Source organism: Clostridium sp., from assembly GCF_036569345.1.
Classification (GTDB): Bacteria; Bacillota; Clostridia; order Clostridiales; family Clostridiaceae; genus Clostridium_AD.
In genome coordinates, this window is record NZ_DATCQT010000175.1 from 1 (window position 1) to 115,343 (window position 115,343).

At 31.3% G+C, this 115,343-nt stretch carries 107 protein-coding genes, 1 pseudogene, 2 riboswitches and 1 other annotated feature (1 of these 111 running past the window's edge); of the genes and pseudogenes, 67 read left to right on the forward strand and 41 right to left on the reverse strand.

Annotated elements, in window-relative coordinates; translation table 11 throughout:
• The 9 genes and pseudogenes from VIM70_RS17665 to gpmA form a co-directional block, all read left to right on the forward strand.
• Window positions 1-343: pseudogene (locus VIM70_RS17665) on the forward strand (hypothetical protein); the annotation flags it as partial.
• Between the two features lie 348 nt (window positions 344-691).
• A complete protein-coding gene (locus VIM70_RS17670; protein ID WP_331947099.1) occupies window positions 692-913 on the forward strand; it encodes a CsbD family protein in 222 nt (73 codons plus the stop codon).
• A 253-nt stretch (window positions 914-1,166) separates the two neighbouring features.
• Window positions 1,167-2,021: a DUF1186 domain-containing protein gene (locus VIM70_RS17675; RefSeq protein ID WP_331947100.1), complete on the forward strand. Its 855-nt coding sequence runs from the start codon at window positions 1,167-1,169 to the stop codon at window positions 2,019-2,021.
• 160 nt (window positions 2,022-2,181) lie between these two features.
• A complete protein-coding gene (locus VIM70_RS17680) occupies window positions 2,182-2,748 on the forward strand; it encodes a DUF5317 family protein (protein ID WP_331947101.1) in 567 nt (188 codons plus the stop codon).
• Window positions 2,749-2,861: 113 nt separating this feature from the next.
• Window positions 2,862-3,347, forward strand: coding sequence for a hypothetical protein (locus VIM70_RS17685; RefSeq protein WP_331947102.1), 486 nt, complete (start codon window positions 2,862-2,864; stop codon window positions 3,345-3,347).
• A complete protein-coding gene (locus VIM70_RS17690) occupies window positions 3,331-3,984 on the forward strand; it encodes an accessory gene regulator B family protein (RefSeq protein ID WP_331947103.1) in 654 nt (217 codons plus the stop codon). Before VIM70_RS17685 ends, VIM70_RS17690 begins: the two co-directional genes overlap by 17 nt.
• Window positions 3,985-3,990: 6 nt before the next feature.
• The gene (locus tag VIM70_RS17695; protein WP_331947104.1) at window positions 3,991-4,125 is read left to right on the forward strand and encodes a cyclic lactone autoinducer peptide; all 135 of its coding nucleotides are present in this window, start codon (window positions 3,991-3,993) and stop codon (window positions 4,123-4,125) included.
• A 69-nt stretch (window positions 4,126-4,194) separates the two neighbouring features.
• Window positions 4,195-5,898 carry a diguanylate cyclase gene (locus tag VIM70_RS17700; protein WP_331947105.1) on the forward strand — a complete coding sequence of 568 codons (1,704 nt, stop codon included), beginning with the start codon at window positions 4,195-4,197 and terminating at the stop codon, window positions 5,896-5,898.
• A gap of 155 nt (window positions 5,899-6,053) precedes the next feature.
• Window positions 6,054-6,785 (forward strand): 2,3-diphosphoglycerate-dependent phosphoglycerate mutase, encoded by a 732-nt coding sequence (gpmA, locus tag VIM70_RS17705; protein ID WP_331947106.1) that lies wholly within the window; start codon window positions 6,054-6,056, stop codon window positions 6,783-6,785.
• Between the two features lie 88 nt (window positions 6,786-6,873).
• Here the strand turns inward: gpmA and VIM70_RS17710 are convergent, their stop codons facing one another.
• From VIM70_RS17710 to VIM70_RS17725, 4 genes are all read right to left on the reverse strand, one after another.
• Entirely contained in the window at window positions 6,874-7,539 is a 666-nt protein-coding gene (locus tag VIM70_RS17710) for a YARHG domain-containing protein (RefSeq protein ID WP_331947107.1), read from the reverse strand.
• A gap of 140 nt (window positions 7,540-7,679) precedes the next feature.
• The gene (locus VIM70_RS17715; RefSeq protein ID WP_331947108.1) at window positions 7,680-8,726 is read right to left on the reverse strand and encodes an alpha/beta hydrolase; all 1,047 of its coding nucleotides are present in this window, start codon (window positions 8,724-8,726) and stop codon (window positions 7,680-7,682) included.
• Between the two features lie 207 nt (window positions 8,727-8,933).
• Window positions 8,934-9,989 (reverse strand): NAD(P)-dependent alcohol dehydrogenase, encoded by a 1,056-nt coding sequence (locus VIM70_RS17720; RefSeq protein ID WP_331947109.1) that lies wholly within the window; start codon window positions 9,987-9,989, stop codon window positions 8,934-8,936.
• 388 nt (window positions 9,990-10,377) lie between these two features.
• Window positions 10,378-12,273 (reverse strand): sigma-54-dependent Fis family transcriptional regulator, encoded by a 1,896-nt coding sequence (locus VIM70_RS17725; RefSeq protein ID WP_331947110.1) that lies wholly within the window; start codon window positions 12,271-12,273, stop codon window positions 10,378-10,380.
• Between the two features lie 282 nt (window positions 12,274-12,555).
• On the opposite strand from VIM70_RS17725, the gene fsa reads away from it, so the two are divergent.
• The gene (gene fsa / locus VIM70_RS17730) at window positions 12,556-13,203 is read left to right on the forward strand and encodes a fructose-6-phosphate aldolase (RefSeq protein WP_331947111.1); all 648 of its coding nucleotides are present in this window, start codon (window positions 12,556-12,558) and stop codon (window positions 13,201-13,203) included.
• Window positions 13,204-13,474: 271 nt separating this feature from the next.
• Window positions 13,475-15,196, forward strand: coding sequence for a sensor histidine kinase (locus VIM70_RS17735; RefSeq protein WP_331947112.1), 1,722 nt, complete (start codon window positions 13,475-13,477; stop codon window positions 15,194-15,196).
• Between the two features lie 66 nt (window positions 15,197-15,262).
• Here the strand turns inward: VIM70_RS17735 and VIM70_RS17740 are convergent, their stop codons facing one another.
• Window positions 15,263-16,654 (reverse strand): hypothetical protein, encoded by a 1,392-nt coding sequence (locus VIM70_RS17740; protein WP_331947113.1) that lies wholly within the window; start codon window positions 16,652-16,654, stop codon window positions 15,263-15,265.
• A 140-nt stretch (window positions 16,655-16,794) separates the two neighbouring features.
• Between VIM70_RS17740 and VIM70_RS17745 the strand changes: the two genes are divergently transcribed.
• From VIM70_RS17745 to ppaX, 3 genes are all read left to right on the forward strand, one after another.
• Complete coding sequence (locus VIM70_RS17745) at window positions 16,795-17,298, forward strand: hypothetical protein (RefSeq protein ID WP_331947114.1); 504 nt, start codon at window positions 16,795-16,797, stop codon at window positions 17,296-17,298.
• A gap of 93 nt (window positions 17,299-17,391) precedes the next feature.
• A complete protein-coding gene (locus VIM70_RS17750; protein WP_331947115.1) occupies window positions 17,392-18,564 on the forward strand; it encodes an NAD(P)-dependent malic enzyme in 1,173 nt (390 codons plus the stop codon).
• Window positions 18,565-18,773: 209 nt separating this feature from the next.
• Window positions 18,774-19,421, forward strand: coding sequence for a pyrophosphatase PpaX (gene ppaX, locus VIM70_RS17755; RefSeq protein ID WP_331947116.1), 648 nt, complete (start codon window positions 18,774-18,776; stop codon window positions 19,419-19,421).
• Between the two features lie 102 nt (window positions 19,422-19,523).
• Here ppaX and VIM70_RS17760 read toward each other — a convergent pair whose 3' ends face one another.
• Together VIM70_RS17760 and VIM70_RS17765 are read right to left on the reverse strand one after the other, a co-directional pair.
• Window positions 19,524-20,171 (reverse strand): hypothetical protein, encoded by a 648-nt coding sequence (locus VIM70_RS17760; RefSeq protein WP_331947117.1) that lies wholly within the window; start codon window positions 20,169-20,171, stop codon window positions 19,524-19,526.
• A gap of 232 nt (window positions 20,172-20,403) precedes the next feature.
• Entirely contained in the window at window positions 20,404-20,667 is a 264-nt protein-coding gene (locus tag VIM70_RS17765) for a hypothetical protein (RefSeq protein WP_331947118.1), read from the reverse strand.
• 520 nt (window positions 20,668-21,187) lie between these two features.
• Between VIM70_RS17765 and VIM70_RS17770 the strand changes: the two genes are divergently transcribed.
• Window positions 21,188-22,663 (forward strand): 4Fe-4S dicluster domain-containing protein, encoded by a 1,476-nt coding sequence (locus VIM70_RS17770; RefSeq protein ID WP_331947119.1) that lies wholly within the window; start codon window positions 21,188-21,190, stop codon window positions 22,661-22,663.
• A gap of 170 nt (window positions 22,664-22,833) precedes the next feature.
• Here the strand turns inward: VIM70_RS17770 and VIM70_RS17775 are convergent, their stop codons facing one another.
• Window positions 22,834-23,517 (reverse strand): LiaF transmembrane domain-containing protein, encoded by a 684-nt coding sequence (locus VIM70_RS17775; protein WP_331947120.1) that lies wholly within the window; start codon window positions 23,515-23,517, stop codon window positions 22,834-22,836.
• A gap of 359 nt (window positions 23,518-23,876) precedes the next feature.
• Between VIM70_RS17775 and VIM70_RS17780 the strand changes: the two genes are divergently transcribed.
• Both VIM70_RS17780 and VIM70_RS17785 read left to right on the forward strand, forming a co-directional pair.
• A complete protein-coding gene (locus tag VIM70_RS17780; RefSeq protein WP_331947121.1) occupies window positions 23,877-25,781 on the forward strand; it encodes a putative bifunctional diguanylate cyclase/phosphodiesterase in 1,905 nt (634 codons plus the stop codon).
• Between the two features lie 151 nt (window positions 25,782-25,932).
• Window positions 25,933-26,772 (forward strand): pirin family protein, encoded by an 840-nt coding sequence (locus tag VIM70_RS17785; protein WP_331947122.1) that lies wholly within the window; start codon window positions 25,933-25,935, stop codon window positions 26,770-26,772.
• A gap of 99 nt (window positions 26,773-26,871) precedes the next feature.
• On the opposite strand, the gene VIM70_RS17790 is transcribed toward VIM70_RS17785, so the two are convergent.
• Window positions 26,872-28,578, reverse strand: a complete 1,707-nt coding sequence (locus tag VIM70_RS17790; protein WP_331947123.1) for an acyl-CoA dehydrogenase family protein — start codon at window positions 28,576-28,578, stop codon at window positions 26,872-26,874.
• A 269-nt stretch (window positions 28,579-28,847) separates the two neighbouring features.
• Between VIM70_RS17790 and VIM70_RS17795 the strand changes: the two genes are divergently transcribed.
• On the forward strand, window positions 28,848-29,345 hold the full coding sequence (locus VIM70_RS17795; RefSeq protein ID WP_331947124.1) for a hypothetical protein: 498 nt from the start codon (window positions 28,848-28,850) through the stop codon (window positions 29,343-29,345).
• 61 nt (window positions 29,346-29,406) lie between these two features.
• Here the strand turns inward: VIM70_RS17795 and VIM70_RS17800 are convergent, their stop codons facing one another.
• Window positions 29,407-29,715, reverse strand: coding sequence for a helix-turn-helix domain-containing protein (locus VIM70_RS17800; RefSeq protein WP_331947125.1), 309 nt, complete (start codon window positions 29,713-29,715; stop codon window positions 29,407-29,409).
• Window positions 29,716-29,920: 205 nt separating this feature from the next.
• Between VIM70_RS17800 and VIM70_RS17805 the strand changes: the two genes are divergently transcribed.
• On the forward strand, window positions 29,921-30,334 hold the full coding sequence (locus VIM70_RS17805; RefSeq protein ID WP_331947126.1) for a (2Fe-2S)-binding protein: 414 nt from the start codon (window positions 29,921-29,923) through the stop codon (window positions 30,332-30,334).
• An 88-nt stretch (window positions 30,335-30,422) separates the two neighbouring features.
• On the opposite strand, the gene VIM70_RS17810 is transcribed toward VIM70_RS17805, so the two are convergent.
• The 4 genes from VIM70_RS17810 to thiT all read right to left on the reverse strand — a co-directional run bounded on the left by VIM70_RS17810 (window position 30,423) and on the right by thiT (window position 34,278).
• Window positions 30,423-31,820, reverse strand: a complete 1,398-nt coding sequence (locus VIM70_RS17810; protein ID WP_331947127.1) for a hypothetical protein — start codon at window positions 31,818-31,820, stop codon at window positions 30,423-30,425.
• Window positions 31,821-31,980: 160 nt separating this feature from the next.
• Entirely contained in the window at window positions 31,981-32,988 is a 1,008-nt protein-coding gene (locus VIM70_RS17815; RefSeq protein WP_331947128.1) for a DUF3048 domain-containing protein, read from the reverse strand.
• 42 nt (window positions 32,989-33,030) lie between these two features.
• Entirely contained in the window at window positions 33,031-33,483 is a 453-nt protein-coding gene (locus tag VIM70_RS17820; RefSeq protein WP_331947129.1) for a C40 family peptidase, read from the reverse strand.
• A 159-nt stretch (window positions 33,484-33,642) separates the two neighbouring features.
• Complete coding sequence (gene thiT, locus VIM70_RS17825; protein ID WP_331947130.1) at window positions 33,643-34,278, reverse strand: energy-coupled thiamine transporter ThiT; 636 nt, start codon at window positions 34,276-34,278, stop codon at window positions 33,643-33,645.
• Between the two features lie 86 nt (window positions 34,279-34,364).
• A riboswitch (TPP riboswitch) is annotated at window positions 34,365-34,469 on the reverse strand.
• A 197-nt stretch (window positions 34,470-34,666) separates the two neighbouring features.
• On the opposite strand from thiT, the gene VIM70_RS17830 reads away from it, so the two are divergent.
• From VIM70_RS17830 to hydG, 5 genes are all read left to right on the forward strand, one after another.
• On the forward strand, window positions 34,667-36,112 hold the full coding sequence (locus VIM70_RS17830) for an NAD(P)/FAD-dependent oxidoreductase (protein ID WP_331947131.1): 1,446 nt from the start codon (window positions 34,667-34,669) through the stop codon (window positions 36,110-36,112).
• Window positions 36,113-36,140: 28 nt separating this feature from the next.
• Window positions 36,141-36,686 carry a carbonic anhydrase gene (locus tag VIM70_RS17835; RefSeq protein WP_331947132.1) on the forward strand — a complete coding sequence of 182 codons (546 nt, stop codon included), beginning with the start codon at window positions 36,141-36,143 and terminating at the stop codon, window positions 36,684-36,686.
• A gap of 38 nt (window positions 36,687-36,724) precedes the next feature.
• Entirely contained in the window at window positions 36,725-37,588 is an 864-nt protein-coding gene (locus VIM70_RS17840) for a polysaccharide deacetylase family protein (protein ID WP_331947133.1), read from the forward strand.
• A 317-nt stretch (window positions 37,589-37,905) separates the two neighbouring features.
• A complete protein-coding gene (locus tag VIM70_RS17845) occupies window positions 37,906-38,163 on the forward strand; it encodes a TM1266 family iron-only hydrogenase system putative regulator (RefSeq protein ID WP_331947134.1) in 258 nt (85 codons plus the stop codon).
• 98 nt (window positions 38,164-38,261) lie between these two features.
• Window positions 38,262-39,680 (forward strand): [FeFe] hydrogenase H-cluster radical SAM maturase HydG, encoded by a 1,419-nt coding sequence (hydG, locus tag VIM70_RS17850; RefSeq protein WP_331947135.1) that lies wholly within the window; start codon window positions 38,262-38,264, stop codon window positions 39,678-39,680.
• A gap of 101 nt (window positions 39,681-39,781) precedes the next feature.
• Here hydG and metA read toward each other — a convergent pair whose 3' ends face one another.
• From metA to VIM70_RS17870, 4 genes are all read right to left on the reverse strand, one after another.
• Window positions 39,782-40,699: a homoserine O-acetyltransferase MetA gene (gene metA / locus VIM70_RS17855; protein WP_331947136.1), complete on the reverse strand. Its 918-nt coding sequence runs from the start codon at window positions 40,697-40,699 to the stop codon at window positions 39,782-39,784.
• 68 nt (window positions 40,700-40,767) lie between these two features.
• On the reverse strand, window positions 40,768-42,057 hold the full coding sequence (locus tag VIM70_RS17860) for an O-acetylhomoserine aminocarboxypropyltransferase/cysteine synthase family protein (protein WP_331947214.1): 1,290 nt from the start codon (window positions 42,055-42,057) through the stop codon (window positions 40,768-40,770).
• A gap of 115 nt (window positions 42,058-42,172) precedes the next feature.
• A riboswitch (SAM riboswitch) is annotated at window positions 42,173-42,280 on the reverse strand.
• 78 nt (window positions 42,281-42,358) lie between these two features.
• Window positions 42,359-42,817 (reverse strand): YbaK/EbsC family protein, encoded by a 459-nt coding sequence (locus tag VIM70_RS17865; RefSeq protein ID WP_331947137.1) that lies wholly within the window; start codon window positions 42,815-42,817, stop codon window positions 42,359-42,361.
• A gap of 144 nt (window positions 42,818-42,961) precedes the next feature.
• Window positions 42,962-43,162, reverse strand: coding sequence for an ATP-binding protein (locus tag VIM70_RS17870; RefSeq protein WP_331947215.1), 201 nt, complete (start codon window positions 43,160-43,162; stop codon window positions 42,962-42,964).
• Window positions 43,163-43,310: 148 nt separating this feature from the next.
• On the opposite strand from VIM70_RS17870, the gene VIM70_RS17875 reads away from it, so the two are divergent.
• Complete coding sequence (locus tag VIM70_RS17875) at window positions 43,311-43,913, forward strand: hypothetical protein (protein ID WP_331947138.1); 603 nt, start codon at window positions 43,311-43,313, stop codon at window positions 43,911-43,913.
• 253 nt (window positions 43,914-44,166) lie between these two features.
• Window positions 44,167-44,637 carry a Cys-tRNA(Pro) deacylase gene (gene ybaK / locus VIM70_RS17880; protein WP_331947139.1) on the forward strand — a complete coding sequence of 157 codons (471 nt, stop codon included), beginning with the start codon at window positions 44,167-44,169 and terminating at the stop codon, window positions 44,635-44,637.
• Between the two features lie 93 nt (window positions 44,638-44,730).
• On the opposite strand, the gene yjeM is transcribed toward ybaK, so the two are convergent.
• A complete protein-coding gene (gene yjeM, locus VIM70_RS17885) occupies window positions 44,731-46,242 on the reverse strand; it encodes a glutamate/gamma-aminobutyrate family transporter YjeM (protein ID WP_331947140.1) in 1,512 nt (503 codons plus the stop codon).
• Window positions 46,243-46,522: 280 nt separating this feature from the next.
• Between yjeM and VIM70_RS17890 the strand changes: the two genes are divergently transcribed.
• Window positions 46,523-47,878, forward strand: a complete 1,356-nt coding sequence (locus VIM70_RS17890) for a pyridoxal-phosphate dependent enzyme (protein ID WP_331947141.1) — start codon at window positions 46,523-46,525, stop codon at window positions 47,876-47,878.
• Between the two features lie 78 nt (window positions 47,879-47,956).
• Here VIM70_RS17890 and VIM70_RS17895 read toward each other — a convergent pair whose 3' ends face one another.
• Window positions 47,957-48,466: a DUF2179 domain-containing protein gene (locus VIM70_RS17895; protein WP_331947142.1), complete on the reverse strand. Its 510-nt coding sequence runs from the start codon at window positions 48,464-48,466 to the stop codon at window positions 47,957-47,959.
• A gap of 268 nt (window positions 48,467-48,734) precedes the next feature.
• Between VIM70_RS17895 and VIM70_RS17900 the strand changes: the two genes are divergently transcribed.
• The gene (locus VIM70_RS17900) at window positions 48,735-50,159 is read left to right on the forward strand and encodes an MFS transporter (RefSeq protein ID WP_331947143.1); all 1,425 of its coding nucleotides are present in this window, start codon (window positions 48,735-48,737) and stop codon (window positions 50,157-50,159) included.
• A gap of 62 nt (window positions 50,160-50,221) precedes the next feature.
• On the opposite strand, the gene VIM70_RS17905 is transcribed toward VIM70_RS17900, so the two are convergent.
• Together VIM70_RS17905 and VIM70_RS17910 are read right to left on the reverse strand one after the other, a co-directional pair.
• Entirely contained in the window at window positions 50,222-50,797 is a 576-nt protein-coding gene (locus VIM70_RS17905) for a hypothetical protein (protein ID WP_331947144.1), read from the reverse strand.
• A gap of 154 nt (window positions 50,798-50,951) precedes the next feature.
• Window positions 50,952-52,040, reverse strand: a complete 1,089-nt coding sequence (locus VIM70_RS17910; RefSeq protein WP_331947145.1) for an XdhC/CoxI family protein — start codon at window positions 52,038-52,040, stop codon at window positions 50,952-50,954.
• Between the two features lie 288 nt (window positions 52,041-52,328).
• Here VIM70_RS17910 and VIM70_RS17915 point away from each other — a divergent pair, with 288 nt between their 5' ends.
• The 8 genes from VIM70_RS17915 to VIM70_RS17950 all read left to right on the forward strand — a co-directional run bounded on the left by VIM70_RS17915 (window position 52,329) and on the right by VIM70_RS17950 (window position 62,085).
• Window positions 52,329-53,558: an aminopeptidase gene (locus VIM70_RS17915; protein WP_331947146.1), complete on the forward strand. Its 1,230-nt coding sequence runs from the start codon at window positions 52,329-52,331 to the stop codon at window positions 53,556-53,558.
• 349 nt (window positions 53,559-53,907) lie between these two features.
• Window positions 53,908-55,389 (forward strand): spore germination protein, encoded by a 1,482-nt coding sequence (locus VIM70_RS17920; protein WP_331947147.1) that lies wholly within the window; start codon window positions 53,908-53,910, stop codon window positions 55,387-55,389.
• 8 nt (window positions 55,390-55,397) lie between these two features.
• Entirely contained in the window at window positions 55,398-56,492 is a 1,095-nt protein-coding gene (locus VIM70_RS17925; protein WP_331947148.1) for an endospore germination permease, read from the forward strand.
• Window positions 56,489-57,601 (forward strand): Ger(x)C family spore germination protein, encoded by a 1,113-nt coding sequence (locus tag VIM70_RS17930; protein WP_331947149.1) that lies wholly within the window; start codon window positions 56,489-56,491, stop codon window positions 57,599-57,601. Before VIM70_RS17925 ends, VIM70_RS17930 begins: the two co-directional genes overlap by 4 nt.
• 2 nt (window positions 57,602-57,603) lie before the next feature.
• Entirely contained in the window at window positions 57,604-58,692 is a 1,089-nt protein-coding gene (locus tag VIM70_RS17935; RefSeq protein ID WP_331947150.1) for an endospore germination permease, read from the forward strand.
• Window positions 58,689-59,810: a Ger(x)C family spore germination protein gene (locus tag VIM70_RS17940; RefSeq protein ID WP_331947151.1), complete on the forward strand. Its 1,122-nt coding sequence runs from the start codon at window positions 58,689-58,691 to the stop codon at window positions 59,808-59,810. Before VIM70_RS17935 ends, VIM70_RS17940 begins: the two co-directional genes overlap by 4 nt.
• Window positions 59,811-59,828: 18 nt before the next feature.
• Window positions 59,829-60,977, forward strand: coding sequence for a Ger(x)C family spore germination protein (locus VIM70_RS17945; protein WP_331947152.1), 1,149 nt, complete (start codon window positions 59,829-59,831; stop codon window positions 60,975-60,977).
• A 22-nt stretch (window positions 60,978-60,999) separates the two neighbouring features.
• Window positions 61,000-62,085: an endospore germination permease gene (locus VIM70_RS17950; protein ID WP_331947154.1), complete on the forward strand. Its 1,086-nt coding sequence runs from the start codon at window positions 61,000-61,002 to the stop codon at window positions 62,083-62,085.
• Between the two features lie 97 nt (window positions 62,086-62,182).
• On the opposite strand, the gene VIM70_RS17955 is transcribed toward VIM70_RS17950, so the two are convergent.
• The gene (locus VIM70_RS17955) at window positions 62,183-62,347 is read right to left on the reverse strand and encodes a hypothetical protein (protein ID WP_331947155.1); all 165 of its coding nucleotides are present in this window, start codon (window positions 62,345-62,347) and stop codon (window positions 62,183-62,185) included.
• A 213-nt stretch (window positions 62,348-62,560) separates the two neighbouring features.
• Between VIM70_RS17955 and VIM70_RS17960 the strand changes: the two genes are divergently transcribed.
• Window positions 62,561-63,286 carry a hypothetical protein gene (locus tag VIM70_RS17960; RefSeq protein WP_331947156.1) on the forward strand — a complete coding sequence of 242 codons (726 nt, stop codon included), beginning with the start codon at window positions 62,561-62,563 and terminating at the stop codon, window positions 63,284-63,286.
• Between the two features lie 253 nt (window positions 63,287-63,539).
• Window positions 63,540-63,953: a thioesterase family protein gene (locus VIM70_RS17965; protein WP_331947158.1), complete on the forward strand. Its 414-nt coding sequence runs from the start codon at window positions 63,540-63,542 to the stop codon at window positions 63,951-63,953.
• Between the two features lie 232 nt (window positions 63,954-64,185).
• On the opposite strand, the gene VIM70_RS17970 is transcribed toward VIM70_RS17965, so the two are convergent.
• The 3 genes from VIM70_RS17970 to VIM70_RS17980 form a co-directional block, all read right to left on the reverse strand.
• The gene (locus VIM70_RS17970) at window positions 64,186-64,794 is read right to left on the reverse strand and encodes a 3'-5' exonuclease (RefSeq protein WP_331947159.1); all 609 of its coding nucleotides are present in this window, start codon (window positions 64,792-64,794) and stop codon (window positions 64,186-64,188) included.
• Between the two features lie 58 nt (window positions 64,795-64,852).
• Window positions 64,853-65,215, reverse strand: a complete 363-nt coding sequence (locus VIM70_RS17975; protein WP_331947160.1) for an MmcQ/YjbR family DNA-binding protein — start codon at window positions 65,213-65,215, stop codon at window positions 64,853-64,855.
• A gap of 82 nt (window positions 65,216-65,297) precedes the next feature.
• The gene (locus tag VIM70_RS17980) at window positions 65,298-66,461 is read right to left on the reverse strand and encodes an amidohydrolase (RefSeq protein ID WP_331947161.1); all 1,164 of its coding nucleotides are present in this window, start codon (window positions 66,459-66,461) and stop codon (window positions 65,298-65,300) included.
• A gap of 277 nt (window positions 66,462-66,738) precedes the next feature.
• On the opposite strand from VIM70_RS17980, the gene VIM70_RS17985 reads away from it, so the two are divergent.
• Window positions 66,739-67,911, forward strand: coding sequence for a dicarboxylate/amino acid:cation symporter (locus VIM70_RS17985; RefSeq protein ID WP_331947162.1), 1,173 nt, complete (start codon window positions 66,739-66,741; stop codon window positions 67,909-67,911).
• A 107-nt stretch (window positions 67,912-68,018) separates the two neighbouring features.
• Here VIM70_RS17985 and VIM70_RS17990 read toward each other — a convergent pair whose 3' ends face one another.
• From VIM70_RS17990 to VIM70_RS18000, 3 genes are all read right to left on the reverse strand, one after another.
• Entirely contained in the window at window positions 68,019-68,198 is a 180-nt protein-coding gene (locus VIM70_RS17990; protein WP_331947163.1) for an asparagine synthase, read from the reverse strand.
• A gap of 101 nt (window positions 68,199-68,299) precedes the next feature.
• The gene (locus tag VIM70_RS17995; RefSeq protein ID WP_331947164.1) at window positions 68,300-69,280 is read right to left on the reverse strand and encodes an anti-sigma-I factor RsgI family protein; all 981 of its coding nucleotides are present in this window, start codon (window positions 69,278-69,280) and stop codon (window positions 68,300-68,302) included.
• Window positions 69,273-70,022, reverse strand: a complete 750-nt coding sequence (locus VIM70_RS18000) for a sigma factor (protein WP_331947165.1) — start codon at window positions 70,020-70,022, stop codon at window positions 69,273-69,275. The genes VIM70_RS17995 and VIM70_RS18000 overlap by 8 nt, the downstream gene beginning before the upstream one ends.
• A gap of 212 nt (window positions 70,023-70,234) precedes the next feature.
• On the opposite strand from VIM70_RS18000, the gene VIM70_RS18005 reads away from it, so the two are divergent.
• Window positions 70,235-70,414, forward strand: a complete 180-nt coding sequence (locus tag VIM70_RS18005; RefSeq protein WP_331947166.1) for a hypothetical protein — start codon at window positions 70,235-70,237, stop codon at window positions 70,412-70,414.
• A gap of 292 nt (window positions 70,415-70,706) precedes the next feature.
• On the opposite strand, the gene VIM70_RS18010 is transcribed toward VIM70_RS18005, so the two are convergent.
• Entirely contained in the window at window positions 70,707-71,120 is a 414-nt protein-coding gene (locus VIM70_RS18010; protein ID WP_331947167.1) for a hypothetical protein, read from the reverse strand.
• 148 nt (window positions 71,121-71,268) lie between these two features.
• Window positions 71,269-71,823 (reverse strand): hemerythrin domain-containing protein, encoded by a 555-nt coding sequence (locus VIM70_RS18015; protein WP_331947168.1) that lies wholly within the window; start codon window positions 71,821-71,823, stop codon window positions 71,269-71,271.
• A gap of 218 nt (window positions 71,824-72,041) precedes the next feature.
• Here VIM70_RS18015 and proB point away from each other — a divergent pair, with 218 nt between their 5' ends.
• The 9 genes from proB to xdhC all read left to right on the forward strand — a co-directional run bounded on the left by proB (window position 72,042) and on the right by xdhC (window position 81,804).
• Complete coding sequence (gene proB, locus VIM70_RS18020; protein ID WP_331947169.1) at window positions 72,042-72,839, forward strand: glutamate 5-kinase; 798 nt, start codon at window positions 72,042-72,044, stop codon at window positions 72,837-72,839.
• A gap of 102 nt (window positions 72,840-72,941) precedes the next feature.
• The gene (locus VIM70_RS18025) at window positions 72,942-74,198 is read left to right on the forward strand and encodes a glutamate-5-semialdehyde dehydrogenase (protein WP_331947170.1); all 1,257 of its coding nucleotides are present in this window, start codon (window positions 72,942-72,944) and stop codon (window positions 74,196-74,198) included.
• 54 nt (window positions 74,199-74,252) lie between these two features.
• Window positions 74,253-74,789 (forward strand): NUDIX domain-containing protein, encoded by a 537-nt coding sequence (locus tag VIM70_RS18030; protein ID WP_331947171.1) that lies wholly within the window; start codon window positions 74,253-74,255, stop codon window positions 74,787-74,789.
• A gap of 270 nt (window positions 74,790-75,059) precedes the next feature.
• On the forward strand, window positions 75,060-75,710 hold the full coding sequence (locus tag VIM70_RS18035) for a glycerophosphodiester phosphodiesterase family protein (protein WP_331947172.1): 651 nt from the start codon (window positions 75,060-75,062) through the stop codon (window positions 75,708-75,710).
• Between the two features lie 49 nt (window positions 75,711-75,759).
• Complete coding sequence (locus VIM70_RS18040) at window positions 75,760-76,521, forward strand: YdcF family protein (RefSeq protein ID WP_331947173.1); 762 nt, start codon at window positions 75,760-75,762, stop codon at window positions 76,519-76,521.
• 175 nt (window positions 76,522-76,696) lie between these two features.
• Window positions 76,697-78,055 carry an 8-oxoguanine deaminase gene (locus VIM70_RS18045; RefSeq protein ID WP_331947174.1) on the forward strand — a complete coding sequence of 453 codons (1,359 nt, stop codon included), beginning with the start codon at window positions 76,697-76,699 and terminating at the stop codon, window positions 78,053-78,055.
• Between the two features lie 79 nt (window positions 78,056-78,134).
• Entirely contained in the window at window positions 78,135-80,414 is a 2,280-nt protein-coding gene (gene xdhA / locus VIM70_RS18050) for a xanthine dehydrogenase subunit XdhA (RefSeq protein ID WP_331947175.1), read from the forward strand.
• 21 nt (window positions 80,415-80,435) lie between these two features.
• Window positions 80,436-81,323 (forward strand): xanthine dehydrogenase subunit XdhB, encoded by an 888-nt coding sequence (gene xdhB / locus VIM70_RS18055; protein ID WP_331947176.1) that lies wholly within the window; start codon window positions 80,436-80,438, stop codon window positions 81,321-81,323.
• The gene (gene xdhC, locus VIM70_RS18060; protein WP_331947177.1) at window positions 81,316-81,804 is read left to right on the forward strand and encodes a xanthine dehydrogenase subunit XdhC; all 489 of its coding nucleotides are present in this window, start codon (window positions 81,316-81,318) and stop codon (window positions 81,802-81,804) included. Before xdhB ends, xdhC begins: the two co-directional genes overlap by 8 nt.
• Window positions 81,805-81,904: 100 nt before the next feature.
• Here the strand turns inward: xdhC and VIM70_RS18065 are convergent, their stop codons facing one another.
• The 6 genes from VIM70_RS18065 to VIM70_RS18090 form a co-directional block, all read right to left on the reverse strand.
• Window positions 81,905-82,369 (reverse strand): nucleoside deaminase, encoded by a 465-nt coding sequence (locus VIM70_RS18065; RefSeq protein ID WP_331947178.1) that lies wholly within the window; start codon window positions 82,367-82,369, stop codon window positions 81,905-81,907.
• Window positions 82,370-82,381: 12 nt separating this feature from the next.
• Window positions 82,382-83,311, reverse strand: a complete 930-nt coding sequence (arcC, locus tag VIM70_RS18070; RefSeq protein ID WP_331947179.1) for a carbamate kinase — start codon at window positions 83,309-83,311, stop codon at window positions 82,382-82,384.
• A gap of 98 nt (window positions 83,312-83,409) precedes the next feature.
• Window positions 83,410-84,603: a knotted carbamoyltransferase YgeW gene (ygeW, locus tag VIM70_RS18075; protein ID WP_331947180.1), complete on the reverse strand. Its 1,194-nt coding sequence runs from the start codon at window positions 84,601-84,603 to the stop codon at window positions 83,410-83,412.
• 27 nt (window positions 84,604-84,630) lie between these two features.
• Window positions 84,631-85,941: a YgeY family selenium metabolism-linked hydrolase gene (locus VIM70_RS18080; RefSeq protein WP_331947181.1), complete on the reverse strand. Its 1,311-nt coding sequence runs from the start codon at window positions 85,939-85,941 to the stop codon at window positions 84,631-84,633.
• Window positions 85,942-85,996: 55 nt separating this feature from the next.
• Window positions 85,997-87,208 carry a diaminopropionate ammonia-lyase gene (dpaL, locus tag VIM70_RS18085; RefSeq protein WP_331947182.1) on the reverse strand — a complete coding sequence of 404 codons (1,212 nt, stop codon included), beginning with the start codon at window positions 87,206-87,208 and terminating at the stop codon, window positions 85,997-85,999.
• Between the two features lie 18 nt (window positions 87,209-87,226).
• Complete coding sequence (locus VIM70_RS18090; RefSeq protein WP_331947183.1) at window positions 87,227-87,865, reverse strand: helix-turn-helix transcriptional regulator; 639 nt, start codon at window positions 87,863-87,865, stop codon at window positions 87,227-87,229.
• 254 nt (window positions 87,866-88,119) lie between these two features.
• Between VIM70_RS18090 and ssnA the strand changes: the two genes are divergently transcribed.
• The 10 genes from ssnA to clpA all read left to right on the forward strand — a co-directional run bounded on the left by ssnA (window position 88,120) and on the right by clpA (window position 101,046).
• Window positions 88,120-89,451, forward strand: coding sequence for a putative aminohydrolase SsnA (gene ssnA, locus VIM70_RS18095; RefSeq protein WP_331947184.1), 1,332 nt, complete (start codon window positions 88,120-88,122; stop codon window positions 89,449-89,451).
• A gap of 29 nt (window positions 89,452-89,480) precedes the next feature.
• Complete coding sequence (locus VIM70_RS18100; RefSeq protein WP_331947185.1) at window positions 89,481-91,217, forward strand: selenate reductase; 1,737 nt, start codon at window positions 89,481-89,483, stop codon at window positions 91,215-91,217.
• 19 nt (window positions 91,218-91,236) lie between these two features.
• Window positions 91,237-92,610 carry a dihydropyrimidinase gene (gene hydA / locus VIM70_RS18105; protein ID WP_331947186.1) on the forward strand — a complete coding sequence of 458 codons (1,374 nt, stop codon included), beginning with the start codon at window positions 91,237-91,239 and terminating at the stop codon, window positions 92,608-92,610.
• Window positions 92,603-95,200: a selenium-dependent xanthine dehydrogenase gene (gene xdh / locus VIM70_RS18110; protein ID WP_331947187.1), complete on the forward strand. Its 2,598-nt coding sequence runs from the start codon at window positions 92,603-92,605 to the stop codon at window positions 95,198-95,200. Before hydA ends, xdh begins: the two co-directional genes overlap by 8 nt.
• 4 nt (window positions 95,201-95,204) lie before the next feature.
• Window positions 95,205-95,933 carry a selenium cofactor biosynthesis protein YqeC gene (yqeC, locus tag VIM70_RS18115; protein ID WP_331947188.1) on the forward strand — a complete coding sequence of 243 codons (729 nt, stop codon included), beginning with the start codon at window positions 95,205-95,207 and terminating at the stop codon, window positions 95,931-95,933.
• Window positions 95,934-96,016: 83 nt separating this feature from the next.
• Complete coding sequence (gene mocA / locus VIM70_RS18120) at window positions 96,017-96,610, forward strand: molybdenum cofactor cytidylyltransferase (protein WP_331947189.1); 594 nt, start codon at window positions 96,017-96,019, stop codon at window positions 96,608-96,610.
• Complete coding sequence (yqeB, locus tag VIM70_RS18125) at window positions 96,603-97,409, forward strand: selenium-dependent molybdenum cofactor biosynthesis protein YqeB (RefSeq protein ID WP_331947190.1); 807 nt, start codon at window positions 96,603-96,605, stop codon at window positions 97,407-97,409. The genes mocA and yqeB overlap by 8 nt, the downstream gene beginning before the upstream one ends.
• A gap of 272 nt (window positions 97,410-97,681) precedes the next feature.
• On the forward strand, window positions 97,682-98,062 hold the full coding sequence (locus VIM70_RS18130; RefSeq protein ID WP_331947191.1) for a hypothetical protein: 381 nt from the start codon (window positions 97,682-97,684) through the stop codon (window positions 98,060-98,062).
• Between the two features lie 366 nt (window positions 98,063-98,428).
• Window positions 98,429-98,746, forward strand: coding sequence for an ATP-dependent Clp protease adaptor ClpS (locus VIM70_RS18135; protein ID WP_331947192.1), 318 nt, complete (start codon window positions 98,429-98,431; stop codon window positions 98,744-98,746).
• A 2-nt stretch (window positions 98,747-98,748) separates the two neighbouring features.
• A complete protein-coding gene (gene clpA / locus VIM70_RS18140; protein ID WP_331947193.1) occupies window positions 98,749-101,046 on the forward strand; it encodes an ATP-dependent Clp protease ATP-binding subunit ClpA in 2,298 nt (765 codons plus the stop codon).
• Window positions 101,047-101,082: 36 nt separating this feature from the next.
• On the opposite strand, the gene VIM70_RS18145 is transcribed toward clpA, so the two are convergent.
• The 3 genes from VIM70_RS18145 to VIM70_RS18155 all read right to left on the reverse strand — a co-directional run bounded on the left by VIM70_RS18145 (window position 101,083) and on the right by VIM70_RS18155 (window position 103,332).
• Complete coding sequence (locus tag VIM70_RS18145; RefSeq protein WP_331947194.1) at window positions 101,083-101,844, reverse strand: OmpA family protein; 762 nt, start codon at window positions 101,842-101,844, stop codon at window positions 101,083-101,085.
• Complete coding sequence (locus tag VIM70_RS18150; RefSeq protein ID WP_331947195.1) at window positions 101,844-102,632, reverse strand: flagellar motor protein; 789 nt, start codon at window positions 102,630-102,632, stop codon at window positions 101,844-101,846. Before VIM70_RS18150 ends, VIM70_RS18145 begins: the two co-directional genes overlap by 1 nt.
• A 331-nt stretch (window positions 102,633-102,963) precedes the next feature.
• Window positions 102,964-103,332, reverse strand: a complete 369-nt coding sequence (locus tag VIM70_RS18155; protein ID WP_331947196.1) for a VOC family protein — start codon at window positions 103,330-103,332, stop codon at window positions 102,964-102,966.
• Window positions 103,333-103,454: 122 nt separating this feature from the next.
• On the opposite strand from VIM70_RS18155, the gene VIM70_RS18160 reads away from it, so the two are divergent.
• The 5 genes from VIM70_RS18160 (at window position 103,455) to VIM70_RS18180 (ending at window position 108,591) form a co-directional block, all read left to right on the forward strand.
• Window positions 103,455-104,183 (forward strand): MBL fold metallo-hydrolase, encoded by a 729-nt coding sequence (locus tag VIM70_RS18160; protein WP_331947197.1) that lies wholly within the window; start codon window positions 103,455-103,457, stop codon window positions 104,181-104,183.
• Window positions 104,184-104,432: 249 nt separating this feature from the next.
• On the forward strand, window positions 104,433-105,296 hold the full coding sequence (locus VIM70_RS18165) for a YitT family protein (protein WP_331947198.1): 864 nt from the start codon (window positions 104,433-104,435) through the stop codon (window positions 105,294-105,296).
• A gap of 83 nt (window positions 105,297-105,379) precedes the next feature.
• A complete protein-coding gene (locus VIM70_RS18170; protein ID WP_331947199.1) occupies window positions 105,380-105,625 on the forward strand; it encodes a hypothetical protein in 246 nt (81 codons plus the stop codon).
• A gap of 163 nt (window positions 105,626-105,788) precedes the next feature.
• Window positions 105,789-106,041 (forward strand) — a binding site (T-box leader).
• A gap of 64 nt (window positions 106,042-106,105) precedes the next feature.
• Window positions 106,106-107,497, forward strand: a complete 1,392-nt coding sequence (gene asnS, locus VIM70_RS18175; RefSeq protein WP_331947200.1) for an asparagine--tRNA ligase — start codon at window positions 106,106-106,108, stop codon at window positions 107,495-107,497.
• A 242-nt stretch (window positions 107,498-107,739) separates the two neighbouring features.
• Window positions 107,740-108,591, forward strand: coding sequence for a YitT family protein (locus VIM70_RS18180; protein ID WP_331947201.1), 852 nt, complete (start codon window positions 107,740-107,742; stop codon window positions 108,589-108,591).
• Between the two features lie 64 nt (window positions 108,592-108,655).
• Here VIM70_RS18180 and VIM70_RS18185 read toward each other — a convergent pair whose 3' ends face one another.
• Window positions 108,656-108,826, reverse strand: coding sequence for a DUF362 domain-containing protein (locus tag VIM70_RS18185; RefSeq protein ID WP_331947202.1), 171 nt, complete (start codon window positions 108,824-108,826; stop codon window positions 108,656-108,658).
• A gap of 693 nt (window positions 108,827-109,519) precedes the next feature.
• Between VIM70_RS18185 and VIM70_RS18190 the strand changes: the two genes are divergently transcribed.
• The 3 genes from VIM70_RS18190 to VIM70_RS18200 form a co-directional block, all read left to right on the forward strand.
• Complete coding sequence (locus tag VIM70_RS18190) at window positions 109,520-110,911, forward strand: PTS mannitol transporter subunit IICB (protein WP_331947203.1); 1,392 nt, start codon at window positions 109,520-109,522, stop codon at window positions 110,909-110,911.
• Between the two features lie 367 nt (window positions 110,912-111,278).
• Window positions 111,279-113,399: a BglG family transcription antiterminator gene (locus VIM70_RS18195; protein ID WP_331947204.1), complete on the forward strand. Its 2,121-nt coding sequence runs from the start codon at window positions 111,279-111,281 to the stop codon at window positions 113,397-113,399.
• A 14-nt stretch (window positions 113,400-113,413) separates the two neighbouring features.
• Window positions 113,414-115,343, forward strand: partial view of a PTS mannitol transporter subunit IICBA gene (locus VIM70_RS18200; protein ID WP_331947205.1) — the 5' portion only. It continues 8 nt past the right edge of the window; 1,930 of the gene's 1,938 nt are visible here — the first part of the coding sequence; it begins with the start codon at window positions 113,414-113,416; the stop codon falls past the right edge of the window.

The window sequence follows — 115,343 nt, forward strand, 5'->3', positions numbered from 1 at the left end:
GGGACAAGGAGGAGGCCACGGACCTGGAGGGAATCCTGGACAAGGAGGAGGCCACGGACCTGGAGGGAATCCTGGACAAGGAGGCGGTCACGGACCTGGAGGGAATCCTGGGCAAGGAGGCGGTCATGGACCTGGAGGGAATCATGGACAAGGAGGCGGTCACGGACCTGGAGGATATCCTGGACATGGCGGAGGTCATGGACCTAAGATATGGCACGGACATGGAGGATATTACGGTAATCATTACTATAGTGATATTAACTACTTCTTTTTTCTTAATTCCATTTATTATCCTTACTACCCTTATGATCCCTACTACGATTATTATAATGATACTTATTAATAAAGGTTTGCTGTGCACTATAAAACGTTGCGGGTAGCAATGCTATTAAATTTGTAAAAGAGAAGGTATAGTAAAATTTTACTATACCTTCTCAAATGTAAGTGGTAATTCAATCTCGCATTTATAAATTTATTAATTTTCTATGTGGATTTATTCTGCTACTAATTCATAGAGCCAATTAAACACAAAGAACATGTGGAATATTCACATTAATAGAATTGAAAGGTAAATAAAGGATAGTAATGGTACTATATACATATACTATGGTAAATTCATGATAAAAATTAATCGATTTATGAATGTAATGAATAAGCTTGGAATTTGGAAAAAATAAAATGGAGGTGCGAAATGTCAAATATAAAAGATAAATTTGAGAGCGCAAAGGAGAAAGTTATTGGGAAAACGAAGGAGAACTTGGGGAGGGCCACTGGTAGTGAAGAGACGGAACTTAATGGGAAGATTCAGTCACAAAAGGCTGATTTAGTAGATAAGTTTGGCGAAACCAAGGAGAAGATTGCAAAAAAAATAAATGATCTATTAGATAAAAATAAAGAGGACAAAGAAATATAAATTATATTTTTATAATAAAGCCTATATCTTTAATTATTCAGTAAATTAAGATATAGGTTATTTTATTTTTCTACTAATGTAATGATAGTCGGAATTAGTAGAAAAAATTGAAAATAATTGCTTGCTAATTTCTAAAAAAGATGATAACTTTACCCATGAGGGTTTGTACAATAATTTAATATTGTACAGCTGTATAATTAAAATTGTTGATGGCTCATGATTAAGAAAAGCAGAGAAGAAGGAGATTTATTTTATGAATGAATTACTTAAAGAAATTGAATATAATAATGGGAAATTCCCAGAAGCACAATTAAAGGAAATAATAGACCATAAGGAAGAGTTCATACCTGAATTAATTGAGATATTAAAAAATGCTAAAGAAAATTATCAAGAGATTTTAGAAAAACCTAACTATTTTGTTCATATTTATGCAATTTTTTTGTTAGCACAGTTTAAAGAAAAGGAAAGTTTTAACCCTATTATAGATTTAATTAGTTTACCAAAGGAAATTCCAGATGATATTTTTGGAGATTTTCTTACAGAGGATTTACATAAAATTTTAGCATCAGTTTGTGGCAATGATACTCAGCCAATAAAAAGATTAGTGGAAGATAGCAATGTTAATGAATATGTTAGAAGTGCTGCTATTAAAACCTTTATTGTACTTTTGGGCGAAGGTGTTATATCTCAAACGGAAGTTATTGAATACTATAAAAGTTTATTTGAAGAGAAACTTGAACGAGAATCTTCACAAGTTTGGAATGAACTTATATATGATTCTTGTGAAGCTGGCCCTAGTGAGCTGTATGAATACATAAAAAAAGCTTATGAAGATGGATTAGTAGATGAAGAGTGTATATCGTTAGAAGAAGTAGATGGAGCAGTTAAAATCCATGATAAAGAAAAATTTTCGAATTTAAAAGATGAAGGATATGGATTTCTTAGGGATACTATAGAAGAGTTAGGGTGTTGGAGATGTTTTACTAAGAGAAGTGAATCTAAGTCAGAATATATTTTAGGAATTAATAAAATGAAAAAGATGAATAAGGGGAAAAACAAGAATAAAAAAAAGCAGGTAAAAGCTACTAAAAAGAAGCAAAGAAAATAATAGTAAAATGTGCTTAGAATATCCGTAACAATTGGAATTCTAAGCACTTTTTCTTTGATAAGTTTATTTTTGTAAAAGGGTAGAAATATATCCAATAAATGAGTATAATTTAAAATAGTAATTTAATTTAATATTAGAATTTTGAATGTGAGGAATATATATGATAGAACCCATACTCCTAGCCCTTTTTATATCAAAAATAAAAGGGTATAAAATAAGACCGATTTTTAAAAGCTGGGCAATATACCCTTTATTAACATTTGTATTTATGTATTTAATTTTAGAAGTCATGCTATTTAATGGTAATTATACATTTATAAAATATGCCAGCACTTTTCATTATATTTATCTTTTAACATTTTTAGTTTTGATAGTTAAATATAAACTTAATATTAGCGCAATTATTGGGTCGATATTTATTTTTATTGGAAGTATTTTGAACAATGTTGCTATAGCAGCTAATAATGGGAAAATGCCTGTGTTTCCATCTTTATCCTATTTAACTGGTTATGCAAAACCAGATTCTTTTATTAAGGTCAATGATATACACATTTTGGGAAGTGGAGTTACAAAGTTAAAGTTTTTGACAGATATATTTGATGTGGGTTACAGTGTTATGAGCATTGGAGATATATGTATAAGAGTTTTTGCGTTTATTATTATATTTAATTCTATAAAGGTCATCAATAAAACGACGATAATGAAGAATGAATCGTTGCAGAAATAATATTTTAAATTTTATTGAATTATATTAATAATTATATCCTATTTTGTAATATTAATGATATAATCGATTTTATATACAAAATATTTAGAAAGTTGTTAGAGGAGAAATAAAATATGTTGAGAATAACGTTGTTAGAATTTTTTTTAAGAGGTCTTCCAGAAGGATTTTTAATTATCTTTGCAGTTTATGCATTTTCAAAGACTGTTATTAACTTAAAAAAATATATAATATCAACTATAATTTATATTGTTGCAGTCTATTTAATTAGGTTATTACCAATACAATATGGGGTACATACTTTTCTTAATATTATAGTGATTATTGTATTAACTGTAAATATAAATAAAATTGGTGTAATTAAATCAATACAAGCAAGTATCATGGCAATGATTCTGGAATTTATATGCGAAGGGATTAATGTTTTTATAATAGGTTATATCTTTAAAGCGGATATTACATATGTGTTAAGAGAACCTTCATTAAAGATATTATATGGAATTCCATCATTGTTGATTTTTGCAACTACGGTATCCACATATTACTTTTGGTTGACTAGAAGAAAAAAGTTAAGTGAGGTAATAAATGGAGAGATTATCTAATAATATTGCTAATAAAATAGCATCAGAATTAAGTCTTGATAAGGACAATAGAGAAGTAATTGCTTATGGTACTTTTGCTTTGATGCAAATGTTTCTTTCTATATTTCTCGTATTTTTATTTGGATTGTTATTCCATGTTGCTTTTGAAGCTCTAATAATTTCATTTACAGCTGCTATTCTTAGAAAATATTCTGGAGGGGTTCATGCAAGTTCACTAGGAATTTGTACTTTTATAGGCACAATTGTATGTGTAGGGCAAGCAGTATTAATATCACTTATAATAAACTATGTAATTAATTTTAAATTAACTATAATACTAGGTGTTGTAATTTTTATATGGGCCTATTACATTATTTATAAATTAGCACCAGTAGACAGCATTGCAAAACCCATAGTAAAAAAAGAAAAAAGAAATCGGATGAAAAAAGGATCTATAATACTTTTAAGTGTTTATTTAATTATAACGGTATTTTTTATCCTGTTTTATATAAGTAGTGGTGAAAGAAAGTTTGTTTTTTTTGCCCTATGTTTATATTCTGGAATATTATGGCAAGCGTTTACGCTTACAACTCAAGGACACTTATTAGTAGGAAAAGTGGATACCTTTTTCAATCATATAACAAATAAAAGGGGGTAAAGTAGTATGAAAAATTTAAATAAAAACTTATTAACTTTAATTGCAGTATTAACTACACTTGTTGCAACTTCTGTAGCTTCTTCAGCATGTTTTTGGTTTAGTTATCAGCCTGAAGAACCAAAATGCCTAAGAGAAAAATAATAAAGAAATGAGGTTAGTTTTACTGACCTCATTATTTTATTATAATGAATTAAATAAGGTAGTGATAATATGAGTAATTTAAAAGACGATAAACAGAAAAAAATCAGCGAAATAGTGTCAATAATAAAGTTAGCTTCCCTGTTATTTTCAGGAATAGTCTTTTTAAGATATTTCTTCAATGGTATTGATACGAAAGTATTTACAGGCAATACGAATTATAGTTTTATCTCATTTTTCGTAGTAACATTAATATTAGTGTTAATATACTTTTTATGGTCATTTTCAACAGTTAAAAAAATAAATATAAAATATATTAATATTGTACAATGTTTGGAGAATTATATATTTATTTTATTTTTTATTATTGTTATATTTTATTCAGGCAAAAATACAAGTGACTATAAATTTATATTTTTATTTATTATAATAGCTGCTACTATACAACAAGGTTTGAAACAAGGTATGATAGTAGCTTGTATTTCTTCAACTTTTATATTAGCATTAGACCTTATTATGGTTACATCTAATGCACAGGTTAATCAGTTTTTTGAAAATGATTTGATTTTAACTGGAGTCTTTATACTTACCGCTTGGCCTTTGGGATTTTACGTGAAAATTGAAAATGAACATATTAGAAAACTTGAGAGCCTTGCAAATGAAGATGGACTCACGGGGCTTTATAATCATAGGTTTTTTTATGATGCTTTAGAGGGGATAATGAAAGTCTGTGAAAAAGAAAATAAGCCTGTTGCAATGATATTTATTGATATAGATTATTTTAAAAACTATAATGATGTTAATGGGCATCAAATGGGTGATGAAGTACTTAAAACTATAGGGCTTATGCTAAAGAACAGTTTTAGAAAAGATGATATTGTGGCAAGATATGGTGGCGAAGAATTTGCAATAATTTTTCCTAATACTTCTGAGATTGATGCTACTAAACTTGCAGAAAAATTACGAAGTAAGGTAGAAAAAACTTATTTTAATGGCGAAGAAAACCAACCAAATGGTAAGTTAACAGTTTCAATAGGTATATCAACTTACCCAGATAAAGCTAAAAATGCTATTGAACTTTTTAAAAGTGCGGATGATGCACTTTATAGGGCTAAATTTTTTGATAAAAATAGAGTGGAAGTTTATACTTCTATATTAGATGAATTAAAAGATGATATAGAAGATGAACATATAGATATTATTACTTCAATAAAAACCCTGATAAGTGTCATTAATGCTAAGGATAAATATACATATGGTCATGTTGAAAGGGTAGTTATTTACAGCAGGTTATTGGCGGATAAGCTTGAACTTAACGAGAAAAATAAAAAAGAATTAGTATATGGTGCTTATATGCATGATATTGGAAAAATAAATATTCCAAAGGAAATACTAAATAAAAATATGCCCTTAACCCCAGAAGAATGGGAAATAATGAAACAACATTCATTAAATGGAGTGGAGATTATAAAATCTGTTGGATCACTTAAGGAAATTATTCCTATAATATTACATCATCATGAAAGATACGATGGAAACGGATACCCTGGTAATCTAAAAGGGGAGAATATACCTTATCTTGTGAGGATGTTAACAGTAGTGGATTGCTTTGATGCCATGACTTCTAATCGGCCTTACAATAAAAGAAAAACCTACAAAGAAGCTATTGAGGAACTTAAAAAATGCAGTGGGACTCAATTTGATAAGGATATTGTTGATGCTTTTATCAAAGTTATTATGGAAAGCGAAGGTGCTTTTGGTAATAGATATTCTTAAATAGTCTAAGAAAATTGGTAACAATAAAATATAGTTACAATATATTCTATAAGATAATAATATTGATATGGTAGGATAGTAATTCTATTGAATACATATACTATGATATACTCATTATAAAATTTAATGAATTTATGAGTAGGGGAGTGGTTAGGTTGATTAAGCTTGTATTAATAAGACATGGTGAAAGCATATGGAACAAGGAAAACAGATTTACTGGTTGGTCTGATGTAGATCTATCTGAGGATGGTCTAATTGAAGCAAGAAAAGCCGGGCAAATACTTAAAAAAAATGGCTATATTTTTGACGTGGCATATACTTCTGTATTAAAAAGGGCAATTAGGACGCTTTGGATTGCTTTGCATGAGATGGATCTAATGTGGATTCCAGTATATAAATCATGGAGGCTAAATGAAAGACATTATGGGGCATTACAAGGTTTAAACAAGGCAGAAACCGCGCAAAAATATGGAGATGAACAAGTTCATAAATGGAGAAGATATGTAGATGTGAGGCCACCTGAACTTTTGAAAACTGACGATAGATATCCAGGGAAAGAGCTAAAATATAAAAACTTAAGAGAAGAAGAAATCCCTACAACTGAAAGTTTAGAGGATACTGTGAAGAGGGTTATGGTTGAATGGTTTCAAGAAATAGTACCTCAAATTAGAAAAGGTAATAAAGTTATAATTTCTGCACATGGAAATACCTTGAGAGCCTTAGTGAAACATCTTGATAATATATCAAGTGATAATATTGTAAGTTTGAATATACCGACGGGAATTCCACTTGTATATGAACTAGATGATAATTTAAATCCTATTAGGCACTATTATTTAGGGATAGATGGCGAGATGGGTAAAGATGAAATTCCTGGAACATTTTAAAACATTACATAAGTAAGTTAATATAATTACTAAAAATAAATTCAGAAAACGTGGATAACATTAATTCACATTTCCTGAATTTTCTTTTTTATTTCTTTTCATATTTTAAAATTAGTTGCACGTTATATATTTCTGCAGCATTAAATTCTGCATCAGTTCCTTTAAAGTTAGGATTTTGTTTATACCACGATTTATTATTAAAATAACTCTTAAATGGCTCAGTTTTAAATACAAACCCATGTCTAGCAAAAATTTCATTTCTAGCTAAAGGTAAGGTTTCTTTGCTTAATTTAGATACATCAGAATCTAAAAGATTTTCATCTGCACTTTTAGGAAAAATATAATAATTAGGGGAATTAATTTTATCTTTATCTGTTTCATTTGTAGCTATAGTAGCATCTGATTTTGTTTTGGAATCTGTAGATTTATTAGTGTTAGGCGTTACTATATTTTTTGTAGTAGTTTTGTCTGGATTAGAAGCAGTAGAGGAAAATTTTGAAAGTGAAATATAATAGCTTACAATTCCTACAGACAATAATGCTAATATAACACCAAATACAATCACAGTTAAAGTCTTAGGTTTTCTAGTACTAATATTTTTCGAAGTAGTTTTAATTTCTTTTGTGGCATTGTTTAAATCATAAGTTGAAACCTTTTCAGATTTTATTGAATTATTGTTTATATTTTTAGCTCCACATTTTAAGCAAAAATTGGCATCATCTTTTAATTGAAAACCACATTTAGAACAATACATAAATTATCTCTCCTCTTTAAGCCTTATAGAATTATTATACTAAAAGAGGGCTAATTTTTAAAGGTTATAAAACAAAAAATGATGAATTTTTTCTAAATTAATACTGAGTTAATAAATTTTCTAAAAAATATATAATATAATTAAACTTGCTTTATATTAAATTGCTTTTGCAGATACGTGGAAATTTCGTTTAGTGCCTCATCTGCTTTTTTAGTTATTTTATCCATTGAAATGAAACCATGTGTAACACCATTATATCGGGTAGTAATTACATTCACACCTGCAGCCTTTAATTTATTGCCATAGTCTTCACCCTCATCCCTAAGAGGATCAAATTCAGCTGTAATTATAAGCGTGTTAGGTAAATCTTTGAAATTTTTAGATAATAAAGGGGAGGCATATATATTTTTTCTATCTTCTAATTTTGGAGTATATAGGGAAATAAATTTTTTAGAGTTTTCTTTTGTAAGATTATAATCCATCCCAAAATACGACCAAGATTTAGTATTCAGTTGATATATGTTTGTAGATGGATATATTAGTACCAGAGAAGTAATGTGAGGACCGCCTTTATCACGTGCCATTTGAGAAACCGCAGCAGATAGATTTGCACCAGCACTGTCACCTGCAACGCATATCCTATTAGAGTCCCCATTAATACTTTTAGCATTTTTGTAAACCCATTGGAGCACATTATATACATCATTAAGCCCGGCGGGGAAAGGATCCTCTGGTGCCAGTCGATAATTTACAGATACAACTATTGCCTTTGAATTTTTAGATAGTTTTCTACAAACATTGTCATAGTCATCAACACTACCACTAATCCAGCTGCCACCATGTGAATAGATTATTATAGGTAAATTACTTCCAGTGTCAGGAGTATATATTCGTACTGGCACTTTATTTGAAGCTGTTTTTACATCCATATTTTTTATATTAGAAAAGGATATAGGTTTGGATTTCCATTTTGTGGTACCCTTATTTAACGATAGACGCATTTCATATATTGATTTGCCTTTGAGTGAAACAGGACTTAAATGCTCTGATATTTTTGTCATTACACCAAATATTGTATCAAGCTTACCATAACTTGTTGTAGTTAGATTTTTAATTGTGAGTGACCCAAATATTATAACAAACAAAATAACAACTGATGAAATCCAAAATATTTTTTTCGTTTTCATTTGATAAATCCTCCTTCATTATAATTGTTTAATAAATATCTTTAACTATTATAATGAGCAAAAATTAATTTTATATGCGAATTCTGTAAAATAGTATATTTGAAATTTTACGTGGAGAAACAGAGAAAGCTAAAGTTAATTAGATTACTGTGTTTAATTCATTATAAAAAAATGGATGATACTTATACAAGTATCATCCATCTATTTTTATATTATTACTACAGGTTTAATTAAATCAGGCGACTTAACTTTCATTGACATAAGAGCTTCTTCCATCTTATCAAAACCATGATAAACATGTGTTACTAATCTACTTAGATCAACACGATTGTATTGTACAAGGTCAATTAGCTGTTCCATTCTAAGACGTCCTCCAGGACAAAGACCTCCAACTATAGTCTTATGCGCCATTCCACATCCCCATTCAAGACGAGGGATTGGAAGGAAATCTCCACTTCCATGGTAGTTAACATTGGATACAAATCCACCTGGTTTAACAATAGTAACAGCTTGTATTAAGGTTTCAGGGGTGCCACCTGCAATAATTACACGGTCAACACCTTTTCCCTTAGTTAAATCCATTATTTGTTTTGCGATATCACCTTTTTTATAATTTACTATGTCTGTTGCACCATAAAATTTAGCTGCATCAACACAGATCTGTCTTGAGCCCACTGCTATTATTCTACCAGCACCACGCATTTTAGCACCAGCTATTGCCATTAGTCCAACTGCTCCAATTCCTATAACAACAACGCTTGAGCCTAATTGAATATTTGCAAGTTCTGCACCATGAAAGCCTGTTGTCATCATGTCTGTTATCATAACAGCAGTTTCTAAAGACATATTATCTGGCATCAAAGCTAAGTTCATATCCGCATCATTTACATGGAAATATTCTGCAAAAACGCCATCCTTAAAGTTTGAAAATTTCCAGCCTGCAAGCATTCCGCCTGAATGCTGATGGAAACCTGCTTGAGCCTCAAGTGTTCTCCAATCAGGGGTTATAGCAGGGACGATTACTTTATCTCCTACTTTGAAATCCTTTACTTCAGAACCTATCTCATCGATTACACCCACAGCTTCATGTCCTAAAAGCATATCATGTCTGTCTCCGAGTGCTCCTTCAAATACAGTGTGAATATCAGATGTACATGGGGATACTGCTAGTGGACGAACAATTGCATCAAATGGACCTGCAACTGGTCTCTCTTTTTCAATCCAACCTACTTTATTGACGCTTAACATTGCAAAACCTTTCATTTTAAAACCTCCTAATATTTTTGTATCATTGTTTATAACTCTTCATCTTGATAGAATTGATATTTTATTAACTATTAGATTACAGTGAATTCATAAAAAAAACTTCTGAAACAACCTTTGTAATAAATTTTTAACAATGTATTGTACATATAATATAAGCAATAGTCGTGCCAAAGTATATGTTCATTTGATAAAGTAGATATTAACTCAATTTATAAATAGAAATAAATAAAGTGTAGTAAAAAAACGTCACTACATATTATAAAAAGCGTATTAAATTACGACAGTGTTGTAATTTAATACGCTTTTTTAATCGAACTATTGTTACTTTTTTAACAATAGTTTAAATATAGATAGTTAAAAAATATACAATAAATAAAAATTATGATTAGTTATCTTGTTTTTTTAGTTTTGAATAAATAGTACTTCTATTTATTCCTAATACTTTAGCAGCCTTAGTTATATTACCATTGCATTTCTTTATACAATATTCTATCGCCATTTTATCCCATTGTTCCAGTGTAAACATATCATATTTAAAAGTTTCTTTTGAAAGAAGGTATTCAGTTTTTCCTAAAGTCTTTTTCCCGAATTTAAATGAAGTATTCCCATTCATATTTACAATGTTTTCAATACAATTTTCTAATTCGCGGACATTTCCGGGCCAAGTATAATTTAGAAGCATTTCATAAATATCATATGGTATTTTAGGAATTGGTTTGTTTATCTTAATCGCTTTCGCTTTTAAAAAATATTCAATAAGAATTTCTATATCTCCATCTCTTTCCCGTAGTGGTGGAATAAATATAGGGATTACACTTAATCTGTAGTATAAGTCTTCGCGAAATGTCCCATTTTCAACTTCTTTTTTCAAGTCTTTATTTGTGGCGGCAATAATTCTTACATCAACACGTATACATTTATTTCCTCCAACTCTATTAAAAGAAGAGGTTTCCAGTACTCTCAATAGGTGCACCTGCATTTCAAAGGGCATTTCTCCTATCTCATCAAGAAATAGAGTACCTCCATTTGCAAGTTCGAATTTCCCCTTTTGTCCACCGCGTTTTGCACCTGTAAAAGCTCCCTCTTCATAGCCGAAAAGTTCACTTTCTATTAAGCTCGTTGGTATTGCACCACAATTAATTGCAACGAAGCTGTTATCATTCCTACTACTATTGTTATGGATTGATTGAGCGATAAGTTCTTTTCCTGTACCGCTTTCTCCTTGAATTAGAACAGTCGACGGACTATTTGCTATGATTTTTGCCTGTTCAATTACTTTTGCAATTTGATTACTATTACCAATAATATCATGAAAACTATAACTAGCATTTTTACCTATATACTTGTTAACCAGATTATATATATTTTTAATATCCTTAAATATTGCTACTATACCTATAATTTTATCATCTTTATTTTTTATTGGGTATGCGGTAAAGCTAAATTTTTTATTTTTACCTTTGTAAGGATAAAATACCTCTCTATTTTCATAAGCCTTACCAACAATTATTTGTCCCAGTATATATTGCCAATTATCCAAAATTTTATCTGCATTTTTATATATTACTTCATCTTGACTTATATCTAGCATACTGCAAGCACTTTTATTTATAGCCTTAATTACTCCAGCCGTATCAACGGCAAAAATTCCTGAATTTAGTGAGTTCATAACTTTATTTAGATATTGATAAGCATTGAATAATTCATTTTGAGTTTTTTCTATCTTCAATTGATTTTCAATTGATTTAACTGCAGCAACAACAAGCCCTAAGCTATGAGGATGAGCTAATTGGCATCTCCCTGTGAGATTTAGACATCCAATAATATTTCCTTCTTCATTATGAATAATAGCTGCAGAACATGTAAATTTATGATATACAGTAATGTAATGTTCTTTACCCGAAATCTGGAATGATAAGTTCTCGAAAATCGCAGTTCCAATTGCATTTGTGCCAGTGCTTTTCTCACTCATGTCAGCACCTTCTACAATTCCAACTTCTGCAATATATTTATTAATATCATCATCACCAATTATACTGAGCACGAAACCTTCTTTGTCAGTAAGATATAATGAGAATCCTGATCCATTTAAGAAATCGTATAATATTTCCATGAATTTTCTTGAAATGTTTATTAACTCACTGTTTTCTTCTAAAGATTTAGACAATTCTTCTCCCTTAAGTGTTCTTTTCGGAAATATTTGTTGCTTACTTATTTGGTCTTTAATACATCTTTTTTGAGATCTTTTTATTATTTCTTTAAAATTATCTGTTTTAATCATAAAGTTCACCCCGCTTGTGTTAAAAATGATAACATAATTATATCATAACCATTTATAAACCAAAAACATAATGGTAAGTTATATTCTGTTTGCCTGATAAAGTTAACAGTTGAATAAATTTATTGGTGGAGCCGCATGATAGGGCCTGAAACTGTTATAATAGACCATAACACAAACCTAAGAGATGCTATAAAAGAAACAACAGGGTAAAAATTATGTTGTAAAATAAAAAAACAAAAGGTTGGATAATTTTATTCAGCTTTTTACGAGGAGGAAAAATACATGAAATTATTTATTGATACGGCAAATGTTGATGACATACGTGAAGCTAATGAAATGGGTGTCATTTGTGGGGTAACTACTAATCCGTCTCTAATAGCAAAAGAAGGTAGAGACTTTAATGAAGTTATAAAAGAAATTGCATCTATTGTAGACGGACCTATAAGTGGAGAAGTAATTGCATTAGACTCAAAAGGCATGATAAAAGAAGGAAGAGAAATAGCTAAGATTCATAAGAACATGATTGTTAAAATACCAATGACACAAGATGGTCTTAAGGCTGTTAAAGTGCTTTCAAAAGAGGGTATAAAAACTAATGTAACATTAATATTCTCAGCAGGACAAGCGTTACTTGCTGCAAGAGCAGGAGCTACATATGTTAGCCCTTTCATTGGAAGACTGGATGATATAAATGCCAATGCTATGGATCTAATAAGAACTATTGTTACAATATTTAAAGTTCACGGGATAGATACTGAAATAATTGCTGCAAGCATAAGAAATCCAATGCATGTAACAGATGCTGCAGTTGCAGGTTCGCATATTGCTACAGTACCACTAAAAATTATTAAACAAATGATAAAACATCCTTTAACAGATAATGGAATAGAAAAATTTTCTGCAGATTGGAAAGAAACTTTCGGTAAATAATTCAACCATATTTAAATTTTCAATAAGGTAATAGGTATTTAGATTACTTAAATTATATTATTTTAATAAAAACTATAGATTAGACATTTTAAATGTTTAATCTATAGTTTTTTTAAGAGGTAAATTATTGATTTATTACTAAAATATATTATAAATTAAAAAATATCCTTGAATAAGTATGTGATTTTCAATATAATGAAAATATGATTTTTGAACTAAAAGGGAATTTTGTAAATGTACCTTAGATTTTGGATTAGGGGGCGTAAGAATCATGAATTGTAATAATAAAGAAATAAAAAATGATGATAATTTTTATAATAATTTTTTTAAAAATACTCCAGTAATAATGCTTGTGATTAATTCACAAACCTCAAAAATAATAGATGCCAATCCTTTTGCGTGTTCTTATTATCAATATAGTTATGATGATATGCTGAAACTAAAAATTAGTGATATTAATATGTCTTCTATAGAACATATTCCTCATGAAATGAATAGTGCAATCATTAAACAGAAAAATTGTTTTTACTTTAAACACCGATTGTTTAGTGGTGAGATTAGAGATGTAGAAGTTCGTAGTGGACCGATAATTCAGAATGGCAAGATACTATTATATTCTATAATACATGATATAACTGATAGAGTAAATGTTGAGGAAAAACGCAAAAAAATAAATAATGAACTTCAAGAAAAAATAGAACTTCGTACAAAACAATTAGAAGAATTGAATGTTATTCTTCAAAAAAATATAACTGAAGGTTTGAAAAATGCGGAAATTTTAAAAGAAAATGAAGAACGTTTGGCATTTGCACTTGAAGGTAGTGGAGATGGTGTCTGGGATTGGAATACAGTCACTGATGAAGTGGTTTATTCGAAAAGATGGAAAGAAATGCTTGGATATGGAGAAAATGAGATTAAGAATGTACATAGTGAATGGAAAAAGAGAATTCATCCTGATGATAGGGAGTGTGCATTCGCAAAGTTAAATGGTTATATAGAAGGAACCCTACCAGTTTACTTGAGTGAACATAGACTACTTACAATAGATGGCTCTTATAAATGGGTACTATCTAAGGGTAAGGTCATAAGATGGACTGAAGATAGAAAACCTTTAAGAATGACTGGAACACATTCTGATATTACAGGCAGAAAGCTAATGGAGAAAGAACTAAAAGAAGCAAAAGAAAATGCAGAAAGGGCTAGTATAAAAAAAAGTGAATTTATTGCTAATATGTCTCACGAGCTTAGAACACCTCTTAATATAAATTTGTCAGCAATCCAGTTATTTGAGTTATATTTTGAAAATGACTGGGATTTAGGTAAAGAAAAAATTTCTAAACATATGAAATCTATGAAACAAAATTGTTTGCGTTTATTAAGACTAGTAAATAATTTAATTGATACCACAAAGATTGAAGCTGGGTTTTACGAACCTCTTTTAAGTAATCATAATATTGTAGATGTTATTGAAAGAATTGCGTTATCAGTTTCAGATTATGTAAAACAAAAAAATATAGATTTTACATTTAACTCAGAGGTGGAAGAAAAATTAGTGATTTGTGATGTTGACATGATTGAGCGTATAATGCTGAATTTAATTTCGAATGCAATAAAATTTACTAATAATTCTATTAATATTAATATTTATGACAAAGCATTGACTGTTGTTATTATTGTTAAAGATAATGGAATTGGAATTGAAAAAGAAAATCAGGATTTAATATTCGAACGATACAAACAGGTTTCAAAATTACTTACTCGGGAGACTGAAGGTAGTGGCATTGGATTGTCTTTAACGAAATCTCTTGTTGAAATGCTTGGTGGAAATATTAGTGTAAAAAGTAAATATGGAAATGGAACTGAATTTATAGTTGAACTCCCAGCTAAAAATCATACAAGTGAGAAATTAATATCTCAGAATGTAAATGACATTAGTGATAACGACAAATTTACAGAAAAGATGAAAGTGGAATTTTCAGATATTTATAAATAAGAAAACATTGCTTAATATAAATAAAGTGTTACCGCCAGTAAAGGCGGTATTAACTTTTTTAATAAACTATATTTTGGTTATTTTCCAAATGACACCTGTTTTTGGATAGAACTCATCAGGTTCATTCTCAGGGGTAACGGCAAAGTCTAAAACATACATAGCACCACCTGGACCAAATACAACATCGATAGGTCTTTCAAAGCCGCCCTCACCAGTATGGGATGCTGCAAAACCTGATTTATTAATAGCAAAAGTAATTACTTGCCCTGTAACCATATCGATTCTTGATATTCTATGACCTACTTTGGGGAGTGGTTTACCTCCGGTTGTCTCTGGAGCTTCACTGCCATATTCGGCAATATAAACATCGCCATAAGGTCCGAAATCTGTATTATAGTTAAAATCAAAGCCCATTATAGCAGCATGAGGTGTGAAAAGTGCAAAGGGTTTTGGTGGAAGCATTGGATGATTATTTATCAAAAATTCAGGTTGAGGTTTACCTTCAGCCTTAAACATAGGTAATGTAACTGGAAGCCCACCTGTGTAGTCTGGCCATCCGTACCAGGCGCCAGGCATGATTAATTGAAATTCATCGGGGGAGTTTTCTATAGGCCTACTACCTCTAACATCTGAACCATGATTTGTTGCAAATAATCTATTAAAACGGTCAAATTTTAGTTTAAAGGGATTTCTAAGTCCCCAAGCAACTAGTTCAAGATTTGAACCATCAAGATTTGCTCTAAGTATGCTTCCGGAAGTGCGTACAATTCCCTTTTTTACACCATACGTCATGTTTGGTATACCAAAGGGGGAATATGCACCTGTATAGGTATAATCATTTGGCGCAGCAGTTTGAATATTTTCTGTTACAAAGTTTTGTCCATTTAGAAGGATATCAAGACCAGGGTAGTCATGAAAAAAGGGATGTTCTTTAACCCAACTGTTATCCAAGCCTACTACCCCTGAATTAGTAGCTGTTCCTTGTCCAAAGTACATTTTCCCATCTGCAGCGAAAATTACTTGGTTATTGTGATGATCCCCAAGGCTAGGCAGACCGGATACTATATCTTTCTTTGTTCCATCTGGTTTGACTACAGTTATACAACCTCTATGAGATACATAAATGTCACCATTGTGATAATTAATACCTGTTAATGGTACATTAAAGCCTTCTGCCACTATTTTATAACCATTATTAGTAAGACGTAGAACTTTACCATTTCCGGAGATAACTCCGGCATCAGCAACAAGAATTTCTCCTTTTTCTGTAAAGACCATGCTAATTGGAGTATCTAATTCCTGTGAAAATACATCTATCTTATATCCAGGTGGTAATTTTATGTCTGAGGGATTAAGTTTTCTTTTATATTTTTCAGTAGGATGACTTGGAGGTGTAATAACATTTGCCTCACGAGAGGGGGTTACTATATGAGGTATTGATTTATGTTTTTTTGACATGAATACACTCCTCTAAATTTATATATATAATAGTATATTCTTTAAGCTTAGTTTTAATTCTTAGCTCATAACAAATAGCGGTACTAATATTAGTTTGAAATCATATGATATTATAGATTAATTAATGAAGGAATTTTATTATGAAGACTAGGACTCTTGTAATTGGAGCTTTACTTGCAGTTATAACAGCTTTTTTTCAAGTGATGCCTGTTTTGTTTTCAGAAGTGTTTCTTTTTCTTACTATATTTAGTGCTGTGCCTATTTATATTGTTTCTAGAATAAATCCTAAAGCAGGAGTCTTGTCCTATATTGTGGCAGGCATGCTTGTTATGCTTATTAGCACACATGAAGGACTTTTTTTTCTATGTACAAACGGGATTATAGGGGTATCTCTTGGAGCATGTAGCTATTATACAAATAGAAAAACTATTATTTTTATCATAAGTTCAATTGCGCTAACAATTACATTGTGCATTATGAATTATGGCATAGGTATACCTATATTTGGTAGCAAGATGACCGGGGGAATATCAATTCAACTTGGTATATTATTCATAATTTCATTGGTATGTAACATTATATATTATTGGTTTTCAGACTTTATATTTAGAATTCTTAAAAAATCCAATAGTTACTTACTTTAGTTACAAAACACTTAGAATACTTTTTAAACATTTATTATTCTCAAATTTATAATATAATAGAGTTAATAATAAACTTATAGGGGGTATGACAAAATGAATTATGATGAACTTAGTTTGAAAATGCATGAAGAGAATAAAGGAAAAATTAAAATAGTATCTAAGGTTGATGTTAAAAATAGAGAACAGTTAAGTACTGCTTACACTCCTGGTGTTGCTGAACCTTGTAGAAGAATACATCAAAATCCTGAAGACGTGTACAAATATACAGCCAAAGGGAATCTTGTAGCGGTAGTTACTGATGGAACAGCAGTACTTGGGCTTGGAGATATAGGGCCACTAGCTGCAATGCCAGTTATGGAAGGAAAAGCAATATTATTTAAAGAATTTGCAGATATTGACGCTTTTCCAATATGTCTTGATACAAAAGATGTTGAAGAAATTATAAAAACAGTAAAATTTCTTGCTCCAACTTTTGGAGGAATAAACTTAGAGGATATATCAGCGCCAAGATGTTTTGAAATAGAGAGAAGATTAAAAGAAGAATTAGATATACCAGTCTTTCATGATGATCAACATGGTACTGCAATTGTTGTACTAGCCGGAATCATCAATGCTCTAAAGGTAGTTAATAAAAGTATTGATACTGCAAGAGTAGTTATAAATGGTGCAGGATCGGCAGGAATATCAATTTGTAAGCTTCTTTTGTCATATGGTATTAAAAATGTAGTAATGTGTGATAAAAAAGGAGCACTAGCTGAAGGCCAAGATTGGATGAATGCACCTCAAGCAGATATGGCAAAGGTTACAAATAGAGATATGGAGCTAGGTGCACTAGTTGAAATTGTAAAAGGAAAAGATGTATTTATTGGTGTTTCAGGACCTAATATGTTAAATTCAGAAATGGTTAAAACTATGAATAAAGATGCAATTATATTCGCAATGGCAAACCCATCACCCGAAATTATGCCAGAAGAAGCTAAAAAGGGTGGAGCAAGGGTAATTGCAACAGGAAGATCAGATTATCCAAATCAGATCAACAATGTTTTAATATTTCCAGGAATATTTAGAGGAGCATTAGATGTACGTGCAACAGATATCACTGAAGAAATGAAATTAGCAGCAGCAAAAGCAATAGCAAGTTTGATTACTGCTGAAGAATTAAATGATGAATACATTATTCCAGGAGCTTTTGACCTTCGGGTTGCTAAAACTGTAGCAGCGGAAGTAGCTAGGGTAGCTAGAGAAACTGGGGTAGCAAGAATTTAAAATACTATAAAAGTTAGATGGAAATTATGTATTAGGTTTTGAATTGTAAGATCATCCGTTATACGGTTGGTCTTTTTTAGTTGTACCAACAAATTATTTTGTTACCATTAGACACGCTGGTTTTGCTAGTATATAATGTTAAACATAGAACAATAAACTAAAAGTGATCTATATACATAGGAATTAACTGGGACTGGAGGAATACTTTTATGGCAATTAAGAATATTTTGTTTGATTTGGATGGGACTTTGTTAGATACAAATGAATTAATTATACAATCCTTTCAACATACTTATCAAAGACACTTAAACAAACACGTTGATAAAGAGGAGATTATTAAGAGCTTTGGAGAGATTTTAAAAATCACATTAGATAGGGAATTTGGTGAGGATAGTGAAGAAGCTATTAAAACTTATAGGAGTTTTCAAATTAAAAATTTTAAAAATCTTATTAACATCCGTGAAGGGGTAGCGGAAGGGGTAAAAGAACTCTATAGGCAAGGGTATAAGCTGGGAATCGTCACTTCACGTTTAAATAATTCAGCGATTAATGCGTTAAATCATTTTGGATTGATGGATTATTTTGAAAGTATTATAGGAGCTGATGATACGGATATTCATAAACCAGATCCTACCCCAGCATTTATGGCTTTAAAGGAATTGGGTGGGAAACCTGAGGAGACATTAATGATTGGGGATAGTGCCTTTGATGTTTTATGCGGTAAAAACGCAGGGATTGCTTCTGTGGTTGTTGGGTGGACTGCACTGCCTATGGATATGATTCTTAAATATGAACCTGACTATGTTGTAGAAAGTATGGAAGAACTCATGGTGTTGGTTGGAAAATTAAAAGAGTAACAGTGACAGGTAGATGAAATTTACTATTTAAAAAAATGTTTTAATGAATTATAAATAAAAAGGTATAGCAAAATTTTGCTATACCTTTTTGAATGCTAAATGTTAAGTGAAATATGCTAACCTAATCTTATCTCTTGAGCGTCTTTGATTCCAAAGCAAATCTAAATTTATTTCCCGGCGATCTCCATAGGTGGATACTGAAATATAATATATATTGTTTTTAGAATTCAGATTTAAGCCGGTGATAGTCATCCAGTGCCAAGCATATTCTTTAAATTCTTTTATTGAATGTTTAAGAACTAAGATGGCAACGGGAAGTTTTTCGGATAAAGCCTTAGAAATAAAGGTTATAGCGTCTTGAATGGTAGCAGCATTATCGTCTAAAATATGAGGTACTAATGATACTCCTTTTTCTTTAGAAAAAGCCAAAACATTATCTGAGAATTGGTGAATAGAGGTAAGTCCAAACATACCTGGTTTTACGTATTTTCTAATTTCAACCATATGCAAAGTGAAATCGCTCTTATTCATTATGCCAACGTATGGATATAAGGCATTATATTTATCTGGAAAGGTTTGAGATAAATATGCAGTTATATTAGCTGCAGCAACAGGACCACAACCGCTAAGTTTATTAAATTTCTTAGGAAACCAATACTGACTTCCACCATAATATGAAATTTCCGAGTCATATATATTAAACCCAATATCTTCAAGGTGCGTATTGTTAGGTGTAATAAATATTCCCATAGTTACCACCCCTTTATATAATTTTTAATTAGTCTTTGGATAGATTACATAACTAAAATTAAGTTTACTTTACATATAATATACTATAATTTCTATATGGTGTAAACAAGGTAAATATGGTATTCAATATATTTTAATTCTAGTAAGTTTCCAGGAAGAGGCCTATATCTTATTTACTTGTAAATAAGATATAGGCCTCTTCGTTTTTTAATTTATATAGTTTGTCCCAAAATTATATGGAGCGGTTTCCAATCAATTGCTTTATAAAATCAATGATTGGGCTTAGTACCTGTAAAAGAGAGTTAAGAATATTGCTAAGTAGAGGTACTGTGATACCTATTTGTTGAAGTACATATACTAAAAGAAATATACCAAGTGTAATACTTAATATTCTTCCAATCATCTTAAATACAGAAATAGCAAGATAAGCAAGAAATATGGCTAAAACAAACATAATAATGGTATTTAAATTAATATTAGAAAAATCTATGTTCATAAACACACCTCCATTATTTATAGAATTATAACTTAAACTATATAGTTTAGCAAAGGTAAAATCTCCTAAAATATAAAAAACGTTAAATAAAAATAAAAACTATCATCAGTGATAACAAATATAAAAAAAATTATAAATGGTAACTGACCCACTGATTTCTAAGTTGATTATTTTTAGTACAGGGATGATTATTAATGAAACAGTGGCTATGGAGGGTTTCGAACTTTAATGCTTTAATCAAACGTTTAATTCTAGAGCAATAACTACGGTTGTGGGTAGTAAAAGTACCCACTTGATAATTTATTAACAAAGTGTTATTATTTTAGTGTGATTAAAACTAATTATTATAAAGATATATATGAAAACAGTAACCATATGTAGCTGAATCAGATAAAATGTTAACAAATTTTTAAAAGAATGGATTCTAAATGTTAGGCAGTAAATATTTTTACCTATTTTTAAAATGTCTAAAATTTGATTTTTATAACTTTACATCATAAAAACAGGAGAAGTGATAAATTTGGTTGATTTTGATAATGATATACAAGAGATAAAATATGAGGTAATAAAAGAAGTGGTTAAGCTTTGTATTAAAGGAACTCTAAAAAAAGAACAAAAGAATCTATTTAAGGTTCTTGTTCCAGGACCTAAAGCAAAAACTCGTTGCTGCATTCACAAGGAAAGAGCAATTATTGGTGATCGAATAAAACTTGCAATAGGTGGAGATAAAAAGAATAAAAATGTAATTGAAGTAATTAGTTCTGCTTGTGATGAATGTCCAATCCAAAGATTTACGGTAACTGAAGGTTGTAGGGGGTGCATAACACACAAATGTATCCAAGCATGCCCTGTGGGTGCAATCCATTCTATAAATAGAAGATCTTACATTGACCCAAATAAATGTATTGAATGTGGTAAATGCAAAACCGCTTGCCCATACAATGCGATTTCTGATGTAATGCGTCCTTGTCGTAGAGCTTGCAATGCAGGTGCATTAAGCTTTGATGAAGATAAAAAAGCAGTAATTGATAATGAAAAATGTATACAATGTGGGGCTTGTGTTTATCAATGTCCTTTTGGTGCAATTATGGATAAATCCTCAGTTGTAGACGTTACTAATGAATTGTTAAAAGCAAAAGAAGATGAAGATAAACATGTATATGCAGTTATTGCACCTGCAATCGCTAGTCAATTTACTCATGCTAAAATTGGGCAAGTAATTTCAGGTATAAAAAAAATAGGATTTTATGACGTCATAGAAGTAGCAATTGGGGCAGATATGGTAGTGCAAAATGAAACAAAAGAATTTATAGAAACTATCGAGGAGCTCAAAACTATGACAAGCTCTTGTTGCCCAGCTTTTGTGACATACATTAAGAAAAATTACCCAGAGCTCGGAAAACATGTTTCAAGCACAGTTTCGCCAATGATAGCAATTTCTAGACTAATTAAAAATACAGATCCTTCAGCTAAGGTTGTGTTCATTGGACCTTGCACGGCTAAGAAAATGGAAATAAAACAAGAAGACATAAAAGGCATTACTGATTATGTATTAACTTTTGAAGAGATTCAAGCGATGTTTGATGCTTTTGAAATTGATATTAATGAATGCGAAGAACTTCCTTTAAATAACGCTTCTTTTTATGGAAGAATTTTTGCTAGATCAGGTGGGCTTACAGAAGCCGTAAAACACTTAGTTGATGCTCAAGATACAACAGTAGAATTTAAACCTATAAGTTGTGACGGTCTAATTGAATGTGAAAAAGCATTAAAATTATTAAAATTTAATAGATCTAATGGTAATTTTATAGAAGGAATGGCTTGCAGTGGCGGATGCGTAGGTGGTGCAGTAGCACTTCATCATACTTCAAGAGATAAAAATGAAGTAGATAAGTATGGAAAATTAGCTTTAGAAAAAGATGTTAGTGATTCACTTAAAATAATAAAAATAGAACAAGTTAATATGCATCGTGGTAAAAACTTCATGTCTAAATAAAATTTGATTTGTAAAAAGGATATATGATCTTTTCTTTAAAAGATTATATATCCTTTTTTATATTTAATATTTAGTATATATAAATTTTGAATTCTATTATTAAAGATAAGCCTATGGATATCTGTAGTTGTTTTTATTGTCATTAGCATAATAGATAAATTATTTTAATTTCAGTTTTTTATATCTATGCCACCAAAAATCGCAAAACAATGCAAAGTTAAAACTGGTGCATCTGGATTAACATAATTTTTGCCGGAAGTTTTATTGGACCACCCTCCGAAAATAGGAAGTCCTTTTACTACAATCGTCCATTCTGGAGGAACTATTATGTTCACTCCACCAAAAGCAGCGGTTACATCCATTCTTGCAACTTGATTTAAAAGATATGCATTACTTAAATTCATGTCAATACCACCAAAAAGAGCTACAAGGCTACCACCTCTAAAATTTTTAGACGTATTTCTGCTTTTTACACCAGAAAAAAGTGCTAAATAATCCACCACATCTTCATCGACTTCCTTTTTACTAAATTCATAATTTTCTTTTCTTGATGTTTTAGGCAATAACATTGATACACCAATAACTATTATTATGGCTGGCCAAAAAAAATTCATAAGGCTAGTAGTGATAATATGGAGCTCTCGCATTTGCAATAATACACCTAGAACTATCAATGTAAAACCTGAAGTTTTAGAAACAGGTCGTTTACTTAACTGACGTACTCCAACCCATATTAGGATAAGTGGCCACCAAATAAATATTATTTGACCCAAATCCCAAAACCCCAGTTGCCTAAATATTGCGCTAATACCAATTAGTATAAATATGATGCCTATATAAAATTTACTTTTCAAAATAATCCCCCCTTCAATATTTATGAATACATAATCGTTTTTGATTATTACTTCACTTAAATTATATGCATCTTATTTTACTATAATATGGAATTTTTTGCTCTATATTTACTTATATCACAAGGAAGTTAAAAATAGTTTAAAACTATTGGTGCCAGTTTTTAATTGAGCGATTATTTGAAATTTGTATAAGGAATAACTTGACATTAATAACGATTTTCAATTATATTATAGATAATGAAATTGTTGAAATAAAAGTATTATTAAAACAATAGTTCAATTTGTAATTGAACGAAAAAGAAGGAAGAATAAGTAACTATGTAGAATCTATAACTTGATACTTATTAAAGGAGTTTTATATGGAAATTCACTTATATTTTATATATTTTATTGTAGTTTTAGTCATTTTTCTTTTAATATTAATTTCTACGCTTTTAAGAAATATCTATCTTAGAACACGGGCTGAAAAAGAGCTTATAATGAAAAATGATGAGATCACTGCTATTTATGAAGAAATTGCTGCATCAGATGAAGAATTAAAGGAGAATATACTCGAATTAACACAAAAACAAGAGGCACTTTGGAGAAGTGAAGAAAGATATAGAATTGTTGCCGAGTCCACCATGGATATAATTTGGGAAGGCGATTTGATTAATAAGAAACGAATTTTTTCAGAAAAGCTTTTTGACATTCTTGGTTATAGTGGAAAAGAAATGAAAGAAATGGATGCCTGGTTTAATATTGTTCATCCAGAGGATATTAAGTGGGTAAAAAAAAGTATACAGCATCAAGTAGAAACAAAAGTAGAAGTGGAAGCTTTTGAATACAGAGTAAAGGCTAAAGATGGAAACTATAAATGGGTATTGTCCAATACTAAGTGTGAATATGATGAAAATGGAATAGCTACTAAAGTATTTGGTGCTTTTACTGATATTACTAAACTAAAAGATCAACAACAAAAAATCCATAGAATGGCGTATTACGATTCCATAACTGCTCTTCCCAATAGGGTTATGTTTCGCAAAATGATACTAAAAGAAATTAAAAATTGTCATAAGGTTGGTGGCGAATTTGCATTGATTTCTATGGATTTAGATAATTTTAAGTTAGTTAATGATTCTTATGGACATATGACAGGGGACAAGCTCCTAGTTGAAATTGGGGTAAGGTTAACAGAAGTTTTAAATGAAAATATGATGGCATTTAGGCTTGGTGGAGACGAATTTACTATTTTGATTAAAGATATTTTAGATAAAAAAGAAGTAGAGGTGTATTCTAAAGCTTTACTTGAGTCATTAGCAAATCCAATTTCTATAGATGGGAATATGTTTCATGTAACTCATAGTAGTGGCATTGCTCTTTATCCTGATAATGGGACAAGTTTTAATGAACTTCTTAAAAATGCTGATACAGCCATGTATAAATCTAAGGAGTCTGGAAAAAGCACATATACCTTTTACCATAGGTTAATGGGTGATACTGCAATGGAAAAAATTAAAATGCAAGCTAATTTAGAAAAAGCGTTAAAAAATGATGAGTTTATGTTGTACTATCAGCCGATAATTGATGTTAAAAGTGGGGTAATCAAGGGTTTTGAGGCTTTAATTCGATGGATGCACCCCAAAGACGGGCTTGTTTTTCCAGATAAATTTATCAAGCCTGCTGAAGAAAGCGGAATAATAATACAAATAGGTAATTGGGTGATTATAAATGCCTGCAAATATGCAAAATCGATTTATGACAGTGGGTTTACAAATTTTTATGTTTCGGTAAATGTTTCTGCTCTTCAGCTTCTACAGAAGGATTTTACGAATTTTGTTTTAGATACTATCAAAAATATAGGACTTCCTCCTGAATTATTTTTAATTGAAATAACAGAATCAGCATTAATCGAATCTATGGACTTAGTAATTGAAAAGCTTAATAAGCTAAAAGATAATAATATTAAAATTGCTTTGGATGACTTTGGATGTGGATACTCTTCCCTAACATATCTGAAAATGTTACCTATAAACATTGTGAAAATAGATAGGTCATTTATAGAAGATATAAAGTCAGAAGATGATGTTAAAAGTATGACAGGAACTATAATTATTTTAGCCAAGAAGCTGGGGTTAAGTGTTATAGGTGAAGGTGTTGAGACAAAGGAACAATTAGATTATTTAAAGAAGCATAATTGTGATATGTTTCAGGGTTATCTTGCTAGTAGACCAGTTCCAGAAGAAGAAATAAATATTTTGCTAAAAAAGAATATAACTTACTAAATAAGGCATTCAATTGTAATGATTTAGTGTTTTATTAATTGATACAGCTTAGATAAAAAAATAATATACTTATTGAAGAATTTTATATTTTATTGTATAATTAGGAAATATTTATTCTGTTTTACTACAAATATTATGGAGGGAAAATATTATGAAAACTAGAACAATACGTAAAATAGTAACTGGAACCACTCAATATGATGGAGCTGGAGTCAAACTTGTTAGGGTGATTAGTGCACCAGATGTTAATGAATTTGATCCATTTTTAATGTTGGATGCCTTTGATTCTGAAGACCCAGAGGATTATACAAAAGGTTTTCCGTGGCATCCTCATAGGGGAATTGAGACAGTTACGTACCTTATAAAGGGGGATATTGAACACCTAGACAGTTTAGGAAACAAGGGCAATATATTAGATGGTTGCTGTCAATGGATGACAGCTGGAAGTGGTATACTCCATCAAGAGATGCCACAAGCATGTGGTAGAATGCTAGGAGTTCAGCTTTGGCTTAATTTACCACGAGTGGATAAAATGACGATGCCAAAATACAGAGATATAAGAGCAGAGATGGTACCTAAAATTGAAGAAGATGGTTCAACAATAGGAATTATTTCTGGACATTATAAAGGTAATTCGGGCGCTGTTCAAGGTGAACACGTAAAAATGCTATTCCTAGACGTTGATATGAAACCCGGTGTTAGATGGAAATTAGATACTAGTAAAGACACAAATTTGTTTATATATATAGTTGAAGGTGAAGGTTTATTTGAAAATTCTGATGAGAATTTAATCACTAGTAAAAGAGCAGTGCTTTTTAATAATGGTGAGGAGTTATTAGCTAGAGCATCAGAAAAAGGGCTTCGTTTTCTTCTGTTTTCAGGACAACAATTAAATGAACCAATTGCATGGGGTGGACCTATTGTTATGAATACCCAAGAAGAACTTAAAAAGGCCTTTAAAGAAATTGATGATGGAACCTTTGTTAAATAAATTGTTATAAAGAAATTAAAGTAAGGAGATAAATGATACTATTACAGTATCATTTATCTCCTTAAAATTATTTGTAGTATATTATACTTTTGTAATTTATTATTGTTTTAAAATTTGAGTGAGAAGAGGTACAATTTCATACAAATCTCCTACAATGCCATAATCCGTATGTGAAAATATTGGAGCTTTTTCATCAGAGTTAATGGCAATGATGACTTTGGCATCAGTAATGCCACGAAGATGTTGAATCTGACCGGATATACCAATAGCTATATACAACGACCCTGTGAATTTTTGACCAGATATTCCTACGTACCGGTCAAGTGGTAGCCATTCGTTTTCTTCAGCAATTGGGCGAGAACAACCAACTTCAGCACCAACAACATCAGCTAAGGCTTCTATTATAGGTAAGTCCTCTTTGGCGGTAAGTCCACGGCCAATACTGCACACTTTATCAGCCTCAATGATACTTACACCTTTATGACCGATTGAATTACTTTTGATGTTCTCTATCTTAAGATAATTTAGGAGTGTATCTATTTTTTCCTTTGCAGATCCTTCTTTTATAATAATGCATTTACGGTTTTCTTTTATTACTTTTGGCATTGGTATACTTGCTCCGCTAGTTACATCATTACTAGTGTTAGCTGGTGGAGTTTTTTTGGGAATTTGCAAAATAGCGTGTGAGATAATTAGTTTGTGAATTTCATTTGTACCTTCATATATTGTACAAATTTTAGCATCACGATACATACGTTCCACGGCAAAGCCCTTTATATATCCATAACCACCATAAATTTGAACTGCATCATTAACAACTTCTAAGCAAACATCGGAAGCATACAATTTCGCCATAGCAGCCTCAGTTCCATATGATTCATGATCTTGCTTTAAAGATGCTGCACTGTATACCATAAATCGAGCAGCACGGATTTTGGTAGCCATATCCGCAAGTTTGAATGCGATAACCTGTTGCTCACAAATTGGTTTACCAAACTGATTTCTTTCTTTAGAATAAATTAAGGCTTTTTCATAAGCTCCTTGCGCAATTCCTAGTGCTTGGGATGCAATGCCGATACGTCCACCCTCTAAGGTCTGCATAGCAATTTTAAACCCTTGCCCTTCTTTTCCTAGAAGGTTTTCTACAGGTACTTTTACGTCGCGAAATAGTAATTCAGCCGTAGCAGAAGAACGAATCCCCATTTTATTGTAATGTGTGCCAATGGTAAATCCCTCTGTTGGATACTCTATAATAAAAGCACTAATCCCTCTGGTTCCAATTCCTGGAGTTGTCACTGCAAATATTACATAAGTATCTGCATAACCACCATTCGTGATAAATATTTTAGCTCCATTAATAATATAATGATCACCGTTTAAAATAGCTGTAGTCTCTGTTTTACTTGCGTCACTTCCGGCATTTTCTTCAGTTAGGCCAAAGGCACCAAGTTTTTTACCAGAAGCTAGTGGCGTAAGATATTTTTCTTTTTGATCTTCTGTACCAAATGCCATAATAGGCCATGATCCTAGTGATACGTGTGCTGATAAAATAACACCAACACCTCCATCTACCCTGGATAACTCTTCTACAGCAATGGCATAACTTATTGCATCTTTGCCAGCACCGCCATATTTCAATGGATATGGAATCCCCATAATAGATAGTGCTCCCAGTTCCTTTACAATTTTTTCTGGAAAAATATTTTTTTCATCTAGTTGAAAGGCAATTGGTTCAATTTTTAGTTCAGCAAATTCTCGAACAGTTTTTTTAATCAATTCCTGTTCCTCTGTTAATTTGAAATTCATAAAACCATCTCCTATTGTGATATCTTTTTTTACTTCCTAAATACTATATTCTAGAAATATACCTTTATTCCTTTTCGTTTTTAATCAAAATTATCTATTTTGGAGAGTTTAGAGAAACTAGTTATAAATTGTTCACAATATTGACACTTAAATGCAACAATTATTTGGTAGTATTAGTAACACAAACAGATGATACTTTAAAACAATATCAAGTTAGTAGTAGAGAAATTTATAATATAGCCTTAAAGGGCGTAAAGGAGTAAATTATTATGGAACTTAAAGAAAAAAAAATGTCTAAAAAATCGGGAAAAGCTATTATTTCAATTTTTATGATTGTTGTAGCTTCAATTGTTGCAATTCTTGGGGTTGTAACATTAATTAACAATGTTTATATATATAAAAATGCTGTTACTCAATATGTTGCGCAAGGATATGCTGTTGCAACTGTAAGAAAAGAATTAATGACATCGCAATTACTCCCAGGAATATTTGAACCAATTGCTTTATATGGAGGCATCGCATTTCTTCTATTAGGTGTGAGCATAGTAAATAAAAAAGTTTCAAAATGTCTAATGTTATTAAGTAAGGTTGAAGTTAACGATGACGCTATAAAAGAAAGTATAAAGGAAAATAAGGTTGCTGAAAAAGTTGTTGTAGAAGAACAACCTCTTGTAGAGGAAGCCATTGTGGAAGAAACTGTTGCTCCAGTGGAAAACATAGAATCAAATCAGCAGACAAAAACTGAGGAAGAAGTTATAAAAAGCTAATCTAAATAAAACAAAAAGGATTTGTCATTATCAGTAGTACTGATAATGACAAGTCCCTTTTTTATGACCATTTTTCCGCCCATTTTTGAATTTCATCCATAGTTTTTTCTAAATCTCTGCCTTTATTCGTAAGTGAATATTCTATACGTACAGGCATTTCCGGATAAACATCGCGAACAATAATGCCTTGTTCTTCTAATTCCTTAAATCTTTCTGTAAGCATACGTGCACTTAAAGAGGGAATGATTTTTTGCATATCAGAAAATCTTTTTGAACCGCTTAATAAGGTACGTATAATTAATCCAGTCCACCGTTTTCCTAAAATCTCGAAAGCAGCCTCAAAGCGTGGACATAAATGAAATTTATCCATGATAATCATCTCCTCTAATTATTTTAACATATTTACTTGACAAAAGTAAGTATGTTATTATAAAATACTTACATAAAGTAAGTTAGTTCTATTAAGTTTACAAGTTATTTATAATAACTTATTTACTTAATAGAACTAGGGCAAGGTAAAATCCATGCTTAGGCTTTTACATAATATAATAAATAAAGAGATGGGGAATGTAAAAATGACAAAATCAATAATTTCGAAAATTAAAGAACTAATTGGAGGGGATAAGATGGATAATAATAAAGTAGTATGCGGATGTTTTAAAGTTACTCAAAAAGATTTAAATAATGCTATCAAAAATGGTGCTAAGTCATTCGAAGAAGTACAATCTGTTACTAAAGTTGGCACTGGTTGTGGTAATTGTGTAGAGGGTAATAAAGCATTAGTAAATAAATTATTATTAAGTAAAAAAATAGATGACAATGAAGTAGTATGTGGATGTTTTAAAGTTACTGTACAAGATTTAAACAATGCTATCAAAAAAGGTGCTAAGTCTTTTAAAGAAGTACAAGATATTACTAAAGTTGGTACTGGCTGTGGTAAATGTGTAGAAAGCAATAAATTATTAGTTGCTCAATTATTAGCAAAATAATTATTCTTAGAAAATATAGTGAATTATAATTCAGAGGGAAGTCCCCCACTTATATTATTGGGAGACTTCCCTCTGAAATTTCGTTAAACTAAATAATGAATATAGCAACTATTGTAGTAACTACTAACCCTATAATTACCGGCTTAATATTTTTTTTAGCAAGTTCAAAGGGATCCACACCACAAATAGCTGCTACTGGTATTACTGCCCAAGGAATTATTGTTCCTCCACCTACCCATATACCAGCTATTTGTCCTAGTGCTGTAAGTGTTGCTATTCCGCCACCTAAAGTAGCTGAGAATATTTTAGCAATAGATCCAACTAAAGGTATACCGGAGAAACCTGAGCCATCTAGTCCTGTAATTGCACCCACCACTGTAATTGTGCTGGCTGAGACAATTGAGTTCATTGGAACTATATTTGAAAGCGCAACACCCAAGTCATTAACAATTCCATTAGAATTTGCGGGAAGTATTTTTCCGAAAATATCATTGATTGCTGAATCTCCTAGATAGAAGAAAGCAGCTATAGGAATAACAATACCAAATATCTTGAATCCAAATTGTAGACCTTTAACTAAATTATCTGTAATTTTTTCAAGAGATCGCTCCTTATAGGTAAATATTGAAACTACACTTAATACAAATACAGCTGTGCCTCCAATAAGAGCTGTTGCATCTCCACCTTGAAGTTTTGCAGTATACATTATATAGATGTCTATTGCGAAAAGGGCTAATATAAGTAGTGCCAAAGTCATTCTAAGCTTTTTAGAAGAAATAAGCATTACATCTTCTAAATTACTAGTAGCTACTTCTACTTTGGAACCTACAAGTAGTATTCCTGCTTTAATATCCTTCCTAAGGTAATAAAATGCTACAGTAGTTGTAACTAAACCCATTGTAATTACAAGCGGAATACTTGCAGATATAACACTTGCAATAGGTATGCCCGCACCACCAGCGGTAAGTTTCGGTGCTGCCTGAATTATATAATCACTTGATAGGGCAATGCCGTGTCCAAACAAGTTCATTGAGATCGCAACGCCCATGGCCGGTAATCCGGCTTTTATAGCAATAGGTAAAAATAATGCGCCAACAAGAGCTACGGCCGGTGATGGCCAAAAAAACCAGGATAAAATCATCATAACAATTCCGATAACCCAATAAGCAACCCAATAATTTTTAATGACTCCCTTAAAAGGAGACACTATTTCATCGTTTATGCCAGAAGCTACAAGAGTATTGCTCATAGCAGTTACAATGGATATTATAAAGATGGTAGGCATTAACTCTTTTGTTGCGTAAACAAAACTATTAAATACTCCCATGGTAGACTTTGAAATAGACCCTGTACCTGCGATTCCCAAGATAAAGATACCTAATATACAAATAAGTGTTATATCCTTCTTCTTCACCATAGCAAATATGATTACAATAATGAAGATAAGATATATATAGTGTAGAGGTGTTAGGGTTAAATTAATCATCTTCTACTCCAATTAGAATTATTGTAATATTAGGTTATGAGAAAAAACATACTTGGTTACACTATATTGTGTAACAATTTGTATTATTGTTACGCAATATAATATATGGTAAAGAATACCAAAGAAATAGGAACTATTATGTTACAAAATAGTTCCCGATTTATTTTATATCAACAACGGTACTTTTATCTGCAATATTCCACCAAGTTTTACCAGGATTTAAGGGCAAATCATTACCTTTATCATCAGTTAGAATAGTTTGTGATGTGGTAGTTTCTTTAAACCAGTGCATTTTAACAAACTTACCATTGCTAATAACATAACCATTCCCCGAGCCCACAAGTTCAATGTCTAAATGCTTTCCATCTGTTTGTGTTTTAATAGAAGTAATCTGCACCACTATATTTTTAAAGGCTAGGGGAAGATTATCCTCTTTGTTATTTGAAGGCTTTCCATCCATGCTTTTTAGGTAAAGTCCATTCTTAAAGGTGTAGCTAGTGTTGTATAATTTGTTTATTTTTAAAAGTACATTTGATGCAAGTGATAGTTTAACATTGTCCCAATAACTCTTATCAAATTTTAATTTTAGAGTAGGGGTGTATGTGAATTTTTTTGTCTTAACAAGAGCACTTAGCTTCTGGGTAGAAGTATAAAGGTTATGAGGAGCTTTTCTTATAGAATCTCTCCAATATGTAGAAGCTTTTGTCATTTCATTCATACTCATTAATTTTTCATCGCTAATCATATCAAGTGCTTCTTGACTTCCTCCACAATGAGCAAAGGGCAGGTTATATTCCTTTGAAATATCTAAGAAATAAGACCGAGCACTTCTGATCGGTCCAATTTTTTGCACATCATTTTTTTGAAATAATGCAATGAATCTAGGAATACCACCCTCGGCCATTGTTTCATAAACTATATCTGCAGCGTTTAATCCAGATTGAGGCCTTGCATCTACGGAGTTTTCAACTATGGCAAATACAGCAATATTATCTAATACTTCCTTGGTTACTTCTTCACCAGTATATGATGAAAAGTACTTTTGCACGGTCTTTACAGAGGTTTTCGGTTGGCTTTTATCAACAATCGGTGCAGCTTTCCTGCTACACCCCTGAGTTATAAAGCTTATTGAGATAATTATACATAATAGCTTGGACTTATTTTTCAAATTAAACATCCCCTTAATAACTTTTAGAAAAATATAAAATTACTAAGTTGTTATTCGTCTAGCCGTGTTATAACCTGGCATATATTTTAATTCTATAATTTTAACAGCTGATCCTGGTTTAGGTGAATGTATTAACTTACCATCTCCAACATACATACCAACATGATTTATTGGTGATCCAAAGAAAACTAAATCTCCTGTTCGTAAGTTAGATTTACTAACCGCAGTGCCTTTTGATGTTTGATCTTTGGCAATACGTGGTAATTTTATATTGAAATGATTAAAAATATACATAGTAAAACCCGAGCAATCAAAACCAGCTGAGGTAGTTCCTCCACTTTTATACGGCGTACCAATAAATTGTTTTGCATAGGTTACAAGAGTAGTACCAGAAATTGAAATTGACTTAGCTTGTACATTTATATTGCTAATACTTAGCGACCCTGCGACAAATAAAGCAAGCGCAAAGGACGTAATCTTTTTAAAAATTTTCATACATCTCCTCCGTTGTCCATATTTTGTAAACGTATTCTACTTATACTATTCTACATAGACAAAGAATTTCCTTTTACAAAAAAATATTAATAATCTAATTTTAAAATTAGATTATTAATAGGGGGGGATGTTTTATTGATTATAAGTGCTCACACATTCCTAGTTAGCTCTGTTTAGTACTATCTGAGATAAACGTTTTATAGGTAGAATCGCAATAATTACACAGGTAATAATTGTTTCTAGTCCCATGTATGAACCGTTATAAATTAATGAGTATAAATAAACTGAACCACCATTTGCATAACTTCCGAAAAATACTACGCCAGATATGAAATGGCATGTGAACCTTGCTAGCATTGCGAGGATTACCCCAACGAGAATTCCTTTAATGTTACATGCTCTAAAGTAGCCAACTATTCCAATAGCCATAAAAGGAAGGGGATAATCAAATAATACTTGAACTGGATGGATTGCAAATGGATTCAACAAAAAATTAACAATTCCAAATAAAAAGCCAGTCAAAAAACCAACTTCTGGACCGTAAAATAGAGCTATAAGTACTATTGGAATCATACTTCCAGCAGTTACGCTACCACCTTGTGGTAATTTAAAAATAGTAATTAGTTGTAATGAAGTAGCTAATGCAATAGACATGCCAACTAAGGCAATCATTTGAGTAGTAAATTTAATTTTCCTGATTTTTAAGACTGCAAAAATTAATAAAAACACCCCTAGTAGTGCAAAAATAGAAATAGGACTTTTGGTAATTTCAGCAATTCGATCGTTAAAATTCATTTATATAACCTCCACGTATTGTGCTACAGAACTATTATGGTAAAAACAAAAAAACTATATTCTCAAAGGAATATAGCTAATGTATTTATACATCATAACCGCTTTCCTCCGCTGGTATTATCCAGATCAGGTATAAGGGTTAATGAATTTTATATTCATATCTCAGCCATAAGGCACCCCTAGCACATATATTATTATTTCTCTTTAATTATATAGCAGTATATTACATTTTACAATCGGTTTTTGGATTCTAGTATTAAATTGCTAATATTTTAAAATTTATAAAAGGTTATTTTAGTGAAAATATCTATTATAATACAAATATTTATATTATAATAGATACTAACTAAGATTAAGTATTCACAATATGTTGAGAGGTGATTTTTATATGTATGATGTAATTATTATAGGGTCAGGAGTAGTAGGAGCAGCCATAGCAAGGGAACTTTCAAGATATAATATAAAAATAGCAATTTTAGAAAAAGAAGATGATGTAGCAACAAAAGCGACAAAAGCTAATAGTGGGATAGTTCATGGTGGATATGCTGCAAAGTATGGTACATTAAAGGGAAAATTATGTGCAAAAGGAAATAAAATGTATGGTAAACTTGATAGTGAATTAAATTTTGGGTACAGAATGCCAGGAGCTTTGGTGATTGGGTTTGACGAAGAAGATGAGAAAAAAATTAATGAGCTTTTCGAGAATGGTCTAAAAGCGGGATGTGATGATTTAGAGATTATAAGAGGAGACAGGTTAAAAGAAATAGAGCCAAACTTAAGTCACGAGGTAATTGCGGCACTTTATGCTAAAAGCGTAGGAGTAACATCACCTTACGAATTTGCAATAGCATTAGTAGAAAATGCAATAACTAACGGTGTAGAATTAAAGCTTGAGAATGAAGTAATATCTATAGAAACTTTAGAAGAAAAATTTATTGTTCATACAAATAAGGAAGATATTGAAGCAAGATATATTATAAATGCTGCTGGACTTCATAGTGATAATATAGCTAATATGGTAGGAATAGATTCTTTTAAAATACTACCTAAGAGAGGGCAATATATTCTAATGGGAAAAGATCAAGGGCACCTTGTAAATACTGTTATTTTCCAAGTGCCTACAGATAAGGGGAAAGGAATACTCGTAACTACCACATACCATGGTAATTTTATGATAGGACCTGATGCGGAGCAGGTGAGTGATAGAGATGATGTATCAACTAGCGCTCAGACTTTAAAAGATGTTATTATCGCAGCTAGAATGTCTATACCTAATTTTAATCTATCTAAGGCCTTGACTACTTTTTCAGGTATAAGAGCTACCAGTAGTACAGGTGATTTTATTATTGAGGAGAGCAAAGTTAAAAGGTTTATAAATGTCGCTGGAATAGATTCACCAGGACTTACATCATCACCTGCAATTGCAGAGATGGTGGTAGATATACTTAAAGAGTCAGGATTAAATCTTACTCGTAAGAATGATTTCAATCCACAAAGGAAAGGGATAGTGGTAAAAAAGGATAAAAATTTTGATGGGAAAGTAAACCATGAAGATCCATCAAAAAACATAATATGTAGATGTGAGTCGGTTACAGAATCTGAAATTGTAGATGCTATTCATAGAAATATTCCAATTAATTCTACAGATGCTATTAAAAGACGTACAAGGGCTGGAATGGGACTTTGCCAAGGGGATTTTTGCAAAAATAGGGTTGTATCTATAATAGCAAGAGAATTAAATATTAACGAAGATAAAGTAAGCCAGAGGGGAAGTAGTATTTTAAAGCCACCTGTAAAACCAGAAATAAAATTAATTAGGAAATTAAAATATTAAATAAAAACAAAATTAAGGAGATAATAATATGGATAGATTAATAAAGATAAATACTAAAGATGATATATTTGATAAATATAAAAATACACCCATCAGTGTTTTATTAGAATACCATAATTTAAGCACACCGTATGAAGCAGTAAGTAGTCCACAAATGTTAATTGGAATGTGTATGGATAACAGGAAATACCTGCATATACCAAATAACTTTGCATATATTATTCGTTCTGGTGGAGGAACACTACGTTTTAGTGAATTTAAGGTTTCATATTCAATCGCAATAGGAGGAATTAAAACTATTGCTCTTATTGCTCATAATCATTGTGGAATGGTTAATTTGATGTCTAAAAGGGAACAATTTATTCAAGGACTTGTTGATATTGTAGAATGGGATAGACAAAGAGCAGAAGATCATTTTATGAATTTTGCCCCAATGTTTGAAATTGATAATGAAATAGAGTTTGTTTTAGAAGAAGCTATGCGGTTAAGAACTAAATACCCTAATATACTAATAGCTCCTCTTTATTATAACTTAGATGACAATTTGCTGTATTTAGTTAAAGAGAACCAGTAATATTATATTAGTTAACTAAATTTAATCAAGGAGGAACTATGAAAAAAAACATATATTTAATATTTTTATTTGCTATTTTAATTTCTTTTTCAGGATGTTTTAGTAGTAAGAATAATGTAACTCAAAAAACAAAATTAGTTACACCACCACCTGTAGTTGAAAAAATAAAGCCTGCTGAGGTAGTTAAAGCTCTATTAAAACCAGATTTTGATAATAATGCTGTTATGATGGCACCTAGTAAGAGTGTACCAGTTCTAATGTATCACTCAATTTCATATGAGAAAGATAATCCTATTCGTCTTCCCGTTAAAATATTTGAGCAGCAATTAAAATATCTAAAAGATAATGGGTATTATACTATTTCACTTGAGAATTTATATGAATACTTCATGACGGATACAAAAATACCAGAAAAATCTGTAGTTCTTACGTTTGATGATGGCTATAAAGATAATTATACAGCCATGTTCCCTGTACTTAAAAAATATAATTTTAAAGCAACAATTTTTGTTATTACGTCCAGTATTGATAAATATCCAAACAGTATGACTTCTGAGCAACTTTTAGAAATGGAGAAATATGGAGTTGATATAGAAAGCCACACTGTAAATCATGAAAATTTAAAAGACCTTTCAAAGGAAAAGCAATTGGCAACTCTAATCAAATCAAAAAAGGTTTTGGAAAAAATGCTAAATAAAAAAGTAAACTTTTTTGCATACCCTTTTGGTGGTTACAATGCTAACGCTATTGAAGCTGTAAAAGAAGCAGGGTATATAATGGCCTTCAGTACTGATGGTAGATGGTCTTCAAAATCAGATGGTATATTGCAATTACATAGGGTATATATAAGTTCATTTTATGACATGGAAGAATTTAAAAATAGGGTTACTAATCCTAACTAATAATTTTATTTTAAAAACAAAATAACCATTTATTGCTTTTTGATATAAGTAGTGTTACGGTATAAGTAAATCTTAGGTTAATGATTAAAGATTTTGTGATTTATACTATACCTCTCGAAAAGTTATATAACAAATTACATTTACAAAGTTATCGTTCTGAGTGCATGAGGGTTCGTCCCGAGTGAGAAGGCGAGAGAATAGTTGTATTATTACAAAGAGTATACCAGTTAGTGGTGCATCTTTGATTTTACCATACTATCCTTGTGCCTTTTTGGTACAAGGATTTTTTTAATTTAATAAAAGAAAGGATTTTTTTAATGGAGACAAGAATTGCTTTAATTGGAATTATAGTTGAAAACAAAGATGCTGCTCCAAAACTTAATGCTATTCTTCACGAATACAATGAGTACATCGTAGGTAGAATGGGAATTCCATATCAAAAACGTAATATTTCTGTAATAAGTGTAGTAATGGATGCGCCGAATGATGTTATTAGCGCCCTATCAGGTAAACTTGGAATGTTACCACATGTAAACATCAAAACACTTTATTCAAAAGTGCCGACTTTAGAATGATAGAGACATAATTAAATCACTATAAATGGTTTATGAGTTATAAATGGAATGAAAGTTTTGTAAATTAAAAATATTAACAATAAAAAGGAGATTATGTTATGTATGATTCTAAGTCTAAAAACGCAACAGAGTTTATTGATGATGGTGAGATTCTATCAACCGTTGCCTATGCTAAGGAAAACAAAAGAAATCGTGAATTGATAGACAGTTTGATAGAACGTGCAAAAGACTGTAAAGGATTAACTCATCGGGAGGCTGCTGTACTTCTAGAATGTGATTTGGAAGATGAGATAGAAAAAATGTTTAAAGTAGCAAAAGAAATTAAGCAGAAGTTTTATGGCAACCGTATTGTCATTTTTGCTCCACTATATCTTTCAAACTACTGTGTAAATGGGTGTGTGTATTGTCCTTATCATTCTAAAAATAAAACGATATCTCGTAAAAAACTTACGCAAGAAGAAATAGTGCAAGAGGTTATAGCACTTCAGGATATGGGACACAAGAGATTGGCTTTAGAATCAGGAGAAGATCCTATTAATAACCCAATAGAATATATTTTGGAAAGCATCAAAACCATTTATAGTATTAAGCATAAGAATGGGGATATCCGTAGGGTAAATGTAAATATTGCGGCAACAACCGTAGAAGAGTATAAGATGCTTAAGGAAGCAGGAATTGGTACCTATATACTTTTCCAAGAAACTTATAACAAGAAAAGTTACGAAGAGCTACACCCAACAGGACCAAAACATAACTACGCATATCATACTGAGGCTATGGACCGTGCAATGGAAGGCGGTATCGATGATGTGGGAATTGGAGTTTTATTCGGTTTAAACATGTACCGATATGACTTTGTTGGCTTGCTTATGCATGCAGAACACTTAGAGGCAGCTAAAGGTGTGGGCCCACATACAATTAGTGTTCCACGTATTTGCCCAGCAGATGATATTGATCCTAATACATTTTCAAACTCAATCTCCGATGAGATGTTTGAAAAAATTGTTGCCATTATTCGTATAGCTGTTCCATACACTGGTATGATTGTTTCCACACGTGAATCAAAAACTACTCGTGAACGTGTTCTAGAACTAGGTATATCTCAGGTAAGTGGAGGTTCATGTACCAGTGTTGGAGGATATGCTAAAGTAGAAGCTGAAGATGATAACTCAAAGCAATTTGAAGTAACTGACACCCGTAAATTAGATGAAATTGTAAATTGGCTTTTGGAAATGGGGTATATTCCAAGCTTTTGCACCGCTTGTTATAGAGAAGGGCGTACGGGTGATCGTTTTATGAAACTTGTAAAGGCAGGTCAAATAGGAAACTGCTGTCAGCCAAATGCACTTATGACACTTAAAGAATATTTAGAGGATTATGCTTCCGATGATACTAGGAAAAAGGGTGAGGTGTTGATTCAAAAGGAGATTCCTAATATAAAAAATGATAAGGTTCGTGCAATTGCAGTAGAGCATTTGAAAGAGCTTAAGGATGGAAAAAGAGATTTCCGTTTCTAAAATTAAGAAAGGTATAGCAAAAATTAAATTTGCTATACCTTTTGTTTTGCTATGCCTTTTGAAGAGTATATATGAGAATATTTTATCAGCAACTGTTTGTGTTATTCTAAATATACCAAATTGTAAGGTGTTTCCTGATAAACATAATAATTTAACCAATTTGAAAAAAGTAAATTTGAATGACCTCTCCATTTTACAATAGGTGTTTTTGATGGGTCATCCTTTGGATAATAATTTTCTGGAACGTTTATATCTAATCCATTTGCTATATCCCTGTCATATTCTTTTTTTAGAGTTAATGGATCATACTCTGAATGTCCAGTTATAAAGATTTGGCGTCCTTTTTTTGCTAATATAATGTAAATTCCTGCTTTATCAGATTCCGATAATATTTCAAGCTCATCTATTTTATCAATATCATCTTTTTTTATTCCAGTATGCCTTGAATGTGGAGCATAAAATTCATCATCAAATCCGCTCAAAAGTTTAATGCTTTTCTGTGTTATTTTATGTTTAAATACTCCAAACATTTTGTTATCAAGTTTATGCTTTTGCACTCCATAGTGATAATAAAGACCTGCTTGAGCACCCCAACAAATATGCAAGGTAGAGTATACATTGCGAACACTCCATTCCATGATTTCTTTAAGTTCCTCCCAGTAATCCACTTCTTCAAAAGGAACAGATTCAATTGGAGCTCCAGTTATTATCATTCCATCAAATTTTAAATCTTTTATTTCTTCAAAAGTATTATAAAACTTAATTAAATGTTCCTCAGATATATTTTTACTTGCATGGCTTTTGGGGTGAAGAAGCACTATATCAATTTGCAATGGAGAGTTACCAAGAAGTCTTAAAATTTGCGTTTCAGTTTCAATTTTTGTAGGCATCAGGTTTAAAATAATAATTTTCAGTGGCCTAATATCCTGATGAAATGCGTTATCTTCTGTAATAGTAAAAATATTTTCATTACTTAAAGTTTTAAACGCTGGAAGATTGTCAGGTATTTTTATTGGCATTTAGAACCTCCTTGTATGAAGGCATCTTATAAAAAAAATCAGGTAAGATGCCTAAGTTCTACTTTGAATTATTTAACTGATTTTTCTAGAGCTTGATTTAAATCATATATAATGTCATCTATACCTTCAACCCCAATTGAAAGCCTTATAAGATCTGTGGTAACTCCTGCAGCCTTCTGCTCTTCTTCATTAAGTTCTGCATGAGTTGTGCTTGATGGGTGAATTACTAAAGATTTTGCATCTGCAACATTTGCAAGGAGAGAGAATAACTCTACACTGTTAATGAATTTCTTCCCAGCTTCAAGTCCACCTTTTATTCCAAAAGTGAATATTGATCCTGCACCTTTTGGTAGATATTTTTTAGATAATTCTTTATATTTACTCCCTTCAAGTTCTGGATAATTTATCCATGAAACACTTGGATGATTACTTAAAAATTCAACCACTTTCCTAGCGTTTGAAACATGTCTCTCAACTCTTAGTGACAATGATTCTAGTCCCTGAAGGAACAAAAATGCACTCTGAGGACTAAGGGTTGCACCTGTATTTCGGAGTAGTTGAACTCTAGCCTTTAAAGCAAATGCTGGAGCACCTAAATCAGCGTAAACTAATCCATTGTAACTTTTATCGGGGGTTGTAAAATCAGGAAATTTACCACTTGCTGCCCAATCAAATTTTCCACCATCAATTATTATTCCACCAATAGTTGTTCCATGGCCACCTATAAACTTTGTTGCGGAGTGGATAACAACATCAGCACCATACTCAATTGGACGGCATAAGAAAGGAGTTGCAAAGGTACTATCAATAATAAGTGGTATTTTATTCTCGTGGGCAATATTTGCTACTGCCTCTATATCTAAAACATTTATTTTTGGATTGCCTATTGTTTCTCCATAAAGTGCTTTTGTCTTACTTGTAATAGCCTTTCTAAAGTTTTCAGGATCATCTGGGTCAACAAATGTTACGTTAATTCCAAGTTTTCTAAGTGTTACATTAAATAATTCATAAGTACCACCGTATAGAGTACTTGCAGCTACTATTTCATCACCGCAGCTTGCTACATTAAGTATTGAATATAATATTGCTGACATTCCTGAAGCTGTAGCAAGTCCTGCCACGCCACCTTCAAGAGCAGCAACTCTTTTCTCGAAAACATCTGTAGTTGGATTCATTATTCTTGCATAGACATTTCCTTCTTCTTTTAACTGGAATAAATTTGCTGCGTGATCTGCATTTTTAAATACAAAAGATGAAGTTTGATAAATGGGAACTGCTCTTGAACCTGTAGTAGGGTCTGCAACTTGGCCTGCATGTACTTGTAATGTTTCAAAACTTAATTTTCGCTCGCTCATAATATAATCTCCTTTTGTTATAATTATTTTGTCCTAAAATAAAAGCTGCTATCCTATAAGGATAGCAGCATGATTAACTTTAATAAACAATAAAATTGTATAATAAAATTTGCTAACATCCTTATCTTTCAGATTTTACAATCTGATGGAATTGACACCATTGCATTTTAAAAATGCTGGTTGTCGGGCATCATCGGGCCAGTCCCTCTGCCGCTCTGGATAAGTTGTATTTAGTTATTAGTGACTAGTATATTACTGTAAAAGGCAATTGTCAATGCTTTTCAGAATATTTGATAAAATTAATTTATTTACAAACATCAATAAATATCGCATGGGTAAGTTCTTGCATTTTTAGTGGTTCAATTTTTAATGCAGTAAATGCTGACCCAGCAGCTGGATAAACATAATCAAATTTCTTAAGGGAAACATCTAAATATACTTCAATAGGAGTTAATAGTCCAAATGGACATACTCCACCTACAGGGTGACCTGTTATTTCAGCAACTTCATCGTGTTCGAGCATTTTTGCTTTTGTATTAAAAAAGTCTTTATATTTTCTATTATCTACTCGTGCATCACCTTTAGTAACAATCAGAATAGCTCTATCTTTAAGACGAAATGATAATGTTTTTGCAATCAAAGCTGGTTCAACCCCTAAGGCTTTTGCAGCAAGGTCGACAGTAGCACTGCCTTCTTCAAGTTTTATTATTGTATTTTCAAGTCCGTTTTCTATAAAAAAATTTTTGACACTTTCAACACTCATAAAAAAGCCTTCTTTCTTTAATTCTTTTAGTAAATTAGATTTAAAGGCTATGATAAAGCTTTTATTGAATATTGTCAATAGTGAAAACAGTTATGTTTTTATTATATCATGTGTCATAATTTTTTAAACTCCTTTTAAGAATACTTATGTTTTTGACAAAGGAATAGTGAAAGTAAACTCCGAGCCCTTCCCGTTTTGACTGGATACATAAATCAAACCGCCATTTTGCTCTATGAGTTCTTTACAGAGTACTAGATCAAAACCGGTACCTTTTTCACCTTTAGTGCCGCGAATTACATTATTTTTATTTAAATCGAAAAGAGTTGCTATCTTCTCTTTAGGCATTCCTACCACAATGGAGAAATCACTATAGAAAGTACTTACGGCTATTTTTAGAAATTTAACACGAGTACTAACTTAAGATATATTACTATTGTAACAAAACAGTAGAATAAGAATAATATAAAGTATAAATATTATTTTGGAGGTACTTATGTACGATTACCGTTGTAAAAATTGTGAAAATTATGGACAGTGTATGCCCATGGCCAATATGCCAATGATGAATATGCCAATGATGAATATGCCCATGGAGAATATGCCAATGATGAATATGCCAATGGAGAATATGCCAATGATGAATATGCCAATGGAGAATATGCCTATGATGAATATGCCCATGGAGAATATGCCTATGGATAATATGCCTATGATGAATATGCCTATGGATAATATGCCCATGATGAATATGCCTATGATGAATATGCCTATGAGTGAAGAAGATGATGAAGATTTAAAGAGCATGTATCCTATGGTTTATATTATAATACATCCAATGGTTAAACATCATTACGATATGATGGTAGCAAAACATGGTAAAATGTATTGCCCTGGTAAGGATGAATTGGATCATATTTGTAAAGAAATAGCTGAGAAATATAAAGAACATCATAGGAGCAATGAGGAAGACAACGATGATGATTGTAATGATGATAATATGAGAGAAAGAGGTAGACACGGCAGTGGAATTCAAAATTTAGCTAAGATACTTCTTATAGGAAGTCTACTTGGAGGAAGAAATTATTACGGATGGTAGCATTAATATCCTTGTAGTGCTTGGTAAAATGAGCTAATTTTTAATTTTATCGACTAATGACTGCTGAAATATATTTCAGTAGTTATTTTGTCGTTAGAATTGCAACGACCTAGGTGATAATTTGATCGATTTTATAAAATACTCATTATACTATATTGGTATAATAGTGCATAAGACACTGAAAGAGTATATAATAAAGGGAGCTTTGAAGTTTACTTTTTAGTATAAATATATTTAATTAAAGGGGAATACAATGATAAAAACAAATGTTATGCGAATTTTAGATAAAATAAATATAGAATATGGTGTTATAACTTATGAAGTTAAAGATAATAAAATAGATGGAGTATCAGTGGCAAATAAGATAGGGAGAGAAGAAAAATATCTTTATAAAACTTTAGTGACACATGGAATTTCTAAAGAAGTTTATATTATAGTGATTCCAGTTAGAGAGGAAATAGACTTTAAAAAAGTAGCTAAAGTAACTAATGAGAAGAGCGTAGAAATGTTAGATTTGAAGGATTTACAAAAGTATACGGGATATGTTAGAGGTGGGTGTTCACCCATAGGAATGAAAAAAAAATATAAAACATTTATTGATAAAAGTGCTCTTGAAATAGAAAAGGTAATTGTAAGTGGGGGCAAAATAGGATTTCAAATAGAAATTAACGCAAATTTGTTAAAGGATATTGTAGATGGTGAGTTTGCTGATTTAATAAAGTGAACTAAAAAGGATGATTTCAATTTATAGAAATCATCTTTTTAATTCATCACTGAATTATTAAATTATCAATAATAAAGGAGATATTATATAATTTTACGTATTTAGATTTTTCTTTTCATAGAAATAATACATTAAGAATGCAACGAATGCAAAGAATATTGGACCAGCAACGCTCCAAATTGTTATGGATAAATTTCCTTCTAATGCCGGTTGTAGTATTGAAAAGAAATTCGCGAATCCAACAGTGAACATAACTACTACTGTCCAGATTATAGCACTCTTATCAGTTTTAAACATTTCAAAAGGTTTAATAATATCTTTATTTTTCTTGAATGGTATGAAAGCATATGCTATAAACAAGTATGGAAGAGTCATAGCCACATTCGTCATTGCCACTAAAACATCAAAGAAGCCTGACATAGTCTCTCCACCAAAGGAAATAAGAGCAATCATAACACAAACTATTACAGCTTGAATCCACATAGCGTATTGAGGCATTCCGTTTTTCATTTCTGCCAATCTCCCAGGCCATAATTTAGCTGGGGTACCTTCAATTAATTGTTTTAATGGAGCGAACATTAATGTAAAGAAAGCACCTGCTAAAGCTAAGAACATTGAAATCCCAACAAATCTTGCTACTCCATGTGCCATAGCTAATGACATAGCTTCGTTTGCTCCAAATGCTTTGCCAAGTGCATATCCTAAGTTGCTCATTACAACATAACCAACATTACCTAAGTGAACGCTCTTGATATTCATAACATTTTGCCAATTAGTAAATATACCAACCAGGAATATACCAAGTGAGTATCCAATTGAGATAATAACTGCGGAAATAACAACACCCTTAGGGAATGTTTTTTCTGCATTTTCTGTTTCGTCAACCAGGCCTCCAACAACTTCTATACCACCATAAGCAAATAAAGCAAATACTATAAATGCGAAGGATGAAATTATATTTCCATTATAAGCAGGATCTGGTGAAGCCGTGAATGAACTAAGTCCAATTACTGGTTGAGCTAAATGGCCATGATTTCCTATAAGTACGGCTATAGCTCCAACAAATAGGACTATGTTTAATGCTGCAACAGCAGTGCCACCTAGTGAAGTTACTTTCTTAATTTTTTCTAATCCTTTAGTTGATACATACGTAACAAGTATTATCCAAAGAATTCCAAGTATTCCTAGAGTTTTAGGTCCAGTTAGTCCAGTCATTCCAAATAATGACCAAGTTTGTGTTGTATCTTTACCAAATATTGCATTTGAAATTGGTACCCAAACTCCTGATGCAACGTTAACCATCCAAACTACATAAGAGGCATACCACATGAACGTTCCCATAAAAGCAAATTTAGGACCTACTGACTTTGCCATCCATGAGTAAATTCCACCCTTTTCATCCTTAAATGCTGCACCAAACTCGGCCATCATGAAAGCAAAGGGAATAAAGAATGTTATTCCTGATAATATGAACCATGGAATTGCAGCATAACCCATTTTATAGAATGATCTTGGGATGTTGTTAAATCCATAAACTGATGTGAAAATCATTAAAACTAAAGCCACCAATGTTAAATGTTTGGTTTTTATCGTTTTTTCTGACATATTTTTCTCCTCTCAGTGTAAGCGTTTAGAATTATTTATTACTTACTATATAATTATATATGAAACGACAAAAAATTCAATATATTTATTAAAGATTGATTAAATTTTTGCTATTTATTAAATGAAATTCTAACCAGCTTTTGCAGTTATGGACTTAAAATGTTATATTGTATATAATGTATAAATATAGCTCAGTAAAATGGGCGTTCTAACTCTAAAGGTTTAAAATAGGTTAGAATGTTTTTTTATAAGATTACAATTAAGTATTAAAGGAGATAATATGCGAAAAAGTGGAAGAACACCGTTAATGAGAGCAAAAAAAATTGAGAAGGCATTAGGTATCTCAGAGATATATTTGAAACTTGAAGGAACTAATCCGTCAGGACATAAATATGACCGTATTTCAGAAATTTTAGTGAAAGATGCAATTGCTACTGGCTTTAAACAAATTTTAGTTGATGGGTCTGAATGCTACATAAAATCGGTAATGTTATTTGCAAAGTTAAGTGAACTCGAGGTGAAGGTTCCTCTATTTAAACAAGAAAAATGGAAAATGTCACATTTGGATAAAGATATTTTATTGGATTTACGAGGTAAGAAAAATACAATTACTCGCTTACAACTAAGAGATCTAGCAGAAAAGAGTAATATGTATTTAATGTGCGAGTGGAGTTTAAACAACATTATAAGTCATCTTGTATTGGAAGACATGACTAAAGAGTGTTTGGAACGTATGGATTTTAAGGTTGATACAATTACGCTACAATTAGGACTAGGATATACACTCTCAAGCGTTTATAGCGGACTAATAAAAAGTTGGGTACATGAAGAATTAAGTAAGTTACCTCAATTAATATGCGGTGCTAAGCCATTATGGCAGGAAAGTTTGGATGAATATGCTAAGAAAATGAATATAACGCAAATGGAAAGCAATAATCTAAATGACATTAATAAAATGGACTTGAATTTACCTGGAAGACATACAGAAATAGTTGAAACAATTATGAAAATTGTTATGGAAACACGTGTATCTATGGTTGATATTGAAGAAGAAGATTTGAAGCACGCAGCTACAATGCTACGTGAACTTGAGGGTGTTATGGTTTCAAGAAAAGAATCATATGCAATGGCAGCTTTTATAAAAAAATCAAAACAAGGACTGCTAAGTAATGGGAAACATTTGATTATTCTAAACGATGCAAGAAGTGAAATCGATGTATGTGAAATTAAAAGTTTTAATGAAAAAAGCAAAGATGATTTAATTGAAATGACGCGTACATGGCTTGCGACTTATAATGATTCGGTGGGAGAGACCGTGGATGCTATAGAAAAAGCTATGAAAGAAGGATTTTTGCTAGTAGCAAAACGAAATGGGGAAGAACAGGGAATATGTATTGTTGTAAGCATGGGATTCAAACGGTTCATTCCAACTTATCATCTAGCATATATTGGTGTTAAGCCAGGCAATAAAGGCCGAGGTGTGGCATCTGAACTGATTGGTCGTGCAATAGAATTGACAGATGGTAATCTGTCCCTTCACGTAGATCTTGACAATAAACGTGCAAAAAATCTATACCGTAAAATGGGATTCAACCATGTTTATGATCGTATGATATATAATCATCCAAATGAATAAGTTAGTTAATTGAGGCAAATTACTGAAATATATTTCGGTAATTTGCCTCTTATGATTTTGTACGTATGAGTTTAAATTTTATTTTCTAATACCATAACCACCATAAATAGTTCTGGTATCTACAAGCGAAATAACAGCATTTATATTTGAATTTTGTATTAGTTTTAAAATCTCAGATTTTCTTTTTCGTTTAACATGTAATATAAGCATTTTTTTTTCTTCTTTTAACCCTTCTGCATCTACAAGTGTAACGCCTACATTGTCTGCTCTTAATATTTCAGCTAATATTTTTCCATCTCTAACAGACACTATTGCATTTATGGTCATGAGTCCTAGTGCTAGTTTTTCTTCTAGAATACAACCTATGTAATTTCCGCAAGCAAAGCCTAATGCATAAGCCACCATTTTTAATGGTGCTTCATTTATTCCTACAAGCATTGTACCAATTACATATAACCATATAAGTACTTCGAAAAAACCTATAATAGAACCATAGAATTTTTCACCGCGAGTTATAAGTACTGTTCTAATTGTAGTTAAAGAAACCTCAACTATTTTAGCAAAAAAAATAAGCATAAAACTAAACATACGCAGCCCCCTTTATAAAATATTTGTTGCTTGTACGTTTTCTATTATATATATACAATATTGCTCCATTTAAAAGGGCTTTACAAGGCTTAATATTAAAAGTTTATATATAATTAATTAATAGAATATTTTATTTGTAATTTAAACAACTATTTTAAAGTCGGATTTCATAAGTTTAGGTGTTATAATTACTTGTCATAAAGTTGATAGTTGACAAGTCAACGAAATTTACTTATATTTAGTGGAAAAGGGTAAAAGGGGAATGAAAATGGATTCAGTAAATAATAGCAATAATAAAAATAGATGGATGATTTTATTTATAGTTGTAATGGTAACTTTTATGTCTACATTAGATGGGAGTATTGTAAATGTAGCTCTACCTGCTATGGCTAAGTCTTTAAATGTAACATCCGCGGGTATTCAATTGGTAGTAACAAGTTATTTAATTATAGTTTCAGCAACTATATTAGTTTTTGGGAGACTGGGAGATATAGTTGGTAAGACAAAGGTATTCAAGTTTGGAATTGCTATATTTACAATGGGTTCTATATTTTGTGGAATAACAAGTTCACTTTCAGGTTTAGTTATAGCTAGAGTGATACAGGGAATAGGAGCCGCGGGTACTATGGCCAACAGTCAAGGGATTATAACCGCAGTATTTCCATCAAATGAAAGAGGTAAAGCGCTAGGAATCACAGGAACCTTCGTGGCGCTTGGAGCAATGGCAGGTCCAGCACTTGGAGGATTTATAGTGGATGCAAGTAGTTGGGAATATATATTTTTAATAAATGTTCCAATCGGTATAATAACTTTATTTTATGCCTTAAAGATTCTTCCCAAAGGGCATAAAACAGAAAGGGTAAAATTGGATGGCCTGGGGGCAATATTATTTATGTTTGCTATAGTTCCTTTATTTGTATCTCTAGGAAAAGGGCAAGAGGTTGGATTTACTCATCCAATAATTTTGGTAGGGTTTTTAATAGCACTTATATCTTTCATAACATTTATTATGGTAGAAAAGAGACGTGAAAATCCTATTTTACAATTAAAAATTTTTGAAAATAAATTATTTTCGCTTAGTATATTTTGTGGATTTCTATCCTTTGTGGCCATATTTTGTTCAAATATTATTCAACCTTTTTTTCTTCAGGATGTTCTTAAGTACTCACCTGCATTTACTGGATTAATACTTATGATTTCTCCTTTAGTTTTGTCCGTAGTGGCACCGATTAGTGGACATTTATCAGATAAAATAGGTTCGGAAATTCTAACTTTTATTGGTCTTGTGGTTACGAGTTTTGGGTTACTGTTAATGTCAACTTTTAATGAGCATTCAAGTATATTAGAAATGGTGTTATTTATAGCGGTTATGTCTCTTGGAAATGGTTTATTTCAATCACCTAATAATTCGCTCATAATGTCCACAGTTCCAAGAGATAAGCTAGGCATTGCAGGAAGTATAAATGGACTTGTAAGAAACTTAGGAATGGTTTGTGGAATAGCTTTATCCACTTCCCTCTTGTATAACAGGATGAGTTATAAAATTGGTCATCGTGTAACAAATTATGTAGCTTCCAGGAATGATGCCTTTGTTTATGGTATGAGGGTTGTATATATAACTGCAGCTGCTATTTGTATGCTGGGTGCAATTTTAACTTTTTTAAGATTATATAGAAGTAAAGCTAAAATATAGTGCCATCCACGTGGCAAGTGGCATCTTTTAAGATACCACTTGTCACGTGGAAGGTACTTTTTTTATTTTTTTAGTTCCTGTTTTCCAGTCACTTTACTTTTAGCATCCATTTTGAATGTAGATTTAGCTGTATCAGTAGTGAAATATACATTTCCGTCAATTGTAGCATCTTTTAATTGAAAATTGCTTGCTGAAATATAAAGGTCACCTTTGAAAGTTCCATGTTCTATACTTCCCATAGGACTTTTAAAAGTTAATTTTGGCGCAGTCAAAATGTATCTAGCGGTAACAGTATGTTTTGCATCTTGAGCGTATAGAGCTATCTTACGTTGCATAATATCTTTACCATTAGCATCTTTTTTGCCGTTTTTATAATCACCCTCAACTACAAGAGGCTTATCAATAGATAAATCCTTTGTTATTGCAATAATCCATGTGCCCTTGTTACTAATAGCTTTTTCAAAAGCAGGTATTGTGTTTACTATTGAGGCTGTGGTTACTACATTTGGGGTCGTTTGTTTTGGAACTATTGTCGTCGGTGGTGTGGTTGTTTTTGGTGGTGTTACAGGTTGCTTAGCACAACCTACAAATAATACTGTTAATAGAGCCGATGTTATTAATATAATTTTTGATTTCATAATGAGTCCTCCTTGTTAGTAAAATAATTTTTACTTTAAATTTAGTATAACCAAAACAATAAAAATTATATTAGATAAAAAGGCAAAAAAAAAATAAATAACAGTCAATATATTAATACATTTTTGACTGTTATTTTTTTTATTTAACTTGTACCTATTTCTTAAAAGATTCTATCAATACTTCCATTATACCTCCACACACCATTCCCTCATCTTCAGCAACGGAACCTGTCATATCTACTGTTTCAATTTGATATCCACCATTCCTAATTACATCACGAGCGATAATAATTACTTCACCTTCACTACATCCTCCGCCAATACTTCCTAAAGTTTTACCATTACTCCACACAAGCATTTTTGCTCCTTCTTTTCTTGGCACTGAGCCTTTTGTGGAGATTATCGTAATAATTGCCATTTGGTCATCTTCATCGTGACTTAGCTCCGTTAGTACGTTTCGGTCAAATTCCGGCCAAGTAGATTTTATAGATTTTTTACTTCCATTGTTTATATTAATAAGTCTTTTATAACTAATGACCTGAGAAATAATTGCGCAAGCTATTTCCGGTGGGGTAATTGCACCTATATCTATGCCGATAGGTGCATTTACTTTGTCTAGCCTGTCCTTAAGAAAACCTTCATCAAGTAATTGATTCATAGCTCCATGAACTCTGCGTTTTGAACCAATCATTCCGATATATGCAGTGTTGTATTCTAATACTTTCCTAAGGCAATCCATGTCATGCCTATGACCTCTTGTTACAATTACTACAAAAGATGACTCGTTTAAATTAATCAAGTTAAAGCATTTATCAAAGCTCTCACAAATAACATTTTCAGCCTTAGGAAACCGCATACTATTGGCGAATGATGGCCTATCATCTATAACTGTTACGCTAAATCCTACTAATGCGCCAAATTCAACTAAGGGCATTGCAATATGACCACCACCAAATACTATTAGATGAGCTTCAGGAAAATAAGGTTCAATTAAGTATATTTGCTTATCAGAAACTTTAACAAATTGAAGATTTCCAGTTTGTAGAACATATTGAACCTTCTGGTAAAAATTTTCATCAAAATCGTAATTATTATCATGGTTATGTAAATCCTCTTCAGTAAAAATAATTTTTTTTACTGGAGGGTTATCCTCAAGGTCTCCATTAGGAACAGTTGAAACCATAGCTGCCCTTTTACCTGCATCCACAATATTAAGCAATTGTTTATAAATGCTTGAACTCATATTATCTACTCCTTTTTTTAATTTATGTCTGTAGTTATAGTTTATATAAATAATAACCTATTGTTAGTTATTCTTCAATTACTTTACATAATTTTATCTAAATATTTCATCAAATTGTTTATATTGGAGTGATATTTTTCTTAACTAGTTTTTTATGGTATAATTTTCTTATACTAAATGAATAATAAATAAAGTTAAAGAATCATCTAACATATATAAATTGTGGAAGGAAGTGAGTATTTAGTGAGTTTGTGTATTAGTTGTACACTTGTTTACTAAAGACAAATTATGAATAATGAATTATTAGAAAAATATGCTCTTTTATTGATTAAGACAGGAATTAATATCCAAAAGAATCAAATACTTGTTATCAATTCTCCAATAGAATGTGCTGCATTTACTAGAATAGTTTCTAAAATTGCATATAAAGAGGGCGCTAGGGATGTAGTTATAAATTGGAGAGATGAACTATCATCAAAAATTAAATTTATGAATGCTCCAGAGGATGTATTTTCAGAATATCCAGAATGGCAGAAAGATTTTTACTTATCAAATGCACGAAATGGTGCTGCTTTCTTAAGTATTTCAGCATCTGACCCTGAGCTTATGAAGGATGTTAATCCACAAAGGATGTCTAAAGCGCATAAGGCTGCAAGTACTGCAATTAAAGAATATAGAGATAGGCTTATGAGCAATAAAAATGTTTGGTGTGTTGCATCAATCCCAACTATTTCCTGGGCAAAAAAAGTGTTCCCAGGCTTATCAGAGGATGAAGCAATGGAGAAACTATGGAATGCTATATTTAAAACAGTAAGGGTCGACACAAAGGATCCTGTTGCTTCATGGGAAACTCATAAAAACAATCTAAAGAAAAGTATGGATTTTATGAATTTAAATAACTTTAAATATTTACAATACAAAAATTCATTGGGTACTGATCTTAAAATAGAGCTTCCAGAAAATCATTTATGGCTTGGAGGATCAGATTTTACACCTGAAGGCATTGAGTTTATAGCTAATATGCCAACAGAAGAAGTATTTACGCTTCCTAAAAAAGATGGGGTTAATGGAGTAGTATTTAGTTCAAAACCTCTAAACTATAATGGTAATTTAATTGAAGAATTTTCAATTACTTTTAAGCAGGGAAAAATTGTAGATTTCAAAGCAAAAAAAGGCAATGATATTTTAAAGAGTATTATTGAAACTGACGAAGGATCTAATTATCTTGGTGAAGTAGCATTAGTGCCATATAATTCTCCAATATCAAATTCAAACATACTATTTTATAATACACTATTTGATGAAAATGCATCTTGTCATTTAGCTATAGGAAAAGCATATCCAGTATGCATAAAAAATGGTGAAAATTTAAGTGATGATGAACTCGCAGAGCAAGGAGTTAATGATTCATTTGTACATGAAGATTTTATGGTAGGTACAAAAGACTTGCAAATAATCGGGATTACAAAAGAGGGGAAAGAAATACCAGTGTTTGAAAATGGGAATTTTGCGTTTTAAGAAAAATATTTTAAATAAGTAATGTAACCTATAAAACTTCGGTTTTATAGGTTTTTTTATTTGCTTCTAGCGCATTAATTATCTATTACTTTTATTTTTTAAGATATAAAGCTAGGGGGAATCAGTATAAATAATGTTGATAAACTTATCAATTTATATTGCAGTAAAGAGCATGGTGTATATTTAAAATCTATTATTGAACTGTAATTGAAGTTAAAATTAACATTGGATAAATAAAGTGGATATTTTAAAAAATATGAGAGAAACTACGTAATATAGAGATAAAAGTTGGAGTATCAATTTATAATTTTAAACGCACTTATTTAGAAAAAAGGACATGGTGATTTCAATGGAAAATGGAGATCTAGATGGAAATATAGATTTAATTAGGAATGGGTTAGGCAAGCAAAGTTCTATGGTGGTAAAGCATTTTTATATTGGTAGGGATCAGCCTTTAGAAGCTGCTATTATCTATGTCAATGGAATTACAGACAAGGATATTATTGATAGAGATATATTAAATCCTCTGATGATTCATATAGGAGAAAATTTGAATGGAATGGTAAACATAGGAGATTATCTTTGCAAAAGATATATTTCCATGAGCAATACATCCGTAGAATTAGATCTGAATGTGGTGCTTAAAGATCTTAAAAGAGGAAAAACTGCAGTGCTAATAAATGGCGCTTCAGAAGTAATAATAGCTGACACTACAGGGGGTATGCAACGGGCTATTATGGAGCCTATGAATGAAACGGCAGCAAAAGGTCCAAGAGATGGTTTCGTAGAAAATTTAGATGTAAATATTAGCCTTATTAGGAGAAAAGTCAAAGATAAGAACCTCACCATTGACTTATTTAATGTAGGAAGTAGATTGCAGAGTGACGTGGCAGTGGTGTATATAAACGATATAGCAGATAAACAGGTATTAGAAGAATTAAAAAAGAGAGTAGAAGCCATTAATGTAGATGCTGTACTTTCAGCGGGGAAGCTTGAGCAATTTATTGAATCCTATGCTTATTCAGTTTTTCCACAAGCCTTCAGCTCAGAAAGACCAGATAGAGCTATTGGAAATATGTTAGAAGGGAAAATAATTGTTCTTGTTGAAGGAACACCATTAGTACTTATATATCCAGCAATATTTATGCAATTTTTTCAGGCTGTGGAGGATTATACTGAAAGAACTGTCATATCCTCTTTTGTAAGACTTCTTAGGATTATGGCAGCGATTATTGTTATTACTTTACCTTCTTTTTATTTAACACTAATAAAGTTTAATGTAGAACTCATACCCATAAAATTTGTCACCCCTATTGTTCAATCAAGAGTAGGAATTGCTTTAACCCCTTTTTTAGAGATTTTTGCTATGGAGATAGTTGTAGAATTTTTAAGAGAAGGCGGCTTAAGGTTGCCCACTAAAATAGCCCAAACATTAAGTTTAGTAGGCGGTATTATTATAGGCGATACAGCAATTCAATCTAAAATGGTGAGTCCTACCACCTTGCTTATAGTGGGAGTCACTGTAATCAGTACCTTCTTAATTCCTAGTTATGATATGTCTCTTTCCATCCGTATTCTACGGTTCCCCATGCTGATGTTAACAAATATTATGGGTATATTTGGAATAGCTATAGGGTGGTTTTTAATTTTAGTTCATCTTTCCTCTTTAGATAGTTTAGGTGTACCATATTTTGAGTTTCATAAAAGTGACTTAAAAGATACTTTTATTAGAGCACCATTGTGGAAAATGAACAAGAGGCCAGAGGTAACTCCAAATCAAGACTCAATAAGGCAGACGGATTTTAGAAATAAGTTTAAGAAAAAAAGGTAGTGAATAAAATGGAAGGAAGCTCTAATAAAAAACAAAGTTACTTAACGGTAAGTCAGTTTGCCCTTATTATCTTCGGTGCAATTGTTGGAGTTGGTATTCTATCGCTTCCAAATGGTGTAGTAAAAACCGCTCATCAGGATGGATGGATTTCCACTTTAATTGGGGGGATATACCCTTTGTATGTTGTAATGATAGCCAGCTATATAGGCAAAAAATTTCCTAATGTTAGCATACTAATTTTAAGTAAAAAGTATTTTGGTAGATTTTTCGGAAGTACCTTCAATTTAATTTTTGCAACTTATTTTATTTTTGTTGCATCAATGATAGCTAGTTATTATTCCAATTTAGTACGAACTTATATGGTGGGATTTTTAACCCCCATTAAGATCATAGGTATCCTATTTATCTGCATTATTTATGCGACTTCTAGAGGTTTGAAAGTAATAGGAATAATTAGTGAAATTTCCTTTTATCTTACAATTATTCTCATTTTGTCACCTATAGTAGCGCTACGGTATGCTAATATGACAAATATTTCTCCTGTATTTGGCTCTGGTTTTAGTTCAATAGCAAAAGGGACTTTGAAATCTGTTTTCGCTTATTCAGGAGCGGAAATAATCTTACTGATCTATCCCTTTCTAAAAGAGAAAAATAAGATGCTGATCTCTTCACTTATAAGTGTAACTCTGGTTATAGTTATGTATGTATGGTGTGTTTTTGTAACTACATTTTATTTAGGACCGGATATTGTGAACAAAAATAATTGGTCTTTTTTATTGGTGACAGGAAGTCTGACCATAACAGTAGTCAATAATTATAGATTTATTTTTATATTTTTGTGGAGTTTAATTGCATATAAAAGTATCAGCATTAACTGTTATGCAAGTATATATATTTTAAAACAGTTTGCACATAAAATAGAGATTAAAAAGATTTACTTTTTTATGTATCCACTACTTGTATATTTAGCTCTTAAGTTTGGGAATGAAATAAGTAGGCAAAACATTAGCGATAATGTTATACCCTGGTATAGCATATTTAATTTATTGTATATGACGGCGATTGCATTATTTATATCTTTTAAGGGAGGAGGTAAAGCTTGAACAAGAAAAAATACTTCATCATAATCATTGGTATTTTTATTAGTGTATTTATTGCGCTTGGGCAAGAACGGATTCCTATCGAAGGGTTAGCGATTATTACTGGCATTGGTTATGAAATAGAGATAAAAGGTGAAAATGTCATTGAATATAGTGTACCAATTAGTACAAATGTTTACAAATCCAGTGGCATGCAAGTTAACTTGTTGTTTAAAGAGCAAGGGCAAAATTTAGGAGAAGTAATTCAGAAAAGACAAGAAAAAATGGATAAAAAGTTTGTCCAGGGACAGGAAAAGGTAGTTTTGATTAGCGAGGATTATGCCCGGTATGGTTTAAAAACTTTGATAGAGGAAAGATTTAGAAATCCAGAAACAAACGATATGGCCTATATGGCAGTATGTAAAGGAAAAGCAGAGGATTACCTAAATTACAAGGTAAAGGGATATAGCAACTCTTCAGAGTATTTAGGGGGGCTTATAGAATCTTCTGTTAATTACAATTTTTTTTCTGACGACGAAAAGCTAATAGATGCATATGTGAGGATTGGAGCAGAGGGTAGGTGCCTGGTGATTCCATATATAGACATAACAGAAGAAGGGATAGAAATCATTGGTATGGCTATTTTTAAAGAGGATAAAATGATAGCAGTGGCAGACACAAAAAACAGTAAAATCCTTAATTTATTAAAGAACGATAATGTAAAAGGGGTAATATCTTTACAAAAGAGTCCTAAAGAGTATATTGATTTTGAAGCAAAAATTGGTAAAAGAAAGGTGAAATGTTATAAGCAAGGGGATAAATATAGTTTCAATATTGATTTAAAACTCACAGGTACAGTTATAAATAATGAAATGTATGCTAATATGCTAAAGGATATAAAGAAAAAAAAAGAATTTGAAAAAGATATTGCAAAAAGTATAGAAAATCAATGTGATGATTTTATAAAAATAATGAAAAGTGATTATAAGGTAGATTGTATTTCACTTGGCAGAGAAGCTGCTGCCAAGTATGGAAGGCAGAAAATAATTGATTGGAATGAAGTGGTTTCCAGTGCTGACATTAAAGTAAATGTAGTTGTTAAGGTGGATTCACAGGGTAGAGGAGATTATTAAGGATGCAAATAGAAAAGAAAAATCTACTAACTCCAAATGAAGTTACTTTTTTATTAATAGGGATTATGTTTGATGTAATGGCGACAAGTTTACCTAATGGTGGAATAGCTATTGCAAAACAGGATGAGTGGATTTCTGTAATAATAGGGGCTCTATATCCTTTATATGTAGCTCTCTTAGCTATATATGTAAGTGGGAAATTTCCTAAAGATAATATTTTAGTGCTTAGTAAAAGATACCTGGGCAAGACCCTTGGGAGCATATTAAATTTTCTTTTTTTACTAAGTTTTTTTAGCTTTTTTCCACCCTTGATTTCAACAATTGGGATAATTGTAAGAACGGAAGCATTACCTATCTTAACCCCCTATAAAATTTACTTAGCTTTATTTTTTGTAGGGGTATACGCTGCAAGCCGCGGAATTAAAGTGATGGGAAGAATATGTTCTATCGCCTTTTGGATGGTGATCGCAATCATGATCCCTACCATTTCTATTTTAAAACAAGGAAGCTATTTAAATATAAGTCCTGTATTTGGAACAGGGATTGTAAACATTTTAAAAGGAACCGTGTACTCTGCTTATGATTACTCATTAATGGAACTTATATTTTTAATTTATCCCTTTATAAATGATAGTAGCAAAATAAAGAGCTCCGCTTTAAAGGCAGTAGGATTTACTGCTATTATATATACCTGGATTACGTTTATAACCATATATTATATGGGAAAAGATAATATTCCTAAAACAATATATAGTTTTTTTACAGTGACAGAAGCAGTACAGGTTGATATAGTAAATAATTTCAGATATATTTTCGTATTTTTCTGGATAATTATAGCAATTAAATCTGTGGCTATTTTTAATTATGTGTGTATGTTTTTCTTAGAGGATATTAAAAAAATAAAACATAAAAAAGTAATATATGTAGTTATGGCTGTTGTGGTTATTATCACTACAAAGACCTATTATGGAGATAAGTTAGCAATGGAGGAAATTATAAAATATACCCTTCCAATCAGCGTTATATACAATTTAATATATTTAACCCTCATGGCCAGTTTAGTATGGATAAAAAAAGGAGGTGTAAAATGAAAAAATATATGAATAAACTATTTATTGTTTTCTTATGCAGTACTTTCTTTTTCGTGTTTTTTGGTGGTGAAAAAATGAAGTTAAACACTGTGGAGGAGTTGGATATTTATGTGGGAGCAGGAGTAGGGATAAATAAATATGGAGAAGGGGATATAAAGTTTAGAATCCCTGCCATATCGAACTCATATAAACAAGACGGGAGCGTTGAACGTGTAATAAGTACTGGAGTAGGAAGTACCATTGGCAAAACTAGAGAAAATAGGCAAAATAGAATAGCGAAGCAACTTTTTTTTGGTCTTGCAAAAGTTTATTTAATAGAAGAAGAATATGCTAGGTATGGGATAAGGCCTCTTATAGATGTTAATTTTAAGAATGCTGCGGTTAGTAATAGTTTATTTTTAGTGGTATGTAAAGGTAGGAGTGAAGGATATTTTAACCTTGATATTCCTGGATATGATAATCCCGCAGATTTTATTAGCGATATGATTAAAAGTTCAGTAAACTATAATTTTTTCAAGAAAAACTACATGCTTCAAAATGCAGTATTATCAATGGATGCAGAGGGGAAAAATATAATTAGTCCCTATATTGAAATAAGTGAAGATGGAATCAAAATGGCAGGAATGGTAGTTTTTAAAAAGGATAAGTTAGCTACTATTTTGGGTATGAAGGATACAAAAATAATGAATATGCTACGGGAAACCAAGGTAAAGGGCATATTAACCATACAAAAGGATTCAAAAGAATATGTAAATTATGAAGCGGAATCTAAAAGAAAAATTACATGTACAAAAACAGGAGGTAAATATACTTTTATTATTGATTTAAATTTGAAAGGAGAAATTATTAGCAATGAATTATATAAAGATATGGCAGGAAATAAAGAGGAAACAAAAAAATTTGAAGATGACATGGCAAAACAAGTGAAAGAAATGTGTAATGGATTTTTGGATAAGATGAAGAATGAGTATAAAGTGGATTGTCTACAGCTAGGATGGGTGGCTGCCGCAAAATATGGAAGAGACACAGGAGTAGATTGGGATAAGGTTGTTTCTAACTCTGAAATTAAGGTAAATGTAAAAGTACATGTTGATAAAGTAGGAAGAGGACAGTATTAGATAAGAAGGTGACACCTCTTGAAAAAGAAAAAAATAATAATTATGTTTTTAGTGGCGTTTATAGTTTCCCTTTATGTTGAAAAATTGCAAGTAAGCCCTATGGAGGAATTAAATATAATCACAGGCATTGGGTATGATATTAACAGAGAGTTAAATGGTAATGTGCAATATAGCGTTCCTTTTACTATATATGATTTTAAAAGCAAGGGAAAAGGGGGCACAAGCAGAACTACTAAAAATGCAGCTAAAACTAGTGAACAAGGCAGTAGTGTCTTAAAAACAAAGGCAAAAAGTATTGGAGAAACAAGGGAAGGTAGACAATTAAAGTCCAGTAAACCTCTTAAAATTGGAACTGAAAAAATAGCTATAATAGGTGAAGAACAGGCATCCTATGGAATATTAAATATTGTGAATATTCTATTTTTTAATGCGAATATTAATGATAGAAATATTTTTTCAGTATGCAAAGGGAAGGCAGAAGAAATATTAAATTTTAGGGTAGAAGGGTATCCTAGTTCTGCTGATTTTATGGAAGGTATGGTTAGACATGCCACAAACTATAATTTTTTATCTTCGGATTATAATTTATTGAATATATATGTAACATTGGATTCAGAAGGTAAAAACTTAGTACTTCCCTACCTAGAAATAAAGGGAAAAAATATTGCGCTTACAGGCATGGCCTTATTTAAAGGGGATAAAATGGCTTATGTACTACCTATAAAGGAAGGCAAAATTATGAATATGCTTAGGGAGAAAAAAGGTAAAGGAATATTAAGTTTGCAGGAAGGTCCAGGTAAGTATATAAGTTATGATGCAATGGTTAAAAGGAAGGTAAAATGTAATAAGAGAGAAGGCAAATATGAATTCATCATTGAGTTAGATTTTAAGGGAGACATCATAGAGAACACATTATATAAAGCTATTAAAAAAGATAGTGAAAAAGAATTTGAAGAACTCATGTCAAAAAAAATAGAAAAAATGTGTTATGATTTTTTGGAAGAAATGAAAAATAGTTATAAAATAGATTGCTTAAATTTAGGGATGTATGCTGCGGCCAAATATGGTAGAGAAACCGGAGTAGATTGGAATGAACAGGTAAGTAATGCAGATATTAAAGTTAATGTAGTGGTGAAAATTGATAAGATGGGAACAGGGCAGTACTAAAAGTACATGGAGAGTAAATAAGATGGATAAAGCAAAAATAAATTTGTTGGAAGAAAGCGAATGCATAGCAATGGTAGTTGGGTTTGTAACCAGCGTAGGTCTTTTATCATTACCCAATGGAGTAGTAAAGGATGCTAAACAGGATGGATGGCTATCGGTTGTTATTGGTGGAATATATCCTCTATTTCTGGCTTTCTTATCTATTTATTATGTAAAAAAACATCCAAATGAGGATATATTAGTTTTAAGTAAGAAATATTTAGGAGTCATTCTTGGTACCATATGCAATATTTTATTTATGGCTCAGTTTGGTGTATATTTGATAGGGGTTGCATCTGGAATGAGTAATGTTTTTATATGCCATGCAACAGCTTTTTTAACACCAATAAAGCTTTTCATTCCTGCTATATTAGTAGCTACTTATTTAGCTCTTAAAGAGATAAAAGTATTGGCAAGAATAAATATAATTGGTCTTTATGCTGTGGTGATATCGATATTAACCTTACTAACATCCTTGCAAAGTGGTAACTACCTGAATTTGCTTCCTGTTTTTGGAACTGGGTATAAAAATATTTTAAAGTCAAGCCTTGAATCCGCTTATGCTTATGGTGGACTAGAGGGAATATTTTTAATTTATCCTTTTATGAGAAACAAAGATAAAATTAAAGCAGTAGTGTTGAAATCTAGTTTTTTAATTATGTCACTTTATATTTTGACAACTTTTATATGTATCTATTCCTTAGGATATAAGGTTACTTCTAAAGCATTATGGCCAGTTTTACTAGTAACAGAAGGAGTAAATTTACCGGTACTAAATAGCTTTCGTTACATATTTTTATTTTTATGGAGCGTAACTATATTTAGGACGTTATCAAATTATCAGTATTCAGTTACATATATTTTAAGTTATATACTAAAAGTAAAAGATGAAAAGAAGGTTTATTGCTTTACAGTTCCTATTATAATTTACTTGTGCTTAAAAGTTGGAAGTGAAATGCACAGACGGGCTTTTCTCGGCTATATTATTCCGAAGGTAACATTGTTTAATATAACATACATATCTATTATTGCTATATTGATATTTATAAAAGACAAAGGTCGAAAGTGAACTATTTTTAATAAAAATTTTCTTTTTATGCATTTATATTTTTATTGTAAAAAACTCCAGAAGATTCTGGAGTTTTTTAGGACATATTAAGTTTTAATTATTTGTTATGAGATAATTTAGAACGTTTAGTGAGTTTGTCATTATTTGCATCTATTCTTGAACCGTTTTCAATTCCTATATCACCACCACTTTGAGGAAACATTTTTCTAAGTTCAGCATTAGATTTTTTTTCGGTTTTCATGTGACTTTTATTATTGTGCATAAATATTCCTCCTTTTATGTTGTTGTATAATATTAATATAACCCTAACAACATAAAAATATATGTGCGAAAAATTGCTATAAATGGTGGAGGTTTTTTTAAACTTATTATATAATACAAATATACATAAATTTGAATGTATGAATTTATATAGATGTAATATACTATTAATATGAGTTCTATAATTAAAAAATTAAAGAGGATGTGACTTAATATGCCGTTTAATGTATATGATAGCAATAGAAAATATTTAGGATTTATTCAAGCTGCATATCCACAATATACAAATGTATTCATGGTTGCTAGTACAAATATTAAGTTAGAGAAAAAAGACTTTGATATAAATAATATTAAATCTGAGTTAGCTAGTTTTTTGGGATGTAAAAGTATCTTAGGAAAAATTAATGAACTAAGATTAAGCAAAAGTATCGATAATATAATAAATAAAGAATTTAATAAATATAAAGATAATACATATGAAGAATTATTGAAACTTGTATACCTTAGAATATTACGTTATGGAGAAAAAATTCAGTATAAAAAAGTGGAAAATGCACAAATCGATGCATATTTTTTAGTTGACATTAATAATGTTGTGATTGAAAATGACTCTATAATTATAGATGAAGAGATAGATTATATTTGTAATGAGAAAATAGGAAATCTTATTCCCATGGTTGCAAAGATAACTGATTATCCTAGAATACAAATTGATAGCATGATGTCAGGGCAAGGGTTGCTATTAGGTGCAGACCTTGCTGATTTGGTGGGGAGAAGCCATATTCACAGGACAAAATTAAAATTAAAATCAGGAAATTTTATTCACGAGCTTGATTTTCCTGTGGAATTATACATAAAAAAAGGTGATACTATTGAAATCTATGTAGATAATAGAGTTATTAAAAGAATATTTTGTGATGGTATTATATACGAATTTTAAAGGTTTTTAAAAATGAGTACAAATTGAGAATAATGTGCTGTTTTAGATTAAGTGTTTTTTCTAAGATTATGCTATAACAAAAAGTATATATTGCTAGGAATGCGCTCACTTAGCCAAGTAATTCTAAAATTATTTTATTTACAGCGGCTAAAAAACACAAACTCGCTTAAGCTCAAACATGTATTTTTGTGTAAAAATAGTTTTACAGCGAAATGAGAATGACTGGCTACATTATAGGAAGAAGGTTATAAATATGTATATAAGTGAAAAAACACTAGTTGTTCGTTATTGTGAGACGGATAAGATGGCCAGAGTTTATCACGCTAATTATCTAGTGTACTTTGAAGTGGGCAGAACAGAATTTATAAAGAAAATTGGCATGAGTTATTCTGATATGGAGAAAATCGGGATAATGATACCAGTGATTGAGAGTAATTGCAAATATATTCAAGGGGCAGAATATGAGGAAACATTAATAATAAAAACATCTATTGAAGAATTAACACCAGTAAAGGTAACCTTCAATTATTCGGTTGTTAGAAAAAAAGATGGTATAGAAATCACTAAAGGGAGCACAAAACATGTCTTCGTTAGTAACGATTTTAAGATAATTAATTTGAAAAAAAAGCATCCTGATATATTAGAAAAATTACAGTTATTGGTATAATTAAAAGGAAGCCAAATTGGGGGAGAACATGTTTTTTAAAACCGAAAGATTAGTTGCTAGGAAACTTACAATACACGATATTATACCCTTTGACGAAATGCAAATGATAAATTGATATGAGACTATAAAAAATAAAAATTTTTTTTATATATAATGATAACAAAAGGATATATTGCTAGAATTACTTAGCGATGTGAAAGCATTTCTAACGATATATCCTTTTCCTTGTAGATTATTTAGTAAGCTGGGAAAAATAATGTCTAGGGATAAAACCTTTCTTAATACCTTCTGTAACTAGCAAATATGTTGCAGTAGTATCAAATCTAGCATCATGGAAATTTGATGTATCTCCAAAATATTCATTGCTTTTTAAATTTATTTGAGTTTCATCTAATTCTAGAAATTTAATATTCTCTGATAATTTTGGATTTTTATAGCCCCCACGGGTTGTGTAAAGCTTACATATATCTTTATAATATTTCATAGTGCAAAATGTATGTTTAGGCGTTAGGGTATGTCCACAATTTGCAAGTTCGTGAGTTAAAAATTTTATATCAAAATTAACATTGTGTCCTATAAGAATATCTGCAGTTATAAAATCCTCAATAAAATCATTGTATGAATCTTCAAAAGTTTTGCCTTCACTTAATGTATACAAATCATCTACACTAAAACCATGTACATCTTGGGCAGATGGTTCTACATAATCTACTGTAAAAAAGATGTTTTTACCAGTCGTTTTTGTAGGCTTAAAATCTGTGTCAACAAGTATATAACTTAACTGACATATGTTACCTGGCCTTATGCCAGTAGTTTCTGTGTCAAAAAAAATCATTTTCATTAAAAATCCTCCTGTAGTTCTTACCTAGATGTATATTTACAGTTAATATATGAAAAGGTTATTTATAGTTTTGTAGTTCTTCTTTTTCACTTTTTTTTAATCCTTTATATACAAGTTCAAAAGACAAATCTATTAGAAAGAAGATTTTATCATCAGAAATTGAACCGTCAAGAATTATGGTGTTCCAATGTTTTTTATTCATATGGTATCCGGGTTTAATAGCATCAAAGTCCCTACGTAAATCCTCTGCCATAAAAGGTTCACATTTCAAGTTAACTTCAAGTACAGGTTTATTGATATTTGTTAAGGCGAACATTTTAGAGCTAACCTTAAAAACTAAAGTTTCATCATCAAAGGGAAAACATTCTGTAACACCCTTTTTACTTAAACAATAATTTTTTAAAAGTCCTAAAGACAACATAATAAATCATCCTTTACTTTTTTACTTAATAAAAATAAATCTATATTAATTATAACATAGATTTAATAGTTTATTTCTTTCTTTAAGTTTCATTTTTTACAATTATACCATTAATCATTACAAATTCTACTTTGCTTCTTAAATCAAATGGGTGTCCACTATATATAACAATATCGGCATCCTTTCCAATTTCTAAGCTTCCAACAATGCCCTCGATGCCAAGTATTTCTGCAGCATTTATTGTTATTGCCTTAAGAGCTTCAATTTCATCCATTCCCTCTCTTGCGGCAATACCGGCACAGATTGGAAGATATTGTAGGGGAATAACAGGATGGTCTGTCATTATGGCTACTTTCAAACCTGCTTTGGATAGAATTCCAGGAGTTTTAAAAGTTAGATTTTTAAGTTCCACTTTTGATCTAGTAGATAGTGCTGGACCCAATATTATGCCCTTTTGAATACCTTCTTTTAAATAATTTACAATTAAATGTCCTTCTGTGCAATGATCAAGGGTTATATCTATATTAAATTCCTTTGCAATCCTTAGAGCAGTAAGGATATCATCAGCTCTATGAGCATGGACTTTTAATGGTATTTCCTTTTTTATAACCTTAGCAAGTGCCTCCATTTTCATATCAAATTCAGGCGTTTTATCAGGATGTTCTAGAAAATTATTTTGTTTTTCTAGATACATCTTTGCTTTAATAAGATTTTCTCTTAAAATTGCAGCAGTGCCCATTCTTGTGCTGGGGGATTTTTTCTGATCATGATATACTCTTTTAGGATTTTCACCAAAAGCAACCTTCATAGCAAGGCATTCATTTACAATCATGTCATCAATCCTATTTCCATAGGTTTTAACAACTGCGAATTGTCCACCAATTACATTTGCACTACCTGGACCAGTTGCAACGGTTGTTATTCCAGCATCTAATGCATCCTTAAAGCACATGTCCATTGGGTTAATAGCGTCAATTGCTCTTAAATGTGGAGTAACAGGGTCAACAGCTTCATTGCCATCAGCACCTTCAAAACCCATTCCGTCTTCCCACATTCCTAAATGACAGTGAGCATCAATCATTCCTGGAATAACAAACTTACCTTTAGCATCAATGATTTCTGCGTTTCGAGGTGCTTTAACCTCATTCCCAATAGCAATAATTTTACCATGATCAACTAAGATCATTCCATTTTTGAAATTTTCTTTTGACATACTGTGTATATTTGCATTTTTAATTAAAATCATATAAAAACTCCTCAATTTTTAGTAATTTATAGCAAAATAATTGAAATTAATATTTTGCTATACTAATATTTTTGTAATAAAAATATCATAGCACATTTTAGTAAATATTGTCAAAAATAGATTTTTTAAAAGTACAATGGTATGAAAGAGCATTTTAGGAGTAATATACAAATTAGACAAGTTTCTTGCATATTAATGCAGAATATAATATAATTACAAAGAATTATATTGAGAAAATTCTATAATATCAGAAAAAAGAGTTGAAAGAGGTGCGAAAATGTCAAAAAAAATCGGTCTTTTGCCGAAGTTAATTTTAGGTATTATTTTAGGTATTATTATAGGTTTAATTTCTAGGTCTTTAGAATTTTATGTAATAGTGAGGTTATTAAGTACATTTTCATCACTTTTCGGAAACTTCTTAAGTTTTGTTATTCCATTAATTATTATTGCCTTCGTGGCGCCAGGCATAGCAGATTTAGGCAAGGGCGCGGGTAAATTATTAGCTATAACTACAGGAATTGCATATCTATCAACAATTATAGCGGGTGGAGTAGCATATGTATTAGGAATTTCAGTGCTTCCTAAATTTATAAAATTAGGACAAGTAGCTAAAAAATCAGGTATAGATGTAACACCATATTTTATTATAGACATGCCGGCCGTTATGGGTGTTATGACAGCTTTAGTGCTTGCATTTATATTAGGACTTGGTATGGCCCATATTAAAGGAAAAACTTTACTTGAGTCTACAAAGGATTTTCAAAGTATAATACAAGGAGTAGTTAGGACAATTTTAATTCCCTTTATACCACTTCATATTGCTGGTTTATTTTCTAAATTAACGGCGTCAGGGGAAATGTTTAAAACTATTAGTGCTTTTGCTATAGTATTTGTTCTTCTTATTTTACTTCAAATGATATATATCTTATTTCAATATACAATTGCTTGGGTTATTACTGGGAAAAGTCCTATGAAATCAATTAAAAACATGATGCCAGCATATTTTACAGCACTTGGAACCCAATCATCGGCAGCAACTATACCTGTAACTCTTCAGTGTGCTAAAACAAATGGGGTTTCTGAAGATATTGCAGACTTTGTAATACCATTATGTGCAACTATACATTTAGCAGGAGATACAATAACCCTTGTTCTTGCATCGATGGGAGTAATGATTTTATCAGGAACTATCCCAACTTTTTCACTTATGGGACCCTTTATATTAATGCTAGGAATAACAATGGTAGCAGCACCTGGAATACCAGGTGGGGGAGTAATGGCAGCACTTGGGTTACTGGAAAAAATGTTGATGTTTAATCCAGCTCAACTTGGACTTATGATTGCAATTCACTTTGCTCAAGATAGTTTTGGAACAGCGACAAATATTACAGGTGATTGTGCTATTGCAATAGTAGTAGATAAAATTTCAAAAGAGCAAATAAAAATTTAACAAAATATAATATATGTTATACAAAAAAACTGATTAGAAAGTATACTTTCTAATCAGTTTTTTTGGCTAAAAATTTTAAAAATATCAATATGATATTATGGAAAAAACTATTTTTTATGTTCAACAAGATCAATGGCACCTAAAATAATGTGAGCAAGTCCAAATCCCACAACACCTGATTCAATCATTGGAAGTACATTTTTCTTTTTCATGTTATTTTTCGAAAATGAAGCACCAGCAGCAGTTACAACTGTACCTAACAAAGTTGGAATTAATCCTTCACGCATATTAAATACCTCCCTTTTAATAATATGTTATTATCTTTTACAAATGCGAGATGTTTAATACTACAAAATATATGGTATATATGCTTTTTATTTTTAGGAGATTAATTACTAAAATTTTTGAAAAATTTATTAAAATTCATTTTAAAGTTACCTTCAGCATTAGGTGTTTTTGTATCTTCCCTATTCATTTTAGTTTGATTTGAAACATCAGATTTTTTATTAGTTGATGAATTGTTAATATTATTAGATTTCTTATTTTCTTTATTTATAATAGGGCTGCTTTTTTTTATATATTCTTCTTTAGTTTTAGAAGATCTATCGTTAATTAAATTATTATAAATATCTACTGAAGATTTTTGAACAGGAGTACTCTTTAGAGAAGTACTCTTCATAGAAGTACTCTTCATAATTTTTTGTTTATTAATAACCTCTTTTTTGTGACTAATAGAATTTAAAGTGGAAGTAGTTATTTTTTTATTATTAACTGTAATATCTATGGTTTTATTATTGATAGAAAGAGCACTAATTTTAATATTTAACTTTTTAGTATCTATAATATTTTTAAAATTAGTAATATCTATTGAGCTATCTTTATTACTTTTAAAATCAATAATAATAATTTTTTTATCATTTACATATTTAGCATTTATAAAGTTCTCAGTTTGAGCTTCTTTAACTAAAATCTCAAGACCAGAATCTATAGATTTATTCCTTAACTTAACATTATTAAGTAATAAGGAGCCATCCGAATTTAGTGCTTTAGAACTAAGAATTTTATTCCATCTGTTTGCTTCAAGAGAAACGGAAGGATTAATACTAAGAACTACAGTTGTAACTGGAGTATAGTAGAAATGAGCGTAACCACTAGAAAGAAATAAAAACATTATTGATGCAACTGCTATAGCATATTTATATACAAATAAGTTTTTCTTATATAATTCTCCAGTCTGAATTTCTCCAATACGAATTTTACGTGTATTAGTCAATGATTTACTAACTTTTATATATACAAACTCTCCACCTGACGTCATAATTCCTGCTTTTTTATTCATAATGCTTATTACAATACCTGTTTTAATCATTTAATTCACCCTCTTTTATATTAAGATAGGATTTCAAATATACATATTCTGGATTCGTAAGTATTAGTATTAAAGAAATTATATATATACGCCATTTTTCTATGAGTTTTCTATTTGAGCCAGTTAATATTATTATTTCTTTAGCGGGTAGTCTTCTTTTAGTGTTCAAAAGATTTAATATTGATTCTTCTTTAGCACATAAAAATGCAACATTTAATAAATTATCTCTTGTATCCTTGTGAGAGGGTGATAACTCAATAAGAGTATTAAAATTAATTTTATATTTTAATAACTCCGCAGAAAATAAGGTTATTTCTTCAACTCTAAATTCATTCTCTATTTGAATTTCATAATTGTTAATGGAATTTTTGCCATCTATATAATCCACTGTTTCATCATTGTTAGAGTAGATTAGATAAGGAGTAGTTTTATTTTTTCTGAAAAAATCTATCAAGGCATTTTTAATAATAATTTTACCAAAACCATAAAAATTTCCTTTGGTTTTATCATATTTATCACATGCTGTGTTAAAAGCCATAAGTGCTATACTAAGTTCTTCATCATTTTCCCATTTTAGTGTTTTTTTGCATAATTTACTTGTGGTTGAATATATAAACCCTTTGTTGGCTTCAATAAAATCACTACGATTTTCTAAAACTAAAACATCTATATTAAAATTTTGTTTTTCATCCAAATTCAGTACTATTTTTTTATTTTTATGAAAAAGAAGTTTCAGGTTCATTTCTCCACCCCTTATATTATTGTATACGTAAATAATATCAATTTTGAGAGGGAAAAGAAACCTATTTATCATTTAAAAAGAAATTAGATGAAATTTTAAAAAATAGATAAGACGTTATTAATTTAGAATAAAAGTTATCTTCTAGGTAAAAATAAGATATTGTAATAAAAAATTACGATACCTTATTTTAATTTCAGAGGAGGAATATATTTATGAACAAAACAAAATTACCAAAAGGGCAACATGAAGAACAAGTTGAAAATGTACAAAATATGCTCCAGAGAGGCATGGGAACAATTGGGATTAATGACTTAACAAGTCTAAATGAAGAGGAAGTAATAAAAATAAACGATGAAATTAGAGAGAAAAAAAGAAAAAATGACTTAAAATAATTTGTCTAATAAAATGTATTAAACAAATTAATATGTAAAAGATAATAAAGATATAAAGGCATATTCAAATAAATTTAGGGAGGGAAAGTTATGGCAAAGCAAGGAATGAGTAGACCACAAGTGCAACCTAAAGGTGATAAAAATAAGAAAATGAAGAAGGATGATGCAAAAAACGTTCCAGTAGTTAAATAAAAAGATTATACAAAATAATTTACACCATTATAATAAATTAACCACCATGATTAATACATTAAACATGGTGGTTAATTGAAATTATTACTTTAATTATAAATTACTCATATAACCCAAATCCTGTAATAACTAATTCATCCCAATCAGTTTCTTCGTTTTTAACCCAAGTATATTCAATACAAAGTTCCTTTAACCAGGCATTAAGTCCACTACTTTTTTTAGAGACATTTGGAGATTGTCTTCCAAAATTTTGTTTTATCATTTCAAGTAACTCTAATTGCTCTTCTTTACTTATGTTTTTGTCTAGCATTTCTTCTATAACATCACAACAGGGCTCATAACATTTTTTATCTTCAGCATACAATTCATCTGCTAGTAACTGTCTTTTGTTATTTAAAGTTTGTTGTACATCATTAATTTCTTTTGAATTTGATAAGTATTTCTTAGCTATGTTCATAGCTGCAATTTCATTATCTATTTTAACTATTGCTCTTTCTAATTTTGCATTTCTCATTTTAATCTTCTCACTTTACATTTTTTATTTAGTCATTGATTATGGCATTTTCAAAATAATAACTAGTAGAAATACTAGCCCTAGTTTTAAACATGACCAATGACAATAAATTAATTATATCATAAATTCACTATGTTGCGAAATGTAGTTAACTAATTTTAGATTCTAATTCACTTAATAATGCTACATATTTATCTTGAAGCTTATTTTTTGTAGCGTCAGTTTCTACCTTAAAGCAAGCTTTATCGATTTCTTCCAACTGATCTTTACTTAATTTTCTTAAAGCAAAAGTATATATTGTTGTATCTTCCTTGTCAATATGCCTATAGAGTAAGTCAGTGTAGGCTATAGCGTTTGCAATTATATCTACTCTAGAATCACTATCTCCAGCTTTGAATTTAACTAAAGAGGTTTCTAAATTTCTTATAAAAAGTCTACCTAAATCATGTTCAACAAGCATACCCATAATAGGACCATTTGTTATTCGGTCTCCTAAAACTTCACCCATTTTTTTAAAGAGAATTACCTCCTCTTTACTATGGTGGTGTTTATCTGCAAAATTACGTACAAAATCGATAACTTTATTAAAGTCATTATAATCAACTTGTTCATTGTTAAGCACTTTAATAGAAATTTTTCTAGTCACAACTAACATTCTTTTTATAAGTTTATGTTCTTCTACCATTAAATCTATAGCATTCATAATACATTTCCTCCTAAAATTTTAACATTCATACTTTATCTTAAACAAAACAACTTATTATATACAAAATCATAAATTGATATATGTTATTAATTAAAATATAACATATGAAATAGTAAAGAGAAACTACAATTGTTACGGAATATATATAAATGGAAATTTATCTTTATATGGTGTAAAATAAATATAAGTTTTAGGCTGAGATGGGGAGCGTTTATATGAAAAATAGAAAAGATTACTTAAAAGATGTAACAAAAGTTGTGGTAAAGGTAGGAACTTCAACATTAACTCACTCTACAGGATTATTAAATTTTAAACATATCGAAAATCTTATTAGACAATTAGCAGACATTCACAATAGAGGAATCGAGGTAGTACTTGTAACATCAGGAGCTATAGGAGCTGGTATGGGAAAATTAGGACTTAAGAAAAGGCCGGAAACAATACCGGGAAAACAGGCAGCAGCGGCTGTTGGGCAAGGCATTTTAATTCACATGTATGAGAAATTTTTCAGTGAGTATGGAAAAACTACAGCACAAATCCTTTTGACAAAAGAGGATATTATGGATGAAACAAGGCATTTAAATGCTCATAATACATTTTTGATGTTATTATCACAAGGGGTCATTCCAGTAGTAAATGAAAATGATGCTGTAATCGTGGATGAAATAATGGTTGGAGACAATGACACATTATCTGCTATGGTTACAAGTTTAATAGGTGCTGATTTACTTATAATACTTTCTGATATTGATGGATTGTATGATTCAAACCCTAGAATAAATCCTGATGCAAAAATTATATATAATGTATCAGAAATAACTGATAAAATTAGGGAGTCTGCTGAAGGTGCTGGAACGGAGCTTGGTACTGGTGGTATGGCAACTAAGATTAAGGCAGCAGAAATTGTTGTAGCTTCAAATGCATCTATGATTATAGCAGAAGGCTCTACGCCTAATGTTATTACTGATATTTTAGAAGGAATAGAAATAGGTACATTATTTGAAAAAATGTAAAACATATAAATGATAAATTGAATAGGATATTAAATGCCGTAAAACTAAGATAGCAGTTATTAACTATTATCTACTCTATAAGGATCAAAAGGAGGAGAAATAATGGATTTTGAGAATTATATTATAAATATAGGTAGACGTGCTAAAGATGCATCTAGAATTATGACTACGACTAGTACTAACATGAAAAATGATGCACTTTTAAACATGGCAGAAGCATTGATAAACAATAAAGACACTATAATTAAAGCTAATATTACAGATATGGAATTAGGTAAAAAAAATAATTTATCTGATGCAATGCTTGATAGATTAATGATTAATCAGGAGAGAGTCGAAAAAATGGCTGAGGGGCTTAGAAATGTTGCAACACTTCCAGATCCAATAGGAGACGGAATTAAAAGATGGAAAAGACCAAATGATTTAGATATTTCAATGGTTAGGGTTCCACTTGGAGTTATAGGCATGATATATGAGTCTAGACCAAACGTGACTGTTGATTCAGCAGCTTTATGTATAAAAGCAGGTAATTCAATAATCCTTCGGGGAGGATCAGAAGCTATAAATACTAATATGGCTTTAGCTAAGGTTATAATAAAAGCGGCCATAGAAGTAGGACTTCCAGAAGGTTGTATTCAGCTTATTGATATGGTTGATAGAGAACTTGTAAATAGATTGGTAAAACTTAATGATTATGTCGATGTAATTATCCCAAGAGGTGGCAAGGGACTAAAAAAAGCTATTATAGCAAATGCTACTGTACCAGTAATTGAAACAGGATCAGGAATTTGTCATATATATGTGGATTCAGAGGCTGATTTAAATATGGCAGAGGAAATAATAGTTAATGCTAAAACTCAAAGACCTGGAGTGTGTAATGCGGTTGAAACAGTACTTGTGCACAAAGATATTGCTAGAGAGTTTTTGCCAAAACTTTCGCAAAAACTTTATGAATTAGGTGTGGAAATTAGAATTTGTGAAAAAGGGATAGGAATTATAAAAGGAGCAAAAGCAACGGTTGAGGAAGATTGGGCTACTGAATATTTAGATTTAATACTTTCAATTAAAGTTGTTGATTCAATGGAAGAGGCTATTGATCACATTTTCAAATATGGAACAAAACATTCTGAGGCAATAATAACTAATAATTATACAAATTCTCAGAAATTTTTAAGGGAAGTAGATGCTTCATGTGTTTATGTTAATGCTTCTACAAGATTTACAGATGGCGCAGAATTTGGATTTGGTGCAGAAATAGGCATAAGCAATCAAAAACTTCATGCTAGGGGGCCAATGGGACTTGAGCAACTTACTACTACAAAATATCTTATTTATGGAAACGGTCAAGTTAGAAAATAATAAACTTTTATAAAAAGTGATATCAATGTTTTTAAAAAATGAGGTAGTGATTTTATGGAGTTAATTACTGAAATATATGAAGAAAATGTTAGAAATGAAAAATCAGATTCAGAAATGTTTTATAAAGTAAGAAAGGCGTCCAGAGCGGTTATGTTTAATAGCTTAAATCAAATTGCATTACCATTTGTATCTAAGAATATGTACCATAAATTGCCCGGTGGTGGAATTGAAAAAGGCGAGAGTATTATTGAAGCATTAAATCGTGAGGTTATGGAAGAAGTAGGCGCAAAAATAGATATAATATCAGAAATAGGTACTATTATTGAATATAGAGATAAATTTAATCAGTTGCAAATATCTTATTGCTATTTAGCGAAGGTTAATGGAATAGTAGATAGTCCATCTTATACAAATGAAGAATTAGCCGCTGGTTTTAAACTCAAGTGGATGGACTTTGAAGATGCTATTACAACTATTGAAAATGATAAACCCAATGATTATGTAGGAAGATTTATACAAAAAAGAGATTTGGCGTTTTTGAAAAAAGCCAAAGAAATTTTTGAGAGAGATTTCAAATCCATATTTTTATGAAAATAATATTTAATTATAAAATAAGTAGGGATATATTTCTCTGCTTTTTTTTTATAGCTTTTTTAGTTATATATTCAGATAGATCATTTTGGTTTTTCATAATAGCTCCTCTAATATATTTGTATCTTTAAATATGTATTTACATTAGTTTTTACATACTTCGAGTGAATATACATGGTTATTTAAAATGTATTATGATATTCTTAAATTATAAATTTTTACATTTTATATATTATATAATGCGAGAGTTGCATTGCTGTTTATGTAGAAATGTTAGCTACAGGAATCGAGACAGATGTTCAGTTAACAAAGGACGGTATATTAGTACTTATTCATGATGAAATGGTGGATAGGACTACAAATGGACATGGAAATGTTCTGGATTTTACCTACAATGAACTAAATAAGTTAGATGCAGGTTCATGGAAGGGTGAAGAGTTTACAGGTATTAGAATTCCAACTGTTGAGGAGCTTATTTATATAACTATTGATAAAAACATTATTATTAACTTTGAAATTAAAAATGGAATAGTAATATATGAAGACATTGAGCAAAAACTTATTGATTTAATTTATAAACATAAGATGAAAGAGAAAGTGATTTTATCTAGTTTTAATCATTATTCTATTGTCAAATGCCATAAGATATCTAAAGAAATTAAGACGGGAATATTATATATAGAAGAAATTTACAAACCTTACAATTATGTTAAAACTGTGGGGGCAAATGCAATTCATCCACATTTTAATGTTATGAATGAGGAAATAATAAAAGAGGTTAAAAAACACAAAATTCAAATAAATGTGTTTACTGTTGATAATGAGGAGCAGATGAGATTTTATATAGATATGAAAGTTGATGGCATTATAACTAATTATCCAGATAAACTCCATAAAATAATGGCAGATAACAAAAGATAATAGTAATAACATACTGAATTGTATCTACCTAGAGAAGTTAGGGGAAATTATGAAAAATAAGGGCAATTTATACGTAGTTTTAGGGGTATTATGTGAAGTCTATTTTATAGGAACAATAATATTTGGCGGGAGAGTAAATTTTGCAGAATTTTATCTTGGTTTGGGGATTTTATTAATAACACTCGGATTATTTAAGCGAAAAAGTAAAAAAGAATATATTTTAATAAGACCAGGTAAGATTAGAACAATAATAAAAACATGTTTTATTATAGTTCTAATATCATTTGTATTTATCGAAGCTTTAATAATTCAAGCAGCTATATCAAAGCATACACAAAAAAGCGATTATCTAGTAATTTTAGGGGCTGGTATTAGAGGAGAAGTTCCGTCAGTCGCACTATTTCAAAGGCTTTATACTAGTTTAGGGTATCTTAAAATTAATCCTAATGTAAAAATTGTAGTTTCTGGGGGACGTGGCCCTGGTGAAAGCATTACTGAGGCAGAGGCTATGAAAAGGTTTTTAATTAAAAACGGGGTATCAAATAATCAGATAATAATGGAAGAAAAGTCGACAAATACATTAGAAAATATGAAATTCACGGCAGCAATTTTACAAGGATTACAGAAAAAAAGAAATATAGAAGTAACTATTGTAACAAATAATTTTCATATGTTAAGAGCTGAATTTTTAGCTAGAAGGCAGGGATTAAAGGCATATGGCTATTCGGCACCACTTCACCCAATGCTTGTCCCTACTTGCTTTGTTCGGGAGTATTTCGCGGTGATAAATTCATTTATATTTGATAGATAAATTTAAATTTTGATAAGAGAACTATTTCACTTTAAAAAACATTCAGAATAAATAATGTTTTCCAAAATTGATTATTGACTTACATTAACCTGATGATATACTAAATTTATAGTTATATATTAATTTTGTTTTAATGTATAAAATATAATTAGAGAATTTAGGTTAGGAGATAATTATGAAAAATTCAATTTTTATTAAAAACATAAAATACCTTGTAACATGTGATGATAAAAACAATTTATTTGAAAATATAAATATTTATATTACAGACGGTGAAATTAAATATATTGGAAATGAAGTTAGATTAGCTGAAAAGATTATAGATGCAACTGATATGGTAGTGTATCCAGGGCTTATTAATACACATCATCATCTTTATCAGATTTTCACTAGAAATATTCCGGAAGTTCAGAATATGGAGTTATTTCCATGGCTAAAATACTTGTATGAGATTTGGAAAAATCTAAATAGCGATGTTATTATGTATAGTTCACTTTGTGGAATGGGGGAACTTCTAAAAACAGGTTGTACAACTTGTTTTGATCATCATTATGTATTTCCAAAAAATCAAAGTAATCTAATTGAAACCCAGTTCGAGGCGGCAAAAAAACTAGGTATTAGAATGCATTCGTCTAGAGGGAGTATGTCACTTAGCATTAAGGATGGGGGGCTTCCACCAGATTCTGTAGTTCAAGGCGTCGACGAGATTTTAAAAGATAGCGAGTATCTAGTGAATAAATTCCATGACAAAAGCCGTTTTTCTATGAGGCAGGTTGCAATTGCTCCTTGTTCACCATTTAGTGTTACGGGAACTTTAATGAGTGAATCAGCAAAACTTGCAAGAAAACTTGGGGTACGGCTTCACACACATCTTGCAGAAACAAAAGATGAGGAAAATTTCACACTTGAGAAATTCAATAAACGTCCTCTTGAGTACATGGAAAGCCTCGGTTGGTTAGGCTCTGATGTGTGGTTTGCACATGGCATTCACTTTAACGATGATGAGCTGAAATTGCTCGCAAAAACTGGAACGAGTATAGCACATTGTCCTGTATCTAACATGAAATTATCATCTGGAATTGCAAATGTGCCTCAAATGTTAAAACTTAAGGTGCCTGTTGGACTTGGGGTTGATGGAAGTGCAAGTAACGATGGCTCAAATATGCTTGAAGAACTTAGAGTTGCATTTTTACTGCACAGATTAAACTCAGGTAAAAATGCACCTACAGGATATGACTTACTAAAGATTGCCACCCGAGGTGGTGCAAAAGTTCTTGGACGAGATGATATTGGAAAATTATCTGTTGGAATGGCCGCAGATTTATTTATGATTAATCTAAACAGGATAGAACTTGTAGGTACAGGTCTTGACCCTAAATCTTTACTGTGCACAGTAGGATTTAAAGGTGCCGTAGACTATACCATTGTAAACGGTAGGGTTGTAGTTGCAAAAGGCGTCCTCCAAAATATTGATGAAGAAAAGATTTATCACGAAAGTGATGTTGTGGCAAAGAAGTTTATTAGAGGTTATTGAATATAGCAATGATACATCCAACATACTAAGGAAAAATCCACTATTTTAAGGATAAATCCACCATATAAGGAGGGTAAAAATGAGTATTGGGAAAAGTATTAAAAGGGTTGATGCTTTCGATAAAGTAACTGGGCGTGCACAATATACTGATGATTTTAGGTTGAATAACGCTCTAGTTGCTAAAGTGCTTCATAGTAATATTGCAAGTGGAATTGTTAAAGACATTGATATTTCCAAGGCAATGAAACTTAAGGGTGTTGTAAAAATTATAACTTGCTTTGATGTTCCTGATATTAAATTCCCAACAGCGGGGCATCCTTATTCAATTGATCCGGGTCATGCAGATGTAGCCGACAGGAAGTTACTTAATCAAGTAGTAAGATATTATGGTGATGATATAGCTGCCATCGTTGCTAAAGATAGTATTACAGCAATAAAAGCTATGAATCTTATCAAGGTTGAATACGAGGAATATGAACCGTTATTGTCTATTGAAGCAGCTTTGAAAGAAGGCGCAAAAGCAATAAACGCGGATTATCCGGATAATATTCTAGCTCATACAAGTTTTGAAATTGGTAATTATGATAATGCTATAAAAGAACAAGGCCTACTTGTCTTTGAAGGAGAATATGAAACTTCTCCTGTTAAGCATTGCCATATTGAAAATCCTATTTCTTATGCATATGCAGAGGGAAAAAGAATTGTTGTTGTGTCATCAACCCAAATTCCTCATATTGTACGGCGCGTAATTGGTCAAGCACTTGGGGTTGAGTGGGGAAAAATCAGAGTTATTAAGCCGTATATAGGTGGAGGATTTGGTAATAAACAAGAAGTCCTTTATGAACCACTAAATGCTTATTTATGCCAAGTTGTAGGTGGTAGATGTGTTAAACTTGATATTTCTCGTGAAGAAGATTTTGCTAATACTCGCACTCGTACTGCTATGAAAATTAAAATTAAAAGTTATATAAGACCAAATGGACGTTTTGTTGCTAGAAAAGTAGAGATCTATGGAAATAAGGGCGCTTATGCATCACATGGTCATAGTGTAACTAATAAAGCAGGTCATGCATTTAAACAGATATACCAAGATGAAATTGCAACTAAAGGTGATATGTATTCAGTGTTTACAAATATGCCACCATCTGGCGCTATGCGTGGATATGGGATACCACAAATTTCTTTTGCACTTGAATCCCATGTTGATGATATTGCAAGAGAATTTGGCTTAGATAGAATTGAAATAAGAAAACTTAATGCTATGAAAATTGGGTTTGTTGATAATCAAGTTGTATGTAATAGTAATGGGCTATATGAATGCATTGAAAAAGGTAGAAAATATATTGATTGGGATAATAAAATTAAAGAATACCAAAATCAAACTGGACCAGTGCGGCGCGGTGTTGGTATGGCAATATTTAGTTATGCAACTGGAGTTTTTCCAATATCACTAGAAACAGCATCTTGTAGAATTGTGCTTAATCAAGATGGATCTGTTCAAGTTCAAATGGGTGCTACGGAAATAGGCCAAGGGGCAGATACAATATTTGCACAAATGGTGTCAGAGGTTCTTACTATCACAATTGATAATGTTCATATGATATCAACTCAAGATACAGATATTACACCGTTTGATACAGGTGCTTATGCATCAAGGCAATCTTATGTGTCAGGTATGGCAGCTAAAAAAACTGCTCTGAAGCTTAAAGAAAAAATATTGGAGCATGCGAGTTTCATGCTAAATATTACTATTGTTAATCTTGATCTTAAAGATAATAATATTATAAACAAGGAAACTGGCGAAATATTAGTAACACTAAAAGAAGTTGCTATGGATGTTTTATACAATGTAGAAAAATCAGTTCACTTAACAGCTGAGGAAACAAACCAATGTAAAACAAATACATTCTCATTTGGAGTATGTTTTGTGGATATTGAAGTTGATATTCCAGTTGGTAAAATTAAAATAAATAAAATTATTAATGTTCATGATTGCGGCAAGGTTCTTAATCCACAGCTTGCAGAGGCACAGGTACATGGTGGAATGAGCATGGGACTTGGGTATGCGTTAACTGAGCAACTTTTGTTTGACGACGTTACTGGAAAAATGCTTAATGATAATTTGCTTGATTATAAACTTCCAACTATTATGGATACACCACATTTGGAAGTGCAATTTGCGCAGACATACGATGAGACTGGCCCTTTTGGTAATAAGGCACTAGGAGAACCACCTTCAATTCCTGTTGCACCTGCTATAAGAAATGCTGTGTTAAATGCTACAGGAATTCGTTTCAATGTACTTCCGTTAACGCCACAAAGACTTGTAGAAAAATTTAAAAAGCAAAATTTGATATAAGAAAAGGAGGCGACATAACAAATGTATGATATTGAAAAAATATATAGTGCAACTAATGTTAAAGATGTTATTAAGCATCTTGTAGCTGATCCAAGTGCCATAATTATTGCAGGTGGAAGTGATGTACTTATAAAAATTCGTCATGGAAAGCTTGCTGGGTGTAGCCTTGTGAGTATTTATGGATTAGATGAGCTAAGGGGAGTATCTATGGAGGATGATGGAAACATCAAAATAGGTGCACTTACAAGTTTTTCACATATTACAAAAAATAAAATCATTCAAAAATATATTCCAATACTTGGTCAAGCGGTTGATGAGATAGGAGGTCCACAATTAAGGAACATTGGCACAATTGGAGGAAATATATCAAATGGTGTTACTAGTGCTGACAGCGCATCGACGTTATTTGCACTGAATGCTATTCTAGAAATAGAAGGACCAAACGGTATAAGAGTTATCCCTATTTCGGACTATTATACAGGGCCAGGGAAAGTTAACCTAAAAAATGGTGAAATACTTACATTTATTTATATTACAAAAGAAAATTATGAAAACTTTTTTGGAAACTATATTAAATATGCTATGCGTAATGCAATGGACATTGCTACATTAGGATGTAGCGTAACTTGTAAACTCAATATGGAAAAGGATATTATAGAAGACGTACATCTTGCATTTGGCGTTGCGGGGCCCGTTCCTATGAGATGCCCTAAAGCTGAAGAATCTATAAAAGGAATGAAAATAACAAACGAAATGTTAAATATATTTGGAGATGCAGCAGAATCAGAAGTTAACCCTCGGTCCTCTTGGCGTGCATCTAAAGACTTCCGTCTTCACCTTGTTAACGAATTAAGTAAACGATCGTTAAAGGAAGCAATAAGAAATTCAGGAGGTGTAATCAATGGCTAATGTTATTTTAAACTTTATAGTAAATGATGAACCTACACAACTTATGATTGATGATAGAAATTCACTAACTGATGTTCTTCGAGATCAACTTCACCTTATGAGTGTTAAAAAAGGTTGTGAGGTTGGAGAATGTGGAGCTTGTACTGTTCTTATTAATGGAGAGGCTTTTGATTCTTGTATTTATCTTGCAATTTGGGCAGAAGGTAAAGAAATCCTTACAACTGAAGGATTAATGGACGCAGATGGAAATATATCTGATATTCAAGAAGCATTTATTGATGAGGGAGCTGTCCAATGTGGATTCTGTACATGTGGATTTGTTATGTCATCTATTCCTATTCTTGAAGATGAGAAAAAGTATTCCACGGATGAAATAAAAAAAGGACTTTCAGGTAATCTTTGCCGTTGCACAGGATATGAAAACATACTAAATGCAGTAGAAAAAGTTAAAACACATAACTGTAAAAACCATAAAATATGATATTTTTAATTTTGTTTAGCAAAGCACTTCCATAACTAATTCTCCTCGACCAGTTTACAGGTACTGAGAGGTGAATTAAACGGAAGTGCTTTTTTATAACCTAATATTGTACTCTATCTATTTTACTTTTCCATTTTTTAAAAGGCTCTAGGCTCTCTTCCCTATCAACTTGTAGCACCTCAACTTGGAGTTCTTTTGCAACTCCGCAAATTACATCATAAATATATTGATCATCAAAATCAATGTTTGCAGCATCTTTCCTTGTTGAACCATAATAAAGTGTTTTTATTTTTGCCCAATGAATTGCTGCAAAACACATAGGACAAGGTTCACAAGAGGAGTATATTACGCAATCTGATAAATCAAATCTGCCAAGTAGACTTGAAGCTTTTCTAATGGCAGTAACCTCAGCATGGGCAGTAGGATCATTTGTCTTAACCACTTCATTATGAGCGGTACTTATAATCTCACCATTCCGTACAATAACAGCACCGAAAGGACCACCATCATTTCCTTTCATTCCAGATAAAGCTTCATCTATAGCTATTTTCATGAATTCATTCATTAAAACACCGCCTTATTTTATAATAGTGCCTGTTTTACCTGATATACCATCCATAGCTTTATCAAGTAGGGTTATAAGTGAATATCTTCCTTCTTTTGAAGAGGCAAAATCCATTGCAGCTTCTACTTTAGGAAGCATTGAACCAGGTGCAAAGTGACCTTCTTTAACATATTGTTTAGCTTTATCAACAGTAATATTATCAAGCCATTTTTCATCTGATTTACCAAAGTTTATAGCAACTTTTTCTACGGCGGTTAAAATGATAAGGCAATCTGCATCAAGTTCTTTTGCAAGTATGCAACTGGCAAAATCTTTATCAATGACAGCACTTACACCTCTTAGGTGATTACCTTCTTTTATAACAGGTATACCACCACCACCACAGGCGATAACAACTTGACCAATACTCACCAAAGATTTTATGGTTTCAATTTCAACAATTCCTACTGGTTTTGGGGAAGCAATAACTACCCTATAACCACGACCAGAGTCTTCAATTACATGCTCACCATTATTTATGCATTTATCAGCTTCTTCCTTTGACATGAAACTTCCAATAGGTTTTGTAGGGTGTTTAAAGGCTTTATCTGTGATATCCACTTCAACTTGTGTTATTACAGTTGAAACATTTTTATTAATATTACGATTAAGCAGTTCTTCTCTTAGTGCATTTTGTAAATCGTAACCAATATAAGCTTGACTCATTGCAACGCAGACAGACATAGGACATTTTGAGTATTTAGGATTATTTTTATGAAGCTCATTCATAGCAATATTAATCATACCTACCTGAGGTCCGTTTCCATGAGATAAAACAACATCATTACCATCTTCTATAAGATCAACTATAGCCTTAGCAGTGGATTTTACAGCTGTCATTTGTTCTTTTAAATTGCTACCAAGAGCATTACCACCTAATGCGATTACAATTCTTTTTTTCATAATACTATCCTTTCTTTAATTAATTTAATTTTTAGTAATAAAGCCTATGCAAATTTAGCATTATATAGACTTTTATTAAGTGAAATAAATTTAGAATGTTATTTTATTTCACGTCTAATATTGCATTTTTCAAGGGTTGCTAATACTCCTTGTGGATTTTTAATTTTGCTTAAGAAAATCATAGCAGCTATCGTGTACGGTTTATAACTAGCTTGTTTGTAAAGTGGTTTGCGATAATTATCAAATACGGAGGCATCAACTTCTCCAACCTCGCAGTTAACTCCAGAGATATCCGCTGGAAGGCAATGAAGATAAAGTGCTTTTCCGTCTTTTGTTGTTTTCATAAGTTCCTCCGTGCACTGCCAATCTTTATGCTCAGCATTTTGGGTAAGGAGTTCCTTTTCAAGTGTTTTTATACCAGTATCGTCACCTTTGCCATATAAATCTGTTCTCTTTTCCATAGCAATAAAAGGTGCCCAGCTCTTAGGGTAAACTATGTCGGCATCTTTAAAGGCTTCTTCCATAGAATTTGTTTTTCTAAAGGAACCACCAGATTCTGTTGCATTTTTTATTGCAAGCTCTTCAATATCACTCATAACTTCGTAACCTTCTGGATGTGCAAGAACAACGTCCATACCAAAACGGGTTAAAAGTCCTATTATTCCTTGGGGAACTGATAATGGCTTACCATAAGATGGAGAATATGCCCATGACATAGCAATTTTTTTACCTTTTAAATTTTCAATCCCACCAAATTCATTAATAAGATGGAGAAAATCAGCCATGCATTGAGTAGGATGATCTATATCACATTGCAAACTAACAAGGGTTGGACGTTGCTCTAGAGTTCCTTCTTCTTTACCTTCTTGTACGGCTTTAGATACTTCTCTCATATAAGAATTACCTTTTCCTATATACATATCATCGCGGATACCTATAACATCTGCCATGAAAGAAATCATGTTAGCAGTTTCTCTTACTGTTTCACCATGAGCAACCTGAGATTTACCTTCATCAAGATCTTGAACTTCAAGTCCAAGTAGGTTGCAAGCAGAAGTAAAACTAAATCTTGTACGAGTTGAATTGTCACGAAACAGTGAAATTCCAAGGCCACTATCAAAAATCTTTGATGATATGTTATTTACTCTTAATTTTTTAAGCGCTTCGGCAACTGTGAACACTGACTCTAGTTCATCCTTTGATTTTTCCCAGGTAAGAAGAAAATCATTATTATACATGTTTTTAAAATCTAGTGTGTTAAGTTTGTTGATGTATTTATCCATTAAAGCCATTTTTTAAACACCCCTTTATATTAAGTATTATTTATTTTTGCAATATATTGTTGGGAGAGCAGCGTATACAGCAGCACATTTAACTAGGTCTGCCTTCCAAGTTTTTTCATTTGGGGCATGTGCCTGAGATTCTGCACCAGGTCCGAATCCTATGCATGGTATTCCATGACGACCCATTATAGCAACACCGTTTGTTGAGAATGTCCATTTATCAGTAAGCGGACGAGCTTTTCTCATTTCATCAGTGCTCGCAGAGCCGCTTCTTGTCGCGCCGAACATTCCTTTGTATGATTCTTCCATTGACTTAACAACAGCATGATCTTCAGGAATAACCCATGTAGGGAAGTAGCAATCCTGAGGGTATGAAAGTCCAGTCCAGCTTTTTTTGTCATATTTATACATAGTAACTTTAGCATTGTATTTTTTAGCAGCTGGAAGTTGACGAATTTCTTCTAAGCAACTTTCAAAGGTTTCTCCAGATGTCATACGACGATCTAATGAAACTGAGCAAGAATCAGCTACTGCACAACGGCTTGGTGAAGTAAAGAATATTTCAGATGTAGTTACAGTACCACGTCCTAAGAATTTAGCTTCTTCGAATTTAGAATTATATTTTTTATCTAACATTTTTGCGAGACCTTTGATTTGCGTAGAATCAGCAGCATCATTTGTGTTAAGGTTTTTGATATCTATTAATATTTCAGCCATTTTGTAGATTGCGTTGTCTCCTCTTTCTGGGGCTGAACCGTGGCAGGAAACACCCTTAACATCAACACGGATCTCCATACGTCCTCTATGTCCCCTATAGATACCGCTATCAGTTGGCTCTGTGCTTACAACGAATTCAGGTTTGATTTCGCCTTGCTCTATGATGTGTAGCCAGCAGTTTCCGTCACAGTCCTCTTCCTGTACTGATCCAACTACGAGAGCTGTGTAGTCTTCGCTTAACATGCCAAGATCTTTCATTATCTTAGCGCCGTATACTGCTGATACGATACCACCAAGTTGGTCAGACGTACCACGTCCACCAATTTCTTCCTCAGTTTCAAAACCTATATAAGGATCAAATGTCCAGTTGCCGAGCTCCCCAAGACCAACAGTGTCAATATGAGCGTCATATGCTATAAGAGTTTTACCTGTTCCAACATAACCTAAGATATTTCCCTGTGGATCAATTTCTACCTTGTCAAAACCAAGAGAAATCATTTCTTGCTTTATTCTTTTAACAACACCTTCTTCTCCACAGCTTTCGCCAGGGATAGCAATTAAGTCACGTAAGAATTTTGTCATTGCAGTTTTATAACTTTCTGATTTTGCCTTAATACCCTTAAAATCCATTGTTATTCCTCCTCTATTTGAATAAATATTTAATTCTTAACTCATTTATATATTTTTATGATGATGAATAATTACCATCCCATACAATACTGCGATATACATCTGGGTCAGTATCTCCCTCTGTTGAAAACAAGAGTACTTTTGAATCTTCATTAAGTTTTAATGCCTCTTTTAAATCCTTTAATTCATAATTTTTCATAATATTATAGAGAACACCCATTGTTACAGCGCCAGATTCACCAGAAGTAACTGTAGGATCTCCCTTTATAGGTGCAGCAAGTAGTCTCATTCCTTTAGCGGAAACATTATCTGGGCAAGATATAAAAAATGAACTATTGTTTTTCAAAATGTCCCATGATATTGTATTTGGTTCTCCACATGCAAGGCCTGCCATGATGGTTTGCATATCATCAGTTACAATCCTTATATTCCCGTCTTTAGCAGCTGCTGACCTGAATATACAATCGGCCTTATTGGGTTCAACTATAGTAACTATTGGAGGGTTCTTTGGATAAGCATTTCTAAAATATCCTTGAACTGCTCCAGCAAGAGAACCGACACCTGCCTGGATGAATATGTGAGTTGGGGCATCGCAATTACCCGCGTGTAGTTGCTCATTGGCCTCCATTGCCATTGTTCCATAACCTTGCATAATCCAAGATGGTATTTCTTCGTAACCTTCCCAAGCAGTGTCTTGAACAACTACAGAATTTGGAACTTTAGCGGATTCGGCTATTGCGATGCGGACACATTTATCATAGTTTACATCTTCTATTGTAGCTGTGGCATTTTCCCTTTGAATGTTTTTAAGTCTTGTTTCTGATGAGCCTTTTGGCATAAAGACAACAGATTTTTGATTTAATTTGTTAGCGGCCCAGGCGAGTCCACGACCATGATTTCCATCAGTTGCTGTAAAAAATGTTGTTTGTCCGAATTCTTTAAGAAGTTCTTTAGACGAAATAACACCATACGGAAGCTCTGATATATCTCTGCCTAATTTCTTTGCTATGTAACATCCTATTGCAAAAGAACCACCTAAAACCTTAAAAGCATTTAATCCAAATCTATAAGATTCATCTTTTACATAAAGATTTTTAATTCCAAGCAATTTAGCCATATTATCAAGTTTAGCTAAGGGTGTCTTTGAATACTGCGGAAAACTTTTATGAAAAGAAGACGCCTTATTAACTTTTTCCAGGGACATTACATTTAACATTTTATTATCATTTTTAGGGAGTTCATTTGGAACCCATTTTATTTTATTCATAACAAAACCTCCAAAAGTTTATTTTTTTATATCTACATAATTGTAAATTGAATATTTTGAAATTCCGAAAAAACTTGCAATTTTATCACCAGCCTTGGTAATTAAGAAAGCGCCAGCATCATTAAGAAATTGAATAGCATTTATTTTTTCTTCTTTAGTCATAAGTGCAACCGGTTTATTTACTCTTTTTATAGATTCCTCTAATAAATCATCTAGAAGTTGATTTACGTTCTGAGGGATTTTATTACCATCGTAAATATTTTCTTTATGACTAATTAAAGATTCTATGCAATTACTAGCTATAGTGAGTTCTGTAATATCATAGTTTATGGCAAATATACCAATAGGAATATTTTCGTCATTTCTTATATATATAGTACTTGATTTTAAAACCCTACCATCATGAGTTTTTGTAATATAGTTTAAATTATCTTCAACTTCATTAGAATTATCTTTCAAAGCTTTCAAAACAACACGTGAAGCGCTACTAGTGCCGGTTGTCCTCTTAGTGACATCTCCGTTCTCAATAAATAGAATTGGGTAGTCCGGGTTGCCAGAAGATAAGTCATGTATAACAACTTCGCAATTTCTCCCAAATTGAGATGAAATGCCCTTCGCTAAATTTTTTAAAAAATCTAAATTACTATTAATATCCATAATAAACCTCTCTATCACTTTTATAATAAATATATGAGTTTATAACTCATTAAAATTTTGTGAATATTTTATAAATTCAGTATATCAATGTATTTTTCATAAATCAATGAAATATACAAAAAAATTTTAAACTTACAAAAAAATTAATAAAACAAATTGAATAAAATAGAAGATAATGATAGAATAAATTTAGAATAGTAAAAATAATGAATTAATTCCAAGTTATTTTAAAAATATATTATAGGGGGCATTTTATGATTCTAATAGGCAATGGGAAGTTATTGACTAGAGATGAGGACAATACATTCATTGAGGATGGGTGTGTATGTATTGATGCTAATATTATAGTTGACATGGGAACTACAGAGCAAATGAAGAAAAAACACAGGTTCGCGCAGTTTGTAGATGCTAAAAAAGGTTTAATTATGCCAGGAATGATAAATACTCATCATCACGTATATAGTGCATTTGCTCGTGGCCTTTCAATTATTGGAAATAACCCTAAAAACTTTTTAGATATTCTCACTGGAATGTGGTGGAAGTTAGATAGATTATTAACCCTGGAAGATGTGAAATATAGTGCATATGCAACCTTCCTAGATTGTATAAGAAATGGTGTTACAACGGTTTTTGATCATCATGCAAGCTATGGTAGTATAAATGGAAGCTTATTTCAAATAGCTGGTGTTGCTAAAAAGCTTGGAATTCGCTCATCTTTATGTTATGAAGTTTCTGATAGAGATGGAGAAGACAAAATGAGACAAGCTGTAAATGAGAATGTTGATTTTATGAAAGAAGCTAAAAATGATTCCTCAGATATGCAAAAGGGTATGATGGGACTTCATGCGTCATTCACTTTAAGTAATGAAACACTAGAGTATTGCACAGGTAATATGCCATATGATGCTGGGTATCATGTACATACAGCAGAAGGTATAGATGACGTATATGATTCGCTAAAAAAATATAATAAAAGAATAGTAAATCGTTTATTTGATTTTGATATTTTAGGAGAAAAAACTATTGCTGTTCATTGTATACACATTAATAATGGTGAGATGGATTTGTTAAAACGAACGAATACAATGGTTGTTCACAATCCAGAATCTAATATGGGTAATGCCGTAGGATGTACACCAGTTCTTGAACTTGTTAAAAAAGGAATAACTTTAGGACTTGGAACTGATGGATATACAAGTGACATGTTTGAATCAATGAAGGTTGCAAATATATTGCAGAAACATCATAACTGTAACCCATCTGTTGGATGGGGTGAAGTGCCTTTAATGACATTTGAGAATAACGCAAAGATAGCTAATAGATTCTTTGAAAAACCGCTTGGAGTTATAAAAAAAGGGGCTTATGCTGATATTATAGTAGTTGAATATGATCCTCTAACCCCATTAAATGAAAGTAATGTAAATTCTCATATTTTATTTGGAATTAACGGAAGATGTGTAACAACTACAATTATAAATGGTAAAATTCTTATGAAGGACCGAGAAATAATAGGAGTTGATAATGGAAAAATAATGGCAAAGTCAAGAGAATTATCAAAAGAATTATGGAATAAAATAAATATATAAATATTATAAAAAAGAGGGGGGTATTTCACATGGGTGACAGAATGAAACCTATTCCATTTGAAAAATTAATGGCGTGGGTTCTTGAAGAAAATAAAAAATATGGGAAAATATTTGGGGTAAAACAATTTTATAAAAAGCAGGACGATAAAGTTCTTGAAATATTTGGAGAAAAAATTGAAACACCTTTTGGACCTGCTGCTGGGCCTCATACGCAACTAACGCAAAATATTATAGCAGCATATGTTTCTGGATGCAGATTTTTTGAATTAAAAACAGTACAAACTCTGGATGGTGAAGATCTAGTTGTGCAAAAACCATGTATAAGAGCAGAGGACGAGTGTTATAACATAGAGTGGTCAACTGAACTTACAGTAACAGAAGCATATGATGAGTACGTTAAGGCTTGGTTTGCTTTAAAAATATTATCAAAAGAACTTAAGCTAGGAAGTCCCGATGGATTTATATTTAATATGAGCGTAGGATATGATTTTAAAGGAATTTCCTCACCTAAAATAGATGAATTTATTATGGGTCTTAAAGATGCATCTAAGAGCAACATATGGAAAGAATGCAAAGAATATATTCTGCAAAACATAGACAAATTTGAAAACATAGATAGTGAATATGTTGAGGGAATATCACCTAATGTATGTAAATCTATAACATTATCAACAATGCATGGATGTCCATCACAAGAAATTAAGAGCGTCGCAACTTATTTAATAAATGAAAAAGGACTAAATACCTATGTAAAATGTAACCCTACATTATTAGGTTATGAATTTGTACGTAAAACCTTGGACCAAATGGGATATGAATATGTATCATTTGATGATAGTCACTTTAAGGATGACTTGCAATTTACTGATGCCGTTTCTATGTTTAGAGATTTACAAGATTTAGCAAAAGAAAAAGGTCTGTCATTTGGTGTAAAACTTACAAATACAGTCCCTGTTCAGATTAAAAATGCTGAGTTACCAGGCGATGAGATGTATATGTCGGGGAAAGCTCTCTATCCTATAGCGATAGCGCTTGCCTATAAACTTTCAAAAGAATTTGATGGAAAACTAAAAATATCATATTCAGGAGGGGCTGACATTTTAAACATAGCTAATATATTTGAAACAGGTATATGGCCTATAACTATAGCATCAACACTTTTAAAAGTTGGCGGATATCAGAGATGTATTCAAATTGCTAAAAAATTAGAGAAGTTAGAATATGACAATAAATACAGTATGGATAATCAGAAATTAAGAGAACTTAAAGATAAATCAGTAAAAGATATTTATTATATAAAGTCTGAAAAAGCAATTACGAGGGCCAAAATAAATAGAAAAGTAACATTAACAAATTGTTTTAGTGCGCCAAGTCTAACAGATAGCAATCAGCGTACAAGAATATGTGAAAACTGCGTAGGGGTATGCCCTAATCGCGCAAATGTAACTATAAAAATAAAAGATAATGAAAAACATCAAATAATTCATTTAGATAAAATATGTAATGAATGTGGAAACTGTGAAATGTTCTGTCCGTATGATAGCGCACCATATAAACAAAAATTTACATTGTACAACTCAGAAGAGGATTTTAAAGAGAGTCAAAACAGTGGGTTTTTAATAATTAACAAAGATGAAAAAATTGTGAAAGTCAGATTAGACGGCAAAGAAATAAACGTTAATCTTAAAGAAAGTAATTCAGGAATACCTGAAGACATTGAAAATATGATTTTGGCGGTAATTTCAAATTATAATTATATTATTTAAAAATTGGTGAGGTGATTGTATGTCAATTATTATAAAAAATGGAACTATTGTAACTCCAAGAAGGAGCTATATTTCTGATATCAAAGTTGAAGAAGAGTTAATAAAGGATATTGGCGAAAATTTGGAAAATGATAAAGCTTTAATTATAGATGCAACGGGGTGTCTAATATTCCCAGGATTTATTGATTCACATACTCACTTTGATTTGGATACAGGATACACTAGAACTGCAGATAATTTCAAAACAGGGACTGCTGCAGCTATCGTAGGTGGAACTACAACAATTTTAGACTTTGCAACTCAAAATAAAGGCGAAACTTTAAGTCAAGCCCTAAAAAATTGGTTTAATTTAGCCAAAGATATTTCAAGTTGTGATTATGGATTTCATATGGCAATAACTCAGTGGAATGACGATATAAAAAATGAACTTAAGATAATGAAAGAGCAGGGAATAACATCATTTAAAGCATATATGGCTTATGATAATTTGCGTCTTAATGATGGAGAAATATATGATATGTTAAAGGCACTTAAAAAGTATAATGGCATTCTTGCCGTTCATTGTGAAAATGGTGACCTTGTAAATACTTTGATAAAAGAACAACTGAGTATTGGAAATGTCACCCCGGCAGCTCATCCATTATCAAGACCTAATATTGTTGAAGCCGAAGCTGTATCAAGGTTTATTGATATAGCAAAAATAGCTGATGCTCCTATATATATTGTACATCTAAGTACTAAAGAATCATTAGAAGTAGTAATAAGCGCAAGAAAAAAAGGGCAAAAGATATATGTAGAAACATGTCCTCAATATCTGCTCTTAGATGATAGTTTATATTTATCAAAGGATTTCGAGAGTGCTAAATATGTTTTATCACCACCTTTAAGAAAAAAAGAAGATATAGAAACATTATGGAAAGCCTTATCCGGGGATGTTATAGATACAATTGGCACAGATCATTGTAGTTTTAATTTTAAAGGTCAAAAAGACCATGGAATAAATGATTTTAGTAAAATACCAAATGGTATGCCAGGGGTGCAGCATAGACCAATACTTATGTATACCTATGGAGTTGATAGTGGCAAAATAACTAAAGAGCAAATGTGCGCTTTGCTTAGCGAAAATACATCAAGAATTTTTGGAATGTATCCTAGGAAAGGAGTACTGCAAGTTGGAAGTGATGCAGATATAGTTGTATTTGATCCAAGGATTAAGGGAATTATATCTAAAGATAATCAAAAACAAAATGTAGATTATACACCTTTCGAAGGTTTTAAAACTAAAGGATATGCCAGACATGTTTTTCTAAGAGGAACACAGGTTGTAGCGGATGGAAATATTATAAAAGAAAATTGTGGAAAATATATAAAACGGGGTGGCCAGAATGTTTAGCTTTGTTGTAAATGGAAATAAAGTTCAATCAAAGGCAGATGTAAAACTAATTACTTTTTTAAGAGAAGAATTGAATTTAACATCAGTTAAAAATGGGTGCTCTGAAGGCGCCTGCGGAACATGTATGGTTTTAGTCGACGGCGTTGCTAAAAAAGCATGTGTGTTGAAAACAAGTAAACTTGCGGGCAAAAATATTATAACGGTTGAAGGACTGTCAAGCCGAGAAAAAGATGTGTATGGGCATGCGTTTATGGAGGCAGGTGCAGTTCAGTGCGGGTTTTGTACTCCGGGAATGGTTATAAGTTCAAAGGGATTAATTGATAAGGTAGAAAATCCAACAGAGGATGAAATTAAAAATGCACTTAAAGGAAATATATGTCGCTGCACAGGATATGTGAAAATAATAGATGCTGTTAAGCTTGCGTCTAAATTATTAAGAGAAAATACTCAAGTGCCTAAATGTACTTGCAAAGGTCTTGTTGGAGAAAATCTAAATAGGATTGATGCTATGGGTAAAGTTCTCGGCACAGCAGAATATGTGGATGATATGCGAATAGAAGGTATGATTTATGGTGGAGCTGTTAGAACAAAATATCCACGTGCCTTAATTAAAAAAATAGATGTTGACAAAGCTAAGAATTTGCAAGGAGTTTATGTTGTAATTACAGCGGATCAGCTTCCGGGAAATCAAAAGGTTGGGCACATTTTTAAAGATTGGGATGTATTAGTACCAGAAGGAGAAATAACTCACTGCATTGGGGATGCTATAGTGCTAATAGCAGCAGAAACTAAAGAAATACTAGAAGAGGCTAAAGCTTTAGTCCAAATTGAGTTTGAGGAATTGACACCTATAACATGTCCAGAAGAATCGCTAAGGGAAGATGCTCCAAAAATCCATTCAAGTGGTAATATCCTTACAACTGAACACTTGGTATTTGGTGATGCGGACAAATACATTAAAAATTCTAAATATAAAGTAACAAACAAATATAATACACCGTTTACTGAACATGCTTTTTTAGAAACAGAAACAGCAGTTGCCGTGCCTGACGGTGATGGTGGAATAATTATATATTGTGCGGACCAAGGAATTTATCAAACAAGGAAGGAATGTTCGCAAGCAATAGGTCTAGATCAAAGTAAGGTAAGAGTTATAAGCAAGATAGTTGGTGGTGGGTTTGGTGGAAAAGAAGATATGAGCGTTCAACACCATGCATCAATTCTTGCTTATTTATCAAACAAACCCGTGAAGGTTGCACTAAGCCGCAAGGAAAGTATAATGGTACACCCAAAACGCCATGCTATGGAGATAGAGATGACAACTGCTTGTGATGAATTTGGATATTTGACTGCTATGAAAGCTATTATAATTGCTGATACAGGTGCCTATGCATCACTGGGTGGACCAGTACTCCAAAGAGCTTGTACCCATGCTGCAGGCCCTTATAGTTATAATAATATTGATATTGTAGGAAAAGCAGTATACACAAATAATCCACCTGCTGGTGCATTTAGAGGTTTTGGGGTAACGCAGAGCTGCTTTGCTATAGAAAGTAACTTAAACCAGCTTGCGCATTTGGCTTCAATAACACCTTTTGAAATAAGATATAGAAATGCAATTAGGCCTGGTGAGGTGCTTCCTAATGGTCAAATCGCAGATCCGTCAACATCTATTGTGGAAACATTGGACGCAGTGAGAGAAATATGTGAGCAAAATCCAAAAGCAGGGATAGCTTGTGCTATAAAAAATACTGGCCTTGGGGTTGGGCTTCCGGATATTGGACGTTGCAAATTAATTGTAGAGAATGGAAAAGTATATATTCATAGCAGTGCAGCTTGTATTGGACAGGGACTTGGAACTATTTTAACGCAAATAGTTTGTGAAACACTTAATATTTCATCAGACATGGTTGAATATGGGGCACCAGATACTTCTACTTGCCCTGATTCTGGAAATACAACAGCTTCCCGTCAAACCTTATTCACAGGTGAGGCAACAAAAGTGGCAGCTAGAAGACTTCTTGATACGTTAACTTACCAAACATTAGAAAATCTAGATGGTCAAGAATTTTATGGAGAATTTAGCGGTATAACTGATAAGATGAGTTCAGTTAAACAAAATCCTGTAAGTCATGTTGCTTATGGTTATGCAACTCATGTTGTTATTTTAAATGATGATGGCAAATTATCAAAGGTTATTGCAGTTCATGATGTTGGAACTCCAATAAATCCTAGAAATATTGAGGGTCAAATTGAAGGTGGAGTAGTTATGAGCCTTGGGTATGCACTTACAGAAAATTATCCACTAAAAAATAGCATACCAACTGCAAAATTTGGGACACTGGGATTATTTAAAATAGGAGATATACCAAAAATAGAATCTATTATATTAGGTAGGGGGAATACTAATCTTGCTTATGGGGCAAAAGGAATAGGAGAGATATGTTCAATTCCTACTGCTCCAGCTGTTGCTGGTGCGTATTATAATTATGATGGAGAGTTTAGAACAAAGTTACCTCTTGTAAATACACCTTACAGTGTAAATACACCTTACAGTGTAAATACACCATATAGTAGAAAAGATAAGTGATATTATGAAGCTAAGCGATTATATTGAACTTAAGAAAAAGGATATTTTGTCTATAGTTGGTGCTGGTGGTAAAACTACAATGATGTTTAAACTTGCAGAGGAATTAAGGGTAAATAATAAGGTTTTAGTTACCACAACAACTAAGATATATATTCCACCACTGCATAAGTATGATTTTATATGTACTAATAAAGATCATTTTATAAAATATTCTAAGATGAAGGATAATGGGATTTATGTTTTAGGACTAGGAATAAATGAGGATAATAAAATACTAGGACTTACAACAAAAGAATTAGAAGGGCTAACCCCATATTTTGACTATATACTAATAGAAGCAGATGGAGCAAAGGAAAAACAATTAAAGGGATGGAATGAATTTGAGCCAATTCTATACGGAAAAACTACGAAAACCTTAGGGATTATAGATATACAATCAAAAGGTATTTTAATCAATGAGGATAACATTCATAGAAGTGAGATATTTAGTGAAATAACTGGAGGAAAATATGGAGAAGCTGTTACATTAGAACACTTATTAAATCTAGTTATAAATCCTTTAGGGTTGTTTAAGGGAGCGCTCGGAGAAAAAATATTATTTATAAATAAGGTAAATGGGCCCGATGATTTTGCATCAGCTAACTTATTAGTTAACAAAATAACCTTAAAAGGAAATAAATTACCTAGTATTGTGGTTATTGGAAGTTTAAAAACTAATATATATTACAAGTAATTAATTGATATTTTACTTACATAGATTTAACTATATGTTAGAAAAGTTATATCTAGTTAAGAATGAGAGTAGGGGAAATAGTTATGATAAGTGCCATAATACTTGCGGCAGGTTATTCAAGGAGAATGGGAAAAAATAAGCTTCTCTTAAAATTACGGTCTATTTCACTAATTCAGCATACTATTGATATTATTAAAAAATGTGGTTTTCAGGAAGTGATAATTGTAGCAAGAGAAGAGGAAATAATAAAGATTGGTTATAAAAATGATTTAAAGGTTATTGTTAATGAAAACGCAGTTAAAGGAATAAGTGAATCTGTTAAATTGGGTGTAAAGAATTCAACGTTAACTGATGGATATATGTTTTTTACTGCGGATCAACCCTTTTTAGATATAGATACTATAAATGAATTAATTCAAAAATTTAGAGAAAATACTAATTATATAATTGTTCCAAGATGTGATGGCAGACTAGGTAACCCTGTGATATTTCCATCCATTTTTAAAGAGGATTTATTGAAACTGGAGGGGGATGTTGGAGGTAAAATAATAATAAATAAAAACTTAGATAAAGTTAAATTTGTAGAGATATATGATAGTACTAAATTATTTGATATTGATACTAATGAAAATTATGAGTATATTCTAAGACTAGAGGAGAATAATGGATATGTTTAATGATATTGTCATTGTACGTGGTGGAGGAGATTTAGCATCTGCTACAATTCAAAAATTATATAGAAGTGGATTTAGGGTATTAGTTTTAGAAGTACCAGAACCTACTGCAATAAGACGAAGTGTTTCTTTTAGTGAAGCTATTTACGAGAGTGAGGTAGAAATAGAAGGAATTAGAGCGTTACACGTATACTCGATTAGTGAAATAGAAAATGCCTGGAGTAATAGGAAGGTTCCAGTAATTATAGATGCAGAAGGTAAATACATTAAAGAGTTAAACCCTAAAATTGTGGTTGATGCTATTATTGCTAAGAAAAACATGGGAACAACAAAGGATATGGCTGGCATTACTATTGCTCTTGGCCCTGGGTTTTCAGCAGGATATGATGTAGATATTGTAATTGAGACTACTAGAGGTCATAATTTGGGTAGATTGATTTTTAATGGAGAAGCAGCAAAAAATACAGGAATCCCGGGAAATATCATGGGTTATTCTAAAGAAAGAGTTATACATTCAACCTCAAGTGGAGTAATGAAGAATGTTCTTGGTATTGGTGATGTTGTTAAAAAAGATGAGGTAATAGCATATATAGGGGATAACGAAGTAAAAGCAACAATATCAGGACTGTTAAGAGGAATTATACGGAGTGGAAGCTTTGTAACTAAAGGATTTAAAATTGCAGATATTGATCCAAGGGCAACGGAAAATATAAATTGTTATACCATTTCTGATAAGGCGAGAAGTATTGCAGGGGGAGTATTAGAAGCGATACTTTATTTAATCAACAAGTCTAAGGGATAATATTTTTTAATACTTGACTGTTAGTTTTATAGCATAAAAATTCAAGTATCAATACAAAATATACATATACATGAATATTTATTCAACGGAATATAAGTATAAAGAAAATCATAAAAACATATTTTAAACTATTTATGAATAAATACAACAAAAACAGTGGGTTTAGACTTTGTGAAATTATTGGTATAGACTATTGACTAATGAATTTTAATACATTATAATGTATATATATAAATAAATGATTTATTATATTAATTCAGGAGGTTATATAAATGTCAAATACACAATTATTTCAATCAAAACAGGAATTAGTGGGTTTTATTTCAGAATATCTCATCAAACATGATGATACTATAGCAATTATAAAAAAAGATTTAAGAAAAGATGTTATTAAGTCATTACTTGTAAATGAAGATTTTAATAACTTTAAAGATCTTTCCGGTATAGATGAAAATGTACTATTCTTAATCAAGACTGGTGATAAAAAAGAAAAAAATTTAAGCCTTAAGATTTGTGATGCGTTTAATCAAAAAACTAAAGCTTTTAAAATGGTGGATATTGATAATATACTCCTTGTAGATGGTTTAATTACTGATGATGAAGTTGGAAGCATTACTTACTATAAAGAAATAACTAAAATGAAATTGCAATAAAAGTTTATTAATACTTAAAATAGATATAAGATAATAAATATAAAAAAGGGGTTGTCTCACAAAATGATAGATAAATCATTTGAAGGGGCAGCCCCTCTTTATCGCTTTTAAAAAGTATCCTTATCTATTATGTATGAAATAATGAAAAGGTAATTTGAAATATCAGTATATTTTAAATTATAGATATGAAAGATAAATACGTAGAATAGTTGAATTAATATAAGTAAATGCAGTAATATATAAATAAGTAGGATATAATAGTCCTTAAGTAAAGAATAGAAAATAAAATAGACTAACAGACTTTCTAGCTATTTGTTTGGAAATGCTTAAATCTAAATTTTAATGTAAACAGTGAGGGTGTTAATTATGTCAGAAAAAAGAACCTTTAGTGAGGAAATTAGTATTAAAGAAAAAATAGAAATTAAGATTAAAAAACCTAGTATGTATATGGTCATCATTCATAATGATGACTATACAAGTATGGAATTCGTTGTTCAGGTTTTAGTTGGAGTTTTTAAAAAACAGGTGGTTGAAGCTACAAAGATTATGTTTGATGTTCATAAAAAAGGAAGTGGCACCGCAGGTATATACAGCTATGACGTAGGGATAACGAAAATCAACCAAGCTATGAAGATGTGTGAGGAAAGTGGATTTCCACTGAAATTAACCTTAGAAGAGGAGTAATTATGCAATTAGATAATATAGTAAATGAGATTATTACTGCAGCTTATAATGAGGCTCAAATGTCAAATCATGAATATTTTACCCCAGAACATATTCTTTACGCTTCTCTATTTTTTGAAGAGGGAATTGATATAGTAGAAAATAGTGGTGGTAATATAAAAAGACTTAAAAATCAGATAACCAAATTTTTAAAGGAAAATATAGATGTTGTAGAAGATACTGAGCCAATTCAAACTATTGGAATTCAGACTATTTTATCAACAGCTGCAGATCACGTTATGCTCTCTGGCAAAGAACTAGTTAAGATAGGCGATGTGATTGTAGCAATGTATGATGATGAGGAAAGTTTTGCTTCTTATTTTTTGCGGGAACAGCAAATGAAAAGGAGGGATCTTCTTAATTATATAGCTCATGGTATATCTGTCGAAGATACTTTTGAATTTACGCCTGAAACAAACCATGAGGGAGAGGAGCCAGGTGAATTTACAGATGGCGACGACGATATACAATACACATATGACGAGGAAATGGATAATCCTGATGATAAAGGAGATTTTTTAAGTAAATATACTGTGGAGTTAACACAAAAGGTGACCATGGAAGAAATGGATCCACTTATTGGTAGGCAAGATATTCTGCAAAGAACATTACAGGTATTATGCAGGAGGCTTAAGAATAACCCAGTGCATGTAGGGGAACCTGGGGTGGGTAAAACTGCTATCACTCAGGGGCTTGCACAACTAATTGTGGAAAATAAAGTGCCCAAGTTATTGCAAGGTAGTAAGATATATTATTTGGATATGGGGGCGCTTATTGCAGGTACCAAATATAGAGGTGATTTTGAAGAACGCATTAAAAAAGTTTTAAAAGAAATTAGTAAACAAGAAAAACCAATAGTGTATATAGATGAAATTCATACTATAGTTGGAGCAGGTGCAGTTTCAGGAGGGTCAATGGACGCTTCTAACATTTTAAAACCATTTCTTGCGGACGGTAAAGTAAGATTTATTGGATCAACTACTTATGATGAATATAAAAAACATTTTGAAAAAGATAGTGCATTAGCTAGAAGATTTCAAAAGATTGAAGTGCCAGAACCTTCCATTGATGATACAATCGATATTCTTATGGGACTCAAGGATAAATATGAAACTTACCATAAGGTAACGTACAGTGATGAAGCCTTAAAAACTGCAGTAGAATTATCTAGCAAGTATATAAAGGATAGATTTCTTCCAGATAAAGCTATAGATATTATGGATGAAGCAGGTGCTTATGCAAGGCTTTATGCTGGAGATAATGAAGAAAATATTATTATTACTGTACATGCAGTGGAAAAAATAGTAGCAACTATTGCAAAAATTCCAGAGCAAAGTGTGTCAAATAATGAATCAGATACATTAAAAAATTTAGATATTAATTTAAAAAAACAAGTTTTCGGACAAAGTGATGCTATAGACACGTTAGTAAGGGCAATAAAGAGGTCTAGAGCAGGTTTTAATGAAGATGATAAACCAATAGCATCCCTTCTTTTCGTGGGTCCTACAGGAGTTGGAAAGACAGAAATAAGCAAGCAACTATCAAAGAGTTTGGCTATCCCACTTATTAGATTTGATATGAGTGAATATCAAGAGAAACACACCGTAGCAAGGCTTATAGGTGCACCACCAGGATATGTAGGTTATGAAGAGGGTGGAATGTTAATAGAGGCCATTAAAAAGAATCCTTATTGCGTTTTATTACTAGATGAGATTGAAAAAGCTCACTCTGATATATTTAATGTGTTATTACAAGTTATGGATTATGCAACACTTACAGATAACACTGGTAAAAAGGCGGATTTTAGAAATGTAATTTTAATAATGACGTCTAATGCAGGAGCAAGGGAAGCTAGCAAACATGTAATTGGATTTGGAGACAGAATAGGGACAGGTGGAGCAATTACTAAAGAAGTGGAACGAGTTTTTTCTCCTGAATTTAGAAATAGATTGGATAACATAATCCAATTTAATAAAATTGATGAAGATATGGCTAAGCAAATAGCAAAAAAGGCAATGAAACAATTTGAAGAAAAGCTTTTAACCAAAAATATAAAATTGAAGGTCACAGATAATTTATATGCTTGGTTAAGTAAAAAAGGTTTTTCAGAGGCTTATGGTGCTAGAGAAATCAATAGAGTAGTTCAACAAGAAATAAAGACATATTTTGTAGATGAAGTGCTGTTTGGAGAACTTTCCACAGGTGGTAGCGTTATAGTTGATATTGTAGATGATAAACTTAAAATAACAAAAGACAATTAAAAAAAGATGTTGCTAATAAAAATAGCAACATCTTTTTTAGTTGGTTTTCTCAGCTTTTGAGAATTGACTACTTAATATAATAATATCAACGGTTCTATTTTTAGCTTTTCCGACTGCAGTGGTATTAGTTGCTACGGGCCTATTCTCTCCATAGGCTACTGCTGATATTTTTTTAGGAGAAATTCCTGCTTTTGAAATAAGTAGTTCAGTAACATTGGTTGCACGAATTGCAGAAAGCTGCCAGTTAGAGCTAAATTCACTATTACTCATTGGGGTACTATCTGTATGTCCCTCTATTCTCACGTAATTGTTAACATGATTTAGGATTTTACCTATGCTAATTAATTTTTTAGCAGAAACCTCTTTAACGTCTGCGGCACCAACATCAAAGAGCAGTGAAGTTTTAAGACTTACTTCAAGACCTCTCTCATCAATTTTAGTGGATACGCTACTGCTTAAGCCATTCTGTTTCAAATAGTTATCAACATTTTTTTTAATTGCTTCCATTTTATTTTCTTCCAATGCTTTAGTTTGTGCAGAGATAGTTTCTTGTGTTATGGGTTCAACTACTGCAACAGTTGAAGCTGAATCACTTGGAGAGGATTCAGTGCCAACTATAGATGCACCAGCACCATTAAAAGCTACATTAAGTGATTGTGATAGTTGTTTATATTTAGTAGTATCTGCATTACTTGAGGCATACATAACAACAAAAAATATCATAAGCAAAGTTATTAGGTCTGAATAAGTTAGAAACCATCGCTCAGGATTGGGTTCTTTTTCTTCCCTCCTTTTCATTATTTAGCTCCCCCATTATCAATTTCATTAAATCTTTTTATTTGTTTTTTATCTAGGAATCCTTTTAACTTTTCTGCTAATATATTAGGATTTGCACCTTCTTGCATAAGAAGAACGGCTTCTATTATTAGTTCTTTTTCTTTTATTTCTTCATTATTTAAATCCTTTAATCGTGAAGCAATAGGAAGCCATAATAAGTTAGCAGATCCAACACCATATAGAGTAGCTATAAATGCAACTGCAATCTTTTCTCCTAAAACAGATGGGTCAGAGAGATTACTTAAAACTTGCACAAGGCCCATAACTGTTCCTATAATACCCATAGTAGGTGCAAATCCACCAGCTGCCTCAAAGATAGCAACACCATCTTTATGTCTATCGTAGGTTGATTCAAGTTCAAACTCTAATATGGTTTTTACTAGTTGAGGGTCTACACCATCCACCACTAGTTGCAAACCTTTTTTTATAAAAGGGTCCAAATCGTCAGTTATTTCGCCTTCGATGCTAAGTAAACCCTCTTTTCTAGTTTTAAAGGATAATTGTTTAAAGTAGTTCACAATCTCTACCAAATCTTTGTCTTTAGCTGTAAATATAAGTTTAAACATTGCTGGAATATTTTTTAACTTTTTAGCAGAAAATCCAAGACCTACGGATCCAATAGTACCACCAAAAACGATTATAGCAGCACTACTAACTGCAAGCATACCTGGACTTCCACCTTCTAAAAGAAATGCTCCTATCAGTGAACCGAAACTTATTATTATAAATATTATCGAAAAAATATTCATAAACTCCTCCTATTTTGCATTTTACATAATACTAAATTTAATTTAATAGTATGTAAAAACATTTTAATGTTAGAAAATAAAATAATATCCTATAATAACTTTCGAACAAAATCATATTTTATTTAGTCTTTTAGAATAAATATTTATTAAAAGTTTGTTAACAAGTCATTCCTATTTGACTAAATAATAATTATAATGGTTATTATTGGACAATGCAATAACAATCATTAAACGGTTAAATATTACAAAAGCCATGCATTAATGCATGGCTTTTGTAATATTTAATAATTAAAATTATTCTTAATAGTAACTCATTTTGAAATTGAATCTTTTACCTTCTTGGAATAACCTCTGTCCAGTAACCATCTGGATCCATAATGAAATATATTCCCATAGGTTTGTTTTCGTAACATATGCAACCCATTTTTTTATGTAAAAGGTATGCTTCATCAAAATCATCTGTAACTACTGCAAGATGAAATTCATTCTCACCTAAATTATATGGCTTTGTTCTATCCTTCATACAAGTTAGCTCTAATTTATGGTTAGTTGTCTCATCACCTAAAAATACAAGAATAAAACTATCATCTGCTGGATGATGACGCCTAGTTTCCGTGAAGCCTAAAGCACTTTTATAAAATTCTATGCTTTTTTCTAAATCCAATACATTTATGTTATTATGATCAAAAGAAAATTTCATTTAATATAACCACCTTTTTTAAAAAATTATTATATAACATATACTATACCATGATTGTATGGCTGTGGTAAAATGAGGGTGATTTAATTGTTATATATTTAAATTATAAGGAGAGATAATTTATGAAAGAAGTAAAAGCAATGATAAATTATATATACCATAGTGGGTTTTATATTAAAACTAAAAATCATTTTTTAATATTTGATTATTATAAAGAACCTATGAGAACAAACCAGATTCAGACATTGTTATTACCTGAAAAGATCAAAAAAATGAATAATGTTTATGTATTTTCATCTCATAGCCACGCAGATCATTTTAATTACCAAATTTTGGATTGGGAGAATGATAATAATGATATACAATATATTTTTAGTAGTGACATAAAAATAGAAAATATTAAACCAAATTACAATTTTATAGAAGAAAATGAAGAAAAATTATTTAAGGATGTTTATGTAAAAGCTTATGGTTCAACAGATATTGGGATATCCTTTGTGGTAAAAGTGGATGGATTAACTATTTTTCATGCTGGAGATCTTAATTGGTGGAAATGGAAAGAAGATAGCCTAGAGGAACAAAATTTATCGGAGTCCTCATTTAAAGCCCACATAGAAAAGTTAAAAAAAGAAAAACCTATTGATATAGCATTTTTCCCAGTTGATCCAAGACTTCAAGAATTTTATTATTTAGGTGGAGAGTATTTTGCAAATCAAATTCAACCTTCTTTGTTAATACCTATGCATTTTGGGGATGATGTGGTTATAACTAAAAAATTCGCCAAGAAGATGGAAAAAATAAACATAAAAACTGTGGAAATAAATTATCCGGGACAAGAAATAATATATTAAAAAATATTTTTTTAATATTTGGATAAAAATAAGCATTTATGTCTATAATTTAAATAACCAAATAAAAAAGCATCATTACAGTATTTTTTAGTCCCCCTAAATTAATATTGTATATGATGCTTTTTATATTGGTTAAAATTTGATACTAAATTAGTAAAATGACCAGTAAGAGTAATTTTATATTTACAATATCTTATAATTGTGATAACTTTATTGAGACAAAGTAGGTCAGAAAGTAGGATAAAGTAAATGAGAAATAAAAATAAAAATGAAAATCTTATAAATTATATTTACATTATTGTTGGAACAACAATACTTGCGGCAGGTGTGAATATGTTTTTTGCTAAATTAAAATTAGTGACAGGTGGAGTATCAGGACTTGCCATTATTATTGAATATATATCAAAAAAAAATTATGGAATAGAAATACCACTATGGTTTACAAATATGGCAGTAAACATACCTTTACTTGCCATTGCTTTAAAACTTAAGGGTAAAGGGTTTGTGGGTAAATCTATGTTTTCAGCAGCATACCTATCTTTTGCACTATTTTATACAAGCTTTATACCTGCTCCACATGTTGATTATTTGTTAGCAAGTATATTTGGTGGAGTATTTGTTGGTACAGGCTTAGGTTTCGTATTAAGAGCATCTGCTAGTACAGGAGGAACTGATTTAGCTGCCAACATAATAAAAGTTTATTTAAAAAATGTCCCAATTGCTAAAATTATATTAGTTATTGATTCAACTATAGTTGTAATAGGTGCTTTCGTATTTGGAATTGAAAAAGCTATGTATGCACTAATATCCATTTATATAGTTGCTAAGGTGGTAGATAGTATTCTTGAAGGAATAAATTTTTCCAAAGCAGTATTTATTATATCGGATTATTCTATGGAAATATCAGAAATACTACTCAAAGATTTAAATAGAGGTGTTACAGGAATACATGCTACAGGGATGTACACAAAAGCAGAAAAACAGGTATTATTTGTAGTAGTTGGCAAGAATGAAATAATGCCACTTCAAAAAATGGTCAAAGAAGTGGATTCCAAAGCATTTATGACTGTTGCAGATGTTAGAGAGGTTCTCGGAGAAGGATTTACAGAATAAAAAATTAAATTTAGGTAATATTTGCAAAGTATATTTAAAAGTCTTCATGCACAAACTAAGCTCAAGAAAGGGAGTGTTTATTCATGAATGATAGATTAAATAGCAAACCAATCACATTTGATCACCCAGAAAAACTTACTCAGGGAATTTCTTTAGAAAAAGGTGATGTTACAGCAAAAACTTTTATTAATGAGGTTGATGGACAGGTGAAATGTAATATAGTCGTTGAAAATAAAGTTACTGGAGAAACAGCTAAGAGAGATGAAGTTATTGGTGAAATATCTGAGGATTTAGATGATGAGGAATTTGACGGCGAAGAAGAATTTTAGTTAGATAAACTTGGTAGTAACAAATTATACTCTATAGAGTAGACAAAGAAAGAAGTCTACTCTATAGAGTATTTTTAATATTTGACATTTATTATTAAAAATATTATAATTAAATGCATATAAAAAATAATTAGTGAACATACTAAAATTTATAATAATTTTATTAAAGACTGTGACGAGAATAGTAGATATAAAAGGTAGTTTTAGCGAGTTGGTGATGGTGAAAGACCAATATGAAATTTATGTTGAAGAACATCTTTGAGTTTCTAATCGAAATCTATAGGATATTTGGATTAGACGGGTTCAATCCGTTAAGTGTTGAGTAGTATTGAACATATAATTCAATACTAATTAGAGTGGTCATATTTTATGACAAATTGGGTGGTACCGCGAAATTATAGCCTTTCGTCCCTTTATTATTAAGGGATGGAGGCTTTTTTATTTTTCAAAAAAGTAAAAAAATAAAAGGAGAGTAAGATTATGGAAAAGTTATTAGTCAAACAAATTTATAGAGAAAAAGAAAAATATGCAGACCAAATAGTATCTATCTCTGGATGGATAAGAACATTAAGATCTTCTAAAGCATTTGGATTTATAGAAGTTAATGATGGAAGTTTTTTCAAAAATATTCAAGTGGTTTTTGAAGAGGGATTAGAAAATTTTGCCGAAATTGCTAAATTACCTATAAGTTCTTCTTTAACTATAGAAGGAAAGCTAGTTGTAACTCCAGAAGCTAAGCAACCATTTGAGATTAAGGCTACTAAAATAATGCTAGAGGGGATGTCAAATACTGATTATCCATTGCAAAAGAAAAGACACTCTTTTGAGTATTTACGAACTATTGCACACTTGAGACCTAGAAGTAATGCTTTCTCAGCAGTGTTTAGAGTACGTTCTCTAACTGCGTTTGCTATCCATGAGTTCTTTCAAAAGAGAGGTTTTGTATACACTCATACACCAATAATTACTGGTAGTGATTGCGAAGGTGCAGGTGAAATGTTTAGAATATCGACTCTTGATGTTAGTGACATCCCATTAGATGAGAATAAAAAAGTTGATTTTACGCAAGACTTTTTTGGTAAAGAAACCAGCTTAACTGTAAGTGGTCAGCTTGCAGCAGAGGCTTTTGCCTTAGCTTTTAGAAATGTTTATACTTTCGGACCAACTTTTAGAGCTGAAAATTCTAACACAGCGAGGCATGCTGCCGAGTTCTGGATGATAGAGCCTGAAATAGCATTTGCTAATTTAAAAGATGATATGAAACTTGCAGAAGATATGATGAAATACATAATAAAATATGTTATGGAAAATGCTCCAGAGGAGATGGAGTTTTTCAATAGTTTCGTAGATAAAAATTTAATAGAAAGATTAAATAGTGTTGTAAATTCAGAATTTGGTCAGGTGACATATACAGCTGCAGTGGATATTTTGCAAAAATCAGGAAAGGAATTCCAGTATCCAGTAACTTGGGGTTGTGACCTTCAAACTGAGCATGAAAGATATTTAACAGAAGAAGTATTTAACAAACCATTATTTGTTACCGATTATCCAAAGGAAATAAAATCCTTTTATATGAGAGTAAATGATGACAATAAGACAGTTGCAGCAATGGATTTACTTGTGCCAGGAATAGGCGAAATTATTGGTGGAAGTCAAAGAGAAGAAAGGCAAGATGTCTTAGAAGCTAGAATGGAAGAGTGTGGTCTTAACAAAGAAGATTACTGGTGGTATTTAGAACTAAGAAAATACGGTGGAACTAAACATGCTGGATTTGGACTAGGATTTGAAAGAGCCATTATGTATATTACAGGTATGAGCAACATCAGAGACGTTATTCCATTCCCAAGAACAACTGGGTCTGCGGAGTTTTAAGCAGAATTTAACTTATTTATATTCTACTTAACAAAAATGTTTTTGTAGTGTATAATATGGTTGTAAGTCCATTTGTATTGGAATTTTAAACTCTTAGCCGATAGGTTAAGAGTTTTTTTTAGAAAGATAATTGATAAACACTTTCGAACTTTTAATGTGTTATTTTTATTACTTAATTGTTTAATGGACATAATAATTTATATTCTAGTAAAATAGAAAGTTTAAATGTGGAGGAAATGAATATGAAAAAAATTATTAAAGAATATATCTTAATAACAGTTGGCATAGCACTATTGGCTGCAGGAGTTTACTTTTTCTTAATACCAAACGATTTAGCAGTAGGCGGAGTTAGTGGGCTTGCTATGATTTTAAATTGGTATATGCCAGGTCTTTCTATTGGTGCTATAATGCTTGTTTTAAATGTAATTTTATTTATTATAGGATTTATATTTATAGGATCTAGTTTTGGTGTTAAGACAATTTATTCTAGTTTTGGGTTATCCGGTATGATATGGGCATTAGAGAAAACCTGTCCTCTCAGCGGAAGTATAACAAGCGATTTATTTCTTGACCTTATATTCGGGATATTAATTGGAGCAGTGGGTATGGGTATGGTTTTCAATCAAAATGCATCTACAGGGGGAACTGATATAATAGCGAAGATACTTAATAAGTATTTTCATTTAGACATAGGTAAGGCTTTACTTTTAGCTGATTTTTTTATAACTATATTGGCAATAATAGTGTTTGGGCCTAGAATCGGAATGTATGCATTGCTTGGAGTTATTATCAATGGATTTACTATAGATGCAGTTATTGCAGGAATGAATATTTGTAAAAAAGTTGAGGTGGTTAGTTCAAAAGGCGAAGATATAAAAAGGTTTATTATAGAAGATTTAGATAGAGGAGCCACTTTATATACTGCTAAGGGAGCTTATACTAATGATGAAAAAGAGATTATAACAACTGTTCTAGGTAAAAAACAATTTATAAAATTAAAAAATTATATAAAAGAAATTGATAAAAAAGCATTTATAATAACATATAACGTTCATGAAACTCTTGGAGAGGGATTCAAGGACTTAAATGAATAAAAAAGATATAAGCCACTGACTTAAGTCAGTGGCTTATATAATAATTATAACAAATATGTTCTAATTAAGCTTCAACTGGAGCGCCTGTAGGACAGACACCTGCACAAGCTCCGCAATCAATACAAGTATCAGCATCAATAACGAAAGAAGAATCTCCTTGGCTTATAGCATTAACTGGACATTCAGGTTCACAAGCTCCACAGCTTACACATGCATCAGTAATTTTATATGACATAATAACAACCTCCTTTTTCAACTAATTTACTACATAATATCATAATTTGATTGAAAAATAAAGAGTTTTTTGGAAAGAGTAAACATTGTAATAATAAACACAGAGTTTATGTGTTTAAGTGAATTTATATTATATAATAATATCTAACTTTCAACTATAATACTTAAATATTATTGACTTTTATAGAATTTAATATAAGATACAAAAATGTAAACTATAGATTTTTAATCTATAGTTTATTATTTTGAAATTATAATTTACATACGGGTATTATGCTATATTAAATGAACTGAATTAAATTAAATAATAGTTACAGCTAAAAACTAAATTTAAAACAGTTCATTTAATACATATGGTAGTTAGTAACTTTAAGCTGTATCTATATTAATGATGAGCTCATCTATTTAGCTGAGAGTTAATAACTATTAATAATATTATGTGTAAGAATATAAAAGAATATTCAATTTAAAATAAAAAAATCATAAGAAAACTGTAATATTATTTTAAGAGTAGAATGTATAAAACTTTTCAATTATTTTAATATTAAATAATGTCATCATTAGATAATGACTAATATGTTTATCTTTGGATTGTGTGTAAAGGTTTACCAATATATAATAAAATTAAGGCAACTGAGAAATGATTTCTGCAGAAAATTTCAGTAATTATAAAAAGAAAAGGGGGCAAAATTAAATGTCAAACCTTCAAGTTAATACCAAAATTAATACCAAGGGAAAAACACAAGAAAAAGTACAAGGGTTCGGTAGATTTCTAAGTGGAATGATACTTCCCAATATAGGCGCATTTATAGCATGGGGGCTAATTACAGCATTATTTATACCGACGGGCTGGCTTCCTAATTCACATTTTGCTAAATTAGTTGGTCCGATGATAACTTACCTTTTACCATTATTAATAGGTTACACTGGTGGTAAAATGGTAGGTGGAGTACGTAGTGGAGTAGTTGGGGCAATTTCAACTATGGGAATTATAGTAGGAGCAGATATTCCAATGTTCATGGGCGCAATGATAATGGGGCCACTCGGTGGTTATGTTATAAAGAAATTTGATAAAATCATTGAAGGAAAAGTACCGGCTGGTTTTGAAATGTTAATTAACAACTTTTCAGCAGGTATACTTGGAGCAGCGCTAACATTGATTGCGTTTACGGGAATTGGTCCAGTAGTCTTAGGGTTAAATGGTTTTCTTAAAGACGGAGTAGAAGTCATAGTAAAGGCAGGGTTATTACCTTTAGCATCTATATTTATAGAACCAGGAAAAATATTGTTTTTAAATAATGCAATAGGTAATGGAATTTTGGTGCCAATGGGTGCACAAGAAGCTAAGACAATCGGAAAATCAGTATTTTTCTTATTAGAATCAAATCCAGGTCCAGGACTTGGAGTACTGTTAGCTTATTGGATGTTTGCAAAAGGTGCAATTAAAGAATCAGCACCAGGAGCAATAATAATTCACTTTATAGGTGGAATACATGAAATTTATTTTCCTTACGTTTTGATGAATCCTTTGCTTATAATAGCGGTAATTTGTGGTGGTGCCAGTGGAATATTTACTTTCCAAATTTTTGGAGCAGGATTAATTGCAGCGGCATCTCCAGGAAGTATAATTGCAGTACTTGCAATGACTCCTAAAGGTGGATATTTTGGAATACTTGCTGGAGTGCTAGTAGCAGCTGTGGTTTCATTCTTAATATCATCTGTAATAATTAAAAGATCTAATAGTAAGGCAACAGGAAATGAACTAGAAGAAGCAAAAGAAAAAGTAAGTGAACTAAAAGGAATAAAAGTTAAAACCTTTGATAAAATAATATTTGCTTGTGATGCAGGTATGGGATCTAGTGCAATGGGAGCAACAACATTAAAAAATAAGTTTAAAAAAGTAGGTATTAATATAGATGTTGTTCACTGCGCAATAAATGAAATTCCAGCTGATGCAAAAATAGTTATTACTCATGAGACCTTAGCTGCTAGAGCAAGAACAAAAGCACCAAAAGCTGAGATTATTTCAATTAAAAACTTTATTAATAGCCCAGAATATGATAAATTAGTAAATAGACTTTTATAAATTTAAATAGCTTATAATAAATATATTTATAAAAAAATGGAGTGAGTTTATGTGAATAAATTTGCTCCATTTATATTTATATGTAGATAGTAGTCATGTATAAAAGTTTTAAATTAATTAAATACTAATTTTGAAATTAATTATATATTAAATATTGTCATCATTAGCTACTGACTAATCAATTTATCTTTGAATTGTATGTAATTGTTTACTGGAATATAATAAAGTTATAGTAATTACAAACTGTTACTTAAAAAATATTTTATTAAAGATTTAATAAATAGTCTTTAACATGACAAGTTGTAAACAGACTTTCAAAATTTCATGTAACATTAAAACAATCTTTTAATAAATTTGGAGGAATTTTATGAAGGATTACAAGGTTAATTTACGCGTAAAAAATATCTTGCAAAACATATGTAACGAAAATGATTATATTACTATTGCTAAAATTGCAAAAGATTTAGATGTTAGTGGGAGGACAATATTAAGAGAAATTCCAGAGGTGGAAAAGTTTCTTAAACAAAATGGAGTAAGACTTAATAAAAAAACTGGAGTTGGCATTAAAGTAATGGGTACAGTGAAAGAAAAACAATCAATTATTTATTTGTTAAATGGAGAAAAGGGCGAAATAATTTATTCACCTCTAGAGAGAAAAAATATAATTATAAGCGAACTACTTCAAAATCAAGAGCCTGTTAAGTTATATAATTTCACTAGAATTTTAAAAGTTACAGAAGCAACCATAAGTAATGATTTAGAGAAAACAGATGAATGGTTTAAAAAACATAGTATAAATTTAATTAGGAAACAGGGACTCGGTGTATATGTAGAAGGAAAAGAAAATCATATAAGAAAAGCTATGGTTAGCCTAATTTATGAAAATACAAATGAGAGTCAGCTTTTAAATTTAATAAGAAAAAATTTAGATAATTCAGTAGTAGCAAAAGATATTGAGACCTCTTCTCGTAATAGATTACTAAATTTGATAGATAATGAAACAATAAAGAAAATAGAAGGTTTAGTTGAAAATATGGAGAAGAAAAGAGATTATAAGCTAGTAGATAGTGCCTTTGTTGGATTAATTGTTCATATTGCGCTTGCAATTGAACGAGTAAAGAAAGGTGATAAAATAAAAATAGACGGTGAGTTTTTAAAAGAACTTAAAACAAGTTCGGAGTATGTAATTGCATCTGAATTGTCTATTAATATATCAAAATGTTTTTTGGTAGATATACCAGAGGATGAAATTGGGTATATAACAATGCACATTAAAGGATCTAAAAATTATAAGGAAAAATACAAAACAGGAAATAAGATAATAGGAAGTTTTGAACTTATAAAGTTATCAAAGGAAATTATAAAGATAGCAGAGATTGAAACAGGAAGTTTCCTTGGAAATAATCAAGAGCTGTTAAATGGATTAGTAAATCATCTTGGAACAGCAATTACAAGATTAAAAATGAAACTTGATATTAGAAATCCACTTCTAGAAGAAATTAAGGCTAATTATTCTGGTTTAATGAGGATTAGCACTAAATGCGCTAAGGTAGTGGAAAATCACATAGGTATAAAAATGCCTGAAGCTGAAATTGCATTTATTGCTATGCATTTAGGAGCTGCAATTGAAAATAGTGACACATTAATTAAACCTATTTACAAGGTTGCAATCGCATGTTCTACGGGGATGGGAACCTCAAGACTTCTCGCAACAAGAATAGAAAATGAGTATGATAATATTCAAATTGTAGATATTATATCTACAATTCGTATTGAAGAAAGCATGTTACGGGAGAATGAGATAGATTTCATTATCTCTACAGTTAATATAGATAAATGTTTTAAACCAGTAGTAAGAGTGAATCCACTGCTTTTTCAAGAAGATAAGGATAAAATATTAAAATTAATAAAATCATTAAAAAATACAGAATTCACTCATATAAATAAAAAGGTAAAAAACATTAAATTCAAGGAAAAATTAATTTCACTAAACATATATAGTGAGGCAATAATGCAAATACTAGACAATTTTTTTTTGAAAGAGATTCCTGAGATAAATGGCATTGATGCATTGATTAGTGAAGCAAGCAAGGTGATAGATCAAGATGCTGAAATTGAGGAACTATTAAGAATAGCATTAAAAAATAGAGAGGAAAAAGGGAATACAATTGTAACTGGACATGAGATGATATTACTTCATTGTAGGACTGATGTTGTGAAAAAATTATATTTTGGTGCCATAAAACTATCCAAGAGTTTGGAGTGTTTAAATGGTGAAGGTAAAACAGAAAATATCAAGATTGGAATTATAATGCTTGCACCAGAAGATTGTAGTAAGTCTTATATAGAGGTTATAGGGTATGTAAGTAAGATGCTAATTGAAAGAGTAGATTTTCTTAAATATTTAAAAGATGGAAATTTAGAATATGCATTTAATGAACTAAATGATATTTTAAAAGAATTTTATAATCAAAAAGTAAATAATTAATGGAGGCATAAGTTATGGAGAATACATCACATAAAAAAAACAAAGGAAAAACTAATGAAAGAGTACAGAGTTTTGGTCGATTTTTAAGCGGGATGATACTTCCTAATATTAGTGCATTTATAGCATGGGGGCTAATTACAGCATTATTTATACCGACTGGCTGGCTTCCTAATTCTCATTTTGCTAAATTAGTTGGCCCAATTATAACTTATCTTTTACCATTATTAATAGGTTACACTGGTGGTAAAATGGTTGGTGGAGTAAGAGGTGGAGTAGTCGGGGCAATTGCAACTATGGGAATTATAGTAGGGGCAGATATTCCAATGTTCATGGGCGCGATGATAATGGGGCCACTCGGTGGTTATGTTATAAAGAAATTTGATAAAGCCATTGAAGGAAAAGTACCAGCTGGTTTTGAAATGTTAATTAACAATTTTTCAGCAGGTATACTTGGAGTAATTTTAACATTGATTGCATTTTCAGGAATTGGTCCAGTAGTCCTAGGGTTAAATGGTTTTTTAAAAGACGGAGTAGAAGCCATAGTAAAAGCAGGGTTATTACCCTTGGTTTCTGTGTTTATAGAACCAGGGAAAATATTGTTTTTAAATAATGCAATAGGTAATGGGATTTTGGTACCAATAGGTGCACAAGAAGCTAAAACAATCGGGAAATCAGTATTTTTCTTATTGGAATCCAATCCAGGTCCTGGACTTGGAGTACTAATAGCCTATTGGATGTTCGCAAAAGGTGCAATTAAAGAATCAGCACCTGGAGCAATAATAATTCACTTTATTGGTGGAATACATGAAATTTATTTCCCTTACGTTTTGATGAATCCAAAGCTTATACTTGCAGTAATTTGTGGTGGTGCAAGTGGAATATTCACATTCCAAATCTTTGGAGCAGGATTAATTGCAGCAGCTTCTCCAGGAAGTATAATTGCATTACTTGCAATGACGCCTAAAGGTGGATATTTCGGAGTACTCGCAGGAGTGCTAGTAGCCGCTGTGGTTTCCTTCTTAATATCATCTGTAATAATAAAGAGTAGTAATAGTAAATCAGATGATAATGAATTTGAAAAAGCAAAATTAAGATCAAGTGATCTAAAAGTAAAAAAAGAAATAAATAAGACAAACAAAACAATAGTTAAAACATTTAACAAAGTAATATTTGCATGTGATGCTGGTATGGGTTCTAGTGCAATGGGAGCAACTACATTAAAAACTAAATTTAAAAAGGCTGGATATAATATTGACGTAGTAAATTGTGCGATAGAAGATATACCAGTGGACGCGCAAATTGTTATTACTCATGAAACACTAACAGCAAGAGCAAGGAGTGTAGCTCCTAATGCTGAGCATATATCAGTTAAAGATTTCCTTAATAACCCTGCTTTCGAGATCCTTTCAAGTAGATTAAATCCAGCTAATAACAATAATACTGATAGTCAAGTTGATGCCAAAAGTGACTCAATAAATGTGGAGGCAATTGATAAAAAAATTCTTGAAAAGAAAAATATAAAACTGGGACTCGAAAGTACAGATAAATATACAGCAATAAAAATGGCAGGTAGACTATTATTTGAAAGTGGTTATGTAGAAGAAGAATATATGGATGCTATGATTCAAAGAGAAGATGATCTTACAACTTACATTGGGAAAGGAATAGCAATTCCTCATGGAGTTGGAGCAGCTAAGAAAAACATTAAAAATACGGGAATGGTAGTTCTTCAATTTCCGAATGGCATTAAGTTTGAAGATGATTTGGCTTACCTCGTAATTGGTATTGCTGGAGTTGGAGATGAGCATTTACAAATACTTTCAAATATCGCAATTGCTATTGAAGGAGAAGATGACAGCATTACGAGCAATGTTAACATTGTTGATAAGTTAAAAAGTACAGAGGATGTTGAATACATTTATAATCTGTTTACAATAAAATCCG

What these genes read in the sequence shown, in the direction of transcription:
- VIM70_RS17670 (WP_331947099.1), top strand. Translation starts at nt 692, where the DNA reads ATGTCAAATATAAAAGATAAATTTGAGAGCGCAAAGGAGAAAGTTATT.
- VIM70_RS17675 (WP_331947100.1), top strand. Translation starts at nt 1,167, where the DNA reads ATGAATGAATTACTTAAAGAAATTGAATATAATAATGGGAAATTCCCA.
- VIM70_RS17680 (WP_331947101.1), top strand. Translation starts at nt 2,182, where the DNA reads ATGATAGAACCCATACTCCTAGCCCTTTTTATATCAAAAATAAAAGGG.
- VIM70_RS17685 (WP_331947102.1), top strand. Translation starts at nt 2,862, where the DNA reads ATGTTGAGAATAACGTTGTTAGAATTTTTTTTAAGAGGTCTTCCAGAA.
- VIM70_RS17690 (WP_331947103.1), top strand. Translation starts at nt 3,331, where the DNA reads ATGGAGAGATTATCTAATAATATTGCTAATAAAATAGCATCAGAATTA.
- VIM70_RS17695 (WP_331947104.1), top strand. Translation starts at nt 3,991, where the DNA reads ATGAAAAATTTAAATAAAAACTTATTAACTTTAATTGCAGTATTAACT.
- VIM70_RS17700 (WP_331947105.1), top strand. Translation starts at nt 4,195, where the DNA reads ATGAGTAATTTAAAAGACGATAAACAGAAAAAAATCAGCGAAATAGTG.
- VIM70_RS17710 (WP_331947107.1), bottom strand. Translation starts at nt 7,539, where the DNA reads ATGTATTGTTCTAAATGTGGTTTTCAATTAAAAGATGATGCCAATTTT.
- VIM70_RS17715 (WP_331947108.1), bottom strand. Translation starts at nt 8,726, where the DNA reads ATGAAAACGAAAAAAATATTTTGGATTTCATCAGTTGTTATTTTGTTT.
- VIM70_RS17720 (WP_331947109.1), bottom strand. Translation starts at nt 9,989, where the DNA reads ATGAAAGGTTTTGCAATGTTAAGCGTCAATAAAGTAGGTTGGATTGAA.
- VIM70_RS17725 (WP_331947110.1), bottom strand. Translation starts at nt 12,273, where the DNA reads ATGATTAAAACAGATAATTTTAAAGAAATAATAAAAAGATCTCAAAAA.
- fsa (WP_331947111.1), top strand. Translation starts at nt 12,556, where the DNA reads ATGAAATTATTTATTGATACGGCAAATGTTGATGACATACGTGAAGCT.
- VIM70_RS17735 (WP_331947112.1), top strand. Translation starts at nt 13,475, where the DNA reads ATGAATTGTAATAATAAAGAAATAAAAAATGATGATAATTTTTATAAT.
- VIM70_RS17740 (WP_331947113.1), bottom strand. Translation starts at nt 16,654, where the DNA reads ATGTCAAAAAAACATAAATCAATACCTCATATAGTAACCCCCTCTCGT.
- VIM70_RS17745 (WP_331947114.1), top strand. Translation starts at nt 16,795, where the DNA reads ATGAAGACTAGGACTCTTGTAATTGGAGCTTTACTTGCAGTTATAACA.
- VIM70_RS17750 (WP_331947115.1), top strand. Translation starts at nt 17,392, where the DNA reads ATGAATTATGATGAACTTAGTTTGAAAATGCATGAAGAGAATAAAGGA.
- ppaX (WP_331947116.1), top strand. Translation starts at nt 18,774, where the DNA reads ATGGCAATTAAGAATATTTTGTTTGATTTGGATGGGACTTTGTTAGAT.
- VIM70_RS17760 (WP_331947117.1), bottom strand. Translation starts at nt 20,171, where the DNA reads ATGGGAATATTTATTACACCTAACAATACGCACCTTGAAGATATTGGG.
- VIM70_RS17765 (WP_331947118.1), bottom strand. Translation starts at nt 20,667, where the DNA reads ATGAACATAGATTTTTCTAATATTAATTTAAATACCATTATTATGTTT.
- VIM70_RS17780 (WP_331947121.1), top strand. Translation starts at nt 23,877, where the DNA reads ATGGAAATTCACTTATATTTTATATATTTTATTGTAGTTTTAGTCATT.
- VIM70_RS17785 (WP_331947122.1), top strand. Translation starts at nt 25,933, where the DNA reads ATGAAAACTAGAACAATACGTAAAATAGTAACTGGAACCACTCAATAT.
- VIM70_RS17790 (WP_331947123.1), bottom strand. Translation starts at nt 28,578, where the DNA reads ATGAATTTCAAATTAACAGAGGAACAGGAATTGATTAAAAAAACTGTT.
- VIM70_RS17795 (WP_331947124.1), top strand. Translation starts at nt 28,848, where the DNA reads ATGGAACTTAAAGAAAAAAAAATGTCTAAAAAATCGGGAAAAGCTATT.
- VIM70_RS17800 (WP_331947125.1), bottom strand. Translation starts at nt 29,715, where the DNA reads ATGGATAAATTTCATTTATGTCCACGCTTTGAGGCTGCTTTCGAGATT.
- VIM70_RS17805 (WP_331947126.1), top strand. Translation starts at nt 29,921, where the DNA reads ATGACAAAATCAATAATTTCGAAAATTAAAGAACTAATTGGAGGGGAT.
- VIM70_RS17810 (WP_331947127.1), bottom strand. Translation starts at nt 31,820, where the DNA reads ATGATTAATTTAACCCTAACACCTCTACACTATATATATCTTATCTTC.
- VIM70_RS17820 (WP_331947129.1), bottom strand. Translation starts at nt 33,483, where the DNA reads ATGAAAATTTTTAAAAAGATTACGTCCTTTGCGCTTGCTTTATTTGTC.
- thiT (WP_331947130.1), bottom strand. Translation starts at nt 34,278, where the DNA reads ATGAATTTTAACGATCGAATTGCTGAAATTACCAAAAGTCCTATTTCT.
- VIM70_RS17830 (WP_331947131.1), top strand. Translation starts at nt 34,667, where the DNA reads ATGTATGATGTAATTATTATAGGGTCAGGAGTAGTAGGAGCAGCCATA.
- VIM70_RS17835 (WP_331947132.1), top strand. Translation starts at nt 36,141, where the DNA reads ATGGATAGATTAATAAAGATAAATACTAAAGATGATATATTTGATAAA.
- VIM70_RS17840 (WP_331947133.1), top strand. Translation starts at nt 36,725, where the DNA reads ATGAAAAAAAACATATATTTAATATTTTTATTTGCTATTTTAATTTCT.
- VIM70_RS17845 (WP_331947134.1), top strand. Translation starts at nt 37,906, where the DNA reads ATGGAGACAAGAATTGCTTTAATTGGAATTATAGTTGAAAACAAAGAT.
- hydG (WP_331947135.1), top strand. Translation starts at nt 38,262, where the DNA reads ATGTATGATTCTAAGTCTAAAAACGCAACAGAGTTTATTGATGATGGT.
- metA (WP_331947136.1), bottom strand. Translation starts at nt 40,699, where the DNA reads ATGCCAATAAAAATACCTGACAATCTTCCAGCGTTTAAAACTTTAAGT.
- VIM70_RS17865 (WP_331947137.1), bottom strand. Translation starts at nt 42,817, where the DNA reads ATGAGTGTTGAAAGTGTCAAAAATTTTTTTATAGAAAACGGACTTGAA.
- VIM70_RS17870 (WP_331947215.1), bottom strand. Translation starts at nt 43,162, where the DNA reads ATGCCTAAAGAGAAGATAGCAACTCTTTTCGATTTAAATAAAAATAAT.
- VIM70_RS17875 (WP_331947138.1), top strand. Translation starts at nt 43,311, where the DNA reads ATGTACGATTACCGTTGTAAAAATTGTGAAAATTATGGACAGTGTATG.
- ybaK (WP_331947139.1), top strand. Translation starts at nt 44,167, where the DNA reads ATGATAAAAACAAATGTTATGCGAATTTTAGATAAAATAAATATAGAA.
- yjeM (WP_331947140.1), bottom strand. Translation starts at nt 46,242, where the DNA reads ATGTCAGAAAAAACGATAAAAACCAAACATTTAACATTGGTGGCTTTA.
- VIM70_RS17890 (WP_331947141.1), top strand. Translation starts at nt 46,523, where the DNA reads ATGCGAAAAAGTGGAAGAACACCGTTAATGAGAGCAAAAAAAATTGAG.
- VIM70_RS17895 (WP_331947142.1), bottom strand. Translation starts at nt 48,466, where the DNA reads ATGTTTAGTTTTATGCTTATTTTTTTTGCTAAAATAGTTGAGGTTTCT.
- VIM70_RS17900 (WP_331947143.1), top strand. Translation starts at nt 48,735, where the DNA reads ATGGATTCAGTAAATAATAGCAATAATAAAAATAGATGGATGATTTTA.
- VIM70_RS17905 (WP_331947144.1), bottom strand. Translation starts at nt 50,797, where the DNA reads ATGAAATCAAAAATTATATTAATAACATCGGCTCTATTAACAGTATTA.
- VIM70_RS17910 (WP_331947145.1), bottom strand. Translation starts at nt 52,040, where the DNA reads ATGAGTTCAAGCATTTATAAACAATTGCTTAATATTGTGGATGCAGGT.
- VIM70_RS17915 (WP_331947146.1), top strand. Translation starts at nt 52,329, where the DNA reads ATGAATAATGAATTATTAGAAAAATATGCTCTTTTATTGATTAAGACA.
- VIM70_RS17920 (WP_331947147.1), top strand. Translation starts at nt 53,908, where the DNA reads ATGGAAAATGGAGATCTAGATGGAAATATAGATTTAATTAGGAATGGG.
- VIM70_RS17925 (WP_331947148.1), top strand. Translation starts at nt 55,398, where the DNA reads ATGGAAGGAAGCTCTAATAAAAAACAAAGTTACTTAACGGTAAGTCAG.
- VIM70_RS17935 (WP_331947150.1), top strand. Translation starts at nt 57,604, where the DNA reads ATGCAAATAGAAAAGAAAAATCTACTAACTCCAAATGAAGTTACTTTT.
- VIM70_RS17940 (WP_331947151.1), top strand. Translation starts at nt 58,689, where the DNA reads ATGAAAAAATATATGAATAAACTATTTATTGTTTTCTTATGCAGTACT.
- VIM70_RS17950 (WP_331947154.1), top strand. Translation starts at nt 61,000, where the DNA reads ATGGATAAAGCAAAAATAAATTTGTTGGAAGAAAGCGAATGCATAGCA.
- VIM70_RS17955 (WP_331947155.1), bottom strand. Translation starts at nt 62,347, where the DNA reads ATGCACAATAATAAAAGTCACATGAAAACCGAAAAAAAATCTAATGCT.
- VIM70_RS17960 (WP_331947156.1), top strand. Translation starts at nt 62,561, where the DNA reads ATGCCGTTTAATGTATATGATAGCAATAGAAAATATTTAGGATTTATT.
- VIM70_RS17965 (WP_331947158.1), top strand. Translation starts at nt 63,540, where the DNA reads ATGTATATAAGTGAAAAAACACTAGTTGTTCGTTATTGTGAGACGGAT.
- VIM70_RS17970 (WP_331947159.1), bottom strand. Translation starts at nt 64,794, where the DNA reads ATGAAAATGATTTTTTTTGACACAGAAACTACTGGCATAAGGCCAGGT.
- VIM70_RS17975 (WP_331947160.1), bottom strand. Translation starts at nt 65,215, where the DNA reads ATGTTGTCTTTAGGACTTTTAAAAAATTATTGTTTAAGTAAAAAGGGT.
- VIM70_RS17980 (WP_331947161.1), bottom strand. Translation starts at nt 66,461, where the DNA reads ATGATTTTAATTAAAAATGCAAATATACACAGTATGTCAAAAGAAAAT.
- VIM70_RS17985 (WP_331947162.1), top strand. Translation starts at nt 66,739, where the DNA reads ATGTCAAAAAAAATCGGTCTTTTGCCGAAGTTAATTTTAGGTATTATT.
- VIM70_RS17990 (WP_331947163.1), bottom strand. Translation starts at nt 68,198, where the DNA reads ATGCGTGAAGGATTAATTCCAACTTTGTTAGGTACAGTTGTAACTGCT.
- VIM70_RS17995 (WP_331947164.1), bottom strand. Translation starts at nt 69,280, where the DNA reads ATGATTAAAACAGGTATTGTAATAAGCATTATGAATAAAAAAGCAGGA.
- VIM70_RS18000 (WP_331947165.1), bottom strand. Translation starts at nt 70,022, where the DNA reads ATGAACCTGAAACTTCTTTTTCATAAAAATAAAAAAATAGTACTGAAT.
- VIM70_RS18005 (WP_331947166.1), top strand. Translation starts at nt 70,235, where the DNA reads ATGAACAAAACAAAATTACCAAAAGGGCAACATGAAGAACAAGTTGAA.
- VIM70_RS18010 (WP_331947167.1), bottom strand. Translation starts at nt 71,120, where the DNA reads ATGAGAAATGCAAAATTAGAAAGAGCAATAGTTAAAATAGATAATGAA.
- VIM70_RS18015 (WP_331947168.1), bottom strand. Translation starts at nt 71,823, where the DNA reads ATGAATGCTATAGATTTAATGGTAGAAGAACATAAACTTATAAAAAGA.
- proB (WP_331947169.1), top strand. Translation starts at nt 72,042, where the DNA reads ATGAAAAATAGAAAAGATTACTTAAAAGATGTAACAAAAGTTGTGGTA.
- VIM70_RS18025 (WP_331947170.1), top strand. Translation starts at nt 72,942, where the DNA reads ATGGATTTTGAGAATTATATTATAAATATAGGTAGACGTGCTAAAGAT.
- VIM70_RS18030 (WP_331947171.1), top strand. Translation starts at nt 74,253, where the DNA reads ATGGAGTTAATTACTGAAATATATGAAGAAAATGTTAGAAATGAAAAA.
- VIM70_RS18035 (WP_331947172.1), top strand. Translation starts at nt 75,060, where the DNA reads ATGTTAGCTACAGGAATCGAGACAGATGTTCAGTTAACAAAGGACGGT.
- VIM70_RS18040 (WP_331947173.1), top strand. Translation starts at nt 75,760, where the DNA reads ATGAAAAATAAGGGCAATTTATACGTAGTTTTAGGGGTATTATGTGAA.
- VIM70_RS18045 (WP_331947174.1), top strand. Translation starts at nt 76,697, where the DNA reads ATGAAAAATTCAATTTTTATTAAAAACATAAAATACCTTGTAACATGT.
- xdhA (WP_331947175.1), top strand. Translation starts at nt 78,135, where the DNA reads ATGAGTATTGGGAAAAGTATTAAAAGGGTTGATGCTTTCGATAAAGTA.
- xdhB (WP_331947176.1), top strand. Translation starts at nt 80,436, where the DNA reads ATGTATGATATTGAAAAAATATATAGTGCAACTAATGTTAAAGATGTT.
- xdhC (WP_331947177.1), top strand. Translation starts at nt 81,316, where the DNA reads ATGGCTAATGTTATTTTAAACTTTATAGTAAATGATGAACCTACACAA.
- VIM70_RS18065 (WP_331947178.1), bottom strand. Translation starts at nt 82,369, where the DNA reads ATGAATGAATTCATGAAAATAGCTATAGATGAAGCTTTATCTGGAATG.
- arcC (WP_331947179.1), bottom strand. Translation starts at nt 83,311, where the DNA reads ATGAAAAAAAGAATTGTAATCGCATTAGGTGGTAATGCTCTTGGTAGC.
- ygeW (WP_331947180.1), bottom strand. Translation starts at nt 84,603, where the DNA reads ATGGCTTTAATGGATAAATACATCAACAAACTTAACACACTAGATTTT.
- VIM70_RS18080 (WP_331947181.1), bottom strand. Translation starts at nt 85,941, where the DNA reads ATGGATTTTAAGGGTATTAAGGCAAAATCAGAAAGTTATAAAACTGCA.
- dpaL (WP_331947182.1), bottom strand. Translation starts at nt 87,208, where the DNA reads ATGAATAAAATAAAATGGGTTCCAAATGAACTCCCTAAAAATGATAAT.
- VIM70_RS18090 (WP_331947183.1), bottom strand. Translation starts at nt 87,865, where the DNA reads ATGGATATTAATAGTAATTTAGATTTTTTAAAAAATTTAGCGAAGGGC.
- ssnA (WP_331947184.1), top strand. Translation starts at nt 88,120, where the DNA reads ATGATTCTAATAGGCAATGGGAAGTTATTGACTAGAGATGAGGACAAT.
- VIM70_RS18100 (WP_331947185.1), top strand. Translation starts at nt 89,481, where the DNA reads ATGGGTGACAGAATGAAACCTATTCCATTTGAAAAATTAATGGCGTGG.
- hydA (WP_331947186.1), top strand. Translation starts at nt 91,237, where the DNA reads ATGTCAATTATTATAAAAAATGGAACTATTGTAACTCCAAGAAGGAGC.
- xdh (WP_331947187.1), top strand. Translation starts at nt 92,603, where the DNA reads ATGTTTAGCTTTGTTGTAAATGGAAATAAAGTTCAATCAAAGGCAGAT.
- yqeC (WP_331947188.1), top strand. Translation starts at nt 95,205, where the DNA reads ATGAAGCTAAGCGATTATATTGAACTTAAGAAAAAGGATATTTTGTCT.
- mocA (WP_331947189.1), top strand. Translation starts at nt 96,017, where the DNA reads ATGATAAGTGCCATAATACTTGCGGCAGGTTATTCAAGGAGAATGGGA.
- yqeB (WP_331947190.1), top strand. Translation starts at nt 96,603, where the DNA reads ATGTTTAATGATATTGTCATTGTACGTGGTGGAGGAGATTTAGCATCT.
- VIM70_RS18130 (WP_331947191.1), top strand. Translation starts at nt 97,682, where the DNA reads ATGTCAAATACACAATTATTTCAATCAAAACAGGAATTAGTGGGTTTT.
- VIM70_RS18135 (WP_331947192.1), top strand. Translation starts at nt 98,429, where the DNA reads ATGTCAGAAAAAAGAACCTTTAGTGAGGAAATTAGTATTAAAGAAAAA.
- clpA (WP_331947193.1), top strand. Translation starts at nt 98,749, where the DNA reads ATGCAATTAGATAATATAGTAAATGAGATTATTACTGCAGCTTATAAT.
- VIM70_RS18145 (WP_331947194.1), bottom strand. Translation starts at nt 101,844, where the DNA reads ATGAAAAGGAGGGAAGAAAAAGAACCCAATCCTGAGCGATGGTTTCTA.
- VIM70_RS18150 (WP_331947195.1), bottom strand. Translation starts at nt 102,632, where the DNA reads ATGAATATTTTTTCGATAATATTTATAATAATAAGTTTCGGTTCACTG.
- VIM70_RS18155 (WP_331947196.1), bottom strand. Translation starts at nt 103,332, where the DNA reads ATGAAATTTTCTTTTGATCATAATAACATAAATGTATTGGATTTAGAA.
- VIM70_RS18160 (WP_331947197.1), top strand. Translation starts at nt 103,455, where the DNA reads ATGAAAGAAGTAAAAGCAATGATAAATTATATATACCATAGTGGGTTT.
- VIM70_RS18165 (WP_331947198.1), top strand. Translation starts at nt 104,433, where the DNA reads ATGAGAAATAAAAATAAAAATGAAAATCTTATAAATTATATTTACATT.
- VIM70_RS18170 (WP_331947199.1), top strand. Translation starts at nt 105,380, where the DNA reads ATGAATGATAGATTAAATAGCAAACCAATCACATTTGATCACCCAGAA.
- asnS (WP_331947200.1), top strand. Translation starts at nt 106,106, where the DNA reads ATGGAAAAGTTATTAGTCAAACAAATTTATAGAGAAAAAGAAAAATAT.
- VIM70_RS18180 (WP_331947201.1), top strand. Translation starts at nt 107,740, where the DNA reads ATGAAAAAAATTATTAAAGAATATATCTTAATAACAGTTGGCATAGCA.
- VIM70_RS18185 (WP_331947202.1), bottom strand. Translation starts at nt 108,826, where the DNA reads ATGTCATATAAAATTACTGATGCATGTGTAAGCTGTGGAGCTTGTGAA.
- VIM70_RS18190 (WP_331947203.1), top strand. Translation starts at nt 109,520, where the DNA reads ATGTCAAACCTTCAAGTTAATACCAAAATTAATACCAAGGGAAAAACA.
- VIM70_RS18195 (WP_331947204.1), top strand. Translation starts at nt 111,279, where the DNA reads ATGAAGGATTACAAGGTTAATTTACGCGTAAAAAATATCTTGCAAAAC.